This is a genomic window from Anaerolineales bacterium (assembly GCA_019637805.1).
In the GTDB taxonomy this organism is placed as follows: domain Bacteria; phylum Chloroflexota; class Anaerolineae; order Anaerolineales; family UBA11579; genus JAMCZK01.
Map to the genome: position 1 here is coordinate 1 of JAHBVB010000002.1, position 115,343 is coordinate 115,343.

At 57.9% G+C, this 115,343-nt stretch carries 100 protein-coding genes, 5 tRNA genes, 3 rRNA genes, 1 pseudogene and 1 riboswitch (1 of these 110 running past the window's edge); of the genes and pseudogenes, 77 read left to right on the forward strand and 32 right to left on the reverse strand.

Annotated features, from left to right (window positions below):
* Positions 1-210: hypothetical protein (locus KF885_05645; protein ID MBX3048642.1), on the reverse strand; the 210-nt coding region annotated here is incomplete at its 3' end.
* 399 nt (positions 211-609) lie between these two features.
* Between KF885_05645 and wbaP the strand changes: the two genes are divergently transcribed.
* The 19 genes and pseudogenes from wbaP (at position 610) to KF885_05740 (ending at position 20,237) form a co-directional block, all read left to right on the forward strand.
* A complete protein-coding gene (gene wbaP / locus KF885_05650) occupies positions 610-1,980 on the forward strand; it encodes an undecaprenyl-phosphate galactose phosphotransferase WbaP (protein ID MBX3048643.1) in 1,371 nt (456 codons plus the stop codon).
* Positions 1,981-2,163: 183 nt separating this feature from the next.
* A pseudogene (locus KF885_05655) lies at positions 2,164-2,344 on the forward strand (hypothetical protein).
* Between the two features lie 181 nt (positions 2,345-2,525).
* A complete protein-coding gene (locus KF885_05660) occupies positions 2,526-3,629 on the forward strand; it encodes an FAD-binding protein (protein ID MBX3048644.1) in 1,104 nt (367 codons plus the stop codon).
* A gap of 115 nt (positions 3,630-3,744) precedes the next feature.
* A complete protein-coding gene (locus tag KF885_05665; protein MBX3048645.1) occupies positions 3,745-4,824 on the forward strand; it encodes a polysaccharide pyruvyl transferase family protein in 1,080 nt (359 codons plus the stop codon).
* A 101-nt stretch (positions 4,825-4,925) separates the two neighbouring features.
* Positions 4,926-6,461, forward strand: a complete 1,536-nt coding sequence (locus KF885_05670) for an oligosaccharide flippase family protein (protein MBX3048646.1) — start codon at positions 4,926-4,928, stop codon at positions 6,459-6,461.
* 1,362 nt (positions 6,462-7,823) lie between these two features.
* Positions 7,824-8,849, forward strand: coding sequence for a glycosyltransferase family 4 protein (locus KF885_05675; GenBank protein MBX3048647.1), 1,026 nt, complete (start codon positions 7,824-7,826; stop codon positions 8,847-8,849).
* Positions 8,850-8,933: 84 nt separating this feature from the next.
* Entirely contained in the window at positions 8,934-9,680 is a 747-nt protein-coding gene (locus tag KF885_05680) for a WecB/TagA/CpsF family glycosyltransferase (protein MBX3048648.1), read from the forward strand.
* Positions 9,681-9,706: 26 nt separating this feature from the next.
* Positions 9,707-11,302 (forward strand): polysaccharide biosynthesis tyrosine autokinase, encoded by a 1,596-nt coding sequence (locus KF885_05685; protein ID MBX3048649.1) that lies wholly within the window; start codon positions 9,707-9,709, stop codon positions 11,300-11,302.
* Positions 11,286-11,723: a hypothetical protein gene (locus KF885_05690; protein ID MBX3048650.1), complete on the forward strand. Its 438-nt coding sequence runs from the start codon at positions 11,286-11,288 to the stop codon at positions 11,721-11,723. Before KF885_05685 ends, KF885_05690 begins: the two co-directional genes overlap by 17 nt.
* A 37-nt stretch (positions 11,724-11,760) precedes the next feature.
* Positions 11,761-14,334: a DUF4012 domain-containing protein gene (locus KF885_05695; GenBank protein ID MBX3048651.1), complete on the forward strand. Its 2,574-nt coding sequence runs from the start codon at positions 11,761-11,763 to the stop codon at positions 14,332-14,334.
* 124 nt (positions 14,335-14,458) lie between these two features.
* Positions 14,459-14,920, forward strand: coding sequence for a hypothetical protein (locus KF885_05700; protein MBX3048652.1), 462 nt, complete (start codon positions 14,459-14,461; stop codon positions 14,918-14,920).
* Positions 14,921-14,992: 72 nt separating this feature from the next.
* Entirely contained in the window at positions 14,993-16,486 is a 1,494-nt protein-coding gene (locus KF885_05705; GenBank protein ID MBX3048653.1) for a DUF2723 domain-containing protein, read from the forward strand.
* Between the two features lie 19 nt (positions 16,487-16,505).
* On the forward strand, positions 16,506-16,964 hold the full coding sequence (locus KF885_05710) for a hypothetical protein (protein MBX3048654.1): 459 nt from the start codon (positions 16,506-16,508) through the stop codon (positions 16,962-16,964).
* 527 nt (positions 16,965-17,491) lie between these two features.
* A complete protein-coding gene (locus tag KF885_05715; GenBank protein MBX3048655.1) occupies positions 17,492-18,445 on the forward strand; it encodes a hypothetical protein in 954 nt (317 codons plus the stop codon).
* Positions 18,446-18,526: 81 nt separating this feature from the next.
* Positions 18,527-18,598: transfer RNA gene (locus KF885_05720), tRNA-Gly, on the forward strand.
* Positions 18,599-18,644: 46 nt separating this feature from the next.
* Complete coding sequence (locus tag KF885_05725; protein ID MBX3048656.1) at positions 18,645-19,115, forward strand: rhodanese-like domain-containing protein; 471 nt, start codon at positions 18,645-18,647, stop codon at positions 19,113-19,115.
* 67 nt (positions 19,116-19,182) lie between these two features.
* Entirely contained in the window at positions 19,183-19,662 is a 480-nt protein-coding gene (locus tag KF885_05730; GenBank protein MBX3048657.1) for a rhodanese-like domain-containing protein, read from the forward strand.
* Complete coding sequence (locus tag KF885_05735) at positions 19,659-20,045, forward strand: VOC family protein (GenBank protein MBX3048658.1); 387 nt, start codon at positions 19,659-19,661, stop codon at positions 20,043-20,045. The genes KF885_05730 and KF885_05735 overlap by 4 nt, the downstream gene beginning before the upstream one ends.
* A gap of 120 nt (positions 20,046-20,165) precedes the next feature.
* A tRNA-Ile gene (locus tag KF885_05740) sits at positions 20,166-20,237 on the forward strand.
* Between the two features lie 46 nt (positions 20,238-20,283).
* Here KF885_05740 and KF885_05745 read toward each other — a convergent pair.
* Positions 20,284-21,165 carry a hypothetical protein gene (locus tag KF885_05745; protein MBX3048659.1) on the reverse strand — a complete coding sequence of 294 codons (882 nt, stop codon included), beginning with the start codon at positions 21,163-21,165 and terminating at the stop codon, positions 20,284-20,286.
* A 53-nt stretch (positions 21,166-21,218) separates the two neighbouring features.
* On the opposite strand from KF885_05745, the gene KF885_05750 reads away from it, so the two are divergent.
* The 12 genes from KF885_05750 (at position 21,219) to KF885_05805 (ending at position 33,711) form a co-directional block, all read left to right on the forward strand.
* Positions 21,219-21,704, forward strand: coding sequence for a lamin tail domain-containing protein (locus KF885_05750; protein MBX3048660.1), 486 nt, complete (start codon positions 21,219-21,221; stop codon positions 21,702-21,704).
* 38 nt (positions 21,705-21,742) lie between these two features.
* A complete protein-coding gene (locus tag KF885_05755; protein ID MBX3048661.1) occupies positions 21,743-22,159 on the forward strand; it encodes a DUF1992 domain-containing protein in 417 nt (138 codons plus the stop codon).
* Between the two features lie 80 nt (positions 22,160-22,239).
* Positions 22,240-23,787 (forward strand): DNA polymerase III subunit gamma/tau, encoded by a 1,548-nt coding sequence (gene dnaX / locus KF885_05760; protein MBX3048662.1) that lies wholly within the window; start codon positions 22,240-22,242, stop codon positions 23,785-23,787.
* Positions 23,788-23,830: 43 nt separating this feature from the next.
* Positions 23,831-24,145: a YbaB/EbfC family nucleoid-associated protein gene (locus KF885_05765; GenBank protein MBX3048663.1), complete on the forward strand. Its 315-nt coding sequence runs from the start codon at positions 23,831-23,833 to the stop codon at positions 24,143-24,145.
* A 24-nt stretch (positions 24,146-24,169) separates the two neighbouring features.
* Positions 24,170-24,775, forward strand: a complete 606-nt coding sequence (gene recR / locus KF885_05770) for a recombination mediator RecR (GenBank protein ID MBX3048664.1) — start codon at positions 24,170-24,172, stop codon at positions 24,773-24,775.
* Positions 24,776-25,140: 365 nt separating this feature from the next.
* Positions 25,141-26,649: ribosomal RNA gene (locus KF885_05775) — 16S ribosomal RNA — on the forward strand.
* Positions 26,650-26,866: 217 nt separating this feature from the next.
* Positions 26,867-26,940 (forward strand) — tRNA-Ile (locus KF885_05780).
* A 40-nt stretch (positions 26,941-26,980) separates the two neighbouring features.
* Positions 26,981-27,053: transfer RNA gene (locus tag KF885_05785), tRNA-Ala, on the forward strand.
* A 412-nt stretch (positions 27,054-27,465) separates the two neighbouring features.
* A 23S ribosomal RNA gene (locus KF885_05790) occupies positions 27,466-30,436 on the forward strand.
* Between the two features lie 135 nt (positions 30,437-30,571).
* A 5S ribosomal RNA gene (gene rrf / locus KF885_05795) occupies positions 30,572-30,688 on the forward strand.
* The 16S, 23S and 5S rRNA genes sit together here with 2 tRNA genes alongside, the layout of an rRNA operon.
* A 111-nt stretch (positions 30,689-30,799) precedes the next feature.
* Positions 30,800-33,088: a ComEC/Rec2 family competence protein gene (locus KF885_05800; protein MBX3048665.1), complete on the forward strand. Its 2,289-nt coding sequence runs from the start codon at positions 30,800-30,802 to the stop codon at positions 33,086-33,088.
* Between the two features lie 50 nt (positions 33,089-33,138).
* The gene (locus tag KF885_05805; protein ID MBX3048666.1) at positions 33,139-33,711 is read left to right on the forward strand and encodes a DM13 domain-containing protein; all 573 of its coding nucleotides are present in this window, start codon (positions 33,139-33,141) and stop codon (positions 33,709-33,711) included.
* 3 nt (positions 33,712-33,714) lie between these two features.
* On the opposite strand, the gene KF885_05810 is transcribed toward KF885_05805, so the two are convergent.
* Genes KF885_05810 through KF885_05820 form a run of 3 tightly spaced genes read right to left on the reverse strand, consistent with a single transcriptional unit; the run spans position 33,715 to position 36,738 of the window.
* Complete coding sequence (locus KF885_05810) at positions 33,715-34,686, reverse strand: aldo/keto reductase (GenBank protein ID MBX3048667.1); 972 nt, start codon at positions 34,684-34,686, stop codon at positions 33,715-33,717.
* Between the two features lies 1 nt (position 34,687).
* Positions 34,688-35,548, reverse strand: coding sequence for a prolipoprotein diacylglyceryl transferase (gene lgt / locus KF885_05815; GenBank protein ID MBX3048668.1), 861 nt, complete (start codon positions 35,546-35,548; stop codon positions 34,688-34,690).
* A gap of 20 nt (positions 35,549-35,568) precedes the next feature.
* A complete protein-coding gene (locus KF885_05820) occupies positions 35,569-36,738 on the reverse strand; it encodes a sulfotransferase (protein MBX3048669.1) in 1,170 nt (389 codons plus the stop codon).
* 165 nt (positions 36,739-36,903) lie between these two features.
* On the opposite strand from KF885_05820, the gene uvrA reads away from it, so the two are divergent.
* Complete coding sequence (gene uvrA, locus KF885_05825) at positions 36,904-39,792, forward strand: excinuclease ABC subunit UvrA (protein MBX3048670.1); 2,889 nt, start codon at positions 36,904-36,906, stop codon at positions 39,790-39,792.
* Here the strand turns inward: uvrA and pyrH are convergent.
* The 4 genes from pyrH to KF885_05845 form a co-directional block, all read right to left on the reverse strand.
* Positions 39,789-40,514: a UMP kinase gene (gene pyrH / locus KF885_05830; protein MBX3048671.1), complete on the reverse strand. Its 726-nt coding sequence runs from the start codon at positions 40,512-40,514 to the stop codon at positions 39,789-39,791. The two genes, uvrA and pyrH, sit on opposite strands and share 4 nt — an antisense overlap.
* Positions 40,515-40,599: 85 nt before the next feature.
* Positions 40,600-41,220, reverse strand: coding sequence for a translation elongation factor Ts (gene tsf, locus KF885_05835; GenBank protein ID MBX3048672.1), 621 nt, complete (start codon positions 41,218-41,220; stop codon positions 40,600-40,602).
* A 3-nt stretch (positions 41,221-41,223) separates the two neighbouring features.
* On the reverse strand, positions 41,224-42,216 hold the full coding sequence (gene rpsB, locus KF885_05840) for a 30S ribosomal protein S2 (GenBank protein ID MBX3048673.1): 993 nt from the start codon (positions 42,214-42,216) through the stop codon (positions 41,224-41,226).
* Between the two features lie 226 nt (positions 42,217-42,442).
* Positions 42,443-43,393, reverse strand: coding sequence for an ABC transporter substrate-binding protein (locus KF885_05845; protein MBX3048674.1), 951 nt, complete (start codon positions 43,391-43,393; stop codon positions 42,443-42,445).
* Positions 43,394-43,482: 89 nt separating this feature from the next.
* On the opposite strand from KF885_05845, the gene KF885_05850 reads away from it, so the two are divergent.
* Positions 43,483-44,262 (forward strand): biotin--[acetyl-CoA-carboxylase] ligase, encoded by a 780-nt coding sequence (locus KF885_05850; GenBank protein ID MBX3048675.1) that lies wholly within the window; start codon positions 43,483-43,485, stop codon positions 44,260-44,262.
* A gap of 46 nt (positions 44,263-44,308) precedes the next feature.
* The gene (locus tag KF885_05855) at positions 44,309-44,521 is read left to right on the forward strand and encodes a hypothetical protein (GenBank protein MBX3048676.1); all 213 of its coding nucleotides are present in this window, start codon (positions 44,309-44,311) and stop codon (positions 44,519-44,521) included.
* A gap of 67 nt (positions 44,522-44,588) precedes the next feature.
* Here KF885_05855 and gyrA read toward each other — a convergent pair whose 3' ends face one another.
* Entirely contained in the window at positions 44,589-47,039 is a 2,451-nt protein-coding gene (gyrA, locus tag KF885_05860) for a DNA gyrase subunit A (GenBank protein ID MBX3048677.1), read from the reverse strand.
* A 219-nt stretch (positions 47,040-47,258) separates the two neighbouring features.
* Here gyrA and KF885_05865 point away from each other — a divergent pair, with 219 nt between their 5' ends.
* The 10 genes from KF885_05865 (at position 47,259) to KF885_05910 (ending at position 56,521) form a co-directional block, all read left to right on the forward strand.
* On the forward strand, positions 47,259-47,843 hold the full coding sequence (locus tag KF885_05865) for a hypothetical protein (protein MBX3048678.1): 585 nt from the start codon (positions 47,259-47,261) through the stop codon (positions 47,841-47,843).
* Positions 47,816-48,307: an ATP-binding protein gene (locus KF885_05870; protein ID MBX3048679.1), complete on the forward strand. Its 492-nt coding sequence runs from the start codon at positions 47,816-47,818 to the stop codon at positions 48,305-48,307. The genes KF885_05865 and KF885_05870 overlap by 28 nt, the downstream gene beginning before the upstream one ends.
* Positions 48,304-49,539: a GAF domain-containing sensor histidine kinase gene (locus KF885_05875; protein ID MBX3048680.1), complete on the forward strand. Its 1,236-nt coding sequence runs from the start codon at positions 48,304-48,306 to the stop codon at positions 49,537-49,539. The genes KF885_05870 and KF885_05875 overlap by 4 nt, the downstream gene beginning before the upstream one ends.
* Positions 49,536-50,219: a response regulator transcription factor gene (locus KF885_05880; protein ID MBX3048681.1), complete on the forward strand. Its 684-nt coding sequence runs from the start codon at positions 49,536-49,538 to the stop codon at positions 50,217-50,219. The genes KF885_05875 and KF885_05880 overlap by 4 nt, the downstream gene beginning before the upstream one ends.
* 11 nt (positions 50,220-50,230) lie before the next feature.
* Positions 50,231-50,527, forward strand: coding sequence for a hypothetical protein (locus KF885_05885; GenBank protein ID MBX3048682.1), 297 nt, complete (start codon positions 50,231-50,233; stop codon positions 50,525-50,527).
* Positions 50,528-50,546: 19 nt separating this feature from the next.
* Positions 50,547-51,218, forward strand: coding sequence for a transcriptional regulator (locus KF885_05890; GenBank protein MBX3048683.1), 672 nt, complete (start codon positions 50,547-50,549; stop codon positions 51,216-51,218).
* Positions 51,219-51,405: 187 nt separating this feature from the next.
* A complete protein-coding gene (locus tag KF885_05895; protein ID MBX3048684.1) occupies positions 51,406-52,422 on the forward strand; it encodes a hypothetical protein in 1,017 nt (338 codons plus the stop codon).
* Positions 52,419-54,803 (forward strand): GAF domain-containing protein, encoded by a 2,385-nt coding sequence (locus KF885_05900; GenBank protein MBX3048685.1) that lies wholly within the window; start codon positions 52,419-52,421, stop codon positions 54,801-54,803. The genes KF885_05895 and KF885_05900 overlap by 4 nt, the downstream gene beginning before the upstream one ends.
* 32 nt (positions 54,804-54,835) lie before the next feature.
* Positions 54,836-55,705: a GNAT family N-acetyltransferase gene (locus KF885_05905; GenBank protein MBX3048686.1), complete on the forward strand. Its 870-nt coding sequence runs from the start codon at positions 54,836-54,838 to the stop codon at positions 55,703-55,705.
* A gap of 117 nt (positions 55,706-55,822) precedes the next feature.
* Positions 55,823-56,521, forward strand: coding sequence for a thioredoxin domain-containing protein (locus tag KF885_05910; GenBank protein ID MBX3048687.1), 699 nt, complete (start codon positions 55,823-55,825; stop codon positions 56,519-56,521).
* 56 nt (positions 56,522-56,577) lie between these two features.
* On the opposite strand, the gene KF885_05915 is transcribed toward KF885_05910, so the two are convergent.
* A complete protein-coding gene (locus tag KF885_05915) occupies positions 56,578-57,294 on the reverse strand; it encodes a DUF554 domain-containing protein (GenBank protein MBX3048688.1) in 717 nt (238 codons plus the stop codon).
* 33 nt (positions 57,295-57,327) lie between these two features.
* Here KF885_05915 and KF885_05920 point away from each other — a divergent pair, with 33 nt between their 5' ends.
* From KF885_05920 to thrB, 3 genes are read left to right on the forward strand one after another with little or no spacing between them, the layout of a single operon-like run.
* Positions 57,328-57,750, forward strand: coding sequence for a helix-hairpin-helix domain-containing protein (locus KF885_05920; GenBank protein ID MBX3048689.1), 423 nt, complete (start codon positions 57,328-57,330; stop codon positions 57,748-57,750).
* On the forward strand, positions 57,728-58,789 hold the full coding sequence (locus tag KF885_05925) for a threonine synthase (protein MBX3048690.1): 1,062 nt from the start codon (positions 57,728-57,730) through the stop codon (positions 58,787-58,789). Before KF885_05920 ends, KF885_05925 begins: the two co-directional genes overlap by 23 nt.
* The gene (thrB, locus tag KF885_05930; GenBank protein MBX3048691.1) at positions 58,789-59,682 is read left to right on the forward strand and encodes a homoserine kinase; all 894 of its coding nucleotides are present in this window, start codon (positions 58,789-58,791) and stop codon (positions 59,680-59,682) included. Before KF885_05925 ends, thrB begins: the two co-directional genes overlap by 1 nt.
* Here the strand turns inward: thrB and KF885_05935 are convergent.
* The 3 genes from KF885_05935 to ftcD are packed head-to-tail and all read right to left on the reverse strand — an operon-like array spanning position 59,677 to position 63,414.
* Complete coding sequence (locus tag KF885_05935) at positions 59,677-60,231, reverse strand: dCTP deaminase (GenBank protein ID MBX3048692.1); 555 nt, start codon at positions 60,229-60,231, stop codon at positions 59,677-59,679. The genes thrB and KF885_05935 overlap by 6 nt on opposite strands.
* 10 nt (positions 60,232-60,241) lie before the next feature.
* Positions 60,242-61,876, reverse strand: coding sequence for a CapA family protein (locus KF885_05940; protein ID MBX3048693.1), 1,635 nt, complete (start codon positions 61,874-61,876; stop codon positions 60,242-60,244).
* 32 nt (positions 61,877-61,908) lie between these two features.
* Entirely contained in the window at positions 61,909-63,414 is a 1,506-nt protein-coding gene (gene ftcD / locus KF885_05945) for a glutamate formimidoyltransferase (protein ID MBX3048694.1), read from the reverse strand.
* 139 nt (positions 63,415-63,553) lie between these two features.
* Here ftcD and KF885_05950 point away from each other — a divergent pair, with 139 nt between their 5' ends.
* Both KF885_05950 and KF885_05955 read left to right on the forward strand, forming a co-directional pair.
* Positions 63,554-65,053: a LysM peptidoglycan-binding domain-containing protein gene (locus KF885_05950; GenBank protein ID MBX3048695.1), complete on the forward strand. Its 1,500-nt coding sequence runs from the start codon at positions 63,554-63,556 to the stop codon at positions 65,051-65,053.
* Positions 65,054-65,055: 2 nt separating this feature from the next.
* Positions 65,056-66,645 (forward strand): LysM peptidoglycan-binding domain-containing M23 family metallopeptidase, encoded by a 1,590-nt coding sequence (locus KF885_05955; protein MBX3048696.1) that lies wholly within the window; start codon positions 65,056-65,058, stop codon positions 66,643-66,645.
* Here the strand turns inward: KF885_05955 and KF885_05960 are convergent.
* Positions 66,642-67,604 (reverse strand): SGNH/GDSL hydrolase family protein, encoded by a 963-nt coding sequence (locus KF885_05960; GenBank protein MBX3048697.1) that lies wholly within the window; start codon positions 67,602-67,604, stop codon positions 66,642-66,644. The two genes, KF885_05955 and KF885_05960, sit on opposite strands and share 4 nt — an antisense overlap.
* 22 nt (positions 67,605-67,626) lie before the next feature.
* Complete coding sequence (locus KF885_05965; protein MBX3048698.1) at positions 67,627-68,022, reverse strand: hypothetical protein; 396 nt, start codon at positions 68,020-68,022, stop codon at positions 67,627-67,629.
* A gap of 112 nt (positions 68,023-68,134) precedes the next feature.
* Here KF885_05965 and KF885_05970 point away from each other — a divergent pair, with 112 nt between their 5' ends.
* A complete protein-coding gene (locus KF885_05970) occupies positions 68,135-69,688 on the forward strand; it encodes a LysM peptidoglycan-binding domain-containing protein (protein ID MBX3048699.1) in 1,554 nt (517 codons plus the stop codon).
* On the opposite strand, the gene KF885_05975 is transcribed toward KF885_05970, so the two are convergent.
* Positions 69,685-70,089, reverse strand: a complete 405-nt coding sequence (locus KF885_05975) for an OsmC family protein (protein MBX3048700.1) — start codon at positions 70,087-70,089, stop codon at positions 69,685-69,687. The genes KF885_05970 and KF885_05975 overlap by 4 nt on opposite strands.
* A gap of 95 nt (positions 70,090-70,184) precedes the next feature.
* Between KF885_05975 and KF885_05980 the strand changes: the two genes are divergently transcribed.
* The 4 genes from KF885_05980 to KF885_05995 all read left to right on the forward strand — a co-directional run bounded on the left by KF885_05980 (position 70,185) and on the right by KF885_05995 (position 75,743).
* Complete coding sequence (locus tag KF885_05980; protein MBX3048701.1) at positions 70,185-72,752, forward strand: SMC family ATPase; 2,568 nt, start codon at positions 70,185-70,187, stop codon at positions 72,750-72,752.
* 355 nt (positions 72,753-73,107) lie between these two features.
* Positions 73,108-74,166, forward strand: a complete 1,059-nt coding sequence (gene prfA / locus KF885_05985; protein MBX3048702.1) for a peptide chain release factor 1 — start codon at positions 73,108-73,110, stop codon at positions 74,164-74,166.
* 117 nt (positions 74,167-74,283) lie between these two features.
* Positions 74,284-75,126, forward strand: coding sequence for a peptide chain release factor N(5)-glutamine methyltransferase (prmC, locus tag KF885_05990; protein ID MBX3048703.1), 843 nt, complete (start codon positions 74,284-74,286; stop codon positions 75,124-75,126).
* Positions 75,123-75,743, forward strand: a complete 621-nt coding sequence (locus KF885_05995; GenBank protein ID MBX3048704.1) for a threonylcarbamoyl-AMP synthase — start codon at positions 75,123-75,125, stop codon at positions 75,741-75,743. The genes prmC and KF885_05995 overlap by 4 nt, the downstream gene beginning before the upstream one ends.
* 464 nt (positions 75,744-76,207) lie before the next feature.
* On the opposite strand, the gene KF885_06000 is transcribed toward KF885_05995, so the two are convergent.
* Genes KF885_06000 through tsaD form a run of 4 tightly spaced genes read right to left on the reverse strand, consistent with a single transcriptional unit; the run spans position 76,208 to position 82,023 of the window.
* Complete coding sequence (locus KF885_06000; GenBank protein MBX3048705.1) at positions 76,208-77,260, reverse strand: hypothetical protein; 1,053 nt, start codon at positions 77,258-77,260, stop codon at positions 76,208-76,210.
* On the reverse strand, positions 77,253-79,784 hold the full coding sequence (locus KF885_06005; GenBank protein ID MBX3048706.1) for a protein kinase family protein: 2,532 nt from the start codon (positions 79,782-79,784) through the stop codon (positions 77,253-77,255). Before KF885_06005 ends, KF885_06000 begins: the two co-directional genes overlap by 8 nt.
* Entirely contained in the window at positions 79,781-80,887 is a 1,107-nt protein-coding gene (locus tag KF885_06010; GenBank protein MBX3048707.1) for a DNA adenine methylase, read from the reverse strand. Before KF885_06010 ends, KF885_06005 begins: the two co-directional genes overlap by 4 nt.
* Positions 80,888-80,946: 59 nt before the next feature.
* The gene (gene tsaD / locus KF885_06015; GenBank protein ID MBX3048708.1) at positions 80,947-82,023 is read right to left on the reverse strand and encodes a tRNA (adenosine(37)-N6)-threonylcarbamoyltransferase complex transferase subunit TsaD; all 1,077 of its coding nucleotides are present in this window, start codon (positions 82,021-82,023) and stop codon (positions 80,947-80,949) included.
* 84 nt (positions 82,024-82,107) lie between these two features.
* On the opposite strand from tsaD, the gene KF885_06020 reads away from it, so the two are divergent.
* On the forward strand, positions 82,108-82,482 hold the full coding sequence (locus tag KF885_06020) for a PH domain-containing protein (GenBank protein ID MBX3048709.1): 375 nt from the start codon (positions 82,108-82,110) through the stop codon (positions 82,480-82,482).
* 58 nt (positions 82,483-82,540) lie between these two features.
* Here the strand turns inward: KF885_06020 and KF885_06025 are convergent, their stop codons facing one another.
* Together KF885_06025 and KF885_06030 are read right to left on the reverse strand one after the other, a co-directional pair.
* On the reverse strand, positions 82,541-83,773 hold the full coding sequence (locus tag KF885_06025; GenBank protein ID MBX3048710.1) for an aminopeptidase P family protein: 1,233 nt from the start codon (positions 83,771-83,773) through the stop codon (positions 82,541-82,543).
* Between the two features lie 20 nt (positions 83,774-83,793).
* Positions 83,794-84,186: a hypothetical protein gene (locus tag KF885_06030; protein MBX3048711.1), complete on the reverse strand. Its 393-nt coding sequence runs from the start codon at positions 84,184-84,186 to the stop codon at positions 83,794-83,796.
* A 334-nt stretch (positions 84,187-84,520) separates the two neighbouring features.
* Between KF885_06030 and KF885_06035 the strand changes: the two genes are divergently transcribed.
* From KF885_06035 to KF885_06060, 6 genes are all read left to right on the forward strand, one after another.
* Positions 84,521-85,546, forward strand: coding sequence for a GNAT family N-acetyltransferase (locus KF885_06035; protein MBX3048712.1), 1,026 nt, complete (start codon positions 84,521-84,523; stop codon positions 85,544-85,546).
* Between the two features lie 75 nt (positions 85,547-85,621).
* Entirely contained in the window at positions 85,622-86,218 is a 597-nt protein-coding gene (locus KF885_06040; protein MBX3048713.1) for an HAD family phosphatase, read from the forward strand.
* Entirely contained in the window at positions 86,215-86,787 is a 573-nt protein-coding gene (locus KF885_06045; GenBank protein MBX3048714.1) for a metallophosphoesterase family protein, read from the forward strand. The genes KF885_06040 and KF885_06045 overlap by 4 nt, the downstream gene beginning before the upstream one ends.
* Before the next feature lie 91 nt (positions 86,788-86,878).
* Positions 86,879-87,343 (forward strand): ferritin-like domain-containing protein, encoded by a 465-nt coding sequence (locus tag KF885_06050; GenBank protein ID MBX3048715.1) that lies wholly within the window; start codon positions 86,879-86,881, stop codon positions 87,341-87,343.
* Between the two features lie 144 nt (positions 87,344-87,487).
* A complete protein-coding gene (locus KF885_06055; protein MBX3048716.1) occupies positions 87,488-88,414 on the forward strand; it encodes a diacylglycerol kinase family lipid kinase in 927 nt (308 codons plus the stop codon).
* A 7-nt stretch (positions 88,415-88,421) separates the two neighbouring features.
* Positions 88,422-90,053, forward strand: a complete 1,632-nt coding sequence (locus KF885_06060; protein MBX3048717.1) for a helicase-associated domain-containing protein — start codon at positions 88,422-88,424, stop codon at positions 90,051-90,053.
* A 691-nt stretch (positions 90,054-90,744) separates the two neighbouring features.
* Here the strand turns inward: KF885_06060 and KF885_06065 are convergent.
* Positions 90,745-92,295, reverse strand: a complete 1,551-nt coding sequence (locus KF885_06065; GenBank protein MBX3048718.1) for a trehalose-6-phosphate synthase — start codon at positions 92,293-92,295, stop codon at positions 90,745-90,747.
* 185 nt (positions 92,296-92,480) lie between these two features.
* Here KF885_06065 and frr point away from each other — a divergent pair, with 185 nt between their 5' ends.
* Genes frr through KF885_06100 form a run of 7 tightly spaced genes read left to right on the forward strand, consistent with a single transcriptional unit; the run spans position 92,481 to position 99,939 of the window.
* Positions 92,481-93,038, forward strand: coding sequence for a ribosome recycling factor (gene frr / locus KF885_06070; protein MBX3048719.1), 558 nt, complete (start codon positions 92,481-92,483; stop codon positions 93,036-93,038).
* Positions 93,039-93,045: 7 nt separating this feature from the next.
* Complete coding sequence (uppS, locus tag KF885_06075; GenBank protein ID MBX3048720.1) at positions 93,046-93,768, forward strand: di-trans,poly-cis-decaprenylcistransferase; 723 nt, start codon at positions 93,046-93,048, stop codon at positions 93,766-93,768.
* On the forward strand, positions 93,765-94,592 hold the full coding sequence (locus KF885_06080) for a phosphatidate cytidylyltransferase (protein MBX3048721.1): 828 nt from the start codon (positions 93,765-93,767) through the stop codon (positions 94,590-94,592). Before uppS ends, KF885_06080 begins: the two co-directional genes overlap by 4 nt.
* 9 nt (positions 94,593-94,601) lie before the next feature.
* Positions 94,602-96,617 carry a hypothetical protein gene (locus KF885_06085; protein ID MBX3048722.1) on the forward strand — a complete coding sequence of 672 codons (2,016 nt, stop codon included), beginning with the start codon at positions 94,602-94,604 and terminating at the stop codon, positions 96,615-96,617.
* A gap of 52 nt (positions 96,618-96,669) precedes the next feature.
* Entirely contained in the window at positions 96,670-97,623 is a 954-nt protein-coding gene (gene glpX, locus KF885_06090; GenBank protein MBX3048723.1) for a class II fructose-bisphosphatase, read from the forward strand.
* A gap of 8 nt (positions 97,624-97,631) precedes the next feature.
* Entirely contained in the window at positions 97,632-99,566 is a 1,935-nt protein-coding gene (acs, locus tag KF885_06095; protein MBX3048724.1) for an acetate--CoA ligase, read from the forward strand.
* Position 99,567: 1 nt separating this feature from the next.
* Positions 99,568-99,939: a VOC family protein gene (locus tag KF885_06100; protein MBX3048725.1), complete on the forward strand. Its 372-nt coding sequence runs from the start codon at positions 99,568-99,570 to the stop codon at positions 99,937-99,939.
* On the opposite strand, the gene KF885_06105 is transcribed toward KF885_06100, so the two are convergent.
* A complete protein-coding gene (locus KF885_06105) occupies positions 99,940-100,719 on the reverse strand; it encodes a lipocalin-like domain-containing protein (protein MBX3048726.1) in 780 nt (259 codons plus the stop codon).
* Positions 100,720-100,796: 77 nt separating this feature from the next.
* Here KF885_06105 and KF885_06110 point away from each other — a divergent pair, with 77 nt between their 5' ends.
* Both KF885_06110 and metK read left to right on the forward strand, forming a co-directional pair.
* Entirely contained in the window at positions 100,797-101,744 is a 948-nt protein-coding gene (locus KF885_06110) for a YafY family transcriptional regulator (protein MBX3048727.1), read from the forward strand.
* A 91-nt stretch (positions 101,745-101,835) separates the two neighbouring features.
* A riboswitch (SAM riboswitch) is annotated at positions 101,836-101,940 on the forward strand.
* 87 nt (positions 101,941-102,027) lie between these two features.
* Complete coding sequence (gene metK / locus KF885_06115; protein ID MBX3048728.1) at positions 102,028-103,224, forward strand: methionine adenosyltransferase; 1,197 nt, start codon at positions 102,028-102,030, stop codon at positions 103,222-103,224.
* A gap of 44 nt (positions 103,225-103,268) precedes the next feature.
* Here the strand turns inward: metK and trxA are convergent, their stop codons facing one another.
* Positions 103,269-103,595, reverse strand: a complete 327-nt coding sequence (gene trxA / locus KF885_06120; GenBank protein ID MBX3048729.1) for a thioredoxin — start codon at positions 103,593-103,595, stop codon at positions 103,269-103,271.
* A gap of 80 nt (positions 103,596-103,675) precedes the next feature.
* Between trxA and KF885_06125 the strand changes: the two genes are divergently transcribed.
* From KF885_06125 to KF885_06140, 4 genes are all read left to right on the forward strand, one after another.
* Positions 103,676-103,747, forward strand: a tRNA-Lys gene (locus tag KF885_06125).
* Positions 103,748-104,440: 693 nt separating this feature from the next.
* Positions 104,441-104,764, forward strand: coding sequence for a hypothetical protein (locus KF885_06130; protein ID MBX3048730.1), 324 nt, complete (start codon positions 104,441-104,443; stop codon positions 104,762-104,764).
* 299 nt (positions 104,765-105,063) lie between these two features.
* Positions 105,064-105,765, forward strand: a complete 702-nt coding sequence (deoC, locus tag KF885_06135; protein ID MBX3048731.1) for a deoxyribose-phosphate aldolase — start codon at positions 105,064-105,066, stop codon at positions 105,763-105,765.
* 224 nt (positions 105,766-105,989) lie between these two features.
* Positions 105,990-107,060: a hypothetical protein gene (locus KF885_06140; GenBank protein MBX3048732.1), complete on the forward strand. Its 1,071-nt coding sequence runs from the start codon at positions 105,990-105,992 to the stop codon at positions 107,058-107,060.
* Positions 107,061-107,127: 67 nt separating this feature from the next.
* Here the strand turns inward: KF885_06140 and KF885_06145 are convergent, their stop codons facing one another.
* Positions 107,128-107,772: a DsbA family oxidoreductase gene (locus tag KF885_06145; protein MBX3048733.1), complete on the reverse strand. Its 645-nt coding sequence runs from the start codon at positions 107,770-107,772 to the stop codon at positions 107,128-107,130.
* Positions 107,773-107,821: 49 nt separating this feature from the next.
* Entirely contained in the window at positions 107,822-108,178 is a 357-nt protein-coding gene (locus tag KF885_06150) for a hypothetical protein (protein ID MBX3048734.1), read from the reverse strand.
* A gap of 172 nt (positions 108,179-108,350) precedes the next feature.
* Between KF885_06150 and KF885_06155 the strand changes: the two genes are divergently transcribed.
* Complete coding sequence (locus tag KF885_06155) at positions 108,351-109,040, forward strand: glycosyltransferase family 2 protein (protein MBX3048735.1); 690 nt, start codon at positions 108,351-108,353, stop codon at positions 109,038-109,040.
* Positions 109,041-109,080: 40 nt separating this feature from the next.
* A complete protein-coding gene (locus KF885_06160) occupies positions 109,081-109,782 on the forward strand; it encodes a hypothetical protein (protein MBX3048736.1) in 702 nt (233 codons plus the stop codon).
* Here the strand turns inward: KF885_06160 and KF885_06165 are convergent, their stop codons facing one another.
* Complete coding sequence (locus KF885_06165; protein ID MBX3048737.1) at positions 109,783-110,367, reverse strand: YdcF family protein; 585 nt, start codon at positions 110,365-110,367, stop codon at positions 109,783-109,785. It abuts the gene before it with no gap.
* Between the two features lie 28 nt (positions 110,368-110,395).
* Positions 110,396-111,448 (reverse strand): alpha/beta fold hydrolase, encoded by a 1,053-nt coding sequence (locus KF885_06170; protein ID MBX3048738.1) that lies wholly within the window; start codon positions 111,446-111,448, stop codon positions 110,396-110,398.
* Between the two features lie 83 nt (positions 111,449-111,531).
* Between KF885_06170 and KF885_06175 the strand changes: the two genes are divergently transcribed.
* The gene (locus KF885_06175; GenBank protein MBX3048739.1) at positions 111,532-112,794 is read left to right on the forward strand and encodes a hypothetical protein; all 1,263 of its coding nucleotides are present in this window, start codon (positions 111,532-111,534) and stop codon (positions 112,792-112,794) included.
* A gap of 6 nt (positions 112,795-112,800) precedes the next feature.
* Here KF885_06175 and KF885_06180 read toward each other — a convergent pair whose 3' ends face one another.
* Together KF885_06180 and KF885_06185 are read right to left on the reverse strand one after the other, a co-directional pair.
* On the reverse strand, positions 112,801-115,053 hold the full coding sequence (locus KF885_06180) for a glycosyltransferase family 39 protein (GenBank protein ID MBX3048740.1): 2,253 nt from the start codon (positions 115,051-115,053) through the stop codon (positions 112,801-112,803).
* A 36-nt stretch (positions 115,054-115,089) separates the two neighbouring features.
* Positions 115,090-115,343: the final stretch of an acyl-CoA dehydrogenase gene (locus KF885_06185; protein MBX3048741.1), read on the reverse strand. Its footprint extends 919 nt past the window's final position; the window shows 254 of its 1,173 coding nt (coding positions 920-1,173); its start codon lies beyond the right edge, outside the window; its stop codon occupies positions 115,090-115,092.

Here is a 115,343-nt window from a genome sequence, read left to right on the forward strand (position 1 = left end):
TGAACGATGCTGGCTGATATCGATGTTGCGAGCTTGCATGGCGCTAAGGCTGCCGGCTGCAGCCGGCAGCCCTGGTTGCCCCCAGGTGCCGGCACTTTCGATGTGCCAATTGGATGCAAAGACCGTTAATGCCGCCAATTCTTTTAAGAGGCCTTCGGCCATGGGAGAGCGGCAGATGTTGGCGGTGCAGATTAGAAGAATGCGTTTCATTCAGGTTGCCTTGCTATATTGAAAGCAAGTAGTATACTGTGCAAGCTACTAAGTTAGAGGTGGGAAATCCCAGCGCGGTAGCAGCAAACAATCTTAACCGAATAGGCAAACAGCAATCCGTGAGGGGATTCGTTGGACGACTTGTCTTAGCTGATTCCGCTTGCTTTGCTACTTGGAGCCAGGTGAGATTACCTGTCTCAAACACATCCGTGTATGTCGGAAGGGCGGAGCCTGCTTGGTTAGGGTTAGTTACGAGATGCGGATGAGAGTCTATTGGCGATAGGGGTCCAGATGGTAGCTGTAAGACGGAAGAAGACATCGAAACCTGCAAGCTCTTCGTTTGAAGCAAACATTCAAAATGCGGCCACCCCGCGGCTTTCGGGCAATTACAGGAGGCGGATGTGGCTGCTGATGTTTGCCGCGGACTTGCTGGGTTTTCTGCTTACTTTGGGAGCTGTGTTGCTAATTAACCAGATCGTGCCGCTGTTCAGGCCGGATTTGTATGACCTGAAATATTTGGTGGTCCTATTGATTTGTTGGGGATTTTTGGTCACCAGCCGGTTGTACCCCGGGGTGGGGGTGAACCCCGCGGATGAGATCCGCCTGGTGACGCAATCGATCAGCCTGGGGGTTTTGATAGGGTTAGCGATCTTCACAGCATTCGACTTGGGTTGGGTGGCAAATGCCTGGACGTTTTTGCTGGCCTGGCTGGAGGCGATTTTTGCGGTGATCGTTTGCCGCTGGGTGATAAAGATCCTGGCATCCCGGGCTGGGTGGTGGGGCGAGCCCGTGATTGTGGTTGGGAGGGATGCAAACACTGATCAAGTAGTGCAGTTCCTTCTCAACCGTCGGCGACTAGGTTTTGTGCCTGTAAGTGCTGTATTGAAACAAGTTCGTATGAATGTTGTGCCCAGCTCCTCGCTAAACAGCTTAGAGAGCATGTCCGATGATTATTATCGTAAAGCGGGTATTCATACCGTGATAGTGAATAACTTAATGGAGTTGGGCTTGAAGCCCACAGCTGTTGAGCGGTTATTCAAGTTGTTTGAGAATGTGGTCCTCATCGCAAGCACCGAATTGTTTGAAGGTGCCTCTATGAAAGTTCATGATCTTGAAGGACTTCTCGGGATCGAAACCAAAAAAGCAAAACCTAGCTTTCAAGCCTTGTTGCTGAAACGGGCAATGGATATTGTTTTGGCAATTTTGCTGGGGCTGATAGTTGCGCCAGCTTGTTTGGTCATTACGATATTTATTCGCCTGGAAGGGCCGGGGCCTATCTTTTTCTATCAAGACCGTGTGGGTGTCAGTGGGAGAGTTTTCAGGATGTTCAAGTTCCGCACCATGGGGATTAATGCTGAGCAGCGATTGGCAGCTTACTTGGAGGGCAATCCGGACGCTCGAGCGGAGTGGGAACGAGACCAGAAATTGCGCCAAGACCCTCGCTTAACCAGAGTTGGAAAGTTCTTGCGGAAATGGAGTCTGGATGAACTGCCGCAGCTGGTTAATGTTTTTCTAGGGGAAATGAGTTTTGTTGGACCTAGGCCAATGCTCGTGAGCCAGGTTTCCCTTTATGGCAAAGGAATCAATGCCTATTATTCAATGCGGCCAGGACTCACAGGGATGTGGCAGGTGTCAGGAAGGAACAAGACTACATTTGCTGAACGTGCAAGTTTTGATAGCTATTACACTAGAAATTGGTCAACTTGGTTGGATCTTTATATATTGTTGAGAACAGTGTGGGTAGTTTTCAGAAAAGATGGTGCGCTTTAAGTTTGCAGTCTCAATAGCTATGTTTGACCTTATAGTTGCTAAATTGTAGTTGTAACGGCTGCGGGGCATGGAACTTTGAGTGATCCGGTTTGTCGTTTGCTAGGAAAAAATTCCAAAATGTGACCTTCCTCCTTCCCCTAGATTACTTGACATTGGTGCATTTGTTGAAGAAGACTTGTCTTACTGCTAACTGATTCTGGCGGCATTCAGAAAGAAGCCCCTGGACCGGTGTCGGTGTTGCGCTATGTTACGGAACGACCTGAGGCAGTAAAGGTTGGCACCGTTAGGCCTGCGGAGGCGAACAGTCAGAGAGGTTGTTAACCTATTTGAAAATCCCAAGCATACCAGCACATGGCCTAGATAGTGAACCCCAATGGAAGACGGACTGGCCGTCCAACGAATTGTTGAGGACATTGCTTTTGTTGTAAAACGTCTGCATTCATCTGTTAGCTTTTGCCAAAGAGAAGATTTATTAGCGAAGCTTTTTATGAGATACCTACAGGATATAGATCGGGACAATCTGCAGAAACCTTTGGAGAAGACGAATGTCAGCAACTTGTCATAAGCGCAACCAAATAATATCCTTCCTTCAAGATCAGAACATTTGCTACAAGACTGATTACTTAATTAAGTATGAGACATATTTTAAAACAGGTGGAATTGTTAAGCTTTTTGTAGCTCCACAAGACTATGGAAAAATGGTTAGCTTGGTTTCATTTCTAAACGTATCTAGAATAAAGTATAGAATAATTGGTTATACAAGCAATATGCTGTTTTTTGATGAAATACAGTATTCTGTCATTCTGTCCACCAAGAATTTAAATTCTCTAGAGATAAAAGAGAAGAAAATTGAAGTTGAAGCCGGGTATCAGCTACAAGATTTTGTAAGAGTAGCTCTAATAAATGGTTGGAAGGGCTTTGACGGTCTTGAAGGAATCCCTGGCAGTATCGGGGGAGCCCTAGTTATGAATGCTGGGGCATATGGATATTCAATTTCTGACAATTTGATATCAGTAGAGTGCATAGACGGTGAAAATAGACTGTCACTTCTTAAAAAAGATGACTGCTTGTTTGAATATCGCAATTCTATTTTCAGAGGGGGGGGGCATTGTATATTAAGGGCGACTTTTTCTTTGCAAAAAGATAGTATAGCTAGAATAGCTAAGAATATAGAGAAATTTCATATAGCAAGGCACTCATATCAGGAACACGCATACCCTAATTTAGGAAGCATGATCTCTATCAACGAAAATTTTTACAATGAGATATTCCGCAATAAGAAAACCTTTGCCCTTCTATTTTGGCTGTTAAGAATACTTTTTAAAAATCCGATAAGCAAATTTTTATCAAGAAGAAACCCAAATAATATTGTGTTCAATTGGTTACTAAAAAAATTTCTCCTTTTGGAAAGAAGAGTTCTCTTGAATTATCAAATGTCTGCAAAAGGGGCAAACAGTCTAGTTAATAACGGAAAGGTCCTTCCAAAGGAAATAATCGAATATACCCTTCTGTGCAAAGAATTACTTGGGGGAAAATATCACATTGAAAACGAGTTCGTCGTAACCCCGGCTTTTTCCGTTGATCCAGAATTTCAAGGAACTTATGATCTCCTTGTTTCTAAATTGTCAGAATCCAGACAAGATGCTTAACGGTTCCACTGAAGGATGAACCCCCAAAAATGAATGCACTCGTCTCAACAAGCTGTATTGGAATTAGAACAAGTTTAATATATACATATATCTTTCTGAAGACTGTGGAACTGGAATGGTTAAGAAGATGACAAAAGCTTATATTCTGGCTTTTCAAAGAGCCACGAACTACGGAGCAGTGTTACAGATTTTTGCGTTCAAAAAGATTTTAGAAAGATTGGGCTTAACAGTTGAAGTTATTGATTATGTCCCAGACTGGATGCCTGCAAGGATAAAAAGCCAGCCGTCAATTGGTAGTTTCGTAAAGAGGAAAATGCTGGCTTTCACGTTCCGAAAATTTTTGAAGGAATTGAATTTAACAAAGGCAAAATTTTTTGATAGTATTTCTTTGAAAGCAAATTTGCCAGAGGCGGATTTCTATTTTGTCGGCAGTGATCAGGTTTGGAATGAGAACCTGATAAGGAAAGATGCAACATACTTCTTGGATTTTGTGCCAGATGCTTCTCACAAAATAGGTTATGCAGTTAGTATGGGTAACAATCATTTGTCTGATGATTTTAGAAAAGAAGTAACGCCTTTGATTAGAAGATTTCACAAGTTATCTGTCCGGGAAACATTTGTTGCTAATTTTCTCAAGGAATCCTTGCACGTTGATTCGTTCGTTGTATTGGATCCAACTCTTCTGCTACAAGAACGAGACTATGATGAAATAAGGGATGAGAAAAAATGGAACACGGAGTTCATCGCTGTTTACTCAGCTATGCATGATTCTGGGATTTATGAACTGTCAAAGTACTTAAGAGCGAAAACAAATCTGCCTATCGTGAATTTAGGTTACCATTTTAATGGAGCCGATAAACAGGAATATATATTTGGACCCGGTCACTGGTTAAGCAGAATAAAAGAATCCTCATACTTCATTACTAATTCATTTCACGGGAGTGCTTTTGCCATTTTGTATAAGAAAAAATTTTTCTCAGTGCCAACTCAAAACCCCTCCCATCAAGGCCTCAATGCAAGATTTGTAGAGCTTCTAAAGTCTCTGGATTTAACTAGTCGGCTAGTAAATTCTGAAAGCGATATAAGTAATCTGTTGGGTGAGCCGATTGACTATAAAAGGACTTATTACCTGCTAGACAAAAGGAGGAATCAATCAATGCGATTTCTAGCAGAGGCTATTGGCGAAGTGAAGTAAAAAGTCAGAAAGTTTATACAAGTGGGAAGCTTATTGAATACAATATTTGGGGGTTCTTGGGGCTTCCCGGAAAGTGCTTCTGGCAAACTTAATTTCTCGCAATGATAACTAAAAAACAGTTTTCTAAAAATCTAGGCGTCAATGTGATAAATTTTGCGGTTAATTTTGCCTCCGGTTTGCTAGTAGCGCCTTTCTTAATTCACCATTTAGGGATATCTGCATTTGGTATTGTAGGGGTCTCTATGAGTGTTGTTGGATTCATGACAATAGTGTCGACAAGTCTAAACCAGGCAAATAACCGATTTGTTTCGATGAACATGGTTTCTGGGGATAAGCAAACAACAATTTCAGTGATAACGACAACCTTTATTCTGTATGGAATTTCAATTCTCGTATTTTTGCCGATCCTTGCCTTTATCTCAATTAATTCTGGAAGGATATTTAACATATCTCCAAACACGGTCCCAGCGGCCTCATTTTTGTTTTTACTTATGGGGTTGGGCCAAGTTTTGATAATGTTGAATGCAGTAATTGTGAGCCCGCTTTTTGCTAAAAATCGGCTTGATATTATCCAGTCTATTAATATCTTGAGAAATGTTTTAGATATTGTTTTTTTATTCATATCAGTAACATATATCTCAAATTCTTTAATCTCGGTTGGTGCAGCTTACTTTGCGGCAATTGTTTTAGCAATAACTGCCGCAATCGTGTATTTTAGGAAATTCCTGCCATACTACAAATTCAGATTTCATGACTTTAATAGAAATAAGGCCCGAGATATATTTAAGCTCTCTAGTTGGACAGCTGTCAGTGCTGTCGGCATGTTGATGTTCTTGCAGACCGACGTTGTTCTTATAAATGTCTTTTTGGGAGCAGAGGAGGCTGGTAAATATGCAGTGGCGGGGCAATGGAGATTATTACTTATTTCTGTAGCAACCATTTTGAGCGTGGTTACAGCGCCAATTATTTTAGTTAAATATTCTGAAAATAGGCTAAATGAATTGAAGGATTTCTTATACAAAGCCGTTAAGTATCAAGGTATTTACACTGCTGTACCCACTGCTCTTCTTGTAGTTTATGCTGATACGATACTATCTCTTTGGCTTGGAAACGATTTCATGGATTTATCAATTCTTCTGCGGGCCATGATATTCCATTTGGCCTTTTCTCAAGCCATACGCCCACTTTATGCAGTGGGCACAGCCTTTAACAAGGCAAAATTGCCGGGAATTGCTACTTTGTCATTAGGCCTCGCTCACGTTGTTTTATCCATAGCATTACTTAAATTTACTAACTTTGGCCTGTTGGGTGTAATTGTGAGTGGCACCCTTTTTACTGTATTATTAAATATTGTTTTTCTTCCCATGTACGTGGCGCGTTATTTGAAAGTCTCTCCTACTGAGCTTTACATAAATATAGCACCCGCTCTATTTACTGAAGTGCTTCTTATATTCTTTGGTTTCACACTTAGGCTATTGTTCAAACCAACCAGTTGGGTTGCATTGTTTTTTGCATCGATAATTGTAGCTGTTCTGGGTTTGTTTTGTGTCTATTGGATCCTGCTAGACCCAAAAGAAAAAGCAGAGATTAAGATACTACTGGGAAAAGCCAAGCACATAGTTCCCCTGTGGAGGTGACATTTAGAACCAATACAACGGCTTTCAAGTTTCGCAACGTTCCCAGTTATAGATTCCACTCGTGATAGAAGATTAATGCTAAAGATCAAAAAGTTCAACATTTACGAAATAGCTTATCTAACCTTTGCATTTGATTCGTTACTGAAAGTTGATCTGTTTGGGTTGAGGCTTCATATTGGAGTTGTGATTATATTAATCATTTTATTTATAAGCTTTCTGGCTAGGTCGAGATTCGATTATATAAAAAGTTTTTTAAAAAGAAATTGGACAATCCTCCCCTTTTTCGCGTATGTTTTCCTTAGCGTTGCTCTCAATTCCTCGTATCCCGGAATTTCTCTAACCTTATCTTATTACTTGATAGCGTTGGGTATATTCTATTTCTTGTATATAAAAGAAAAGTATATTTCAAACAGAGCCATTGTTGCTTTTCAATGGATATTGATCCTTTCTGGACTTTTACAGCTTCTCTTATACATAGTTTGGGGATATCAAGTTTCTTTCTATGACCCAGAGTATTACATGGTAGATGCGAGCTTTGTCACTAGGCTTAGAGGTTTCTTTCTAGAGCCTAACTGGTACTCTATAATAATAGTGTTTAACAGCCTGTTAATGATTATGATGCTTAAGCGGGATATGTTAAAACACAAGTGGTTGTTAGTTCTAACTACTTTTTGCATATTTCTCAATGGCTCATATACATTTATCGGCGTCATTTTAATAGGTAGTGTATTTAGTTTTTTTATTAAATTTCCTTGGGTATCGAAATTGAAATTAATTATTGTCATTTTTACATTTGCGGTTTTACTGACTATTTTTACTGCAAGAAGTATTTCACAAAAAGGCGATACTCGGAATCTTTTGGGTAGTGCACAGATTAATTATGGCTCTAGATTGTTTCCGGCAATGAGAACAATCGATTTTGTATCAAAACACTCCTTGTACAGGCAATTATTTGGATTTGGGGTGGGAAGTTGGCCCTACGTCGGGCTCGAACAAAATAGATTAGGTTATATTGGAATAAGGGGTAGCTATATAATCCAACCCGCCCAAAGGGACTCTGCTGAATTTCAAGTTTTCTTACTCGAAGTTGGATACTTGGGCGTCGTATTGTTTATTTTTGATTATTTATATAACTTCCTTAGGTTTCGGAATACTAATTGGTCTTATTCCATTGCGTCTGCATGTATGCTTGCGGCCTTTTTTATCTATCCAATATTTAAATTTTCTATGTATTTGATACCCTTCTTTCTTATAAGATCCAGAGCAGTAAAGTACAAAAGTTTATAGAAGCCATTCTTTTCGGAACCTTTGGTTGCGAGATCTAATCGAAAAAAGTTCTTTTTAGGCTGGACGGGGTAGTCGATGAATACCAAAAAAAAGATACTTCATTTGATAAACGATGCGTCACTTAGAAGAGGGGGGGCTCAAAAAATTGTGAATTCCTTGATTGAAGTACAAGATTTTGATTCTTACACATTCTCAAAAAAGAGAATTGACAACATTGTCGATGAAAGAAATTTCGTTGGGAATAATTTTGATTTGCTTTGGAAAATAAGGATGAAACCTGATGCTGTTGTTATCCATTCAAGGATGTTTTGGCCTTATGCATTCATGATAAAGAAATTTGGAGTAAAGGTTATTTTTTATGTCCATGCGGACTATACAACACATAATTGGGCTTTTAGAATTTTTCGACCAGATTCATATATTGTTACTTCAAACGCGGTAAAGAATCTGTTAACTAAACATGGAATATCAGAAAAAAAAATACATGTAAACATAAACCCTCTTGTGTCTGATGGTATCACCCCACTAGAAAATATCACTATCTCTCAGCCCCTTGTTATTTCATTTGTTGGGTCGCTCGAACCGCGCAAGGGAATCTTAGATTTAATTGATTTGTTGAAAGCATATTCAATTAGAGGCAAAATGCCTATCATCCTTCAGATTATCGGTGAGGGGTCCTTATATAAAAAGATAACTTTGAATATGAATAATGGGGGTGATTATTTTTCTATTAGATTATTGGGGTATCAAGAAAGACCTTACTTGACCACTAAAAACTCCCTAATTCAAATCATTCCTTCTTTAGAAGAAGGATTTGGATTAGTAGGAGTTGAAGCTATCCTGCATGGGAAATTGCTTGTATACAATGAAATACCTGCGCTTATTGAATTGCTGGGCAGAGATGAGTTCTCGTTTTCTTTTAAGATTGGTTCTCCGGACTCATTTTTTATTGCTCTTGATAATTGTATCTACATGCTAAAAAATGGTAGTTTGGGTCGGAAAAAGGCAAAGGAACGATCAGACCTAATATCCCGAAAATATAGTCTTGATCGCTTCATCAAAGAATATGTAAAAATAGTAAAAAAGTGCATTGATTCTTGATCCCTAGAAATTGTTTGCTTATCTTATCTAAGAAACAGAGGGGCCACTATTGACAGCCTGTAGTTTTTATCTGGTCCTATTGAAATGACACGCATAAGCTTTTTAAATTGTCCAATTGATAATCTCTCCTTGTTGGAGACGGTTGAAATTATACGTCATGGTATAAGAGAAGGGCGGTTTATCCGTCATGTAGTGGTCAATGTCGCAAAAATTGTAAATTTGCAAAGAGATGAGGCGTTGCGTGCTGCAGTAATTAATTCTGACATTATTAATGTTGATGGAATGGGCGTGGTATGGGGAGCAAGGTTCTTAGGGCACCACCTTCGAGAACGCGTAGCGGGCATCGATTTGTTTTATGCGCTATTGAATATGTCTGCAGATGAAGGCTTTCCGGTTTTTTTCTTGGGAGCTGAAGAGCATGTGGTTAAAATGACAGCTATAAGAATTCAAGAACTCCATCCTACATTACGAATTGCTGGATATCACAATGGTTTTTTTGGTGATGGCGAAGAAATTATTGTGGATATGATTCGATCCTCCGGCGCTAGCTTATTGTTTGTGGCGATTACCTCTCCGTATAAGGAGAAATTTGTTGATCGTTGGGGTAGTAAACTCGGGGTCCGGTTTGTAATGGGTGTGGGAGGAACCTTTGATGTAGTTGCCGGCAAGGTGAGGCGCGCTCCAATTTGGATGCAAAATTCCGGACTAGAGTGGTTATATCGGGTGCTTCAAGAACCAAAACGACTTTTTGCGCGATACTTATCTACGAATTTGAAATTCCTGTGGATTCTATTGAGAATGAAGCTGAAATCTGTATTTATTAAAGAGTAAGTCGGGATATTTGTCTAAGGAGAAAAATGAATCTTACTAACCCTAATGCGTCGGATGAGATTGATTTAAAGTTATATTGGGGTGTTTTACGCAAAGAGATAAGAAAAATCATTTTCTTCTCCCTTTTGTTTATGCTATCAGGCTTCTTGTTGAGCAATCTTTTGCCACCAGTATATGAAGCCTCATCAATATTGATGGTCAGCGAAAATTCGGCTCTCCAAACCAATGAATACAATGCCGTGCTAACAAGTGAGCGCTTAGCTCGAACGTACGCTGAGATAATGACAGCCCAGCCTATTCTTGAAGCAGTGAAAACGGATTTAGGACTGACTGAGGATTTAGACTCTGTTAAAGAGTCAATTGAGGTTCGGTTAATCCCCAATACACAACTTATCAGGGTGACGGTTCAAAATACCGACCCTCTCCTTGCAGTGCAGATAACAAACACACTTGTAGAGTATTTCATAAACGATAATATTTCCCTGCAGCAGTCTCGTTTCGCTGAATCAAAACTGACGTTGGCAGGGCAAATTGCCGAGCAACAGGGATTTGTTGATCAAATCCAGTTAGCTTTGAATTCTTTACCTCAAGGGGAGGAAGGCCAGCTGGAACGCACTCGCTTAGAGGGCTTATTAGGCCAGTATAGGCAGACGTATACACAATTACTTCAAAGCTATGAACAACTACGACTCGCAGAAGCCCAAAGTACATCTAATGTGCTGCAAGTAGAACCAGCGATACTCCCCGACGAGTCAATAAGCCCAAAAGTCCCACTTAACACGCTTCTCGCAGGTGTACTGGGGGCAGCCCTGGCAACAAGTTATGTTTTCCTTCGGACGACATTAGACAATTCGATTAAAAACGCTGATGAAATTCGGAATAATTTTGATCTTTCCACATTGGCATTTGTTGCTAAGGCACATGAGGAGGATGAGATAATAACGGCTTCTAATCCTCGTTCGCCTATTTCAGAATCTTTCCGGTCTTTGCGGACTAATATTCAGTTTGCCAGTGTGGATGACCAGTTAAAGATAATTGTAGTGACTAGTTCTGTTCAAGGGGAAGGGAAAAGTACAATTGCCTCTAACTTAGCTTTTGTGATTAGCCAATTGGGAACAGAAACAATTCTTATTGATGCCGACTTGCGCCGGCCCAGGCTGCATAAGTTGTTTAAGGTATCCAATAAAAAGGGCTTATCAAATTTATTTGTTAACAAGCATATGGACCATGCTTTCGATGCACAATTGCAAGAGACTAAATATCCTCATTTAAAGATTATGTCTTCAGGAGGCATACCCCCCAACCCTTCGGAATTGATTTCTACAATCCGCATGAACAATATCCTCGAGCATGCCAAAACTAGAGCAGAACTGGTCATTATTGATGCTCCCCCTGTTCTACCTGTGACTGATGCGGTTGTGTTGGCACAGAAGGCGGATGGAGTAATTATTGTTATGGTTCCTGGCCAGACTACTATGCCGATGGCCAAACAGGCTGTGGAGAGCTTGCGACAGGTGGATGCGAAGATTCTTGGGGTGGTGTTTAACAATGTTGATCTAGATTCAGCCTACTTCTCTTCGTATCGAAATGCTTATGTTTATCACTATGATGAAGCCAGCTAGACTCAAGAAAGCAAGCAAAAAAATGAAAAATTCTGAAGCCTCAACAAGAGTTATTCGCAAAACACCCCAAGGTGATTCAAGTGTTGAAACACTTGTGTGCCCTTTCCTGGGGATGGAAGATGATTCGGAAACGAGCTTCTTATTCCCTTCGCCTGGGAATTTTTGCCATCGCCCAAAGCCCGCCAAATCCGTCTCAACTGGATACCAAGGCGCGGTTTGTTTTGATAACAAGGCCTTTCTGCATTGTCCCGTCTACCAGAAGAACTGGAATGGAAAACTGCCTGAAGGCTTTCGGCAACGGATTGTGAAGAATGGTTCTCAGGAGCAGCTCACACCACGCTGGGTAGTTCTTCTGCTATTTCTCTCTTTGATTTTCTTGGCTATCAGCGCATATTTCTTCCTCCTAAGTCCGATAATTTAGTAGTGCATTGAGACTATGGTGGGCTGAAAGGTGAGTTATGAAAAATCTAGTTGTCAAAAAGCCTATATTGGACACCGAGCGTAATCCCACGGAACTTTTAAAGGATGTATTGAGCCAGCATAAGGAACCGCAAAAGCTCGTCGATCACCCATGGGTTGATAGTCTGGTTGTACAGGATTATCAGGAACGGAATCCTACAGCAGCTAACAACTCAAGTTACGCTCTGTTGCAGGCGCTGGCGGATCTTTTTAAGGACATGCTACCCAGCACTCCCCCAAGACGTGGAAAACGATTGGATACGGCTTGGGGACAATTCGGTGTGCTGGGAGCGATGTATTTTGCGGAAATCGAATTCGGTCTTCCAGCGGCAAACTCTTTGCGAGATGCCTGGGGCAAGATTGATAATGTGATTTCCTTGTATGTTCGACAGAAATTTGGAGACGGCCTCTCTCAAGCAGAAGAAGAAAAATATTATTTGCTCAGCGATGAAAAGGAAATTACCCCCACCAGTACGCTGAGTGATTGGCATGCCAGGGGGTTGGAGCGTTTTGCTAAGATGCTTTATGCCAAGGAACGACGGCTGAATTCCAAGCATGCAAAGCAAGCAAAAACCGGTAAGATTTCACGGAGCTGGAGCCCAAGCACATACATAAAATGGACTATGTTGGGGATGCTGCTGGCATTGCTGGCTTACCTAGGGTGGGTCGGGGGGACTTCGTATGTTTTGGCGAGGGAGTTGTATGGTCAAGCGAGAGATCTGAAGGCCATGCTATCCTCCGGACTTGATTTGCAGCGCGCTAGTGAGCTAACCCAAACCGGTGTAACGGTACGAGAATTTCGTCAAACTGCAAGCGCTTTATCTGAACGGGCTGCGCCGCTGATTTGGTTGGCCGATCGTTTGACCTGGATACCCTTCATTGGTGAAGAGCTCTCACTCGTGTCGCCTATTTTGTCTATGACTGAGCTCAGTAGTATGTCTGCAGATCAATTCTATCAAGGCATTTCACCCATGCTGGGTGTTTTTGATGAAGAGTCGGCTCCAACCTCATTGGATGCGCTTACTGGCATGCTGCACGCTGCCGCTCCTCACTTCAGAGTCGCAGTTTATGCCGCGGGGCAGGCAGGCGAGATACGCGAGGGTCTGGATTTGGATGCTGTACACTCGACTTTGAGGGATTTAATTCTTGAAGAATTCGACCCAGCGTTTTATATCCTTCATGACTCTGCTCAGGTTATGGCCTCTTTGATTCCGCTTTTGGGAATGGAGGGCCAGCCAGCGAACTATCTTCTGTTGTTGCAAAACGAAGATGAGCTGCGGCCAACGGGTGGATACATTACCGCAGTGGGCGGCTTGGTGCTTCAGGACGGCAAAATTTTGTCCTTTAACTTAGAAAACTCTTATGAGGTGGATGATTACGATTATCTGTATCCTGCAGCCCCCTGGCAATTAGAAGAATACATGGCTGCCCCTATCTTGGTATTGCGTGATGCCAACTGGCGACCAGACTTTCCCGTTGTTGCCCAGCAAGTCGAAATCTTGTATGCGTACTCGCGAGCTCATACAGTGGATGGAGTGATTGCCATAAACCAACACGCCCTTTCTTTGCTGGTGGGCGCGCTTGGTTCTGTGCGAGTGGATGGTCAATTGATCACCAGCGATAACGTTTTGACTTATATGCAAGCCGAGAGGGGTGCAGTGCCGGACCCAGGCGAAAGGACGCTTGAAAACCAACAATGGTTTCAGGAGCACCGCAAAGATTTTATGCAGCCTATGGCGGAAGCGATTTTGGCCCGCTTGCGCAGTGGGTCGAATGTCTCTTGGGAGGAGATTATCAGCGTGTTGAATCAGGCGCTGGATGAAAAACACATCCTCCTCCAGTTTGATGATGCATCGGTGGATTCATTTCTTGCGCAGTATGGTTGGGATGGGCAACTCCGTTATTCCGAGGGTGATTACCTGATGCTGGTAGACACCAATGTGGGATTTACGAAGAGCAATCCAATTGTTGACTCTGAGGTTGTCTATCGGGCCAATTTAATGGATCTCAAACAACCTACAGGTGCTCTAGGAATCACCTATCTCAACCGCAGTGAGGTAGTGCGGGATTGCGATCCCCGTCCCGGGGTGCCGGGACTTGTGCTCGGGGATTATGAAATCATGATTCATGATTGCTATTGGACCTATCTGCGGGTGTATAGGCCTGATGGGACACGCCTCACAGATTACCAAGCACAGAGTGTGCCAGGCGAGTGGGTGCTTTCTGGCAATGCGGTGCCTGACCGAATTGATTACCTGGATGAACTGGAAGGCTTTGCGGAGTTTGGCACTTTGGTGGTGGTGCCGACACAGCAATCTCAAACCATTGCAATGGCATTTAGCTTGCCGGATGGGATGATTCAGCAAACGGAAACCGGGTATGTGTACCGGTTAACCCTTCAAAAGCAGCCGGGGGTGAAACAGGTTGACTTGAACTTGGGGATCCTTCTCCCTGTAGGAGCGCAAGTGGTATCTTCCAGCCATTCTGAGTTGTCGCAGCAAGGCAATGAGGTGAGTGGGCAATTGAAGTTAAGCCGGGATACTGTTATAGAACTGACTTTTTTGCTCCCCTAGCGTGTCATCAATTCGGACAAAATCCGGACAAGAAATGGCCCTAATCCGGCCGTGTTTGAGTTTCCCTCTGTAGAATGACATTCGTAATCAAATCTCACCTAAGGAGAAGATTGTTATGAAGTATATGCGTATCGTTTCAACCGCAGCCTTGGCGGCCTTCGTGTTATCGCTGGCCCTCACCAGTGTGGCCTTTGCGCAGGGAACCATTCCCAGCGGAGGGACTATCGATAATCCAGAAGTCACTGAAACCCGTGAAGGCTGTGCGCGGAATGACTTTGGTTCTTCCAAGGCGAATGTCTGTAATGATGATGTCAACGTATTCGCCACTCGCGCCGTGGATTCTGTGGCTGCTCCGGAAGGTTGGAGCTATGTAGGCAATTCCATGACCATCACTTATGGCAGCGAGTTGCTGTTGCCTGAAGCTACCGTGATGTGCTGGGCTGTGCCGGCCGGCGAAGGTCCCGTGCAGATCTATCGCTTCAATCAGTATGGTGTGTGGGAACCCGCACCGACGATTGCAGTGGATGGTGGTGTTTGCACCGTGGCCCTGTATGTGGGCACCTATGCCCCCATGGCTGCTGACTAGCTGGTAGCATTGCATGAGAAGAAGGCGGGAGGTATTTGTACCTCCCGCCTTTCTTTTTACCTTATGAGTATCTTGAAACAGCTTTCTAGGCAATATGGGATGCCTGCTCTTATAGCGGTATTCATTATGGGGATGTACGTCTTGACGTTGGCTCCGGGTATCACCTGGGCAAACTGGGGATCGGATGGAGGGGATTATCTAAGCGCGTTGGCCACCGGGGGTATTCCTCACCCGACAGGGTATCCGACCTATCTTGCAGTTGCAAAGATGGTGACAATGCTGCTGCCCTTTAGCTCTTGGGCTGTCCGGGGAAATTTGTTTTCTGCACTCAGCATGCTTGCTGCCAGCCTGTGTGTGTGTTTTCTCATAAGTCAAACTCTGCGTGGCTCACATTATCGTATTCTGGCTGCGCTTACGGGTTCTCTTGTCTTTGCCTTTGCGCCACTGGTCTGGTCGCAGGCTGTAGTTACTGAAGTATATGGTCTGCATGCTTTTTTTGTGGGTTTACTGCTTTGTTTGCTGTTGGTGCCCAAAGGAGTGGCGAACAATAGGATTTTCTTGGTGGGGCTTATACTCGGATTGGGGCTCGGCAACCACGTCACCCTTGCTTTTATGGTTCCGGCGTTCCTTTTGATCAGACTCGGGCAGGATGAAGTTTCTGCCAAGGCCAGTGGGAACTCTCTTGTAAGACAACTGAATATTTGGCCTAAACTGATCGGTGTGGTTTTGGGTGTAGTAACTGCATACGCTTCTCTGTTGTTGTATGTCCATTCCGCGGCGCCTGTTCGTTGGCTAAACCCGGTCAGCCCTGAGAGATTTTGGGAGTTGATCAGCGCCCGGATGTACCAGTTCTATTGGCGATTCCCATTGGAAAGCGAAGCCTTACTAGAGAGGCTTAAAATAGTCCTGGGGGCGCTTTATGAACAATTTGCATTCCCTGGAATTTTTCTTGTTGGCTGTGGCTTGCTTGTGCTGCTACTGGAGCAAAGAAAGCCAGTGACCGCGGTTACTGGGTGGGTCACAATAGCTTCTGTGCTGTTTACGATGGGATATCAGACAGAGGATGCGCATGTCTATCTGATTCCTGCTGTGCTCTGTCTGGCGGTTTGGGCGGCTTTTGGCATTTACGGCCTGGCTAAAAAATTCTCTCGTTCTCGCTTATTGTCTTTGTCAGCGGGTTTGCTCCTTGTCATTCTCCTTGGTCAACAGATGGTGAAATCCTTCCGCCTGGCAGACGCTAGCCAAGACTATCGGGCAATTGTATATGGGGAACGGGTGATGCAAGAGGCCCCAGAGGGGGCGATGATCTTTACCCACCAAGATAAGGAAACGTTTTCCTTGTGGTATTTTCACTACGCCGAACAGCAACGACCTGATCTGGCTGTGATAGTGGTGCCCCTCCTTGACTATGAGTGGTATCTTGAAGTCCTTTCAGAGACGTATCCTAATATAATACTGCCAGCATCAGGTGACGAGGTGACGCGCTTGTCTTTGGAGACCCTAAACCCTCGGCCGAGTTGTACTACATTCCTGCTTTCACTAAGCGTGTTGGATTGCGATTTATGATCGACGGAGGATCAAAAAAATGAGCAAAAATAGTTTGGTTGTTGCATGCGTGCTTGCGGGTTTTCTGGTTGCCTGCGGCAGTCCCACCTTGAGTGAGGAGACCCCCCCGCCAACAGCTGCTGCGGTGATACCTTTTACTGCTGGATCACCTGCTCAGCTAGAAGCCGGAGATGCTCTGCAATTGGTTGGAGATGGGACGGGCGTCAGTGAAACCTTCACTCTTACGGAAAGCAGCCGGATAAGGTTGTCGTGGGATCAGACCGCGGGTGAAAACTTTTTGCTATATGTACAGTCCACGACGGATCCAGCGAACCGGGTTCAGTTTGTTTTCCAGACCACCCCAGGGGAGGGGAGTGGCGACTGGATTTTTAATGCCGGAGAGTATATTGTAGAAGTAGAGGGTGAGGGTAGCCAGTGGCGGATCACTTTGGATTTGGTGGAGTACATGTCAAGTCCATTGGATCTGCTGGAGGATTGAGTTGGCAGAAGGTGTTGTTGAGCTTCCTTGAAATACCATAGAGAATGCCCAAGCTGATGAAAGGGCGTCGTTGATCTAACGGAGTATCGGAGCTCACGCTTAAGCGGGAGTGTGTTCTGCCTGTTGCGAATACAGCGCAGTCCGTCCGATGTCGTCTGTCTGAGTGGCAAGACTTCACCAGAAGATGCTCGCGTATGGATCCGAATCGATGGATGCGAACCTATTGATTCTGAGCATAAATAAATTCTACAATTCTCTTGATAGCATCCTGTATAGGAGGGAAACATAAAGCATTCAAAAACTAGTCGGCTTAGTCGTAGTGATTTTTAGCTTTTTGGAACCGCATCCCGTTTTTCTCTTGAGAGCATCAACCTGCAATCCTGTGGCTAGAACCAGAATTTCATTGCTAGACTTACTTAGGGGGTACTAACATTATTCGGAAACGATTTCTAGGCTGGATAATCGCAATCGCGCTAGCATTAGCCTTTATCAGGGCCTTTGATAACTTGGGAACTCTCCATCCGCAAATGGCCGTAGAGTGGAAGATGTTCTGGCAGGCCACACACAATTTTCAGCTTAGCTATATTAAGTGGGTTTTTAATCCGCCTTGGGCCTTGGTGCTTTTGTGGCCGATCAGTGGCTTGCCTCTGTACTCTAGTTGGGGCCTGCTAGTGTGTATCACTGTCCTCGCTGCGGCTGCACTTATTCCACATCGGTTTGGCTTTGCTGTCAGAGTAGTGTGGCTATCTTTGACTATTTTTTCCTATCCCTTTGTGCGTCAAATAATTGAAGGCAATATAGAAGTTTTAGTGTTGATTGGCTTCCTGCTGCTTTCCCATGGACTAAGCCGGCAAAATCCCTGGAGTCTAGCGGCTAGCCTTATCTTCTTTTCTAGCAAAATCCAAATGAGTTGGCTGTTTATTTTAGCTTTGCTACCCTTTCTCTGGTATCACTGGCCTCTTGCCAAGTTGGTACGTTCTGCAGGGGCGATATTAATCTTTTGTATCCCCTTTCTCCTCTGGAGAGGAGATGAGTGGTGGTCTATGCTGCGTGTCTTCCCCAAAGAATCACCTTATAACCTTAGTTTAATGGCTAGTTTGCTTCGATTCGGTGTTTCGAGCTGGCTTGCAAGCATGGGCTGGTTTTCGCTTTTTGCAGCCACGATTTGGTTGGTTTATCGCTTGCGCTTACTGTCGCCAGAAAAATACGCGGGGATTCTGGTTGCGGTCAGCTTGCTACTGGCTCCTTATGCAGGGAATAGCACCTTAATTGCCGTGTTAATACTTGGTGTCGTGCCTTATGCAGCGGAGAAACCTTGGCCTCGTATCTTTCTAATGCTGCTCTACTATTTACCTTTGGTAATGGTATGGGATTTCAGGATATTGGATGTGTATGCGTATTTTAGTGCAGTAGTCCTGCTTACCGCGATAGTTCTGGCTTTGAACGAACTACATGGACACGAAGTAGTTGCCCAGATATAATTAAGGCATCAACTTCGGTGATTTCTTGAGGACTAGCTTCGTCTAGGGCATTCAAATTACCCTTGTAAATAAGAGTTAAATGCGGGCGTCGCCAAGTGGTAAGGCATCAGCCTTCCAAGCTGACATTCGCGGGTTCGAATCCCGCCGCCCGCTCTAAAGATTGCCGATGGTTTCTCTAGGGTTTGGCTGAAGGTGCGATATGGAAATTCAGCTCGGTCGCAGGGGAGTGCTGTTCCGAATAGTGCGCGTGGCGGCAAACGCAATCATTCGCGGTCAGTATGCATTTCCCCATGTACCTGAAATCACAGCGGAAGAGCTATCTGAAAGACTGAGTTCGGGGGATGCGCCCGTGTTGATCGATACACGACCCAAAGAGGAATTCAACTCGGGATTCGGTCATCTCCCCAATGCAAGATCGTTTCCGCTGATGGAGCTGATGGAAAACTTTCGAAACGGCAGCAAGTACAAGGCGAGGATGAAGGAGCTGGAAGCTCAATTCAAGGAGATCGAAGCTTTCAGGGAGCAGGAAGTGATCACGATCTGCCCGGGAGGCGGCTTCTCTGTGGTCGCTGCGGAGATCATGGCCGAGGCGGGTTTTAAGGATGTGAAGAGCCTGGCCGGCGGCTCGGATGGTTGGTTTAAGAAAGGCTATCCAACCACAAAAGGCTAGATTGGTATGCTGAGTTGCTGCGGATAACGCTTCTTCAGTTGGCCAACAGTGAGAGTTAGCTAAAGATATGGAAGTTCGACTTAACCGCAGGGGCATGCTGTTCAAGATCGCCAGGGTGGTCACCAGCAAGCTGATCAAGGGGGAGTATTCCTTTCCCCACGTGGCGGAAATCTCCGCCGAAGAACTCTTTGAGAAAATGCAAACCGGCCAGGCGTACTTGCTGATCGACACGCGCTCCAGGGAGGAGTACCGCTCCGGCTTTGGGCATCTGCCTGATGCGAAGTCGCTGCCGCTGATGGAGATCGTTGGCAGCCTTGGCAGTGCGCAGAAGTTCAAGGCCAGGGTCAAAGAGCTGGAGCAGCAATTCCGAGAGGTGGAAGATTTTCGGGACAAGGAAGTCGTCACGATCTGCCCAGGTGGCGGGTTCTCTTTGGTGGCGGCCGAGATCATGGCCGAAGCGGGCTTTAAGGATGTGAAGAGCCTGGCCGGTGGGGCAGATGGCTGGTTCAAGAAAGGCTATCCGACTACGAAGGAGACGGAAGCATGAAAATCGACGCAGTGGGCGTAAGTTCCACAGATCTTAAGAAGACGGTGGCGTTCTACGAGCTGTTGGGCTTTCAGTTCGGCGAGTACGACGCGGAGACGGAGCACCTGGAGCCTCTGACGCCGGACGGCTCGGCACGATTGATGATCGACAAAGCCAGCCTGCTGGAGGGCATCCTGGGGCAGGCGCCGCAGCCCGGCAACCATTCCTCCTTCGCCATTCAGTACGCTTCGCCGGCCGAGGTGGACCGGGTTGCCGCGGCGCTGTTGGCCGCCGGGCACAGCCTGCCGGCGCAGCCGTGGGATGCGCCCTGGGGCCAGCGCTACGCCATCGCCGAGGACCCGGATGGGTATAAGGTGGATTTGTACGCAACGATTGGCGATTGAGGATTGCTGAACGTTGATTGCCTTTAGCAGCGGATTACAATAGAAGAGCGTGCAGAAGCGGTACTCGGTAGCACCGAGTAGCTTCTGCCGCGTGCGAGCAGCTTGCTGCGAGCAAAGCAGGGGCCTGTAGCTCAACGGCAGAGCAGGCGGCTCATAACCGCTTGGTTCCAGGTTCGAGTCCTGGCGGGCCCACAAAGGCAAAGATGAAGCGCCTCACCCTTCTCTCAAACTTGAGCAGCTAACTATCCCATTGGGTAATGCGCTCCGCGATGCTCTCGTCGTCCAGCTCTTTGCAGAGCTGGCGCAGCTGCGGTGTGGCGCCTCGCCATTCCAGGTCGTGTAAATCTTCTGCTAATGGCACATCGGTGCGCAGGATGGCCAGCTTCCGATAGAGCATCGCTTCGCCGCGGCGGGCTTCCAGGTTGAGCGAGAGGCTGGCCGCCCGGCCCGGGCCCATGCCCTGGATCTGCCAGGTGCGCGTGTCCTCCGGGATGTCTTCCAACCGGCCGAATTTGGCCAGTACGCCCGAGGCGGACTTTGCGCCCCAGCCGGGGATGCCCGGGTAGCCATCCGCTGAGTCGCCCACCAGGGCCAGCCAGTCCGGGATGGAAGCGGGGGCGACGCCATACTTGGCGAACACGCCCGCTTCATTCAGGACGATGTCTCGCCGGCGATCCCAGCACACCACTTTGTCACCCGTCACCATTTGGGCCAGGTCTTTGTCTGGCGAGCAGATCAGGACCTGTTCGACCCGCGGGTCGCTTTGCCAGCGCTGCGCGGCGCTGGCCAGTGCGTCGTCGGCTTCAAACTCGACCATCGGCCACACGGTGACGCCCGCCGCGGCGACGAGCTCTTCGGCCAACTGGAACTGCGACCACAGGTCCGGGTCGATGCCTTCGCCGGTCTTGTAGCCGGCATATAGATCGTTGCGGAAAGATTCGATCACATGGTCGAAGGCGTAAGCCACATGGCTGACGTCTGGCTGCGCCAGCAGCATCACCAGGCTGCGCAGCAGGCCCAATGCGGCGCCCACCGGGCGCCCGTCCGCCAGGCGCTTGGGCGGCGCGCCGTAGTAGTTGCGAAAGAGTTCGTAGGTGCCATCCAGCAAGTGAAGCTTCATGCTGCCATTCTAACGGTTCTGTGTTCAAGAGCTGGCTATGCTATGATTCCCCCATGCTGAACCGCCTGAGTCCGGGCAAACGCCTGCTCTTCTATTTGGCGATCAACATCGTCGTCTCGGCGCTGACCACGCTGCTGGTCTTGACCTTGTGGTCGCGGCTGGCGTTTGCCGGCGCGCCGCAGATCGGCGGCAGCCTGTCTGGCGCCGGCAGCGCCACCAGCCCGGCGCTGAGCGGCGTGAGCATCAACGCCGTGCTGGGGGCGGGCAGCGCGGCGGATGAGCGCGTGGTGCTGGTCCACACCGGCCAGCAGGACGTCTCGCTGGCCAGCTGGCGGCTGCGTGATGAGAACGGCAACGAGTACCGCTTCCCGGCGTTGGTGCTGCATCCCGGCGCCCAGGTCAGCGTGCATACTACCTCCGGCACCGATTCGGTCTCGGCGCTGTTCTGGGGGCGTACGGCCCCCGTGTGGCGCAGCGGGGAGCTGGCCCGCCTGCTGGACGCCAGCGGCGGCGAACAGGCCGTCTACACAGTCCCTTAAGCCAGCTCTATAAATGGCTGAAGAAGTAAAATAGCCTCATGCGCAGCGCAGACAAGATCATAGAAGAGGCGATGAAGAGGGGTGAGTTTGACGACCTGGCCGGACGCGGCCAGCCGCTCTCGCTGGAAGACAACCCCAACGCCGACCCCGAATGGGAGCTTGCCTATCACCTGCTGAAGGAGAACGGCTTTGCACCCTCCTTCATTGAAGACCGCAAGGCGATCGAGCAGGGCTTGGCCGCTGCTCGCCAGCTGCTGGTGCGGGCCTGGGCACGCCGGGCTGAGGCTGGCCATGCGCTGCGTTGGGCGCAGGCCTGCGAGCTGTTTGAGAGGACGGCCAGCGCGCTGAACAAGAGGATCCGCGACTACAACCTGACCGTGCCACACGACAAGCTGGCGCGGGCCTTCATCCAAAGCGAAACGGAGATTGCACGCGTGGCGGAGGAATCGGCCTGATCTCGCCGTTTTCTTGCCCCTGCCTGTTCGCTCTGTTACACTAGCCCCAGTTCGGTCGTTTTTGTACTGGCAGCTAACCCATGTCTCAATCCTTTTATCGAAAATATCGCCCCAGTGCCTGGCAAGACGTGGTCGGCCAGGCGCACGTCGTCGAGACGCTGCGCAATGCGGTGGCGGCCGATCGAGTGGCGCATGCCTACCTGTTCGCCGGGCCGCGCGGCACGGGCAAGACCAGCGTGGCGCGCCTGCTGGCCAAGGCGGTTAACTGCGAGCACCCTGACCCGGCCCAGCGTCCCGATGACAGCTGCGAAAATTGTCTGAGCGTGCAGGCCGGCAGCTTTTTGGACTTGATCGAGATCGACGCCGCCTCCAACACCAGCGTGGACGACGTGCGTGAATTGCGCGACAAGATCAACTTCTCGCCCAACCGCGGCCGCTACAAGGTCTATATTATTGACGAAGTGCATATGCTTTCCACGGCGGCCTTCAACGCGCTATTGAAGACGCTGGAAGAGCCGCCCCCGCACGCCATCTTTATTTTGGCGACGACGGAACTGCACAAGATCCCCGCCACAGTGCTCTCGCGCTGCCAGCGGCACGAGTTCCGCCGCATTTCCGTGGCGGAGATCGTGGCCCGGCTGAAGACGATGGCCGCTGCCGAGGGCGTGCAGGTGGAAGAAGCCGCGCTGGAACTGATCGCCCGCCAATCCACCGGCTCGCTGCGAGACGCCCAGTCGCTGCTGGACCAGTTGGCTTCCAGCGGCGGCCAGGTGGGGCTGGATTGGGCCCGTGAAGTGCTGGGCACCGCCGCCAACTTGGCCGTACTGGACCTGTTCGATGCGCTGGCAGCCAGGGACGCCGCGGCCGGTCTGGACCTGATCCACCGGGCGTTGGACGCCGGCAGTGACCCGCGCCAGTTCGCCCGCCAGGTGGTGGACGGCCTGCGCGGCCTGTTGCTGCTCAACATGGGCGCCGAACTGGGACCGCAGTTCTCCGACGAAGAAGCCGAGCGCATGCGCCAGCAGGCGCGCGCTTTTGAGCTGCGCGACCTGCTGGCGATCATTCGTCATTTCAATGAAGCCGCGGCGGAGAAGCCCGCCTGGCTGCCCAGCCTGCCGCTGGAGATGGCCTTCGTGGCCGCCTTGCAAAGCCCGGCCCAGACGCCCGTCCCAGCTCCGGAGCGGGTGTCCGCGGCCGCACCTGCGCCACGCGCGGCGGCGCCGGCGCGGCCAGCCCAGCCCGCGCCGCAGCCAGCCGCGGCCGACAGCGGCATGGACAATGCCACCTGGGGGCGCGTGAAAGAAGCTTTGCGCGGGCAGGACCAGCAGGGCCATGTGGCCGCCCTGCTCAATTCAGTGAAGACGCGTGAGCTGCGCGGCGATACACTGACCCTGGGCTTTGCCAGCGATCTGGTGCGCGAGAAGATGGACAAGCCGGAGAACATGGCCCTTTTGCAGGGCGTCTTGGAGATCTCGCTGGGCCGGCGCGTAGCGGTCAAGTGCGTCCTGTCCGGTGTGCGCGCCGGCGACCTGCCGCCGGGGGTGGACAGTTCCGGCATGGTGGCCACCGCCCTGGGCCTGGGCGGCGAGATCGTGGACGAGACCGACCTGGGCAAGCCCAACGAGTAAAATTCAACACAGCGAAATTATTGCATTTTTAGGAGACCGACAAATGGACAAACTTCCCGGTATGGGTGATATGGCGGGCATGCTCAAGCAGTTGCGCCAGATGCAGGGTGAACTGGCCAAGGCGCAGAAGGAACTGGCGCGCGAGACGGTGACCGCAGAAGCGGGCAAAGGCGCGGTGAAGATCACCGTGACCGGCGACCAGCGCGTCACCGAGCTGCACATCGACCCCGAACTGCTCAGCTCCGGCGACGCCAAGCGGCTGAGCAAACTGCTGCAAGAAGCCTTCAACAAAGCCTTGGATGATTCGCGCGAGATGGCCAAGAAGCGCCTGGGGCCGCTGGCCTCCGGCCTGGGCTAGTCTAGCGCTAGACTATTCGCTGTGCTGCTGCTGCCGGAACCGATCCAGCGCGTGATTGCCGCCTTCGAGCGCTTGCCTGGCGTGGGGCCAAAGACCGCCTCGCGCCTGGCCTTTCACCTGTTGCGCGGGCAGAGCGGCATGACCGAGGAACTGGCCGCCGCGCTGGCCGGCCTGCACAGCGGCACGGGCAGCTGCGGCCGCTGCTTCAACATCACCGCCGCCGGGCAGGAACTCTGCCCGGTATGCGCCAGCAGCGAGCGGGACGGGGGCCAGGTGTGCGTGGTAGAAGAGCCGCTGGATGTGGTGGCCTTGGAGCGCACTGGCGGCTATCACGGCGTCTATCACGTGTTGGGTGGGGCGCTCTCGCCCATCGAGGGCGTGGGGCCGGACGACCTGCGCATCGCCGAGCTGATCGCCCGCGTGCAGGCCGGCGGCGTGCAGGAGGTCATCGTGGCCACCAACCCCAGCATGGAGGGCGATGCCACCGCCATGTACCTGCAGCAGCAGCTGGCGCCCTCAGGCGCCCGGCTGACCCGCCTGGCGCGCGGACTGCCCATGGGCGGCGATCTGGAATATGCCGACCAGGGCACTTTGCTGCGCGCCCTGGCTGGACGGCAGGAATTGTCTTAAAATTTTGTAAAAATCGGCCCTTTTGCCCCCCAAAACATGTTTTGGGCTTGACTCTTAAGGCTTTTCCGCTATACTCATCCAGCTTGTTGTTGCAGGATCTTCCCAAAGTAGATCCCCTTACAATTTAGTGCAGTGAGCACAGACCAGGACCTCGGTTCTAGAGCAATTTCAGAACTGAGGCTTTTTTGTCCTGTTTTGCCCTTGACAGGGTGAGAGCGGGTGGTAGAATCCCCGCCCTGTGCTTGGTTCAAGAGAACCGACCCGGACTTTAACATCTGAATAGTGATAAGAAGTTTTAGCTTGCGTTTTGTAAGACAAACCAACCGCAACAAGAAAAACTGTAACCGTCTTCGGACGGCGAAATTTCTGCGGAGAGTTTGATCCTGGCTCAGGATGAACGCTGGCGGCGTGCCTAATACATGCAAGTCGAACGAGGCCCCTTGTACTCGTACAAGGGTGTCCTAGTGGCGAACGGGTGAGTAACGCGTTGGTGACCTGCCCCGAAGTGGGGGATAACAGTCCGAAAGGGCTGCTAATACCCCATGTGACTGTGAGAGTTAGAGGTCTCACTATCAAAGGAGTAATCCGCTTCGGGAGGGGCCTGCGTCCCATCAGCTAGTTGGTAAGGTAATGGCTTACCAAGGCTAAGACGGGTAGGGGACCTGAGAGGGTGACCCCCCACACTGGAACTGAAACACGGTCCAGACACCTACGGGTGGCAGCAGTAGGGAATATTGCACAATGGGCGAAAGCCTGATGCAGCAACGCCGCGTGCACGATGAAGGCCTTCGGGTTGTAAAGTGCTTTTATGAGGGAAGAGAAAGGACTGTACCTCATGAATAAGGATCGGCTAACTACGTGCCAGCAGCCGCGGTAACACGTAGGATCCGAGCGTTATCCGGATTTACTGGGCGTAAAGCGCGTGCAGGTGGTCTATTAAGTTGGATGTTAAATCTCCCGGCTTAACTGGGAGTTGTCGTTCAAAACTGGTAGGCTAGAGGACGGTAGAGGAAGGTGGAATTCCGGGTGTAGTGGTGAAATGCGTAGATATCCGGAGGAACATCAGTGGCGAAGGCGACCTTCTGGACCGCTCCTGACACTCCAACGCGAAAGCTAGGGGAGCAAACGGGATTAGAAACCCCGGTAGTCCTAGCTGTAAACGATGTGAACTTGGTGTCGGTGGGGTAAAACCTATCGGTGCCGAAGCCAACGCGATAAGTTCACCGCCTGGGGACTACGGCCGCAAGGTTAAAACTCAAAGGAATTGACGGGTGCCCGCACAAGCAGCGGAGCGTGTGGTTTAATTCGATGCTACACGAAGAACCTTACCTGGGTTTGACATATACGTGGTAGAGAAGGGAAACCGGATCGACCCTTCGGGGAGCGTATACAGGTGCTGCATGGCTGTCGTCAGCTCGTGTCGTGAGATGTCCGGTTAAGTCCGGTAACGAGCGCAACCCCTGCTGTATGTTACATGTGTCATACGGGACTGCCGGTATCAAGCCGGAGGAAGGTGGGGATGACGTCAAGTCAGCATGGCCTTTATATCCAGGGCTACACACACGCTACAATGGTCGGTACAACGGGTTGCAAGACCGCAAGGTGGAGCCAATCCTCAAAATCGGCCTCAGTTCAGATTGCAGGCTGCAACTCGCCTGCATGAAGTCGGAGTTGCTAGTAACCGCGCGTCAGCATTAGTGCGGTGAATACGTTCCCGGGCGTTGTACACACCGCCCGTCACGTCATGGGAGCTGGTAATACCTGAAGTCGGTATCCTAACCGTAAGGAGGGAGCCGCCCAAGGTAGGACTGGTGACTGGGACGAAGTCGTAACAAGGTAGGTGTACCGGAAGGTGCGCCTGGATCACCTCCTTTCTCGGAGTACCGAGCAAAGGTCCAAGGACGCAGCTTGCTGCGTTACAGACTGGCGCTCCACTCCCACTAGGCAGACGCTCTTGCAGCGCTGCCAAGTCTCGTCGCGGTGGCGAGGCGAAACCGGCCACTCAGCCCTCTCACGGGGTTGGTGGCCAAACGCAAGCGCTTCTTATCACTACTCAGCGGTTAAAGTCCGCGGGCTTTAACATCTAAACCCGGGCCTGTAGCTCAGTTGGTTAGAGCACTGTGCTGATAACGCAGGGGTCAGAGGTTCGAATCCTCTCAGGCCCACACCTCTGACAGCTGCATCCGGTCGCACCGGATCAGGCTCGGGGATGTAGCTCAGTTGGGAGAGCACCGCCTTTGCAAGGCGGGGGTCAGGGGTTCGAGCCCCCTCATCTCCACTCCTTTCCGCAGGAGCGCCCTATTCAGTTGGGCGAGAACGCGGTACAATCTGGCAACTCTGAGTACGGAGATTTTTCTGAGCAAAACTTTGGTGCAGTACCCAGAATAATAGTCGCATCGCAAGCCGTCTTTTCGACGACCTGGCGATGTGCCGGGTCGTCTTCTTTTCCTGAAAACGCCCGAATTAAAAAGTCCTAAAAGAAGTGTGTGTGCTTCTCGCAACCTTGATCCCTGGCCACGGGGCTCAAGGTTGGCGAAGCACGCCAAGCGGAGGCCTTTGCGCTTTCGCAGAACCTTACAAACTGAATAGACGATCCATAATGATAGAAAATAGACAACAAGGGTCTATCAAGCATACCCATGCTTGATAACTTGTTGCGGAAAATTTTCAATTTCTCCACATTACCACATGATTAAGCTACTAAGGGCTTACGGTGGATGCCTTGGCGCAAAGTGCCGATGAAGGACGTGGGACACTGCGATAAGCCCCGGGGAGCCGTGAACAGGCTTCGATCCGGGGGTCTCCGAATGGGGAAACCCGCTGCGATGAACTCGCAGCACCGCCTAGTTGAACACATAGACCTGGCGGAGGGCACCTGGTGAACTGAAACATCTTAGTAACCAGAGGAACAGAAATCAACGAGATTCCCTTAGTAGTGGCGAGCGAACGGGGAACAGCCCAAACTCAAGAGGCTTGCTTCTTGAGGGTTGTAGGGTCTGGCACATGGAAGTGATCAATCATGAAGTTAGCAGAATGGTGTGGGAAAGCCTACCAAAGAGGGTAACAGTCCCGTATGCGAAAACTTCATGACTTCCGTCAGATACCTGAGTACCACTGGACTCGTGTAATCCGGTGGGAATCTGGGGAGACCACTCTCCAAGGCTAAATACACGTTGCGACCGATAGTGAACAAGTACCGCGAGGGAAAGGTGAAAAGCACCCCGGTGAGGGGAGTGAAATAGAACCTGAAACCATAAGCTTACAAGCAGTCGAAGGGCTATGACGCGTCTGTGAACCCAGAGATGGGCATCGCGGCGTTAGGCCTGACGGCGTGCCTTTTGGAGAATGAGTCTGCGAGTTAATTTTTGTGGCAAGGTTAAGGGAGTAACACCCGAAGCCGGAGCGAAAGCGAGTCTGAATAGGGCGTGCAGTCGCAAGAATTAGACACGAAACCTGGTGAGCTACCCATGGTCAGGGTGAAGCGAGTCTAACCACTCGTGGAGGCCCGAACCTTTCAACGTTGCAAAGTTGTGGGATGAACTGTGGGTAGGGGTGATATGCCAAACGAACCAGGAGATAGCTTGTTCTCCCCGAAATAGCTTTAGGGCTAGCGTCTTGCGTTTAGTGCCGGAGGTAGAGCACTGGATGGGCACGGGGGCTTACTGCTTACCAACCCCAACCAAACTCCGAATGCCGGTACTCCAAAGCAAGGCAGTCGGACCACGGGAGATGAGTTTCGTGGTCGAGAGGGAAAGAGCCCAGACCATCGTCTAAGGTCCCAAAGTCTACGCTAAGTGGGAAACGTTGTGAGATTACTGAGACAACCAGGAGGTTTGCTTAGAAGCAGCCATCCTTTAAAGAGTGCGTAACAGCTCACTGGTCAAGTGATCTTGCGCGGAAAATGTAACGGGGCTAAGCGTAGCACCGAAGACATGGGTTTCAACGTAAGTTGGAGCCGTAGGGGAGCGTTCCATAGGCAGTGAAGGTCGACCGTAAGGACGGCTGGAGCGTATGGAAGTGAGAATGCAGACATGAGTAGCGTAAAACATGTGAGAATCATGTTCGCCGTAAATCTAAGGTTTCCGACGGCAGGTCAATCCGCGTCGGGTTAGTCGGTCCTTAGCCGAGGCCGAGAGGCGTAGGTGATGGATATCCGGTCAACATTCCGGAACTATTTGAGATGAGCGATGGGGGGACACAGCGAGGTAGGCCAGCCTGCGATTGGTTGTGCAGGTTCTAAACGTGTAGGCGTTGAGGTTCGTAGGTAAATCCGCGAGCTGAGCTGAGGCGTGATGGCGTGCCCTGAGGCTGAAGTGGTTGAGCCTTGCTGTCGAGAAAAGCCTCTAAGCGTTGACCCTCAAATAACCGTACCGCAAACCGACACTGGTAGATGGGTTGAGTATACCAAGGCGAACGGGAGAACTTTCGTTAAGGAATTAGGCAACTTAACCTCGTAACTTCGGGATAAGAGGTGCCCATAATCGTGAAAGAATTTCTTCTGTAGCGAATTTGGGTCGCAGTAAACAGGCTCTGCTGACTGGTTAACAAAACCACAGGTCTCTGCTAAGTCGTAAGACGATGTATAGGGGCTGACTCCTGCCCGGTGCTGGAAGGTTAAAGGGACGTGTTAGCGCAAGCGAAGCACTGAACTGAAGCCCCAGTGAACGGCGGCCGTAACTATAACGGTCCTAAGGTAGCGAAATTCCTTGTCGGGTAAGTTCCGACCCGCACGAACGGAGTAACAAGTGGAGCACTGTCTCAACGAAAGACCCGGTGAAATTGAAATACGAGTGAAGATGCTCGTTACCCGCATCAGGACAAAAAGACCCCGTGGAGCTTTACTGTAGTTTGGCATTGATTTGGGGCTTGACTTGTGTAGTATAGCTGGGAGGCTTTGAAGCTGGGGCGCTAGCCTCGGTGGAGCCATCAGTGAAATACCAGCCTGGTCAAGTTTCGCATCTAACCCCACGCCGTTATCCGGGTGGGGAACCGTGCCAGATAGGCAGTTTGACTGGGGCGGTCGCCTCATAAAGAGTAACTGAGGCGCTCAAAGGTTCCCTCAGGCTGAATGGAAACCAGCCGTAGAGTGTAAAGGCACAAGGGAGCTTGACTGTAAGACCAACGCGTCGAGCAGAGACGAAAGTCGGACTTAGTGATCCCACGGTACCGAGTGGAAGGGCCGTGGCTTATCGGACAAAAGCTACCCCGGGGATAACAGGCTGGTCACGCCCAAGCGTCCATAGCGACGGCGTGGCTCGGCACCTCGATGTCGGCTCGTCGCATCCTGGGGCTGTATCAGGTCCCAAGGGTTGGGCTGTTCGCCCATTAAAGCGGCACGCGAGCTGGGTTCAGACCGTCGTGAGACAGGTCGGTCTCTATCCGATGTGGGCGTAAGGGATTTGCGAGAATCTGCCCCTAGTACGAGAGGACCGGGGTGGACAGACCTCTGGTGTGCCAGTTGTCCTGCCAAGGGCATAGCTGGGTAGCCACGTCTGGCAGGGATAACCGCTGAAAGCATCTAAGTGGGAAACCCGTCTCAAGATGAGATCCCTCATCCGTTATGGAGTAAGACCGCAGGTAGACTACCTGCTTGATAGGCAGTAGGTGGAAGCGCAGCAATGTGTGGAGCTAAGCTGTACTAATGGTCGAGGGCTTAATCGGTAATGTGGAGAACTTGGAGATTTTCCGTGCAACTTTATCAACCCGGATCGTCTATTTAGTCCAATCAGCGACTTTGCGCTGTAGGCGGTAGATACTGCCATACAAACGCAGGTCCAGACTTAGTTTGTTAAGTCTCTTGGTGATCTGAGCGGCGAGGGTACACCCGGTCCCATCTCGAACCCGGAAGTTAAGCTCGCTAGCGCCGATGGTACTTGGGGGGCAGCCCCCCGGGAGAGTAGGTCATTGCCAAGGGACTTTTCATTTTAAAATAAAAGAGCCGGCGAATAGCCGGCTCTTTTGATTCTGCAGGCGCCCAGTACTCGCCTGGGGCGTGAGTATAATGTCGGCAGGTGGGAGAGATCGATGTCTTTCACATCCCTGACCAAATTGCCGCTGATCTGGGCGTCGCTGGCCTTTCTGGCCGGCATTGCCTTGGCAGGCGCCTTGCCGTCGTTGCCCACGGGGCTGTGGCTGCTGCTGGCCGCCAGCGCGGGCGCGGCGGCCTGGGCCTTGCGCCGCCGTGTGGCTCCCCTGGGGTTGCTGGCGCTCGGCGCCCTGTGTGCCGGCCTGCTGGGTGCGGCGCGCTACCAGGCAGCCCAGCCCACTTTCGGCCCGGGGGACCTGGCCAGCTACAATGACCGCGGCGGCTGGGTGTATGTGCAGGGTGTGGTCAGCGCCCCGCCGGAGGCGCGCCAAACGTATCTGGAAGTACGCCTGGCCGTTGAGCAGTTGGCACAGGGCGCTGAAAGCCGAGCCGTGCAGGGCCAACTGCTGGTGCAGACCAGCTTTGACGCCCAACTGCAGTACGGGGACCGGGTGCGCCTGTGGGGTCAGCTGCGCACGCCAAGCGACGACGAAGATTTTTCTTACCGAGATTATTTGGCGCGTTCGGGAATCCACTCGCTGATGGCCTTCCCGTCTGTGGAACGCTTGGAAGGCGGGCAGGGGCATCCGTTCTGGTCGGCTTTGTATGGCCTGCGGGAGCGCGGGGTGAATGTGCTCTACCAGCTCTATCCAGCGCAGGAGGCCGCACTGCTGGCGGGGATCCTGCTGGGCGACGAGAGCGGCCTGAGCACGGCTATGAAAGAGGCCTTCAACACCAGCGGCACGCGTCACATCATCGCCATCTCGGGCTTCAACATCAGCATCATCGCCGGCATCTTCCTCAGCGGGTTCAGCCGCTGGCTGGGCCAGCGGCGCGGCCTGGCACTGGCCGCCGTGGCGATCGGCGCCTATACCCTGCTGGTGGGCGCCGACGCGGCCGTGCTGCGCGCGGCGCTGATGGGCCTGTTAGGCCTGCTGGCTTTGCGCACCGGGCGGCAAGCGTATGCGTTGAATTCGTTGGCGGTTGCCGCCGGGCTGATGGCCCTGCTGAACCCGCACGTGGTTTGGGATGTCAGCTTTCAGCTCTCTGCCGCTGCCACGCTGGGGCTGATCCTCTATGCGCAGCCGCTGAACAGTTGGCTGCAGGCGGTACTGCAGCCGCGTCTGTCGCGGGCCAGGCTGCAGCGCATTAAAGGCCCGCTGAATGACTATGTGCTGCTCACCCTGGCCGCCCAGATCACCACCCTGCCGCTGCTGCTGTATCACTTTGGGCGCTTGTCGTTGTATTCGCTGCCAGCCAATGTGCTGGTGCTGCCTTTTCAGCCTGTTTTGATGATCCTGGGCGGGGCTTCGCTGCTGCTGGGGCTGTTGTGGCTGCCGCTGGGCCAGGTGCTGGCCTTCTTTGTGTGGGGTCTGGCGACCTACTCCATTCGCCTCTCGGAGGGATTTGCCAGCCTACCGTATGCGGCGCCAGCAGTCCCCGTGGGCCTCAGCGTGGTCGGGCTGTACTATGCCGGCCTGCTGGCCTACAGCCAGCGGCAGGCTCTCTGGGATCGCCTGCGCCACTGGCAGCCGCGGCGTGAGTTGGGCTTGGCGGCGTTGGCTGCCGCGGCGCTGTGGGTCTGGAGCGCAGCCCTCACCGCCCCTGATGGGCTGCTGACACTGACTTTGTTGGATGTGCCGGGCGAGGCCTTGCTGCTGCGCACGCCGCAGGGCCGCCACCTGCTGATCCATGGCGGGGCCAGCCCGGCGGCCTTGGCGGCCGAACTGCGTCACGAACTGCCGCCCGGCCAGCGCCTGGACTGGCTGGTGGTGGCCGGCGGCCGCCGCGAGCAAAGCGGCGCCTTGGCCGCTGTGCTGCCGCGTCTGCAGCCAAGCCAGCTAGGCCTGAGCGCGGGTGGCAGCGCCGCCCGCGGCCTGCAAGCCCTGGCAGAGGAACACGGCCTGCCGGTGATGGAATTGCAGCCCGGTGACTACTGGGATCTGGGCGATGGCGGCCGCCTGCAGGTGCTGGCGCGCGGGCCGCGTGGAGCCGTCTTGTATTTGAGCTACAAAGATTTTTCGGCCTTGCTGCCCCTTGGCTTGGATTTCGATCTGCTGGAGGAACTGCAAGCCAGCGGCGCACCGCCGGCGCACTTGCTGCTGCTGGCGGATGGCGGATTTGCCGGCCTCAACCCGCCCCAGTGGCTGCAGGCCATCTCACCGCAGCTGGTTTGGAGCACAGACGCTGTGGAAGGACTGGCTTATCCCACGTACAGCACGGCCGCCGCCGGCTGGCTGCGCCTGCGCACAGACGGCAGCCAGATGTGGCTGGAGAGCGGCCGTTAATTATCCTCCTCTAACCCTGTGCCAGTCTCGCATGGCTATAATTTAGGTCCATGCTGAAGCATCCAATGATTCGCCTGGCCATCCTGGGCATTGCCCTGCTGGGCTTTTCTTCCACGTTTTACTTCATGGCGCCGTTGTTTGTCGCGGAGCTGGCCACCGGTGGTTATCCCACGCTGGCCTACTTGCCCACCTATACTCCGCTGCCGCCCTCACCTACCACGCAGCCCACAGAGCCTGCACAGGCCATGCAGGGCACGCTGATTGCCGAGGGCAGCTTCTATCAAGTGGCCTATCAGGGCAAAGGGGTCGCTGCCGTCTACCAAGCGGAGGATGGCCAGCGTGTACTGCACCTGGATGACTTCGAAGTGCAGGACGGCCCTGATCTGCATGTCTATCTGGTCGAAGAAGATGCGCTCGAGGAATTGAACGCCATGGATATGGTTGGCGCGGTGGATTTGGGCGTATTGCAGGCCAGCTCAGGCGAACAAAGCTACCCCATCCCGGCCGGCCTGGAACTGGGTGATTTCGCCCTGGTATTGATTTGGTGCGTGCCGGAAGAGACACCCTACACAGCGGCCCAGTTGGACCTGCTGGCTGCCCAGCAGGACACACCGACCCCCTAAATTCTAATCAGACCAAGGGGCCACTTTGCGGTCCCAGCGGTGATGGCGCAAGGCTTCCAGAAGCTCATCTGGCAGCGCCTGCCCATCGCTGACCGCTATGTTTTGGCGCACATGCTGCGGCTTGCGCATACCGGGGATGGACGTGCTCACCGCCGGATGCGAGATGGAAAAGCGCATGGCCAACTCCGCCAAACTCATGCCGGCGGGCAGCAAAGCCTTCAGGGCTTCAGCGCGGGACACCGTTTCCGCCAGGTTCTCCGGGCCAAAGTAGCCGTTGCGCCAGTCGTCCGCCGCAAAGCGCGTGTCCTGGGTCAGCTTGCCGCTCAGCCCGCCTTCGTCCAGCGGCACGCGGGCAATCACGCCCACGCCCATCTGTTGGCAGAGCGGGAAAAGCTCGTCCTCTGGCGCCTGGTCAAAGATGTTGTAGATCACCTGGATGCTGTCCACCGCACCGCTGCGGATGGCCTGCAGACCGTTCCACGGCTCCCAGCGGTTCAGGCTCAGCCCGAACTGACGGATGAGGCCCTCTTCTTTGAGGCGTTGGGCGGCCTCCTGCCAGGAGGGGTGGGCGGCCCAATGGTCATCCCAGACATGCAATTGCTGAATATCAATGCAGTCAATGCCCAGGTTCTCCAGGCTGCGCTTGGTATATTCGATGATGTGGTCGCTGGGGAAGGTGTCTTCCAGCGCGTCTTGCGGGTTGGCTGGCCACTTGCGGTTCTTGGGCGGCACCTTGGTGGCCACTACGATCTTTTCGTCGGGGTGGTTGCGCAGCAGCTGGCCCAGCAGCTGCTCGCTGTGGCCGCTGCCGTAGATCCAGGCTGTGTCATAAAAATTGCAGCCCAGCGATAAGGACAGTTCCAGCGCCTCCAGTGACTGGGCGTCATCGGAATCCTTCCAGTCGCCCATGCCCCACAGGCCGTGGCCTATCTCGCTGACCCGCAGGCCGCGGTTGCCAAAGGCGCGGTATTCCATCTTAGCGCTTGTACTTTTCAGGCTTGGTGGAGACGAAGGGCAGCTTGATCTTGCCGTAGCGCGCCAGCACATACAGCATGCCGGCCACAGCCATCAGTCCGGCGATCAAGCGAGAATAGCTTAGATCCGTACCGGGGATACGCGGCTGGTCTGGGCGGAAGATTTCCACCCAGAAGCGGCCCAAGCCGGCCCACACCAGCCACAGGCCGAATATCACGCCGGGCTTGAGCTGCTTGGCAAAGCGCTTGCCCAGCCACAGCAGCGCGCCGGCGCCGATCAGGTTCCAGATCAGCTCGTAAGCAAAGGTGGGGTGAAAGCGGGTGCTCTCCTCCGGGTAGGCGGCCAGGTCATTCCAGGGCGCCTGCCGGTGGCTGGCGGAGATCGGGATGCCCCAGGGCAGGTCCGTAGGCGGGCCGTACAGTTCCTGGTTGATGAAGTTGGCAATCCGGCCGATTGCCTGGCCCACCAGCAGGCCGGGAGCCACCGAGTCGAGAAACAGCAGGAAGTCGAAGCCGATCTTGCGGAAATACAGGTAGGCCACGATGCCGCCGGCGATGATGGCGCCATAAATGTGCAGGCCGCCTTCCGTGATGCGCAGAATGCGGGTGGGGTCTTCCAGAAAATAGCGGCCGCCCCCCAGGATGTGATTGATCACATACCAAAGACGCGCCCCGACCACGCCGGCAATTGCCAGCCATACCAGCACATCCCACATCTTCTCGCCGTCACCGCCGCGCTGCTGGATGCCGCGGGCGGCGATGTTGGCGCCGACCATGACGCCCAGCATGGCCAGGACGCCGTACCAATGCAGGGCAATGTTGATACCAAAAATTTGGGTAGAAAAAATGACAGGATCGATCACGAGAACCCTTTGCGTGTGGACTAATGCGCTACGGGAATAAGTTCCGCGTGGCGTTCAAACTGGAAGAGCTGGTAGACCTCTGCGAATTCTTTGGCGATCTGTTCGCTGCTCAGCCCCTGGCCTTCCAGGGTGTATACGTTGTCGCTGCGGAACTCCAGGTGCTCCACCACGGTCTGCTCCACCTCGACGCGGAAAGCGTCGCTCAGCGAACTGCGCATCCACTGATACAGCGCATCCACTGCGGCGGGAATGTCGGCGATCAGGTCGTTGTAATACAAGATGAAATAGCTGTCATGCGGCATATGCCGGAAGCGCTCCATCGGGTAGAGATACCAATACCTGATCTGCTCCAGCATGGCAGCCTGCATGCGCTTGGCGGCGTCTGGCAGCCCCATATAGTCCCAGATGTACTCGAAGAAGCTGAGTGCCGAGGGCACCAGTTCCAGTGGGTCGCGCGCCAGGTAGATGATGCGCGCATCCGGGAAGAATTCCCGCAGGCTCTCGATGCGGCCAGTGTGCGCCGGGCTCTTGGCCAGGTAGATCTTGTCTCCGCCGGTGCAATAGAGATGGCGGCGAATGATGGCGCGGTAAAAGCCCATAATGCGCTGCCGTTCCTGGGCGGGGATCTCTTCGTCAAAGCGGTCGTAGGGCGGCAGGTTGTCCACCGGGAAGACGAACTGCAGGAACATGGTGGCCCAGATCGTGATCAGCAGGCCTTCGTCCTCATCCGGTGTGAACAGCCCCACCTTGTGCATTTGGATGCTGTCCAGCCAGCGCCGGTCACGCGTCATCAGGTAGCGGCGGCCGCGGCCGCCCAGCAAAGTGCGGTCCAAGAAGTCCAGTACGCCCCAGAACTTGCGCTGGGTGATCGTAGGCGCAATGTAAATTTCCGCCACATTCATGCTGGTGAACTGATCATCTTTGGCCAGCAGGCGCTGCAGCAGCGTGGAGCCGCTGCGGAAATTGCCCACGATGAACACCGGGGCCTTGATCTCCTGCTGGCGGTAGGCGGGAAAGAAGATTTCGTCGAGGTAATAGCAGATCAGGGTCAGCAGTTGGTGAACGGGAATCACCAGATACCAAAGCAGCATGGCGCCGCGCCGCCGGGCCGAGAGTTTGAGCTGGTCTTGTTGGGATTTGAAGAACTGTTGAAAAGTGAGTTGGAACAACAGCGAAAGGTTAATTGGCATTCCACAGACCTCAGTGTCAATCTACTATATCACACTCACTTCTTTGTCTTTAACCCCGGCCAGCGAGTAGAATGTGGCCCGGTTTGGTCGCGTTTTCCTGAAAATACGGACAAAATATAAAACAAGTGTGCTATTATTGCGCCTGCGTTTGGAGAAGTTAACTGCATGACCCCAAAAGTAATCCGTGTGGTGGGTGCCAAGGCCCATAACCTCAAAAACATCTCGGTGGATATCCCCCGCGACAAGTTCGTAGTGGTGACCGGGCTTTCCGGCTCCGGCAAGTCATCGCTGGCTTTTGACACCATCTTTGCCGAAGGGCAGCGCCGCTACGTCGAATCGCTGTCTGCTTATGCGCGCCAATTTCTCGGCCAAATGGACAAGCCGGATGTCGAATACATCGAGGGCCTCTCGCCGGCCGTCTCCATTGACCAGAAGGGCTCCTCACACAATCCGCGCTCCACGGTCGGCACCGTCACCGAGATCTATGATTATTTGCGTCTGCTCTACGCCCGCGCCGGCGTGCCGCACTGTCCCATCTGCGGACGGGAAGTCACGCGCCAGTCTGCCGAAGAGATCGTCAGCGCCATTGAAAAGCTGCCCGAGGGCAGCCGCCTGCTGATCATGGCGCCGCTGGTGCGCGGCCGCAAAGGCACGCATGAAGGCGTGTTGGAAGAGATCAGCAAGGCGGGCTTTGTGCGCGCCCGGGTCAATGGCCAGGTCATCGAACTGGGCAAGGACACTGTCAAGCTGGCCCGTTACAAAATGCACAGTATCGAGGCTGTGGTGGACCGCCTGGTGGTGCGCAAAGACGAGAGCACCCAGGAACAGGAAGCCGCCCGTTCGCGCCTCACCGACTCGGTGGAGACGGCCCTGCGCTTTGGCGAGGGTAACTTGGTAGTGCAAAACCTGAGCGATGAAGGCTCAGACGATTTGCTTTTCTCGGAAAATTTGGTCTGCCCTGAACATGGCAGCACCTTGCCGGAGATCGAGCCGCGCACCTTTTCCTTTAATACACCGCACGGCGCCTGTCCCGAATGTCAGGGCATTGGCACCAAGCTGGAGATTGACCCGAATCTGGTGATCCCGGACAAGTCGCTCTCCCTCAGCCAGGGCGCCATTCGGGCCGGGGAGTGGGGCGGCCCGCGTGATGAAGGCGGCTATTACTGGTCCACCATGGAGGGCGCCGCGCGCGCCAACCGCATCAACCTGGATACCCCGGTGGAACGCCTCAACCAGAACCAACTGGACGTGATCCTGTACGGCACCAACGGACAGGAGGTCGAGGTCAAGTACAAGCGCACCAACGGCCGCGTCTCCACCTTCCACCTGGCTTTCGAAGGCGTGATCCCCAACCTGGAACGCCGCTTCCGCGAGTCCAGTTCGGAATATACGCGCAGCCGCATCATGGAATACATGAATGACCGGCCTTGCCCTACCTGCAAGGGCGCCCGCCTGCGCCCCGAAGTGCTGGGCGTGACCATCGAAGACAACAACATCCTGCAGGTCACGCAGTGGCCGGTGCTGGAGACGCTGCAGTGGGCGGAGAAGCTGGCCGCCGATGATTCGCCGTTGCGCAACCGCGAACGGCTGATCGCCAAACCGATCCTCAAGGAAATCCGCGAGCGCCTGGGCTTCATGGTCGATGTGGGCCTGGATTACCTGACCCTCAATCGCTCCGCCGGCAGCCTCTCCGGCGGCGAGGCCCAGCGCATTCGCCTGGCGACCCAGATCGGTTCGCGGCTGATGGGCGTGCTCTACGTATTGGACGAGCCTTCCATCGGCCTGCACGCCCGTGACAACGAGCGCTTGTTGCGCACGCTGGTCAGCATGCGCGACCTGGGCAATACCGTGCTGGTGGTGGAACACGACGAAGAAACCATCCGGCGCGCCGACTGGATCGTGGATCTGGGTCCGGGCGCGGGCGAGAACGGCGGCCAAGTGGTTGCCGAGGGCACGCCTGCCGATATTCAAAAGAACAAAGCTTCGCTGACCGGGGATTACCTCTCCGGACGCAAGTTTATTCCGGTGCCTGAGCAGCGCCGGGCCGGCTCAGGCAAGGCGCTGACCATTGTAGGCGCCCGCGAGAACAACCTGAAGAACCTGACCGTGGAACTTCCGCTGGGCAAACTGGTCTGCGTGACCGGTGTCTCTGGCTCCGGCAAGAGCAGCTTGATCAACGAGATCTTGTATAAATCGCTGGCCCGCCAGCTGAACGGCGCCTTCGCCAACCCCGGCCAGCACGACGAGATCCGCGGCGTGGAGCACCTGGACAAGATCATCAACATCGACCAGTCGCCCATCGGGCGCACGCCGCGCTCCAACCCAGGCACCTATACCGGCCTGTTCAACTTGATCCGTGATCTGTTCGCTGAATTGCCGGAGAGCAAGGTGCGCGGTTACAAGCCGGGCCGCTTCTCCTTCAACGTGCGCGGCGGCCGCTGCGAGGCCTGCGAGGGCCAGGGCCAGGTGCGCATCGAGATGCAGTTCCTGCCGGACATCTACGTACCTTGCGAGATTTGCCATGGGGCGCGCTTTAACCGCGAGACTTTGCAGGTCAAATTCAAGGATATGAGCATTGCCGACGTGCTGGACCTGCCCATCGACCGGGCGATCGAAGTCTTCTCCGCCTTCCCGGCGATGCTGAGTAAGCTGGAGACGCTGCGCGACGTGGGTTTGGGCTATATCCGCATTGGCCAGTCCGCCCCTACGCTCTCTGGCGGTGAGGCGCAGCGCGTCAAGCTCTCCAAAGAGCTCTCACGCCGCGCCACCGGCCAGACCATCTATGTCCTGGACGAGCCTTCTGTGGGGCTGCACACCGGCGACGTGCACAAGCTGGTCGAAGTGCTGCAGCGCCTGGTGGACGCCGGAAACTCCGTGGTGATCATTGAACACAATATGGACATTATCAAAGTAGCCGACCACTTGATCGACCTGGGCCCGGAGGGCGGCGGCCGCGGCGGTGAGCTGGTGGCCCAGGGCACCCCGGAAGAGGTGGCCCGTGTGGCCGCCAGCTACACCGGCCAGTTCCTCAAAGCAGTGCTGCGCCAGCCTTAGCTGGGCAGATTATCAATGATCGTGCCGACCGGCTCGCCCAGCAGGGCGGCCCGCAAGGCGCCTTCCTGCCAGAAGTTGAGCACCATGATCGGCAGGTTGTTCTCCATGCACAGCGAGATCGCTGTGCTGTCCATCACCGCCAGGCGCTGATTGAGCGCCTCAATATAGTTGAGGTGGCTGAAGCGCTTGGCGTCCGGGTTCTTGTTGGGGTCGGAGTCGTACACGCCGTCCACCTTGGTGGCTTTGATCACCGTGCCTGCCCCAATTTCCATGGCGCGCAATGCAGCGGCCGTGTCGGTGGAGAAGTACGGATTGCCTGTGCCGCCGCCAAAGATGACCACGCGGCCTAGGTCCAGGTGGCGGGTGGCCCGCCGGCGGATATACGGCTCGGCTACGGCGCGCATCTCGATCGCCGACTGCACCCGGGTTTGCACACCTTCGCGTTCGATGGCGTCCATCAGCGCCAGAGCGTTCATCACCGTGCCCAGCATGCCCATATAGTCCGCCGTAGCGCGGTCCATGCCGCGCTCAATGCCGCTGCGTCCGCGCCATAGGTTGCCGGCCCCGATCACGATGGCCAGCTGCACCCCCATGGCGACTACATCCTTGACTTGCTTGGCTATGCCTTCGGCCTTGTCCGGATCAATGCCGGAACCCTCGTCGGCGGCCAGGGCTTCGCCGCTCAGTTTAAGCAGGACGCGGTTGTATTTAATGCTTGCCATGCTCGTTTGCCTCCATAGCTCCATTATTCCAAATTCAGTTTGTTTCGACTGAAAAAAAAGGCCAACCGTTTGGTTGGCCCTCTCTTTATTCCTCTGTTTCTTCCGACTCGACGTGTTCGCCGAGCTCCCAGCGCACAAAGCGCTGGACCACGATATTTTCACCCATCGAACCGACCACCTCGCCGATCAGCTCTTTGACGCTCTTGCCCTCGTCGCGAATGTAGCCCTGGCGCATCAACACATTCTCGTCCAGGAACTTGTCCACGCGCCCGGCAATGATCTTGTCCCAGGCGGCTTCGGGCTTGCCTTCGTCCTTGGCGCGGGCCCGGGCCACATCGCGCTCGGCTTCCAGCACCTCTTCGGGCACTTCTTCCTCATTCACCCAACGCGGGCTGGCCGCCGCGATCTGCAGGGCGATTTCGTGAGCCAGGTTGCGGAAGGCCTCGGAGCGAGCCACAAAATCGGTCTCGCAGTTGATCTCGGCCATCACGCCCACGCGGCCGTCGCCGTGGGAATACAGCTCCACCACGCCATCGCTGGCGGCGCGGCCGGCGCGCTTGGCGGCCTTGGCCAGGCCTTTCTCGCGCAGGTAGGCCACGGCCTTGTCATAGTCACCGCCGGCGTGCTCCAGAGCGGCGCGGCAGTCCAGAATGCCGACGCCGGTGGCGTCGCGCAGTTCTTTAATTTGTTCGGTGGTAATTGCCATGCTTTAGTTTTCCTCTTCTTCGCTCGCGCTTTCAGCCTCGGCCGCTTCAGCGGTCTCGCCGCCTTCTTCGCTGGCCGCCTCTTCGGCAGCTTTGGCAGCCTCAGCAGCTTCAGCCGCCTTGGCGGCCTTCTCCGCTTCCTTGGCGGCTTTGGCGGCCACCTCGGCTTCTTCCTTGGCCTGCTCTTCAGCCACCTTGGCCAGCGTGGCGGCGCCCAACAGCTCTTCGTCGCTCAGCTCTTCCGTGGGGGCGTCTGCTTTGCGGCGGCGGGCGTTGGCGGCGGGTTTCTCCACTTCGCCTTCCTGCTTGTCGCTGCGCAGGGCTTTGCCCTCGATCACTGCGTCGGCGATGTAGGCCACCATCAGCTTGATGGCGCGGATGGCGTCGTCGTTGGAGGGGATCACATGGTCGATCACGCTGGGGTTGCAGTTGGTATCCACCAGGCCCAGCACAGGAATGCCGAGGATGTTGGCTTCACGCACGGCGGTCTCTTCGCGGTTGACGTCCACTACGAAGAGCATGTCCGGCACGCGCGTCATGTTGCGGATGCCGCCGAAGCGCTCTTCCAGCTTCTCAGCGGTGCGGCTGTCGGTTAGCAGTTCTTTCTTGGTCAGGCCGGTGGCCTGGGGTTCCAGGCGCTGGCGGTCCAGGCGGTCCAGTTCGGTGATGCGCTGGCGCATGGTCTGCCAGTTGGTCAGCATGCCGCCCAGCCAGCGCACGGTGACGTAGGGCATGCCGGCGCGCTGCGCCTCGGCCTCGATCGTCTCCTGCGCCTGGCGCTTGGTGCCGACAAAGAGAATGGTGCCGCCTTTGGCGACCGCCTCGCGTACACGGTTGTAACCGTCTTCCAGCGACTTGGCGGTCTGCTGCAGGTCAATGATGTGGATGCCGTTGCGTTCGGTGAAGATGTACGGCTTCATGCGCGGGTCCCATTTCTGGGTGCGGTGCCCGAAGTGCACGCCCGCTTCAAGAAGGGCCTTCATATCAATCGCGGCCATGGGGTAAAACTCCTTTTGCGTTAACTTCCGCTTCCTTCATCCCCAGCAATCGCCCGTCATACGGGCACGCATTGCCGGGTCCAGAAGCGTGCAAGATGATGCCTGTGCAGCCTGGTTGCACTTGAAGCTGGCTGCGCCAACTCCAGCACGGCCTTGGCTGTGCAAGCAACGCGCCCGCGAATGCGAGCGCGAAGTAAGTATATCACAAAGCCAAAACCAAGCCTAACTACTCAAAGATGGCCTGGACATCCGCCAGCAGGGCGTATAAACCGCGCAGTCCCGGGTAGCCCAGGCGGTCCAGCACGCTGACCTGCCCGTTTTGCACGGCAGGCAGCTGCGCCCACAGCGGGTCCTGTTGGATCTTGGCCAGGGCTTCCGGTTCCCCATCGATCAATTCGCTTTGCAGCAGGATCAGTTCTTGGCCGTGCAGCAGGTCCACCCGCTCCAGGCTGACAAAGGCACGCCCATCCCGAAAGGAAATGCCTTCCCGCTCGGCTTCCGTTGGGATGAATTGCACACCCAGCTTCTTGAGCAGCCAGGGTGGGGTCTGCGGGCCGTCCACAAAGATGGCCGGGCTGGGGCCGGAGTATATGGCGGCCACCGATACCTGGCGGGCAGGCGCATTAATCGCCTGGGCCACCGCCGCTGCAGCAGCTTCAAAGGCGGCCAGGTCGGCGCTGGCTTTGTCGCTCAGGCCAAAGGCGGCCAGCGTTTGGGCGTAACTCTCCAGCGGGTCGTTGCCGCCAATCGCGACGGTCGGGGCGATCTGTGAGAGTTTCTCATAGCCGGCAGTGTGGATGAAGAAAACATTGCCAATGATCAGGTCGGGTTCGGCCTTGGCGATCTCTTCCAGGGAGAACTGGCCGGAGGTTTGATACAAGGCCACGCCGTCCAGCTCTGCCGCGCTGAACAGCGGCAGCGCTTCGGGCAGATTGACGTTCGAGCCCACCAGCTTAATGCCGGCATCTAGCAAATTGGCCAGCAGGCCTTCTTCGCCCAGGGCAAAGACTCGCTGCGGGTAGGCCGGGATCTCGGTTTGACCAAAGGTGTGCTCGATCAGGCGGGTATCAGCCGTCTCAGACATTACGACCAGCGGCGCCGCCGCGGGAGCGGAACTGCAGGCAGCCAACACGCCCGCGCACAGCACCAAGTAAAAGAATTGCAGGATTTTTCGCATAAGAACCTTTCTGGCGCTAATTGTATGGAAATGCCGCGGCGCTCTCCAGGAGGTTTTGTAAGATTGCAAAAGGCGGCTAGAATCTGCGCATGGATTCCCAGCAATTTGCCCAGGCTGTGGCCGGCCTGCCCCTGAACCAAACCGCGTTCTTCGACAGCATTGGCTCCACCAATGACGTCGTCGCCGAGTGGGCCGCCGCCAGCCAAACCGGGCCGGCCCTGGCCGCCGCCGGCCAGCAGACCCAGGGCCGCGGCCGCGACGGCCGCCGCTGGCACACCCCGCCGGGCAGTGCCCTGGCCGCCAGTCTGCTGCTGCCGCTGCCCACCGGCTTTGACCCCGGTGCTCTGGGGCGGTTATCCGGCCTGGGCGGCCTGGCAGTTTGCGAGGCCTTGGAGGCCCTGGGGCTGCAGCCGCAGATCAAGTGGCCCAATGACGTGCTGCTCAACGGCAAGAAGGTGTGCGGCGTACTGGCCGAGGCGCATTGGGCCGGTGAGCGCCTGCAGGCTGTGCTGCTGGGCATTGGCATCAACCTTGCAGCCTCTGCTGTGCCGCCGGCCGCTGAGCTCAACTTCCCGGCCACCTGTGTCGAAGCCGAAGTCGGCCGGCCGGTGGCCGCCGCGGCCCTGCTGCGCAGTCTGCTGCAGCACCTGCTGGCCTGGCTGCCGCGCCTGGCGGACGAAGCCTTGCTGCTGGCCTGGGAAGCGCGCCTGGCCTATAAGGGCCAGCGCGTGCAACTGCACAGCGGCCCAGCGCGCTGGGATGCCCAGCTATTGGGCCTGGCGCAGGATGGGCGCTTGCGGCTGCGCTTGGAGGACGGTGAGGAGCGCAGCTTCCAGGCGGGCGAAATACGCATTCGCCCAGGCGTTTGACAGCCACGCAGGCCAGGCACTACACTTGTTCACAAGGAGCACGGCTATGGATGACTTTGCCAAAGATGAGGAACTGCAGAACTTCCTCCGCGAGATTGAAGAAGCCTCCGCATTGGAGTTGACTCCCGAACCGGAACTGGGCTTTTTGGGCATGACGCCCGGCCAGCGCTTTGTGATCGCCTTGATGTTCTTTTTGATGGTGCTGATTATTGGCGCGTTTGCCCTGCTGATCACCGGCGCCATTTCCCTGCCTTTATAGCCGCCAGCTGGAGAATAAAAAGCGGGCAGAGAAACTCTGCCCGCTTTTTTGTTGGGTAAAAACCGGCTTACTTCTCTTTATCCCCGTTCTCGGCGATGCCGGCCAGCTTCAGGTCGGCTGCGGCAATGCGCGCCAGGGTGGCCACGCTGTCGCCTTCGGCCAGGTTCATCAGGCGCACGCCGCGCGTCGCCCGGCTGGCCTGCTTGATCTCTTTGACGCGTGTGCGCAGCACCACGCCGTTGGTGGAGATGATGGTGACTTCGTCAGCGGCCTGCACCACGCGCACCGCCGCGATCTGGCCGATGGTGTTGAAGGACTTGATGTCCGTGGTCAGCATGCCGCCGGTGCCGCGGCCCTTGGCCGCATATTCCTTCAGCGGGGTGCGTTTGCCGTAGCCCTTGGTGGTCACCACCAGCAGCTCACCGCCCGGCTCGACCACTTCCATGCCGGCCAGGTGGTCATCGCCCTTGATGCTGATGGCTTTGACCCCCGCGGCCTGGCGGCCCATCGGTCGCACGGCGCCCACGCCGAAGCGCAGCGCCTTGCCCTGCTGCGTCGCCAGGATGATCTCATCCTTTTCGCCGGCTAGGCGCACCCAGCCCAGGCTGTCGCCGTCGTCCAGGTTCATGGCGATCAGGCCGGAAGGGCGCACGGCTTCCAGCTCGCCCAGCGCCATGCGCTTGATCTTGCCCTGGTGGGTGGCCATCACGCAGAAGGCCGCCGCCGACTTGAAGTCTGGCACCACCACCACGGCTGTGATGGTTTCACCGCTGCTGACGCTGAGGATGTTGATGATCGGCGTGCCGCGGGCGGTGCGGTCAGCCTCCGGCAGGCGATAGACGCGTTCAGAATACACCTTGCCGCGGTCGGAGAAGAACAGGATCGTCTCCAGCGTGCGCGCCGGCACCAGGATCACGACTTCGTCGTGACCCTTGGTGGCATGGCCGCGTACGCCGGCGCCGCCGCGGGTTTGTGCCTTGAACGACTTGGCGGCCACACGCTTCACGTAACCTTGCTGTGTCAGGCTGACCAGCACGGCTTCGTCGGCTACCAGGGCTTCTTCGCTCAGGTCGTCCTTGGCGCGGCCTTCGGCGTCCACCTGGGTCTTGCGCTCGTTGCCGTAGGTCTTGAGCATGTCGCCCAGATCGCTCTTGATCAGGGCCAGGATCTTCTTGGGGCTGTTCAGCAGGTCTTCCAGGTAGGCGATCTGCTCCTGGATGGCCTTGTACTCGTCTTCGATCTTCTGGCGCTCCAGGGCGGCCAGCCGGCGCAGTTGCATGTCCAGAATCGCCTGGGCTTGTTTCTCGCTCAGGTCGAAGCGCTTCATTAATGAGGACTTGGCCGTATCGGCGTCCTTGGATTCGCGGATGGTCTTGATCACCGCGTCCAGGTTGGCCAGCGCTTTCAGCAAGCCCTCCAGGATGTGCGCACGCGCCCGGGCCTTGTCCAGCTCGAACTGCGTGCGGCGCGTGATGACCACCTGGCGGTGCTCCACAAAGATCTGCAGGGCGCGCTTGAGCGAGAGCAGGCGCGGTTCACCGTCCACCAGGGCCAGCAGTTGGGCGGCAAAGGTGCTTTGCAGCGGGGTGAACTTGTACAGCCGGTTCAGCACCATTTGCGGCTGGGCGCCGGCCTTCAATTCCAGCACAATGCTCAGGCCGTCACGGTCGGATTCGTCGCGCAGGTCGGCAATGCCTTCCAGGCGGCCGTCGCGCACCAGTTCGGCGATGCGTTCGATCAGGTTGGTCAGATTGAGCTGGTAGGGGATTTCGCTGATCACGATGCGGTTGCGGCCGCGCACGCCTTCTTCAATGCGAGACTTGGCCCGCACCATCAGCTGGCCTTTGCCTTTGCTGTACAGGTCGCGGATGCCGTCCATGCCCACCACCAGGCCGCCGGTGGGGAAGTCCGGTCCCTTGACGTACTTCATCAGGTCTTCGGCCGAAACCTCGTCGATCTTTTCCCAACGGTCGATCAGGTGGTTCAGCGCGCCGACCAACTCGCCCAGGTTGTGCGGCGGGATATTGGTGGCCATGCCCACCGCGATGCCGGAGGAGCCATTGAGCAGCAGATTGGGCAGGCGGCTGGGCAGTACGCGCGGCTCTTGCAGCGAGCCGTCAAAGTTGTCAGTGAAATCCACGGTGTCTTTGTCAATATCGGCCAGCAGCTCTTCGGCCATGGGGTGCAGGCGCGCTTCGGTATAACGCATCGCCGCTGGGGGATCGCCACCGATGGAGCCAAAGTTGCCTTGGCCATCGATCAGCGGGTAGCGCATGGAGAAATCCTGCGCCATGCGCGCCATGGCGTCGTACACGGCTGCGTCGCTGTGCGGGTGGTATTTGCCCAGCACTTCACCTACGATACGGGCAGATTTGCGGTAACTGGTGTTGGCGCGGATGCCCATGTCATGCATGGCGTAAAAGATGCGGCGGTGCACGGGCTTGAGGCCGTCGCGCGCGTCAGGCAGGGCGCGCGAAACGATCACGCTCATGGCGTAATCCAAATAGGCAGAGCGCATTTGCTCGCCGATGTCTACCGGTTTGATTGAAGTGCGTTTTTCCACAAATTGTCCTTGAATGAAATGGAAACGTGCTGAATTTTCAATTATAACTCAGCGCGCTATTTCAGGCGTGCGCTGCCCCGCTTGGACTTGCCGCGTTTCCTTAATGTATACTTCCAGTCAGAAATGTAGAAAAACACTTATCAAATTGTTGGATTTGAGTACACTAAGGCTAACGTGGCACGGATACACCGGGATGACATTCGTTTAACCACCGGACCCCTGGCGCCAGAAGTGCTGGTGCCGCGCCTGGGGGATAGCCTTGTGGAAAAAGGTCTGCTTACCCGCGCAGATTTGCAGCGCGCCCTCAGCCATCAGCAGCAAAAGCGGAAAGAAGGCACCCGAGTGCTGCTGGGGGAGGCGCTGATCGAGCTCAACCTGGTGGACCGGCGCACCCTGGACGCAGCGGTCACCGAGCAAATTGCCCAGCTGCAGGAGGCCCTGCATCAAAGCAACCTGCTGCTGGAACAGCGCGTGCAGGAACGCACCATAGAGCTGCAGGAAGCGCTGGACAAGCTCACCGAGTTCAACCGGCTGAAGAACGACTTTATTTCCAACATTTCGCACGAACTGCGCACGCCGCTGGCGCATATGGTAGGCTACATTGACCTGCTGGGGGCCAACGCGCTGGGTGATTTGAACGACGAGCAGCGCAACGCCGTGCGCATTTTGGAGAAGTCGTATCGCCGGCTCAGCAGCCTGATCGATAATCCTTGTTCCTCTCCTTTGACACGGTGGAAAGTCTGCACCTGGAAGCCGTAGTGGTGTATATCCCGCGTTTGTTCGATTCGGTGGCCGCCAACCAACAGGCCCGGCTGGAGGAAGCCGGCGTCAAGCTCACCCGCCAGACGGCGGGCGATTTGCCGCCGGTCCTGGCGGATGAAAATAAGCTGGAATGGGCCCTAAACCAGCTGGTGGACAATGCCATCAAGTTCAATAAAAAAGGGGGGCGTGTGCACCTGAGCGCTCAGTCGCAGGGCAGGCGCGTGGAGCTGGCCGTTATGGATACTGGGGCGGGCATTGCCCCAGAAAGCATTCAAGACATTTTTGAACCCTTTCATCAGATCGATGGTTCCAGCACCCGTAAAGCCGGGGGCACCGGCATTGGGTTGACCCTGGCGCAGCGCATCGTACAGGCGCATGGCTCCAAGCTGCTGGTGGAAACCCACTTGGGCAAAGGCAGCCGCTTCTCATTCACCCTGCCTTTGGCTGCGGCGGCAAAATGAGCGCCCGAACCGAAAGCCTGCAGCCTGCGGAACTCAAAGCGGTCTACGCCATCAGCCGCATCGTGGCTGAAACGCTGGACCGCGATGAGGCCCTGGCCGCCATCGTGCGCCTGGCGCGGCCGGTGTTCATCTTCGACAATGCGGTGCTCTACCTGGAGACCGAGCAGGGCGGCCTGGAGCCTGCCTTTGCCCGCGCCATCGGCCGCGGCCGTTCCACAGAGGCCGACCTGGCCTGGGGGGAACGCGCCGCCTACGAGGCCTTTCACACCGGGAGCGATTTCCTCTACCAGCCCGAGGTGGACCCCAACCGCGATCGTCTGGAGCAGCACTTTTACCTGGCCCTGCCTCTGCGGCTGGGGGGCAAATGCATCGGTTCACTGGTCTTTATTCGTTTTGGCGGGCCAACCTATAAAGAAGAGCAGATCAACCTGGCCAAGTTCATCGCCACACATGTCAGCCAGGTGCTGGAGCATCGCCGTCTGGTGGAACGCATTGCCAACCTGGAGGCCGAACGCCGCTTGGCGCGCCTGCAGTCAGACTTTGTAGCCACAATTTCACATGAATTCAAAACCCCGCTGGGATTTATCAAAGGCTACTCAACCACCTTGTTGCGCAAGGACACTGAGTGGGACGCGCAGACGCGGCGAGAATTCCTTGGCATTATTGATGAAGAAGCGGATCGCCTCAGTGAATTGATGGACAACCTGCTGGACTCCTCTCGCCTGCAAACCGGAACCCTGGATGTGACCAAACAGCCGGTGGACCTCAACGCCCTGATCGATGAGGCGCAAGCCCGCTGGCAAACCCGCCATCCTGAGTTGGAAATTCACTGGCAGCCCGGCCCCAGTGTGCATGTCTTGGGTGACCCCAAGCGCCTGGCGCAGGTGCTGGAGAATTTGGTGGGCAATGCCGCCAAATACGCGCCCGAAGGCCCCATCTGGATTGCTTTAAAACAGCAGGCCGGCTGGGCGCAGATCTCAGTGCGCGATTCTGGACCCGGTATCAAAGAATCCGAGCAGACGTTGATCTTTAAACGCTTTTATCGTTCTTCCAGCTTGAAAAGCGGGACGCGCGGCAGTGGTTTGGGCCTTTACATTTGTGAACAGATCGTCAAGGCGCATTCCGGCGAAATTCATGTAAAGTCGGGGGAAGGTATAGGCGCTGAATTTCAGGTTCGTTTGCCCCTTGATGACGCCAGGGCGGCCAGAGGAGATAAGGAGAAGGCTTTATGACGACTCAAATACTTGTCGTGGATGACGAACCGCGCTTTTTGCGTCTGGTATCCGCCAATCTGCAAACGGAGGGTTTCCAGATCTTGGAAGCCGCCAACGGCAACCAGGCTGTTGAGATCGCCGCCGCACAAACGCCGGATCTGATCGTGCTGGACGTGATGATGCCCGAGATGGATGGGTTTCAAGCTTGCGAGCGCATCCGCGAGTTTTCCGAGGTGCCGATCATCATGCTGACGGCCAAAGGTGAAGAGGCGGACAAATTACGCGCCTTTGAGTTGGGCGCAGATGACTATGTGCTCAAGCCTTTTTCCGCCAGTGAGCTTCTCGCCCGGGTGCGCGCCGTGCTGCGCCGGGCGCAGCGCGGCGCCACGGCCACGCCGCAGAGCACCTTCTCCCGCGGCGGGCTGGATATTGACTTTGCCCGCGCCCAGGTCACGGTGGAGGGCGAACCGATCTCACTGTCTGCCACGGAATACCGCCTGCTGCTGCAGTTTGCCCGCAACTTTGGCAAGACCCTCACCGGGGAGCAGCTGCTGCGCAACGTCTGGGGCCCCGAATACAGTGAAGAAAAAGAGATCCTGTGGGTCAGCATCTCCCGGCTGCGCCAGAAGCTGGAACGGGACCCCAAGAACCCTCAACTGATTGTCACCCTTTCTGGCGAAGGCTATATGATGCCTTAGGCCAAGGACAGATGTCAGAAAACTCTACCGACCAGGGCGGTTTTCGCCAGCTGGTGAACACGGTGCAATACCCCGTGATCATCCAGACCATTCACAACCGCATCCACGGCAACCTGCATGCCCGCGAGAACGAGCGCATTAAAGATGCGCTCAATTCGAATGAGCTGTTTGTTGCCATCACCAAAGCGCAGATCTTTGACCCGGAAGGCGTGGTGGAGTTAAAGCGCAGCGACTTCATGGCCATCAACCGCGAGCACATCATTTGGATCATCGAAAACAAGGCCGCCGCCAATCCCCTCGGCCGTTGAAATCGTTTAAACTTATCTGATGAGCGAGAACCAAGCCTTACAGTTGCGCGCAAAGAAACTCGGCGTTTTGCTGCGGGATGCCCGCCTGTCCAGTGGCAAGTCCATGAAGGACTTGGGCGCGGCCATCGGCATTTCCGCCAGCACCTTTGGCGCCATCGAACGCGGCGAGAGCTCCCCCTCCCTGCCGGAGTTGGAAGTGCTGGCCTATTTCCTGGGCGTGCCGCTGGCTCACTTCTGGTCCGAACGCTTGGTGTCCGGCCCGGGCACGGCGGAGGAGCTGGATACCCAGCGCCTGCTGGTGCTGCGCCAGCGCAGCGTCAGCACCCTGCTGCGCCAGGCGCGGGCCGCCAGCGGGCTCAGCCAGAAAGACGTCTCTGACCGCACCGGCATCTCCGCCAGCCGCATTCGCCGCTACGAGAGCGGCGAAACGCCGGTGCCCCTGCCTGAATTGGAACATTTGGTGGCCGCCCTGGGCGTGCCGCTGGAAAGCTTCATGGATGCTCATGGGCCGATCGGCGAGTGGAACACGGCCCAGCGCGCCCGGCAAAACTTGTCCAACCTGCCCAGCGACCTGCAGGACTTTGTCGCTGGCGAAGAGAACCGCGCCTATTTGGAATTGGCCCAACGCCTGCAATCGATCTCGCGTGAAAAATTGCAAGCCTTGCGGGACGCTCTCGACGCACTGCTTTAATCAATCCCTTACAGGATTGTAAGGGAAACCCCAAAAGGCCAGCGCTATACTGCTCTTGTTGCTTTTCGCCTTAACCCTGCGAGCGTGATAGCCGGGAGGTGGTTCAAAACTGGGGTAGGTTAGCGGTATGTCAGTTGTTTTGAAGGGGGAGGGCTATCGAATTGCGTTGGAGCATGCTCCAAATGCAATGGCAATCACCCATCCGAAGGATGGGCACTTTCTTTTTGCCAATCAAGCATTTTGTCAGTTCTTTGACGTCTCACTTCATCAGATTATTGAAACCCGTGCAGCGGATTTGTATGCCGGGGCGCAGGACCGCCAGCGCATTGTGCAGCAGCTGCACAAACAGCAGGGCATCGATCGCCTCCCCGTAGAATTCAAGACCGGTAGCGGCCTACTGCGCTGGGGAGAGCTTTCTGCCCGTTTGGTCGAGATCGAAGGGGAGCAATTGATTGTCAGCACCATTCTGCCCGCGGAGGCCCATGCAGCCAACGGTCTGCAAGAAAAGCTGGCGAACGTGGAAGGCGAGTTGCAGCAATTTGCCTATATTGTCTCCCACGACCTGCAGGAGCCTTTGCGCATGGTGGATGGCTACATGCAGCTGATCCGCCAGCGCTACAGTGGCAAGCTGGACAAAGACGGCGATGAGTTTATTGGCTTTGCCGTGGATGGGGCCAACCGCTTGCAGCAGATGATCAATGACCTGCTCGTCTTTTCCCGGGTGCAGACCCGCGGCGGCGCCATGACTTGGGTGCCGGCTGAGGATGTTTTGCAAAACGTGTTGGAAAACTTGGAAATCGTCATAGCTGATGCGCAGGCCGAGATCCATGTCGGGCCGCTGCCCAGCGTGTATGCCGACCCGGCCCAGTTGGCCTTACTCTTTCAGTATCTGATCTCCAACGCCCTGAAATTTCATGCGCAGCAGGCGCCGGTCATCCATATTCGGGCCGAGGCGAAAGACGGTTTTCACCAATTTTGTGTGGAAGACAACGGCATCGGCATAGATGCCGCCCATTTAGACCAGGTCTTTTTGATCTTCCGGAAATTGCACAGCCGGGAGCGTTATCCCGGCACTGGGATGGGCCTGGCGATCAGCAAGCGCATCGTGGACCGCCATGCCGGAGCGATTTGGATCGAGTCTGAACCGGGGCAGGGCAGCAAAGTATTCTTCACGATCTCCGTCCCATCAGGAGAGCAGAAATGAGCGCCCGCATCCCCACCGGGGAGCTTCCCTCCCAGAAACGGGACAAGCCGATTCGGGTCTTGTTGGTGGAAGACAACCCTGGTGATGCGCGCCTGATCCAGGAAATGCTCAAGAGCACCGGCAATATGAACTTGCGCTTCGAGCATGTCACTACCCTCGACCAGGGCCTGGAATATGTGGGAGACCCCGAACAGCCGCTGGACGCGGTCCTATTGGACCTGGGCCTGCCGGATTGCCAGGGTTTTGAAACCTTCGAACGTTTTCAAGAGAAGGGCAAAGCTTTCACCATCATTATTCTCAGCGGGCTGAACGATGTCGACCTGGCCCTGCATGCGGTGCGCAGCGGCGCCCAGGATTATTTGGTCAAAGGGCAGATCAACGGCGACTTGCTGCTGCGCTCCATCCGCTACGCCATTGAGCGTGACGAGACCGAAAAGCAGCTGGTCGAAAGCCGCGAGCGCTACCAAAGCCTGGTGGACATGATGCCCGACGCCATCATGGTGCATGTCGACAGCCAAATCGTGTTTGCCAACCCCGCCGCCCTCAACTTGCTGGGCGTCAGCAGCCAGGAAGAGCTGGAAGGCCGCAATGTCCTCGACTTGGTGCATCCCAACGACCGCAGCGTGGTGACCGCCCGCATCGTGAAGCAGGCCGAGACAGGGGAGGCCCAGTCGCCAGTCGAAGAAAAGTTCATTCGCTCGGACGGGCGCATGATCGACGTGGAGGTGACTGCCACGCCTTTCCTCTTTGAGGACAAGCAAGCTACGCAGCTGATCATCCGTGATATTTCAGAACGCAAAGTGCGCGAGAGCGAGATGGAGGCCATTGCGGCTGTGAGCCGCGGCCTGCAGGACGCCGACACTCAGGACGAAATGCTGCCGGTCATCATGGACCAGGCCATGCAAGCGGTTGGCGCCTTGGATGGGTCGATCACTTTGATGGATGAGCAAAGCGGTGACCACCACATCGTGGCCGGCCGCGGGCCGCGAGCCAGCCAGCCGGTTGGCTCGGTCATCCCGCGCGGCATGGGGCTGACCAGCAAAGTGGTCGAAGACCGCAGCGCCTACATCAACAATCAATTCATCATCGACCCGGACCCGGCTCTATACCAAGTGGTCAAAGACGTCACTCCAACCAAGTCGGTGGCGATTTTCCCCATCTTTGCCGAAGACAAAGTTATTGGCACCCTGGGCCTGGGCCGTGACCTGCCTTTTGAAAACAGTGATGTGCGCGTAATTAATGCCATCTGCAGTATTGGCGGCAACGCCATTCATCGCGCTGCGCTGTATGAGCAGACCCAGCGCCGTTTGCGGCACTTGCGCAGCTTGCGTGAAATTGACCTGGCAATCACTTCCAGCCTTGACATCAACTTTATTCTGGATGTGATCTTGACCCAGGCCAATCGCGAGCTCGATCTGGACGCCGCGGCGATCTTGCTGCTGAATGCCGAGAATGTCCTGGAGTTCGCTGCCGGGAATGGCTTCCGCAGCCAGCTGATCCGAGACAGCCGGGTGAACTTTGGTCAAGGCCTGGCCGGCCGGGCCGCCCAGCAGCGCCAGCTGGTGCGCGGCAGCGGCGAGGCCTTGTATCGCAACACCCTGCGGCCACAGCTGTTCCAGCAAGAGAGCTTCCTCAGCTATCATGCCGTGCCGCTGGTGGCCAAAGGCAAGGTGATTGGCGTGCTGGAAACCTTCCACCGTTCAGAAGAAGTCCGTGACACGGAATGGGAAGACTTTCTGCTCACGCTGGCCGGGCAGGCCGCCATCGCCATTGACAATGCATCCTTGTTCCGTGACTTGCAGCGCTCCAATGATGATTTACGCGATGCCTACGAGCGCACCATCGAAGGCTGGGCGCACGCCTTGGCCCTGCACGACATGGAGACCATCGAGCACAGCCGCCGTGTGACCGAAACCACCGTGACACTGGCCCGTCACCTCGGGCTGGATGATGACAGGCTCGTTCATGTGCGCCGCGGCGCTTTGCTCCACGATATTGGCAAAATGGGCATCCCCGACCAGATCTTGGGCAAGACCGGGCCACTCAACGAGAATGAGTGGCACATCATGCGCAAACATCCCGAATACGCCGGCCAAATGCTGGAAGGCATTGAGTTTCTGCACCCCGCCATGCCTATCCCGCTCTACCACCATGAAAAATGGGATGGTTCGGGCTATCCTCATGGCCTTAAAGGGCAGGAAATTCCATTGGAGGCGCGTATTTTTGCCATCATTGATGTCTGGGATGCGCTGACCTCTGACCGCCCTTATCGCCCGGCCTGGGAGACCAACAAGGTCAAAGACTACTTGCGCGACCAGGCCGGCAAGCATTTTGACCCGCATGTGGTCGAATCATTTTTCCTGCATATCCTCGAAAAGTAAAAGGCTGCCGGCATCCGGTATAATTTCTCCTGATGGTTGTTCCCGCGGTCCTCAGCCAGCGCCCCGCGACTGAAGCAGACCGCAGCCGGTTGGCCAACCTGCTGCACTTCGAAACCTATGTGCATCGCCATCTGGATTGGCGACGTCCGTTAGACTGGCTCGGCCATGACCCCTATTTGATCGCAGAAAATTCTGGGCAGTTGGTGGCCGCCTTGGCCTGTTCCCCTGACCTGCCTGAGGTCAGTTGGGTGCGCCTGTTCGCCACGGCCGCCGGTATGCGGCCTACAGATGCCTGGGATCTGCTCTGGCCGGCGGCCACCCCCATATTGCGCCAAAAAGAGATCCACACACTGGCCGCCATTCCGCTTCAAGACTGGTTTGAAACCTTGCTGGCGCGCAGCGGCTTCATCAAGGACCACGAAGTCGTCGTTTTGGAATGGCGCCCCCAGCCCCTGCAGACCTCTGTCCAGGAGATCGACGCCGACCTGCGCCCCATGACCCAGGAAGACCTGCCCCTGGTGGCGGAGGTGGATCATGCCGCCTTCCGCCCACTGTGGCGCAACTCGCTGTCTGCCCTGGAGGCTGCCTTCAGCCAGGCTGGCCTGGCCAGCGTCGTCGAGCAGGGCGGGCGCATCGTCGCCTACCAGATCAGCACGCACAGCGCCCGCGGGCCGCACTTGGCCCGCCTGGCCACGCATCCCAGCCACCAGGGGCGCGGCCATGCCGCCACCCTGGTACGCCATGTCCAAACCCACGTCTTGCAGCGCGGCGACACCTTATTGACCGTGAATACCCAGGACAATAACGGGGCTTCTTTGGCCTTGTACAAGAAACTGGGCTTCAACTTCAATGGGGAACAGTTCCCGGTCTACCAGTACGACTGCACATCCGGCGCAGATTAAACCGGGGAGAGAAAAACTCTTTCACTTCTTTGCAAAGAGCCAACTTCTGCTACACTGGGCAGGCAATTACGCCTTGCCCGGCCTAGACCGGAGACACTGCTTCGGAGGATACACAGAATGACCAATCGCCAAGCTCGCCAGGAACGCCAGCGCGCCAAAGCCAAAAAAGGCCAGTACCAATGGCTGATCTACATGGGGATCGGTGCAGTTATTTTGGTGGGACTGATTGTTCTAAGCCAGCTTTTTAGCGGCCCGCGCCAAACCACCTACACCCAAAAAGACGGTATGCAGTTGGGCGCCGCAGATGCGCCTGTCACCGTGATCGAATTCCTGGACTTTCAATGTCCTCACTGCCTCAACTCCTACAACTCTGTGGAAGAGGACATGATCGCCGAATATGTGGACACCGGCAAAGTGCGCCTGATGTACTATGTGGTCGGTTTCCTCGGCCCTGAATCGGTCAACTCGGCTGAGGCGGCTTACTGCGCCGCGGCGCAGAATTACTTCTGGGAATTTCACGACGTGGTCTTTGCGCCGGTGAATTTTTCCAATGGCAATGTGGGCGGCTACTCGGACGCCAAGCTGATTGATATGGCTGGCAAGGTGGCCGGCATGGATACGCAAGCCTTTAGCGCCTGCATGGCCAGCGACGAAAAGATCCCGGAAGTGCAGGCCGCACATGACGTGGCGGCCAGCCTGGGCGTAAGCGGCACCCCGGCCTTTGTGATCAACGGCCAGGTGCTGGGCGGCGCACAGCCGTTCTCACGTCTGCAGCAAGTCATTGAAGAAGCTCTGGAAACTGCGGGCGCCAACTAGACCGATCTGGTACTCGATAAAAACACCCTGCTTTGGCAGGGTGTTTTTTGTTGGTGCTAGAAGTCCAGCGGAATGCGGAAGTGGGCCAGCAGCGCCACGATCAATGGGGCGATCACCAGCGCCGGGAGGAAATTGCCCACCCGGATGGGCTTGATCTCCAGCAGGCTGCTCACGCCCATGCCCACCAGCAGCAGGCCGCCGGTGGCGCTTAATTCGGCGATCATGGCCGGGGTGAAGACGGCCTGAATTTGCTGGGCCAGCAGCGAAATGCTGCCCTGCAGCACCAGAATAACCAGCGAAGAAAACAGCACCCCCACGCCAAGCGTGGAGGCGAACACAATGCTGGCGAAGCCGTCCAGGGTGGACTTGATCGCCAGCAGGCTGAAGTCGCCGGTCAGCCCATCCTGGATCGAGCCCAGGATCGCCATCGGGCCGATGGCGTAGACCAGAGAAGCGGTCAGGAAGCCGCGCACGAATTTGGCGCTGCCGCCCTCGGCGTTGGCGGCAAAGCGCGCTTGCAGCCAGGCGCCCAGGCGTTTGAGGCCCTCTTCGATCTGCCACCACTCACCCAGGATGCCGCCGATGATCATGGCCAGCAGCACCAGCACGGCATTGCTGGTTTCCGAGAACATGCGCAGGCCGTAGGCCACAGTAAACAGGCCCAACCCGGCCACCACGGTCTGCCCCATGCGTTCCGGCAGGCGTGAGCCAAAGGCCAGGCCCAGCAGACCGCCAAGAATGATGGTGGCTACATTAAGCAGCGTGCCGATCATGCGCTGATTATAAGGGAGCGTATAATTCCGGCCATGTCCAGGGGACCTAAACAATTGGCGACCCAGCCGGCCTGGTGGATCGCCTACGGCGTGCTGTGCGGCCTGGCTGCCGCCGGCCTGTTGCTGCTGTTGGCCGCCCCGCGCCGCGGCCAGCCCATCCAGCTGGTGCAGGCGCCCACGGCTGACCCAGCCATGGCAGCGCAAGCGCAGCCCAGCCGCCCGGCCCCGACGCCGCTGGTGCAGCCCAACCTGCCGTTGGACCTGAACGCGGCCACCGCGGCGGAACTGGAGTTCCTGCCGGGCATCGGGCCTAGCACGGCCATGCTGATCGTTTCGTATCGTGAGCAAAATGGGCCGTTTCAGCGCCTGGAGCAGTTGTTGGACATTCCGGGCATTGGCCCGCGCACCCTGGAAGGCTTGCTGCCCTTTGCCTATGTGGAACCCAATGAAGATTAAACCCCTCTTGCAGCGCTACCAGGCCCTGCTGGACCTGCCCGCCCACACCCAGAGCATCTCGCTGCTGGAGGGCGGCACGCCGCTGCTGCCCTTGCCGCGCCTGGCTCAGGAACTGGGCGGCGGCTTTGAGCTGTATGCCAAGGTCGAGGGCTTGAACCCGACCGGCTCCTTCAAAGACCGCGGCATGACCGCTGCGGTGGGCGAGGCGCTGGGCCGCGGCGCCCAGGCCGTGATCTGCGCTTCCACCGGCAACACCGCCGCCAGCGCCGCGGCTTATGCCGCCCGCGCCGGCCTGCGCTGCATCGTGCTCATCCCGCAGGGCAAGGTCGCCGCCGGCAAGCTGGCTGGCGCGCTGGCCTACGGCGCCCAGGTCATCCAGGTCAGCGGCTCGTTCGATCAGGCCTTGGAGCTGGTGGTGCAGGTCAGCCAGCGCCAACCCATCGCCCTGGTCAATTCGCTTAACCCGCATCGCTTGCAGGGCCAAAAGACCGCCGCCTTCGAGATCATTGAAGACTTGGGCCGCGCCCCGGACTGGCTGTGCCTGCCGGTGGGCAACGCCGGCAACATCATTGCCTATTGGATGGGTTTCCGCCAGGTTCACCAGCTGCACGCCAGCGGCCTGCCGCTCCTGCTGGGCGTACAGGCCGCCGGGGCGGCCCCGCTGGTACACGGCGCGCCGGTCGAAGTGCCGGAAACGGTGGCTACCGCCATCCGCATCGGCAAACCCGCCCGCGGCGAGCAGGCATTGCAAGCCGCCGCCGAGTCCGGCGGGCGGATTGTGGCCGCCAGCGACGCCGAGATCCTGGCCGCACAGCGCCGTCTGGCCGCCGAAGGGCTGTGGGTCGAGCCAGCTTCAGCCGCCGGCCTGGCCGGCCTTACAGCGGAGATCGCTGCTGGCCGCCTGCAGCCGCAGGGTCGCGTGGTGCTGGTCTGCACCGGTCACGGCCTCAAAGACCCGGACACTATCACGCAGGCCATCCCCGCAACGCCGGTTATTCCGGCGGAACTGGCTGCGCTGGAAGCCCTGTTGGCTGGCTGATGGTGACTGTACGCGTCCCGGCCAGCACCGCCAACCTGGGTCCGGCTTTCGATTGCTTGGGTCTGGCGCTGGACTTGTCCAACCAGGCCAACTTTAGCCTGGAAGGGCAGGGCTGGCAGATCGAGATCACCGGCGAAGGGCAGGGCCGCCTGCCGCGCAGCGCCAGGAACCGCATGGCGCGCGCCTTTGAGCTGGTCTACACTAAGACCGGCCAGCCCCTGCCGCCGGGCGTCAGCTTGGAGGCCCACAACCACATCCCACTCAGTTCGGGGCTGGGTTCCAGCTCTGCCGCGGCCCTGGCGGGCTTGTTGGGGGCCAATGCGCTTTTGGGTGGGCCTTTCTCTCAGGCCGAGATTTTGCAGCTGGCCGCCGACCTGGAGGGCCACGCTGACAACGTGGCGGCCGCCTTGTACGGCGGGCTGGTCCTGGTCTACAGCCATAAAGGACGCTGGCAGGTGCAGCAGTTGGAGCATCAGCCGTTGCGCGCTGTGGTGCTGCTGCCCGAAGCGCGGCTGAGTACGCATGAGTCGCGCGCCGCTTTGCCTGCCCAGGTACCTTTGCCCGCCGCGGTGGCCAATATCGGCCACAGCTTGCTGCTGGCTGAGGCTTTGCGCCGCGGCGACCTGGCGTTGCTGGCCCTCGCCATGAAAGACCAGCTGCACCAGCCCGCCCGCTTGGCTCTGCTGCCCGGCGCGGCCGAGGCGATCGTCGCCGCCCAGGCTTTAGGGGCCGCAGCGGCCCTGTCCGGCGCGGGGCCGGGCGTGATTGCGTTTGTAGAGGAGGGGGCCGAAGAAGCCGTCGGCGCGGCCATGCGCGCCGCCTTCCGGGCGGCGGGCTTGGCCGCGCGGCATTATGCACTCAACAGCAGCCCGCACGGGGCTGTGGTCTTATAACTTGGGCAGCACGATGCTCTGCTGCTTCTGGTATTTGCCCTTCTTATCCGCGTAGGACACGCGGCATTCCTCATCAGCTTCGAAGAACAGCACTTGAGCGATCCCCTCATTGGCATAGATCTTGGCAGGCAGGGGGGTCGTGTTGGAGATCTCCAGAGTGACGAAGCCCTCCCACTCCGGTTCAAACGGCGTCACATTCACGATGATCCCGCAGCGTGCATAGGTGCTTTTGCCCAGGCAGATGGTTAGCACGCTGCGCGGGATGCGGAAGTATTCGACCGTGCGCGCCAGGGCGAAGGAGTTGGGCGGCACGATGCACACCTCGCCCTTGAAATCGACCATGGACTTGGGGTCAAAATTCTTGGGGTCCACCATTGCTGAATGCACGTTGGTGAAGATCTTGAACTCGTCGGCCACGCGAATGTCGTAGCCGTACGAGGACACGCCGTAGGAGATCACGCCCTCCCGTACCTGGCTGGCTTCGAACGGCTCGATCATCTTGTGCTGCAAGGTTTGCTGCTCAATCCAGTGGTCGGGTTTCAGGCCCATCTCGTTCTCCTTAGCGGCTGGGGTAATTCCAGCGGCTGGCGTTAAAGATAATGTCCAGGAACACAGCGCGTTCCTCGGGGGTCATCAAGCGCGGCTTGGCAAAGTCCACGAATTGGATGGTGAACACTTCCGTATTGATGTAGCGGTTATCGTAGACGATGTTGCGCGTGATCAGCGCCTGGTCGCCGTACTCCACCACGCCGCGCTGGTCAAAGAACATGTTGCCCAGCCCGTAGGCGATGATGGCCCCGTCGCCGGTGAACTCCATGCCGTGGGCCTGGTGCGCCTGGCTGCCGCTGATGATGTGCGCCCCGGCCGCCGAAATACGCGTGAAGTCGCGCACCAGCGTCTCCGGCGGGCGGAAGACGTAGTTCTCGTTATGCTGGAAGGTAGCGATAACCACATAGCCCGCTTGCACCAGCTCCTGAACTTGCTGTTCCATCAGGGCGTAGTCGCACTCCACCGTGCCGGGGTGGTCCTCGCGGGCGGTGGCATAGCCGCCGCCCTTGCCGTTGCAGCCGATGAAGGCGATGTGGTTGCCGTTATGTTCCAGGGTCAGGGCTTGGCGCGCCTCGGCGCTGTTGACCCCGCCGCCGTAGTAGGGCAGGCCGATCTCACGGTACATGTCCAGCGTATACAGCATCGCCTCGGCGCCCCAGTCGTTGAAGTGGTCGCCGGTCAGCTCGATCACGTCGGTACCGATGTCGGTCAGCAGTTCCATATAGGCCGGGTTGCTGCAGAACACCAGCCCGCGCTGCACTGGGTCTGGCAGGGGGCAGTCCGCCGCAAAGGGCACTTCATTGCTAATGTGGGTAATGTCAGCTTCGCGCAGCAGCGGGCCTACATCCTCACCCGGGTAGGTCACGCCGTTGCGGTCCATGGTGTAGGCCGTGGCGCGCACCAGCGCCGTCACGCCGGTGATGATCACGGTGGTCAGCTTGTCGGCCTCACGGTTGCTGGCTGGGGCTTGGGCGCCAGCCAGCAGGGCCGCTTCGCCCTGTATGCCAATCGGCACGGTCAGCGGGTAGGCCGCCGGGTCAAAGTCTTTCCAGATCGGCGATTGGCCGTCCACCGCCAGCACTTTCCAGCGCGGGGCGATCTCCTCGAAGGGGATCAGCGCCCAGGCCGGTTGCCGTGCCCAGGCCGCCTCCAACAGCTCATCCGCCGGGTGCACTTCCGTGGCGCCGGCGGCCGGCTGGCCCCACAGGGCGCTCAACACCGCCAGCGTCTCCTCGCTCAGTAGCAGCGGGACGCCGGCGAACGGCTCGCCGGCCCGGCCGCCCCAGGCGGCCTGCAGCTCCGCCAGGCTGACCGCGTCAGTCAGGGTGGGGAAGGGCGCCGCCAAAGCGTAGATCCACTGGCTGAGTGGTTCACCCAGGTTCACGCCCACCAGCACATCTGCTTCGGCGGCATCCTCGGCCCAGGCCGCGCCTTCGGGCAGGCTGACCTGCTCCGCAAAACTGGCGGGCAGCGCGGGGTCCAGCCACCAGGCGGGCTGGCTCGGCGCGGCTTCTTCGGCGGACAGGTCAGGGTGGAACGGCGTCAGCGTGATCGCTGCCGCGTCGGGGTTTGGCGCCGGCGCAGGGCTGCTGGGCAGGTTGCAGGCCGCCAGCAGCAGGCCCGCCAGCAATACAAGAATGGTCAATTTACGCATAGGTTTGGCGAAATGGCTGCGGGCTAAAAACCGCCGCGCTCCTCAATAGAAGTACGAATCTCTGCGTTCAGTGTCACGGCTTGGGCCTGCAGCTCCTGCAGTTCAGCCAGCATCGCCCGGGTTTCCTTCGATTTCTTGACTGAATTCAGGTTGATGCGCACGTTTAGTCCGGCGCCCTGCAGGCTGGCGGCCGCCAGTGCGCCGGCTGTGCCGGCATCGCTGAGCGTGTTGGTGTTGCCCAGGGCGGCGGACTGCTGCGCCAGGCGCAGGCAGTCGTGCGCCATGCGCGCCACCGCCAGCGGCTGGCGGGCCGCTTCCAGTGTGGCCGCCTCGATCGCCGCTTCACGGCCGGGGGCGTCCTTGGCCAGCTTGAAGGCCGCCATCACTGCGTCAAAGGCGGCCGCATCTTCGCTGATCGCCCGGGTAAAGGCAGCCCGCAAGCCTTCAGCTTGCGCCAGCACTTCGTTCATTTGGGCTTCCACCGCGGCATATTTCTTCTTGCCGATTGTCAGCCGCGCCACCATCGCCACCAAGGCCGCGGCCAGCGCGCCGGAATGCGCCGCGGCGGACCCGCCGCCGGGCGCCGGCGCCGCGCTGGCCAGCGCCTCGACGAAGTCTTCGGCCGCCGGGGCGGCGGCCGACTGCATGCGCCGTTCCAGCACCTGCTGCGGGTCAAAGCCGTCCAGCTGCAGGTACCAGGCGGCCGCGTCTTCCATAGCTTGCTGCGGGATCAGGCCGACCAGTTCGGTCTTGACGATGCTGGCTCCGTAGCGGGCCGCCTCGCGGCGGATGGCTTCCACCACCCGCGCCAGCGGCGTCTTTTTGTAATTGGTCAGGTTCATCGAGACCTGCGCCAGCCCATCCACCAGGAAGCCGGCGCCTTTGACGAAGCGAAAGCCGCCGGAGGAATGGCGCACGGCCTTGCCGATCGCCTTGGCCACTTCCACATCGCCGGTGTTCAAATACACGTTGTAGGCGATCAGCGGCTGGCGCGCCCCAATCGCCACTGCGCCGGCCTTGCCCAGTGCATTGGGCCCATAGTCCGGCTTGCGGCTGGCCTTGCGGCCGATCTCGGCGCGGATGCCTTCGTACTCGCCGCGCCGCACGTTCTCCAGGTTGCGGCGACTGGCTTTGCTGGCGGCTTCTTCATATAAATACACCGGAATACCCAGTTCGTCGCCCACACGCTGGCCCACGCGCTGGGCCAGCTGCACGCACTCATCCATGCTGACCCCGGCGATGGGCACAAAAGGCACCACATCGGCAGCACCCATGCGCGGGTGCTCGCCCGTGTGCGTTTCCATATCGATCAGCTCGGCGGCCTTGGCGATGCTGCGCAAGGCCGCTTCTTCCACCGCCGCCGGCGGGCCGACGAAGGTCAGCACGCTGCGGTTGTGGTCCGCATCGGAGCTGCGGTCCAGCAGGGTTACGCCGTTCACCGAGGCAATCGCCTCGGCAATCGCATCCACCACTTCGGGACGGCGGCCTTCAGAAAAATTGGGGATACATTCGATAATGGGGACTGTCATTGGGATTGATTATATACCTTGGGCTTGCCAGCCGAAAATGGCAACTGCGCAAGGAATGGACTGGCAGCTTCCTTGCAACCTTTGTATAAACAAAGCCCACCCTCGAACTATGCGCAAACTCACTCCCATGCTCCTTGTAATGCTCGCCAGCCTGGCCTGCAATTTCCCCACCACCACCGTTGGCCCGCCCGCGGCGGCCAGCGTCCAGCCGCTGCTCTCCGCGGACCCGGCCAGCACGCCGCTGGGCGCGGCTGTGCCGCCGCCGACCCTGCCGCCCACCCGCGACCCCAACCTGCCGCTGGCCTCGCCCACACCAGACAGCGCCCACGCGCTGCCTGCCGTGCGCAGCGAGTACAGCGAATATGTCGTGCAGCCCTATGATTTCCTCAGTGCCATCGCCCAGCGTTTCGGCGTCACGCTCGAGGCGCTGATCGCCGCCAACACTCTGGTCAACCCCAACGCTCTCGAAGTCGGCCAGGTGCTGCGCATTCCGCCCCAGGCCGCCGCCGGCAGCGGGCCGGACTTCAAGATCCTGCCTGATTCCGAGCTGGTCAACGGGCCTTACGCGCTCTTTTTCGATGTGAATGCCTTCGTCCAAGGCCAGCCCGGGTTCTTGAAAAACTACCGCGAAGAATTGGATGCCCGCTTTTTCACTGGCGCGCAGATCGTACAGCGCGTCGCCAGCGAATATTCGGTCAATCCGAAATTGCTGCTGGCCGTGCTGGAATACCACAGCAGTTGGCTCAGCAATCCCAACCCGCCCACCGCCAGCTTGGACTTCCCCATGGGCGTGGCCGACTCTTGGCGCAAGGGGCTCTACCGCCAGCTCTCCTGGGCGGCAGACCGCCTCAACCGCGGCTACTACTCGTGGAAGGCCGGTGAAGCCGCCGGTTGGACGCTCAAGGACGGGCTTTTCGTCCCCGCCGCGCCGGGCATCAACGCCGGCACGGCCGGCGTACAGGCCATGTTGGCCCCGCTGCATGAGGAAGGCGCCTGGAGGGCGGCTGCCTCGGAAGGTGGGCTGTTCGCCATCTATCAGCGCCTGTTTGGTTATCCTTTTGACTTGGCCATCGAGCCGCTGCTGCCCGCCGGGCTGGCCCAGCCCGTCCTGCAGCTGCCCTTCGAACCGGGCGTGCCCTGGGTCTTCAGCGGCGGCCCGCACGGCGGCTGGGGCGACGGCTCGGCCTGGGCCGCCTTGGACTTTGCGCCGCGCGGCGACATGCTCGGCTGCAACATCAGCCCCGACTGGGTGGTGGCCGCCGCCGATGGCCTTATCGTGCGCTCCGACGACGGCGCCGTAGTCCAGGACCTGGACGGTGACGGCTACGAGCAAACCGGCTGGACCGTGCTCTACATGCACATAGCCGAACAAGGCCGCGTGCCGCTCGGCGCCTGGGTGCGCGCCGGAGAGCGCATCGGCCATCCCTCTTGCGAGGGCGGCATTTCCACCGCCACCCATCTGCACCTGGCCCGCCGCTATAATGGTGAGTGGATCCCGGCTGCGGGACGGCTGCCTTTTGTGCTGGACGGCTGGGTTTCGGTGAGCGACGGCGTGTTGTACAACGGCGTCATGCAGCGCGACGGTCGCTCTGTGGAAGCCTGTGAATGCCGTGACCCGGCCAATATGTTGCAACGTTAACCATGCCCACCTCCCGCGCCATCAAACTGCTCTGCTTTGCGGTGTTTTCCGCCGCGGCCACCATCGTGTGCAGCAGCGGCTATGTCACTCCCGGCAGCCTGGCCGAGACAGAGCAGGCCGAAGGGCACCTGGCTGCCTCCGCCACTGCCCTGCAGGGCCTGCTGGACCCCGGCCAGCTGCCGCAGCTGCCCACCGCCTCGCTGACCCCGTCCGAAGTTCCCACGGAAGTGTTTGCCACCGCGGCGCCCACGCCCACCCCGGCCCAGTCGCCCACCGCCAGCCCGCCCTTCATCTACACCGCCCAGGCGGGCGATACGCTCGCCTCACTGGCTCTGCGATTCGGTGTGGATGCGGCCGAAATTGCTTCGCCGCAAGACATCGCCGCCGGGCTGCTTAACCCCGGCCAGATCCTCACCATCCCCAACCGGGTCGGCGCCAGCGGCCCCAACCAGCGCCTGATCCCCGACAGTGATGTCGTGCTCTCTCCATCGTCCATTGATTTCAATACCGCCAGTTATGTCGGCCGTATGGGCGGCTATCTGGCCAGCTACCGGGAGTACCTGCCCTCCGCCTGGTACAACGGCGCCGCCGTGATCGAGCGGGTGGCCTACGAGCACTCGCTTAACCCGCGCCTGCTGCTCTCCATTCTGCAGGAGCAGAGCAATTGGGTGTTGGGCGAGCCCTCGGCCAATGCCCCGCTCGACTATCCCCTCGGCCACATCGACGCCATGCAAAAGGGGCTGTACCAGCAGCTGTCCTGGGCGGCCCGCGAGCTGTCCGTGGGCTATTACGGCTGGCGCGAGGGCACCCTCACCCAGCTGACCTTCCGGGACGGCTATGTGCTGCGCCTGGCGCCGGACTTGAACGCCGGCAGTGTGGCCGTGCAGTATCTCTTCAGCCTGCTCTATGATTACCCCGGCTGGCAGGAGAAGATGGATCCGGAATTCGGCTTCGCCTTCACGCACGGCAGGGCCATGTTCCCAGACCCGTGGTTGCGCGCCACCCAGAATGAACCGCTGCTCACCGCAGATTTGACCCAGCCCTATCTCAACCTGCCCTTTGCCGTCAACCAGGCCTGGTCGTTCACCTCTGGTCCGCACGGCGCCTGGGCGCCCAACGGCGCCCAGGCTTCGCTGGACTTTGCGCCCGGCAGCTTGCTGCCCGGCTGCGTGCCCTCAGACAGCCGGGTGGTGGCCTCCTCCGCCGGGCTGGTGGTGCGCAGCGGCATGGGCGTGCTGGTCTTGGATCTGGATGGGGATGGCTATGAACAGACCGGCTGGGTCTTGCTCTACTTGCATGTCACCAACAAAAGCCACCTGCGCGTTGGTGACTGGGTCAACCGGGGGGACTTCCTGGGCAACCCGTCCTGTGAGGGCGGGCAGGCCACTGGCACGCACTTGCACATCGCCCGCAAGTACAACGGCGAGTGGATCGCCGCCGGCGGTCCGCTGCCCTTCAATTTCAGTGGTTGGGTGGCCAAGTCAGGAGCCGCGCCCTACCTGGGTACGCTGGAGCGCGACGGGAACGTGGTCACCGCCTGCACCTGCGCCAATGCCGGCACGCGCATTGCGCGCCTGCCGGAAGACCCTTAGTCGCCCTGCGCGGCGGTCACAGCCTGGCGGAAAGCGTCCAGCGTTTGCAGGGCGGTCAGGTTGCGCCAGGCCCAGCCGGATTTCATGCGTGCCGGGTCATCAAAGTACGGCCCGGATACGGTCAGATGAAAGCCGTCGTCCTCCACGCCGTTGTTGGGCAGCCCCTGCACGGCTCGCCAGAAGTTCCATAAAGGCAGATCGTATTCCGCCGCCACAGAGGCAATTTCGGCATTGATGCTGTGGTCGCCTTCCAGGTTGTCGGCCTTGGTCGCCAGGATCGGCACCACACCCTCGGCGATCAGGTAGTCCACGATCGTGCGCAGGTGCTTGCCATACTCTTCCGCCCCGCGGTCGTTCCAGTTCTCTTCCAGGCTGACCAGCACCACGCTGGGGTTAAAGTGGCGCACCTCGCACATCAGGGAGTTCTCGGTGGGGTCGCACATTTGCTGGTTGGCCGCCAGCGGGGAGAGCAGACGGCCCACGTTCAGGCCGCCGGCCACCGCCAGGCTGTCGCGTGAATAGGAGCCAAAATACCAGTCGATGGTCTCCTGCAGGTAGGCGTACTCTTCCCCCAGGCTGTGGAAGCGCGGGTCTTCCAGCGCGCTCAGGAAATAGGTGGTGATGTTTTGGCAATCGCCGATCTTCGAAAAATGCTGCGGGTCGTTGCCGTTGGCCACGCCGCGCAGGTAGATTTGGATGGCCGTCTCTGAGAACTCTGGCACCACCGGGTAATCGCGCCAGTCGGCGGGGTGGTTGCCGCGCGGCAGGCGGGTTTCTGCCGCCGTTGGCTGCGTATTCTCGCTGGCGGCGACTGGCGTCAGGCTGGCCGTATTGCCGCCGGCTGCTTGCGCGCTGGTCGGGTCCGCGGCGTCTGTAGGCTGGCTGGCAGCCGCCGGGGCGGCACAAGCCGCCAGGCCCAGCAGGCTGACCAGCAACAGGAAAGTGATCTTCTTGAGCATCAGCGCTACGCTTGCGGTGCTGTTACTGGTAGCCGCACATGCGCCACTCGCCGCCCTCTTGACTGGCGAGATAGCTGCGCAGGCTCAGGTCGATCGATTCGGTCTCGCCGCCCGCATAGCTGAACAGGATCTCGCCCTGGCAGGCTACCGTGGCGTTGGAGCCGTCTTGTGTCACTACGTTGCAAGCCGCCCCGCTCAGGCTGACTTCCACGCCTTCAAAGGCGGCGCCTTCTGCGTTGGCGTTGGCTTCCCAGGCCGCGCAAGACAGGTTGACTGCAGCGACGTTGTCTCCGGCCACCAGCGCGTTCAGGTATTGCTCCACAACCGCCTCGGGTGAGCCGGCCGCTTGGCTGCTGCAGGCGCCCAGCAGCAGGGCGATAAGGGCAAGAGCAATGAGAAAGAAAAATGTGCGATTCACGAGATTAGACCTTTTCAGTAGAATGAAAACAGTGTACCAGAACGCGCTTTAGTGCTGTCTAAGAGAAGCGGCCAACTATGGCGCTGCCCGCTTCTCTCCGTATAATCTCGACATGCAGATTCGCAGTATCTCGGCGCGGCTGGCCGCCTTGGCCTGCCTGGCCATCTTCTTGGCGGCTTGCGCCCAACCCCCGCCCGGCCCGCAAGACACAATCCCCAGCCCGGGGGTCACTCCCAGCCTCACCCCCAGTCTGGCGGAAACCCAGCTGCCCACCTCCACCCCGCTGCCCACCCGGCCGGCCTATCAGCCGGGCCAACTGGTGGACTATGTCGTCCAGAACGGCGATACGCTGCTGGCCCTCGCCGTGCGCTTCAACACCACCGCCCGCGAGATCCGCGCCGCCAATCCGGTCATCCCGGACAACACCACCACCTTGCCGCCCGGTTTGCCGCTCAAGATCCCCATCTATTACCGCGCCTATTGGGGTTCTGCTTACCCCATCATCCCGGACAGCCAGTTCATCAACGGCCCGGCCGTGCTCGGCTTTGATACCCAGGCCTTTGTCGATACCCACCCCGGCTGGCTGCGCAACTACCGCGAATACGCTTCTGGCAGCATCCGCACTGGGGCTGGTTTGGTCGACCTGGTGGCGCTCAACTTCAGCGTCAGCCCGCGCCTGTTGCTGGCCTTGCTGGAATACCAATCCGGTGCGCTGAGCGCCCCTGTACCGGACACGGACGTGACCAACTACCCCATGGGCTACGAGGTCTTCCGCCATCGTGGCGTCTACCTCCAGTTGGTTTGGGCGGCCAACCAGCTCAACGATGGCTATTACCAGTGGCGCAATGGCAAGCTGATCGAGTTTGAACGTTCTGACGGCCTGATCTACCGGCCGGACCCCTGGCAAAACGCGGCCAGCGTCTCCCTGCAGGTCTTCTTCAATCGCACCGAAGATGTCTCCGGCTTCCAGGCCGCGATTGGGCCGGAAGGCCTGGCCCAGACCTTTGCCGGATTGTTCGGCGACCCCTGGGCGGCCGACCAGCCGCATCTGCCCGGCAGTTTGACCCAGCCGGAGCTGCGCCTGCCGTTCCCGCCTGGGCAGGCCTGGGCCTATACCGGCGGCCCGCACACCGCCTGGGGCCAGGCCCAGCCCTACGCCGCGCTGGACTTTGCCCCGGGCGAGCAGCGCGGCTGCACGCCCAGCCGCCAGTGGTCCACCGCCATGGCGGCGGGCAAGGTGGTGCGCACCGGTGAAGGCATCGTCGTGCTGGACCTGGACGGCGACGATGATGAACGCACCGGCTGGGTGCTCTTCTATTTGCATTTGCAGGATGACCAAAAGGTGGCCCTGGGCACGCAGGTGCAGGCCGGCCAGCCGCTGGGGCATCCCTCCTGTGAGGGCGGCTCGTCTACCGGCACGCACGTGCACGTGGCCCGCAAGTACAACGGCGAATGGATCGATGCGGCCGGCGCGCTGCCCTTTGTGATGGAAGGCTGGGTGCCGGTGGAGGGCAATGCCGCCTACGCAGGCTTGCTCACCCGCCTGGGTTACCAGGTGCGCGCCTGCACCTGCTCCGACGCTGCCAGCGCCATCCTCTCGCAGGCCCCTGCGGTGGCCTTGCCCACCCCGGCCCTGCAAGAGGCAGAAGAAACGCCCAGCAACTAGGCTGGGCGAATCTCGAACCGGCTGTCTATCTGCACGGCGTGCTTCAGCATGTTGTAGGCCGGGCAATATTTCTGCGTGGAAAGTTCGATGGCGCGTTCCACGGCCGCAGCTTCCACTCCCTCCCCGCTGACGATGTATTCCACCAGCACATGCGTCCACACCTTGGGGTATTCTTCGCGCCGCTCGGTGTTGACCCGTACCTGAAAAGCCTGTACGGGCTGGCGCTTCTTTTGCAGGATCGAGATCACGTCCATGCCGGTGCAGCCCGCCAACGCAAAAGCCATCAGCTCCATCGGCGAAAGGCCCGGGTTGTCGGCGTTGCCGCTCAGCTCCACGGGCAGCCCGCTCGGCCCCAGGGCGCTAAAGCCCAGGCTGTTCTTCCAATCCACTGCAACTTGCATGCACACCTCCAGAGATGGCGCGATTATAGTCCGCCGCCCGGGGCTGGGGTTCGCCGCCAAAAATTTCCCCGTTACAATCGTGCGCGTAGGCCCACATGATCCCAATTCGTCTCGCCATCGCCGGCTTTCTCTCCTATCGCAAACCGGTCGAACTGGATTTCACCCAGTTCGACCTGGCCTGCATTTCCGGCCCCAACGGGGCCGGAAAATCTGCCCTGCTGGACGCCATGACCTTCGCCCTGTTCGGCCAGGCGCGCGCCCGCGGCGATGCGCTGATCAACACCCACCGTGAGGTCAAGGCCGCCGAGGTGACCCTGACCTTTGGCTACGAAGGCAACGTCTATCGCGTGCAGCGCATCGCCCAGCGTGACAAGCCCACCCTGCTGGAGTTCCAGATCCAGACCGGCGAAGACAAATGGAAGGCGCTCACCGAGCGCACGCTGCGCGACACCGAAGCGCGCATTTATGACACCCTGCGCCTGGACTACGAAACCTTCGTGAACGCCTCGTTCTTCTTGCAGGGCGCCGCAGATCAGTTCACCCAGCAGCGCCCGGCGGAACGCAAACGCATCCTGGGCAATGTGCTCGGCCTGGAAATTTGGGAGACCTACCGCCTGCGCACGGGGGAGCGCCGCAAAGTGGTGGAGAACCAGATCAGCGTGCTGCAAGGCCGCCTGCAGGAGATCAACCAGGAGCTGGACCAGGAACCCCAGCGCAAAGCGCGCCTGAAAGAGCTGCAGGAACAAGTCAAGGCGCTCAACGAAGCGCGCCTGGCCCAGGAAGCCGTGATGGATGGCCTGCGCATTCGCACCACGGCGGTCAAACAGCAGCGCGCCCTGGTGGCCACGCTGGAAGAGCAGCTGCTGCGCCTGCAAACTCAGCTGGAAGAGAACCAGGTCCGCTTGCAGGAGCGCCAGGCTGAGCAGGCCGAGTACGCCGCCCTGCTGGCCGAGGCCAAAGAGATCGAGGCGGGCTACAAGCAATGGCAGGCCGCCCGCGAGCAGATCGCCCGTCTGGACCAGGTTGCGGCCCAGTTCCGCGAACAGGAGAGCCGCCGCAACGCGCCCCTGCGCCAGATCGAAACCGAGCAGGCCCGCCTGGAGACCGAGCTGGAGAACCTGCGCAAAGACGAAGCCAACCTGCAGCAGTTGTTGGCCACCCAGCCGGAGCTGGAGGCCGAAAAGAAGACCGTCGAAGCCGAAGTGACCCGCATGCAGGCGCAGTTTGCCAAGCAGAGCGACTGGGACGCGCAGCTGAAGCAGCAGCGCGCCCTGCAAACCAAGGTTGAGACCGAAAACCCGATGTTGCGCGATGAGATGGTCAGCCTCAGGGCCAAGATCGACCAGATGGAAAAGGCTGAGGGTTCGGCGGCCTGCCCCACCTGCGGCCAGCCGCTGACCGAGGAGCACCGCCTGTCGGTCATCGCCGAACTGACCGTGGAAGGCAAGCAGATGGGCGATCGCTACCGGGCCAACAGCCAGGAGCGCCAACAGGTCGCTCAACGCGTGACCAAATTGGAGAACGACCTGGCCCAGTTGGCCCAGCTGGACGACGTGCTTTCCGGCAAGACCATCCGCCTGGCGGAGCTGAACACGCGCCTGGCCGAGATCGCCCGCGTGGAAGCCGCCTGGGTCGAGCAGCGCGCCCCGCGCCTGGCCGAGATCGAAGCCGCCCTGCAGCAGGGCAGCTTCGCCGCTGAGGCGCGCGCCGCCCTGGCCGCGGTGGATGCGGAGCTGAAGCAGACCGGCTATGACGCCGCCGCCCACGATGCGGCCCGGGGGCAGGAGCTGGAGGCCCGCCCGGTGGAGCAGCGCATGCGCGCCCTGGAGCAAGCCAGGGCTGCCTCCAAGCCGCTGGAGCGCGAGATCAAGGACCTGCTGAAACAGCAGACCGCCCTGGAGAAGGAACGCGCCGCCCAGCAGCCGGCCCACCAGCAGGCGCTGGAAGCCCTGGCCCCGCTGACCGCCGATCTGCCTGATGTGGATGCGATGGAAAAGGCGATCCTGGAGAGCCAGCAGCGTGAGAACCAGGCCCGCACCGCCCTGGGCGCCGCCCAGCAGGAGGTGGATGTGCTGGACACCCTGCGCGCCCGCCGCACGGAATACCTGGCCGAGCGCGAAGCGCTGGCCGGGCAGGTAGCCCAGTTCCAGACGCTGGAGCGCGCCTTCGGCAAAGACGGCGTGCCCGCCATGCTGATCGAACAGGCCTTGCCGCAGATCGAGAGCAAGGCCAATGAACTGCTGGAACGCCTGAGCGCCGGCACGATGAACATCCGCTTCGTCACCCAGCAAAAGTACAAGGACAGCAAACGCGAGGACCTGCGCGAAACGCTGGACATCCAGATCAGCGATCGGGCCGGCGAGCGCGAATACGAGATGTTCTCCGGCGGCGAAGCCTTCCGCATCAACTTCGCCATCCGCCTGGCGCTCTCCGAAGTGCTGGCCCAGCGCGCCGGCGCCCGCCTGCAGACCCTGGTGATCGACGAAGGCTTCGGCAGCCAGGACGAGCCCGGCCGCCAGCGCCTGGTGGAAGCCATCAGCCAGGTGCGCCAGGACTTCGCCAAGATCCTGGTCATCACCCACATCGACGCCCTCAAAGATGCCTTCCCCAACCGCATTGAAGTCGAAAAAGGCCCGGAAGGTTCTACCCTGCACGTAATCTAACTACTGTGTCGCTCTGAAGCCGAAGGATTCCATAAGTCTTGGATTGCACCCCAGCTTGCTTAGGGGGTCAACACAACCATCTGTGTCGCTCTGAAGCCGAAGGATTCCATAAGTCTTGGATTGCACCCCAGCTTGCTTAGGGGTCAACACAACCAACTGTGTCGCTCTGAGCGAAGCGAAGAGCTTTTGATGCGTTGGTTAAAGAATCATAATGACTGATTAGCATACTGGTTCTTCGCGGGACTTGCAGCCTAGCTGCAAGCCCGCTCAGAAACACACGATACTACGTATGCTGTGTAAGCTCCGAATGCTATAATCCTTGGGCTTATCCCAAGAACCGAGACAGAGTATTTCTATGCTAGACAAAATCGCGGGCATTGAAGCCCGCTACCAGGAAATTGAACGTGAACTGGCCCAGCCCGCTGAGGATTACCAGCGGGTGGTCGAGCTGTCCAAGGAGCGCTCCGAGCTCGAGCCGCTGATCGCCAAGATGCGCGCCTACCGCGAGGCCCTGCGCCGGCGTGACGAATCGCAGGAGATGGTGGACGGCGACGACGCCGAGCTGGCCGAGCTGGCCGCCGCCGAGCTGGCCGAACTGGAAGACCAGGTGCCGCAGCTGGAAAACGAGCTCAAGTCCATGCTGCTGCCCAAAGACCCGCGCGACGGCCGCAACGTCATCATGGAGATCCGCGCCGGCACCGGCGGCGATGAGGCTGGCCTGTTCGCCGCCGACCTGCTGCGCATGTACAGCCGCTACGCCGAGCGCCGGGGGTGGAAGACCGAGATCCTCAGCCTTTCGGATACCGGGGTGGGGGGCCTGAAAGAAGCCAACCTGCTGATCAAGGGCCGCGGCGCCTTCTCGCGCCTCAAGTTCGAATCCGGCGTGCACCGCGTGCAGCGCGTGCCCAGCACCGAGGCCCAGGGCCGCATCCACACCTCCACCGCCACCGTGGCCGTGCTGGCCGAAGTGGACGAGGTTGAGATCAACATCCCCGAGGGCGACGTCAAGATGGACGTCTACCGCTCGCAGGGCGCTGGCGGCCAGAACGTGCAGAAGAACTCCACCGCCGTGCGCCTCACCCACCTGCCCACCGGCATCGTGGTGCAGTGCCAGGACGAGCGTTCACAGTTGCAGAACCGCTTGCGGGCCATGTCGATCTTGCGTGCCCGCCTCTACGAGATGGAAGAAGAGAAACGCCGCTCCGAGATGGACTCGACCCGCCGCCTGCAGGTGGGCAGCGGGGCGCGCTCGGAGAAGGTGCGCACCTACAACTTCCCGCAGTCGCGCCTGACCGACCATCGCATCGGTTACAGCTCGCACAACCTCTTCGCCCAATTGGACGGCGACCTGGATGACATGCTCGACGAATTGGCTACCCAGGACGAGGCCGAGCGCCTGGCCAGCGTGGCCTGATTCCGTATAAAGATCTGTGAAGATGGGGCAGCTCGCCCTATAACTGGCATCTCCCCTATTCCTGAGCGCATGCAAACCACCAGCGTGCATCACGCCCCAAGCGTTAAACTATCCCCCATGCCCCTGACCGTCTCCGCCGCCCTAAAAGAAAGCCGGGAGCGTCTGGCTGCAGCCAGCGATAGCGCGGCCCTCGACGCCGAAGTGTGGCTGGCCCATGTGCTGCGCCAGCCGCGCAGCTGGCTGCTGGCGCACCCGGAAGCCGAGCTGAGCGCAGCGGCCCAGGCCGCCCACGCCGCCGGCCTGCCGCGCCTGGCAGCGGGCGAGCCGCTGCCCTATCTGCTCGGCCAGTGGGAGTTCTACGGCCTCATGCTGCAGGTCTCGCCCGCCGTGCTGATCCCGCGGCCGGAGACCGAGCTGCTGGTGGAAGCGGCTCTGGCTTGGCTGGCAGACCACCCCGGCCGGCGGGCCGCCGCCGATGTCGGCACCGGCTCGGCCTGCATCCCGGTGGCCCTGGCGGTTCATTGCCCAGACCTGCAGGTGTGGGCCGGCGACATCTCGCCCGAAGCGCTGGCCGTGGCAGCCGCCAACGTCGCCCGGCACGGCCTGGGCGGGCGCCTGCACTGCATCGCCAGCGACCTGATGGCGGCGCTGCCCGGCCCCTATGACCTGATCACCGCCAATTTGCCTTACATCCCCGAAGCGCGCCTGCCGCAGCTGGCCGTCAGCCGTTGGGAGCCGGCCCTGGCCCTGGGCGGCGGGCCGGACGGCCTGCGCCTGATCGAGCCTTTTCTGCAGCAAGCGCGGGCGCGCCTGCTGCCCGGCGGCCTGCTGCTGGCCGAGATCGACGCCAGCCTGGAAGCCGCCGTATTGGCCCTGGCCGCCGGCCTGTGGCCCGCCGCGGCGGTCGAAGTACGCCCCGACCTGGCCGGCCGGCCGCGCCTGCTGGTGGTGGGTACATGAACACCCGGCGCATGGACGCGGCCGACCCGGCCGCTATCCCGGCAGCGCTGCAAACCCTGGCCGCCGGCGGTTTGGTGGCTTTCCCCACCGATACCGTCTACGGCCTGGCCGCCCGCGCCTTTGACCCCGCCGGCATCGAGCGCCTCTACGCCGTCAAAGACCGCGCCCAGACCAAAGCCATCGCGCTGCTTCTGGCCGGCCCGGCCGACTTGCCGCGTGTGGCCGCCGAGGCCAGCCCGGCGGCGCAGAGGCTGGCGGCCCGCTTCTGGCCCGGCCCGCTGACCCTGGTGCTGCCGCGCCGGCCGGAACTGCCCGCCGCGCTCTCGCCGGACGACACCATCGGCCTGCGCGTCCCGGACCATCCGGTCGCCCTGGCCCTGCTGGCCGCCGCCGGCCCGTTGGCAGTCACCTCCGCCAACCTCTCTGGCGGCGCCAACACCCTGGACGCGCAGGCCGTCCTGGCCCAGCTGGCCGGCCGCATTGAGCTGCTGCTGGACGGCGGCCGTACGCCGGGCGAGCAGCCTTCCACTGTCATCGACCTGAGCGGCCCGGTCCCGCGCCTGCTGCGCCCCGGCCCGATCAGCGAAGCCCAGATCCTGGCGGCGCTGGAAGAATAGGCGACCCGGTAAGGGCGGCTTGCTGGCCACGCAAGTATTGCCCTTCATCCTGAGGCGCAGCCGAAGGATCCCACGTCTAACATTGAAGTGCTTTTAGGTAAGGAATCCCCGAACCGCACGTCTATTAATCCAAGCCTAACCCTGTACTTAGCCCTTCCTTAGCTTGCCGGGCTAAGATACAGGCAATTGAGATCTCCTCCTCACACCAAAGGAGCGTTTGTCCAGCCAGCCAAACGCTCCTTTGGGTTTAAGGGAGAAGTTGTAGAGAAGCGTCGTTGCGCCAGCAACGCAGCTTCTTTTAGTGGTGCGTAGCACCACAAGCCTGCCAGGAGCCGTTTGATTTAAGGAATTCATGGGGGGACCGCAAGCGCTGTGCTGTAACGCAAAAGCCTGCTAGGTGCGGTTTGAGGCAAATCATGAAAAAGGAATTTGGATTCCTAAGTGCAAATAGGTTAAATAAGTTGTTACTGTGTTTTAGAAATTAGCTCTGCAAAATTATTGAATACAACTTCATATACTTCCCCTCTCTGACTATGTTCCCTATCAACAAGGTAGCTATTTGGCGTGGGATATTCTATGTGAATATCTGGATGCATTTGTTTTGCAAAAAAGAGGCCGACCGTTTGCATTTTGCTTCCACTGGCAACACAGATGATTCTTTCAAAAACACCATGTTTATTGTGTAATTTATCTAGCACTTTTATTGTGTCTCTATAATCTATCAAGCTACTTTTATTTTTTAGTCTCCCTGTTTTATCTAACTCATTGTCAGCCGGATATTCTTTTATCAGACCTTGATTGATTTCTTGCATTGCTAACTCCCGCCACTTATCTTCATGGTTATTAGGAATGCCATTTACGAGGATTAGCCGATGAGGAGTTATCGTTCCAAGCATATGTCGAATTAACTGCTCGTTGAAAGAGGTAAATGCCACAAGAGTCACAGGCTGTCCCTGCATTTTGGTACTGCTCAAGAAGCGTGCTCTTACAATAGATCCGACGCCGCGGCTTGGATATGTGGAGACCAGCTTCATATTCTTTTTTGATCTTTCATAAACGCTTTGGGATGGCAGGTAAGGTTTTTGGGTTGTATAAGCGAGCCGTAAAATCCCCTTAAAACCGCGTAATGCATTTAGGGTAGCGAGGATTAAAAGCTTTGTCATAGCTGATATATCAACTACTATTTCTACAAAGTCATTTTGATCCTCTAGAGCTTCTAGCATAATATCTTCCGCTTCATGGGGGCTTTTGGTATCATACGGTAATTCTTTTATTGCGAAGTTACTACTACCCAGATTGCTCAATAGAGCATTAAGTTCTTTAACCAGATTTGTCCCTTTCGGATTCTTATAGGAAACAATCCTTGCATCGTCCAGGATGCCGCTATTGTTCTCCTGAAACCCAGCCCAACCTAAAGAACGCGGTTCGAAGCCGTGAGCCGCGATAAAGAGGCGACCAGGAGAGACTTGAGCCCTAAACGCTTTTTCCACGCTTGGTAAATTTTCAATTTCAATCATTAAATAACTCCAATTGACCAGGGGGAGGACCTTTTTTCCTTTTCCAGTCTTCAACAAACTTCTTGGGGTTTAACAACAAGTCCTGGAACTGGGAACTCTTTAGTTGAATGTTATCTCTGGATGAAAAAGTTAAATTGCTAAAAGGGATAAGTGCTCGATTTAAGTACATCCTTGGCGTCATAAAACCGCGCACACTTTTACCTCGCCAATCTTGAAGAAATAGGTGGTGTCTGAGCAATCCATCAAGAAGCTGCCTAGCCTGATTGTCTAGTTCAAGTTTATCAATAATCTCTAAACGAAATGCTTGCTTTGGAACCAAGGCTTCCTCATTTTTGACTAAATGCCCTTTTAACATTTCATACTTTGAAATTGCTGTAAATGCCTCAACTATGCTCTTTAACGCTTCACCGTATTCCTCAGGTTTAGGAGAGGAAGACATCTTACTCTTAATCGGCAAAGATGCATTTCCTTTTTTATTGTATTGAGATAAATCATACTCTGGCGTTTGAGCTGAACTTATTGACTCCAGTAATTCGCCACCTATTGATCTAAAGACTGCGTCTTGAATATGTGCTTTTATTGGCATAGCAAACTTCCCCGCTTTGTTTTTTAATTTTTCTTCTGCATCTGTAAGTATTAGATTCAGTATTTTTATCATTATGCGTATATCGCTAGACCACATATTCACAAATGTGTCGGCACCGTGATAATAAATCCTTTTTTTTGTTTTGTTTTTCGATTTTTCTCGCATGAGTGTTGCTAGTTCATTTCCCGATTTCTTTGACCCACCGAGAATGTCGAGAAGCGTATAGTTTTCACCTTGAAAACGATTATGTCTTTTAATTCTAGGCCTAAACACACTCTCTAGAAAAGCAACTCTGGTTGCTTCACTGTGATGTAGGCATTCGGAAGCGAGATCCAACAAATCAAAGTCGTGATTCACTTCCAAATGCTTTCCTTTAGAGGTGGTTCGAACAAAGCTTCTGTTCGATTCCGATGAGACTTTAAAAACCACATTGCTTTTTCGCTCAAAGATAATGTCATTTAAGATCCGTTGTATACCTGGTGTAACAATTGGAACTGTATAGTCGTCTAGAAAAAGATACATAGGTTTACTGCGCATCCAGGGGATGTTCTTTTCTAGTAGTTCTTGTATTTCATCTAGAAAATCTCTCCGGGCCAACTGCCAATGTGTTAATCCCTTAAGTTTTCCGAGCTTAGTGAGTCGAACTTTTTCTTTTTGTTCGTCTAGAAACGCTCGAATTCTATTTATAGTTAATCCGCCGTCGGGCAACCGAAAATACTCTTCTTGGAATCGAAGAACTAAGTATTTGTCGAACCAAGAGAAATCAAGGGGCTCTTGTTCGCTGTAAAGCGCTAAGGTTTTTGTGATTTCACTTAACCATGCTAAATGAAAAAAATGAATCAATTGCTGCTGGGCTCCCTCATTAAGATCTTTCGGAATCCAGGTATAAGGTTCGACCAACTCGCGGCAGTTCAAATAAAATCCTATAAAAGTATCAGCGCCCTTTACACCAGATGGCTGATCAACAAGTTTGTCCATAAAGGCTGTTAACCTTCGGAAAGTCATTGTCTTTCCACACCCCCTTGCTCCTGTGAGTACAGTTGTAGTTCTTTTCAGTAGCTTTTCTGGGGAGAGGAATTCGGGTACAAATAAAGCCCTCCACTCTTCGACTCTAAGCCCCAGCATTTCTGTGGAAGGGAAATCGCCAGCGGTCGAAAAGTCTGAAACGGTCCCACCCATTGCCGCTTCCACTTCAGCAACTTTTTGAAACTCATTGAGTTGACTAATTAGTTGTTCAGGACTTCTGATTGTTATCCCCTGAGTGGGATTAGTTTCATGTAAGTTTTTAAGAAATTCTTCAAATTTGTAATACATGTTTTTATCGCGTGGGCTAAGATCTGAAGGATTGACCCGATCAGTTAGCCTTTTTAGGATTGTATATAGTTGTCGGAAATCCTCTCTGGCGTCTTGATCTCCCTCTGGGCCACCATAACCGAAATCTGCTAGATAAATCTCAATAGGATTGCCAATCACTCTTTCATCTGGGGATGAAATTAAAATATTACCTTCGTGGATATCACCATGAACTACCCCGACTTTTTTACAGGAATAAAGTACACGTAAAATTGTGATTGCCAACAATTCGATGAAAGCCATATCTATTGGATAACGTGCATCCGATAGATACCTTTTTAAATCCACCCCAGGTATCAAATCCCATGCAATCCAAACGAAGGGATTGTCTTCCTTATCCACTCCACTTCCATAAGTGTGATAAGGGACCACATTTTTTATGCCCTTGAGCTTTACAACTTTATCAATTTCTTTTTGCCATCCCTCTTTCAGCCGCTTGTTCGGAATAACTTTGATTGCTACGATGTCTTCGGCGCGACTCGTATGTTCAGCTTTATAAACCGCACCAATTTTGCCAAATCCAATCTTTTCAGTTAGCATGTAATTGTTATAGACTGTTACGCCAATATAGTTATCCGTGTTCATTGTTCCCGCCTTCGGAAGATGATTATAGTTTCTTCTATGCTACCCTTGTAGCTTCTTCTTATTCTTCGAGATTGAGGTATTTCTTCGGTAAAAAGCGCTGCTAACTGAAACTTAGTATTTTGAGCTGTCGCTAGGTCAACAATCAACTCCGGCAGTTGTTTCTTGTGATTCTTGCTTTCCATATTACCGACTACTAAGATGCAATGGCCACCTTCTCGAACTTGCTCAGACCAATTTTGGAAGCATAGTTGGATAACATTTAAAAATGCATTTTCATCTGGAGAGACTCTCTGGTCTAAAGCTTCCCATTCTGATATTCCAAGCATCCATAAACGCAATCTATTGTCACGAGCATAATCAAGATTTCGCATATATGGAGGGCTAGTTAATATCAAATCCACCTTGTCCTCTAATTTTAAAAGCTCGGCTTTTTCATTGCTAATTGTTCTTGATAGCGTGTAGTCCAGATTCGGGACTCTTCGAAACGCCCTTTCAATTTTCTTTCGAAGTCTGCTCGAAACATCTCTATAGGTGTATAGCTCAGGATAGTCATGAATCGGGAATTTCTTGTTACGCAAATAGGGAACTGCGTGACTGCTTGGAAACGATAAAAATCCTGGTCTTTGATGGTGCAAAATGCCCAAAAGACATGCGAGCAGAAAGTATGATTTTTCGTTGAGTAAAAATTTCCTCCAAACAAGGATTTCTCTTAAAGTTTCATTGTTAAAGAACAGTCTAACCCAACGAGGTACTGTCCTTAGATCAATAGATTCTCCACTTCCGGCAATTATGTTTTGAAGGTTTTCAAACTCTGTTAAAGCATCTGAGAGATTGCGCGGGGGTGATAACTTTGCTCGGGTAAGGCAAACTGCATATGGATTTAAATCGTTAGCAAATACTCTTCTTCCAAGAGCCCAGCCTTCAAAGGCAACTGTCCCGCTTCCAGAAAAAGGATCGCAGATGAAATCACCTGGTTTGGAGAAAGTTGTAATTAGGCTATTTGCCATTTGGGATTTCATTTTTCCCAAATATGGCGAAAGCTGGTGGATAGTTGATTCCTTGCCAACAGTGCTCCCCTTCCAGGATGGCAATAAATAGTCCAATTTTCTATTATGCATAAGATGACCACCCCTTGAGGTGATTATTTATTATATTTGACAAGCTACATACTATCCAATCCCAACCCAGGCTCAATATCTATATCCAATTCATCAGCCTGCCCTTTAATCTCATGGCGGAAGTAGCCCGCCGCGGCGATCATCGCCGCGTTGTCTGTGCAAAGCGGCATGGGGGGGAAGTGCACCGGCCGCGGGCTGTCGCCAAACGCCGCCCTTAGGGCGGCGTTTGCGCTCACCCCGCCGGCCACCAGGATCTCAGCCGCGCCGAACTCCTCGGCGGCGCGCAGGGTCTTGCCCACCAGCACGTCCACCACGGCCTGCTGGAAGCTGGCCGCCAAATCGGCGGCCTGCCCGCCACTCGGCAGGCGCGCCTCGCCGATCTGCAGGTCCTGCCCGATGGTCAGCTCACGCACCACGTGCAGCACATTGGTCTTCAGTCCGCTGAACGAGAAATCCCAGCTGTCCGGCAGCCAGGCCCGCGCCAGCTTGAAGGCCGCCGGGTTGCCGCCCTCTGCCGCCTGCTGGATGGCCGGGCCGCCGGGGTAGCCCAGGCCGATCAGCCGCGCCACCTTGTCGAAGGCTTCGCCGGCGGCGTCGTCCAACGTGCCGCCCAGGCGCTGGTAGTGCAAATGGTCCTTCATCAGCACCAGCTCGGTGTGTCCGCCGGAGACGATCAGGGCGAGCAGCGGGAACTGCGGGCCGGGGTCTTCGGCGGCCGCTTCGCCCAGCTGCACCCAGGCTGAATACAAATGACCTTCCAGGTGGTTAATGCCGTACAGCGGCAGGCCGGAACCCAGCGCCAGGCCCTTGGCCATGTTCAAGCCCACCAACAGCGAGCCGGGCAGGCCGGGGCCGCGCGTCACTGCAATGGCGTCCACATCGCCCAGCTCCAGGTGTGCCTGGGCCAGCGCTTCTTCCACCACAGCGTCGATGACTTTGATGTGCTGGCGCGAGGCCACTTCAGGGAACACGCCGCCGTATTTGGCGTGCATCTGGGCTTGGGAGGCCACCACATTGGAGAGCGCCAGGCGGCCATTCTCCACCACCGCCGCGGCGGTCTCGTCGCAGGAGGTTTCGATGCCCAAGATGCGGGCAGGGCCTAACTTTTTGCGACGCGCCATGCAGAGATTATAGCGGCGCAAAAGCGGCGCATAGCGATTGTCGCTGCCACTATAATTCGTCCATTCTTGCTATTGGAGGGAACTATGTTGGGGAAACTGTTGGGCTTGGCTTCCGAAGTAAGTGCCGAGGAGGTCAAGAATCAATTCGGCCCTATTCTGCTTGACGATGAAGAAGTTCAGATCGGTTTTCGAGTTATTCGAGACATCTTTATTTTCACAGACCGGCGGCTCTTGCTGATCGATAAGCAAGGGCTAACCGGACGCAAAGCAGAGTATCACACCATCCCATACTCATCTATTACGCACTTTTCCACGGAGAGCGCTGGCACCTTTGATATGGATGCGGAGCTAAAGATCTGGATCAAAGGCATGGACAAGCCTATCCAGAAAGAGCTCAAAAAAGGCATCAATATCATCGGCCTGCAAAAGACACTGGCCCATTTTGTGACCAAGAAGTAAGTTTGCCTCAGCCGTTCAAAAAAGCCCGCCGATTTCTCAGGCGGGCTTTTTGTGTCCGCTATTTCAGCGGGATCACCAGATCCAGCGGGTAGGGCGCCAGCACTTCCGGCGCGCCGTCCGGTCGCATGTACACCGCGTTCTCCAGGCGCATGCCCAGGCCGCGCTCTGGGTAATACAGGCCGGGCTCGATCGTCACCACCGCGCCGCGCTTGAGGATGTCCTTGCCGCTGGCGTCACGGCCAAAGGTGGGGCGCTCGTGAATGTCCAGCCCCAGGCCGTGGGCCAGCGAGTGCACATAGCCGTCCTTGGTGGCCGGGTCTTCCGCCACGGTGGGGTGGCCGCGTTCTTTGAAGATCTCGCATACGCGCATCTGGTAGCCGGCGCAGGGTGTATCCGGCTTCAGTTCGCTCATGATCGTTTCGTAGGCGTAATGCACATCCTCATACAGCGCCAGGGCGCCGTCGCTGGCATGGCCCAGGCACCAGGTGCGCGTAAAGTCGGCCCAGTAGCCGCCGCCGGCTTCCACCGGGAAGATGTCGAAGACGATCGGCTCGCCCAGGCGCAGCAGGCTGTCTGGCCGGCCGGTGTTGTGCGGCACGGCCCCCTCCGCCCCGGGGGCGAAGATCGTGCCGTGCGGGTTGTCCAGGCCGCGCTCGGCCAGCCACAGGTTGATCTTGGACTTCACCACGCCCACCGTCACTGGTTGGCCCTCGGCGTCGACCAGCACGCCGTCTTTGGCTTTCTGGCGGCTGAGGAAGTCGGCGGTCTGGCCCACCACCTCGGTGGTCTGCGTCAGGATCGCCCGCAGGCGTTCCACTTCCTGCTGGTCCTTGGTGGCCCGCGCTTCCTGCAGCATCGAGTCCTTGATCTCGCCGACGAACTCGATGCCGGGCATCAGTTCGCCCAGCGCGCTCAGCAGGCCAAAGCTCGCCCCCGCGTCGCGCTGCCCGTAGACCACCACCCGGCCGGCGGTCAGGCCGGCGTCGGTCAGCATGCGCTGGTGCAGGCGCGCCTCGGCCAGGGTGTGGTCGCCGCCGCAATCCTTGAGGATGGCGGGGTAGTTGTATTCGGTGATGTTGCGCGTGGCCAGGCCGCTGGCGGCGGCTTCTTCGCGCTCCATCGCATGGCAGTACAGCACAGGCTCTTGGCCGCGGCGCAGCACCAGCATGCCGCTGGTGACATGCACCACGCCGGTGAAGTAAACCATGGCCGGGTTGTGCAGCGCATCGCCAAAGACCACCAGGGCGTCCAGGTTGCGTTCCTCCATCAGGGCAGGCAGGTCAGATTTCATCGAATACCTTTCGAAGTGGACTAAGGTTCCCAGCGGGCGCGCTCGCGCAGCCGCAGGAACCACTCAATGGCGAAGAAGGCCGCCGCCAGCAGCAAGACCAGGGCCACGTTCAGCACCTGGCCCACGCGCAGCCAGGCCAGCGTGCCGGCGAATACGCCGGCCCACAGCGCCTGGCGCATGATCACTCGTACCGTGGCCGGAGGCTCGCCGGGGAAACGATAGTTAATGAAGGAGACCACCGGCAGGGCGGTGCCGGTGAAGGCCACCACCACCAGGAAGAAGAACAGCCAGCGCGGCCCCAGCGTGGGTTCCGTGGAATTGAGCAGGGTGAACAGGCCGCCCCAGCCCAGCCCCATGAACACCACGGTGCTGGGCAGAAAGGCCAGGGGCGAGGGCGTGCGGGCCGGGATCATACAGGGCTGATTATACGATGCATCAACTATCTACTTGACAGGCTTGCCCGGCCCGTAGTAAGCTGGTGGCACTCTATGAAAGGAGGCGCACAAGGCATGTTGGCAAACCAATTCATCATCCGCACCCGCATTCAGCCCGCAACCGCACTGCCGGGTTCCGCTGGTCTGCCTTCGCGTATTGCGCCTCCTGATCGTCCCTAGAGTACACCCTCACTCACTGAAGTAGACGGCCACGGCGCAAACAGCCCGTGGCCGTTTTGTTTTCACGGCGGCCCGGGCGCAATCCCTCGGGCCGTTTCGGTTCGAGAAACTATCAAGAACTTATGGAGAAGACATGTTAAACAAAACCGAAGACAGCCAGATGGATTTCAGCCTGCGGGCTCCCCAGCTCAGCGACTTGCAAGCTGTGGTCGACCTGCACAACGAGTGTTCGCGCCAGCTGGACGCCAAAGACGAGATCACGTCGGCGGAAATGGCCAATTTCTGGGAAACGCCGGATATCAGCCTGCCGGATGACCTTCGCCTGGCGCAGGCCAGCGACGGCCGCCTGCTGGGTTATGTTGAGGCGCTGACCTATGGCAATCCCGGGGCCAATCCCTACATCCATATTCGCGTCCTGCCGGCTGCGGCCCAGGCCGGAGTGGCCGCCGCCCTGATGGACTGGGCCTTGGCTCGCTGTGAACAGGTGCTGGCGCGTGTCCCGGCGGAGCTGCGCGTCTGCATCAGTCTGCACCAACTCAGCACTGACGAAACCATGCCCGCCGTGCTCGCCGAGCGCGGATTTCAGCTGGTGCGCCACAGCTTTTTTATGGGTGTGGACCTGAACCAGCAGCTCTCCGCGCCGCAATGGCCGCAGAATGTCGAACTGCGCCCCTTCAAGCTCGAGTCGGATGCGGAACCGGTCTACCGCGCTCTGGTGGATGCCTTCAAGGACCATTACGGCTTCCTGGAAGAGCCGTTCGAACAGGGCTTTCCGCGTTGGAAACACGCCATGATCGAGGACGAAGAAGCCTACATCCCGGAGCTGTGGTTCATCGCCTGGGAGGGCGACCAGGTCGCCGGCATCGCTCTCTGCAAAGAGCTGCCAGAAGATGGCAAGAAGATCGGCTGGGTGGAAGACTTAGGCGTGCGCCGCGCCTGGCGCAAGCGCGGCTTGGGCAAGGCGCTGCTATTGCAAAGCTTTCAAGCCTTTCAGCAGCGCGGCCTGTCCTCGGCGGGCTTGTTTGTGGACGCCAGCAATCTGACCGGTGCCCTGCGTTTGTACGAAGGGGCAGGAATGCGTATGCGGCGGCAATACGACCGCTACGAGAAGGAACTCCGTCCTGGAAAGGAGGTGAGGACCACTGAACTAACGGCCTAGAGGGCCAGACCCAAAAAGAAAACGCCTGCTACCGACGCAGGCGTTTTCTTTTTGTGGCGCGCTACAATGCGTATCATGGACATTCAAGCAGTCATCTGGGATTTTGGCGGTGTGCTGGTGCGCACCGCAGACCACACCGAGCGCGAACGCCTGGCGCAAAAATTGGGCATCAGCCGCCAGGAGCTCGAAACCCGTATTTTCGATGGCGACAACCGCCGCCGGGCGCAGTTTGGCGAGGTGGACGGGGATGCCTATTTGCAGGAAGTCGCTGCCGAGTTCGGCGTGCCCGTGGAAGGGCTGACCGCCGCCTTCTTCGGCGCCGACACGCTGGATGAGACCCTGATGGCCTACATCCGCGGCCTGCGCCCGCGCTACAAGACGGGCTTGCTCAGCAACGCCATGAACAATTTGCGCGCGCTGCTGGTTACGCGCTATCCCGTGTATGATGCCTTCGATGAGGTCATTATCTCCGCCGAGGTGGGACTGATGAAGCCGGACATCGCCATCTATTCGCTGGCGGTCGCCCGCCTGAGCGTGCAGTCACAACGCGCCGTGTTTGTGGATGATTTCCTGCCCAATGTCGAAGGCGCCCGCCAAGCCGGCTTGCAGGGCATCCATTTCCAAAGCCGCGAACAGACCCTGGCGGAATTGGCTGCGCTGGGCGTAGCATGACCCGCCTGACCCTGGGCCTGGTGGCGGACACGCACGTGCCCGACCGCCGCCGCAGGCTGCACCCGGCTCTGCTGCCCGCTTTGCGAGCGGCCGGCGTCAGCCAGATCCTGCATGCCGGCGACATCTCCCGGCCGCGCGTGCTGGCGGAATTGGCCCAGGTGGCGCCGGTGCTGGCCGTGCGCGGCAACCGCGACTGGTTCCGTTCCGATGATCTGCCGCTGACCCGCTGCCTGACCGCGGGCGGGGTGCGCGTGGGGCTCACCCACGGCCACGGCGGCTGGCGCGCCTACCTGGCGGACCGGCTGCGCTATCTGGTGATGGGGCCGCAGTCCTTCGAATTTTTTGCGGAACGAGCGGTGGCCATGCTGCCCGATGCGCAGGTGGTGGTCTTCGGCCACAGCCACGAGCCGATGATCACTCAGCTGGGGAATTGCCTGGTGATCAACCCGGGTTCGGCATGCTGTCAGGCCCTCCCGGGGCGGGGGCCGACTTTCGCTCTTCTGCACATCGAAGGAAAGAAATTCGAGGCTGAGATTGTCTCTATGGATATACAGCCTGCCAAACAGTGATATTTGCCCCTCTGGCCTCGTTAGCAGGTGTGTCAAACTATGTATATCCAATCATCTGCCCGCAAGCGTAGCGGGTGGGAAGGAGCACACAATGCCTGCAAAAGCTGTCCTTAAAGGGGACTCCCTGACTGAAGAAAAACAGGTGCTGATTGAGCGCCTCAACGAAGACCTGGCGGGTGAGCTTGGCGCCATCATCCAGTACGTGACCTACGCCGCCAAGGTCACCGGGCCTTACCGCCCGCAATTGGTCGAATTCTTCCTGGGTGAAGTGCCGGACGAACAGCGCCATGCCCAGTTCCTGGCCAACAAGATCGTCGCCTTGGGCGGCGAACCCACTACCGAGGCACGCCCGGTGGTGCCGGCGTACAGCAACCACGAAATGCTGGCCGCCGTACTTGAGGCAGAGCAGCGCGCCGTGCGTGATTACACCCAGCGCGCCCTGGACGCCGACGAGTTCGGCGACAAAGGCCTGGTGGTGGAACTCGAGAACATCATTAGCGACGAAACCACCCACGCCGAAGAGACCGAGCGCATCTTGCGCGATTGGCCTCTCTAAAATTTCGGTCTACCCGCAGCTTGCGTAAGCAAGCTGCACAATCTCCTCCTCCAAGAGCCGCCGTAGGACACTACGGCGGCTCGCATTTAAGGCCGCCGTGGTTTGCGACTATAATTCGGCCACCCACCTCCGGAGGAGATCCACATGGCTGGCAAACGCGTCAAACTCATCATCAATCCCAATGCAGACATGGGCGCCGCTTGGCGGCACGCCAGCGCACTGCGCCCATTGGCAGACCAATACGGCGGCGCTGACTGGGCCGGCACGGTCTACCCCGGGCACGCCATGGAGTTGGCGCGCCAGGCCGGCGAAGACGGCTACGAACTGGTCGTCGCCATTGGCGGGGACGGCACCGTACACGAAGTCATCAACGGCCTGATGCAGGTACCCAAAGCCAAGCGCCCCAAGTTCGGCGTGGTGCCACTGGGCTCCGGCAATGACTTTGCCCACGCCATTGGCGTAGACCCGCGCCCCGAAGTGGCGCTGACCCAGATCTTCACCGAAGGCAGCCGCCGGATCGATCTGGGCGTGATCGAAGACGAGCACGGCCGTGTCGAGTATTGGAACAACACCATCAATATCGGCTTCGGCGGCTCGGTCAATATTTATTCGCACAACCTGCCCGTGGTGCGCGGCTTCCTCATGTATTTTGTCGCCGTGCTGATGACCATCATCCGCAACTACAACATTCTGGAAATGGACATCACCACGGACAAAGAGAAGTGGTCCGAAGGCATGATCATGCTGGCAGTGTGCAATGGCCACCGCGAGGGCGGCGGCTTTATTACCGCTCCAGAGGCCAAGATGGATGATGGCCTGCTCAACTACACCGCGGCCGGCGCCGTTTCGCGCTTGTTCATGTTCCGCATGATCCCGGAATTCATGCGCGGCACCCAGGGCAAGTTCTCACAGGTCAAGATGGGCACTCTGAAAGAAATGAAAATTCAGTGCAAGCAGCCCATGTCGCTGCATACCGATGGCGAAATTTGGGCCGGCTTTGGCAGCAATGTGCGCCAGTTGAAGATCCGCATCCTGCCCGCTGAGCTGGAGATCGTGGCCCCCCAGCCCTAGGACTGCCATGCCCGGCCTGGCGCAGAGCCTGCACGCACACGACCTGGGCCACTTGCGCATAGTGGCCCAGCAATGGGGCTTGGCGCTGCCCACCAGCGGGCGTTCACAGGCCTTAGACTTTCTCGAAGCACAACTGCCCGCTCAGCTGGCCGGCGGCCTAGCCGCCCTGCCGGCTGAAGTGCAGGCTGCCCTGGCGGCGCTGGCCGAGGCGGGCGGCCGCATGCCCTGGGCGCAGTTCACGCGGCGCTTTGGCGAGCTGCGTGAACTGGGGCCGGCCCGCCGCGACAAAGAACGCCCTGACCTGCATCCCATCTCCACCACCGAGCAGCTCTGGTATCGAGGACTGCTGGGCCGGGCCTTTCTGGACACCGCTGCCGGGCCGCAGGAGCACGCTTATCTGCCCGATGAACTGATCCCCCTGGCGCCGCAAGCGGCCGCTCCGGACGCACAGCCCTTTGGCCGCCCGGCGCGACCGGAAGAGCGTGCCGTCCCCCAGCTTGCCACAGACCACATCCTGGACCAGGCCACCACCTTGCTGGCGGGCTTGCGCATCGGCCTCTCGGCTGAGGCGCTGCTGGCGGCCGAGCCTTGGCTGCTGCCGCCGCCCACGCTGGCCGCTTTGCTGGCCGCGGCCGGCCTGCTCGACGCCGGCGGGCAGCCGCGGCCGGAGGCGGCCCGCGAGTTCTTGGAGGCGCCCCGCAGCCAGGCGCTGGCCCAGCTGGTGCGCGCCTGGCGGGGCAGCCAGCAGTTCAATGAACTGCGCCTGATGCCGGGCGTGCAGGCCGAGGGCGCCTGGGAGAACGATACCCGCCGCACTCGAGAACGCGCCTTGGGCTTTGCCCACAGCGCCGCGCCAGGGCAGTGGTGGAGCCTGCTGGCCCTGGTTGCTGATGTAAAAACGCGCCAGCCGGATTTTCAACGCCCCAATGGCGACTATGACTCCTGGTACCTGCGGTCTGACCAGGGCGGCGACTATTTGCGCGGCTTTGCGCACTGGGACGCGGTGGACGGCGCGCTGCTTACCTATCTGTTCAGCGCACCCATGCACGCCCTGGGTCTGCTGGATTTGGCCCGGCCGGCTGCAGATGGCCCGGTAACCGCCTTCCGCTGGAGCTCCTGGGGGCCGGCTTTGCTGCACAACACCCCCGCCGGTGGCTTCAAAAAAGAAACGCAAATGTTTAAAGTGGACTCGCAGGGCAAGCTGCTGGTGCCGGCTCTGGCACCCCGCCGGGCGCGCTACTTGTTGGCCCGCTTTTGCGACTGGCTGCCCAAACCCAAAGAAGGCTATGCCTACCAGATCAGCGCAGCCGGCCTCGGCCGCGCTGCGGCACAGGGCCTGGAAGTGCGCCAGCTGGCCGCCTTGCTGAAGAAATACAGCGAGGGCGAACTGCCGCCCAACCTGGGGCAAGCCTTGCGCCGCTGGAACGCCCAGGGCGGCCAGGCGCGTTTGGGACAAGCCCTGGTGCTGCGCGTGGCCTCCGCCGCGGTGCTAAGGGCGCTGCGCGCCTCACGCGCAGCCCGTTACCTGGGCGAGCCGCTGGGTCCGACCAGCATCCTGGTGCAGCCCGGGGCCGGGCCGCAGGTCTTGCGCGCCCTGCTGGAACTGGGTTACCTGGGTGAATTGGAAGAGGACGGTTGATGATCATGCATTGGAGTGAAGCCCAAGATACCTTGCAGCGGTTGGCGACCGAGCCGCGTTTCGGTGTGTTCAGCGATTTCGATGGCACCCTGGCCCCCTTGGCCGCCACGGCGGGCCAGGTGCAGCCCAGCCAGCGGGTCTTGCAGCTGCTCAGCGACCTGCGGGAGCAGCTGCCCATCGTGGCGCTGATCTCCGGGCGGCGCGTGGCTGCGCTGCATGCGAAAGTCAACCTGCCCGGGCTGGTCTATGTGGGCAACCACGGCCTGGAAACGCTGGAAGCTGGCGAGGTGCGGGCCAACCCGGCCGTGCAAGCCTATCGGCCCGCCCTGCAGTCCGCTCTGCAGGCCTTGCAAGCGCTAAACGAGGAGGGTACCCACACCGAAGACAAAGGGCTGACCCTCACCGTGCATTACCGGCAGGCCGCCGACCCCCAGGCTTTCGCCCGCCAGCACGAGCAAAGCGTGCGGCGCATTGCCGCCGAACAGGGCTTGGAATTCTTCACCGGCAAAATGGTCTTTGAACTGCGCCCACCCCTGGAGATTGACAAAGGTGTCGTCTTACGCGAGCTGGTGCAGGCTCACGACATTAAGGCGGCCCTATTCCTGGGGGACGATGTGACCGATATCAGTGCCTTGCGCATGGCGGGGCAAATGCGCGAGGCTGGCGAGTGCGCCGCTTGGGGTGTGGCGGTTCAGGCGCCGGATGCGCCGGAGGAGCTGGAAGCCGCCGCCGATTGGCGCGCTTCGGGCGTGGAGGATGTGGAGGACCTGCTGGCCTGGCTGCTGGCGGCCCGCAAGGCGTCATCCACCTGAGCGGCAAACCACTCGCGTACATCCGCCTGAGTGACGATGCTGCGCAGCGCCGCGGCGCGCTGCTTGCGCTCGGCGGCCGGCATGGTCAAGGCTTGGTGCATGGCTTCGGCCGTGCCGTACACATCGAACGGCGAGACGATCAGGGCGTGCTCGCCCAGTTCAAAGAAGGCCCCCGCATATTCAGACAGCACCAGCACGCCGTCCTTGTTGTTGACCAGCACACCCTCTTTGGCCACCAGGTTCATGCCGTCCGCCAGCGGGTTGACCAGCAGCACGTCGTACATTTGCATGGCGGCGATGGCGCGCATGTAGTTGTCGCCGACGATGATGCGCACCGGCTCCCAGACCGTGCCGCTGTATTGCGCATTGATCGTGCCCGCCTCCGCCATGATCTCGCCGAGATAATCCCGGTATTCGCCCACTTCCATTCGTGAAGGCACCAGCAGGGCCAACAACTGCACCTTGCCCAAGTGTTCAGGATATTTTTCCAACAGGGCGCGGTACGCTTGCATGCCGCGCAGGTTGTTTTTGCTGGGCTCCACCCGGTCCACACGCAGGATCACCTGGCGGTCGCCCACCGACGTGTGCAGATGGCTGCGCTCCAATTCAGTGACCTGCATGCCGGAGAGCTGCTGCAGCTTTTCCACATCGATCGAAATGGGGTAGGTGACTGCGCCCACATCCCGGCCCTGGTACTCGACCGCATTCCGGCGGCCGAAGGCGTGCGCCCCCAGGTAAAAGCGGCAGGTCTGCACGAAGTTGAAGGCGTCTTTCTCGGTTTGGAAGCCGACCCGGTTGGCTTCCAGCAGGCTTTCCAGCAGGGTGTCGCGCATGGCCGGCGGCAGAATGCGCCAGGCGTCCGGCCCGGGCCAGGGGATGTGCACGAAGGGTTGGATCTGCACCTGCTCGCCTACCAGGGCGCGCAGGTAGTGGGGCACCATGTACAAGTGGTAGTCCTGAGGCAGCACGATCACCTGGCGTTGGCTGTCCTTGACCACGGCGGCAATCGCTTCGGCAAAGCGCTGGTTGACCCGCAGATATCCCGCGTCCCAGGCCTGCCAGGTGTCCGCTGTGATACTGGGTGTGCGCGGCGTATCCCACAACTGGTGTTGGATGAACCACAGCAGCGGGTTAGAGATCTCGTTGTAGTAGCCTTCGTATTCTTCCGGCTGGTGTTCCACCAGCTTTAGGCGAATACCTTCGACCTTTTGCACCTGGCCCTTGTTGTGCTGGGACCAGGCGCGGTCGTCGTCACTCATCGCCGAGGCGACCCACAGCACGTCGTGGCGCTCGGCCAGCGCCCCCAGGGCGGTCACCAGGCCGCCAGCGCCGCGCTCCACCTGGAAGCCGCGGCCGTGCTTTTTAAAGGAAAAGGGGCCGCGATTAGAGGCAATAACGATCAGTGGATTGGTCTGGCTTTCTGAACTCAAAAGTACTCCTGCCCCTGCTGCGACCCTCATGATGCAAGCTAAGGTTGGCATCGCGAGGCGAACTAGATCGATTATACAGGATGGCCCTTAGAGGGCTTAGGGTGGGTAGTGGTAAAATCTCAAAAAGCAGTTCCAAGTCCCATTTTAATCATGCAAGAGACAGTTTCGTTGCCAGGAGGCCAGTCGTGATTTCCGATTTGATCAAGGAAACCAAAAATCGTATGCAGAGTTCGGTGCAGTCGCTGAAAGATGATCTGGGAGCGATCCGCACCGGGCGTGCCACCCCGGCGTTGGTTGAGAAGCTGTCTGTGGAGTATTACGGCCAGCCCACGCCCTTAATGCAGCTGGCCAGCATTAGTGTGCCGGAGCCGCGTCAATTGCTGATCAAACCCTTTGACCCTGCCGGGGTCAAAGATATTGAGCGCGCTTTGCAAACCTCTGACATCGGTTTGACGCCCAACAGTGACGGCAAAGTCATCCGCCTCAATTTGCCTGCCCTCACCCAGGAACGCCGCCTGGATATAGTCAAAACGGTGAATGCCCGCAAAGAAGAAGCCTATGTGGCCGTACGCAACATCCGCCGGGACGCCATCAAAGACCTGCGTGAGTTTGAGACGGAGAAGATGATCACCGAAGACGAGCTGAAGCGCGGCGAGGATGATGTGCAGAAACTCACCGACGAGATCATCAGCCAGATCGACCAGATCGGGCAGGCCAAAGAAAAAGAGGTCATGGAGGTCTGAGGCGTTGATGGCCAAAACCGATCCGCCCGCAGACCATTCGATCCCCCAGCATATCGCCATCATTATGGATGGCAATGGGCGCTGGGCCCGCGCCCGCGGCCTGCCGCGCCTGGCAGGCCACCGCGCCGGCACGGAGAATTTGCGCCGCATCATTGAGGCCTGCGTGGAGGTGGGGGTCAAGTACCTGACCATTTACGCCTTCTCCACGGAGAACTGGGGCCGCCCACAGGACGAAGTGCAGGGCCTGATGGGCATCTTTGACGAAGTCTTTGAGCGCGAACTGGCCGAATTGCATCGCCAGGGCGCCCGGCTGAACCACATCGGCCGGCTGGAAGGCATGCGTCCTTCCCTGCGCGAGAAGGTGCTCAAGGGCATGCAGATCACCAAAGACAATGATCGCTTGGTGCTCAATGTCGCCTTCAACTACGGCGGCCGCGACGAGATCGTGGATGCGATCAAGGCCATCATTGCGGCAGGTACCCCGGCTGAGCAGGTGAACGCGGAGTTGGTCTCCCAGCACCTGTACACGGCCGGCATCCCCGACCCGGACTTGATCATCCGCACCTCTGGCGAGCAACGCATCAGCAACTTCCTGCTTTGGCAGGCGGCCTACGCCGAGTGGATCTTCCCTGAAACCTTCTGGCCGGACTTTGGCCGCGAGCAATTGCTGGCCGCCATTGAGCAATACGGCCAGCGTGAGCGGCGCTATGGCAAGGTTTTGGAGTCATGAGCAACTTAGTTAAACGGGTTCTGTTCACCGTGGTGGCTTTGCCCACCGGCATTTTCCTCATCTTTTTGGGGGCATGGCCTTACGCCATCTTCATCAGCCTGATCCTGGCCCGCGCCATTTGGGAGTATGCCGATCTGTTCGGCCTGCCGCCCAGCAAACCGGCGCGCTGGTTAATGGTGGCCAGTGTCCTCGGCATTTTGTTTGTGCGCTTCTTGTTCGGCACCGGCCACGACCACTGGGTCTTGGCGCTGATTTGCGCCATCATCGTGGGGTACCAGCTGGTCCAATACGAACGAGGCAATGACAAAGCCGGCAGTGGCTTTGCGATCATGCTCAGTGGCGTTCTGTACATTGGGCTGATGGGCAGCTACATGATGCTGCTGCGCGAGACGCCGGTATTTGGCGAGTGGTGGCTGCTGCTGACCGTCTTTGCGGTCATCCTGACCGACACCATGGCGTATTTCCTGGGCACACGCTTTGGCCGGCATCGCATGACCCCCCGGCTGAGCCCTAAGAAGAGTTGGGAGGGTTTCGCGGCCGGCGCCATCTTTTCGGCCTTGGGCACTCCATTGTTCGGCCTGCTCTTCCACGTCTTTGGCATGCCGCGCGATCCACAGTTCAGCCTGGTCAATGTCTTTGTCCTCGGTTTGTGTGTGGGTGTCTTGTCCCCGCTGGGTGACCTGGGCATCAGCATGATCAAACGCGAAGTGCACCTCAAAGACACCGGTGATATTTTGCCCGGCCACGGCGGCGTATTGGACCGCGCAGATTCCTGGCTGTGGGCTTTCCCTATCGGGTATTACCTGGCGCTGATCTTTCAATAAATGAACCCAATGCCCAAGCACATAGGGTTGGTGTTGCTGTTCCTGGTTTTTCTCTTCGCCTTATTTTCCGGTATGGCTGGGGTGGACTTTGGCAGCCAGTGGGATCAGAATCTGATCAAGGGGCAGGTAAACAAATTTGTACGCACGGGCAATCTGCTGACCGGTGAGTATCACTATCCGCCGGTATCGAGCTATATCGCCACCAGCACCACACTGCCCTATGCCGCTCCCTTTGTGGCCCGTTACGGCACCAACTGGGTGCCTACACAGAATTATCTGCTAAACGAAGTCCTCAAGAATCCCAATCAGGCCTTCCTGCTCAACTTGCGGCGGGTCTTTGTGTTTTTCACCACGCTGGCCGTGCTCTGGGTAGGCCTGGCGGCCGGCCAGCGCAAATGGCTGGCCGGCTTGGCGGCGGGGATTGTGTTGGCCTTTTCCTGGGAGATCAACTACCAGTCGCGGTTTGTGCACCCGGATGGGCCGACCATGCAGTTTGTGGCCCTGACGCTCTTGTTCTGCCTGTTGGCCTTCTATAAGAAGAGGCCTTTTTCTTCCGCTACCTGGCTTCATTTCGGAGCGGCCGCCGCCGCGGCGGCCACGGCAACCAAATACACTGCCGGGCTTTCCCTGCTGAGCGTATTGCTTGTGGCCGTGTTGCTCTGGAAACAGGCAGGCCAGCCTTGGCCGCGCCTTTTGCTGCGTTTGGCAGGCTTGGGCTTGGTCTATGGCTTGGTTTTTGTGTTGTTGGTCCCCGGCGTGCTGTTTGAAACCAGCATTTTCTGGGACCAGGTCATCAGAGATCAAACCATCTATGCTTCCGGACATGGCAGGCAAACTGTTGAGGCGGGCTGGGACTACTTCAGCCGGGTGCTTATTTATCTGTTTGGCGTAGCTTTTTCGCCTTATCCTGTGCTGGCCCTCGGGGTGAGCGGCTTTGCCCTGGCAGGGGTGTATGCTTTGCTGCGCTCTCCTGACCGGGCTGAACGCTGGCTGGGTGCGGTGCTGGTGGGCGTGCCCGCCCTGTACTTGTTGTTCCTCGCCACGCATCGCGTACTGTTTGTGCGCAACTTGCTGCAAGTGCTGCCCAGCTTGGCCTTGTTTGCCGGCTTTGGGTTCCAATGGTTGTTCGAAAGACTGGGCCAGGCGCCTCACAAGCGGCTGCGCTTCATCCCTGTGGCGCTGTTGGCTCTGGTCTTGGGGTTCAACGCCCATTGGATCCTCAGCAGTGTTCAAACGATCCAGGCGCGTGATACCGATGCCTTTATTCACCAGGCGCTTAACCACATTGCCGCGCATCCGGAGCAGCCGGTCTACATGACCGCGGCGGCCGGCCAGCTGCTGGCTGGCTACGACCTGCCCGCCCACCTGACGGCAGACAAAAGCGGGTCTCAAGACCTGGTGCTGTTTGCCTACCTGGCAGATGCCTTCGATGAGGAAGAAGGCAACTGGCCGGTGAATGAGATCGGCGCCTCTCCGCTGATCTTTGGGCCGCGTGAGATCAACATGGATTGGTATGCCAGCTGGCCGGGCGTGGAACGTTTGGTGCTTGCCGCACCCGATGTGGCTTGGGAAGCTGGCCGGCAGTTCACGGGTCACGCCGCCGCGCCGGAAGAGCTTCCAATGCAAACTTACACAGGCCTGTTAACCATCGATGGGCAGCAGTTTATGCTGGAGAATGTGGGCCAGCCGCCCCTGTTCATCATGAATTCGGCCCATCCCCAGGTGGTGCTAAGCTTGAGACCCTTGCTGGATACACAAGTTTCCCTATCGGCCCGTCCATACAATCAATGGCGGTTGGAAGATGTCTACCTCTCCGCGGTCAATGGGTTCAGCATACTCGATGAGAAAAGCCTGCAGACCGAATACAACTTCAGTCGCTTCTCGCTCAATCGTTCAGAAGCAGAGTTGCAGTGTGTGCGCTCCGCGGTGGGCGAAGCAAACTACCGGACCTTGGTGGACCATGCCTATGGCTTTATGGAGTTTCCGGATGAGCAGCTTGCCCAGGCGGCTCAGTGTTTGCAATGACCTATAAGGAATGGTGTGAATGAACAACCGAGAACCTTCGCGTAATTTGGCTATGGAGCTGGTGCGGGTGACTGAAGCCGCGGCCCTGTCTGCCGCCCGTTTTATGGGCCGGGACGATAAAGCCGCCGGCGATCAAGCCGCGGTGGACGGCATGCGTCTGGTCTTGAACAGCATTGAGATGGATGGGATCATTGTGATCGGCGAGGGCGAAAAGGACGAAGCGCCCATGCTGTTCAACGGTGAAACCATGGGCACCGGCGATGCCCCGCATGTCGACATTGCTGTGGATCCGATTGATGGCACGCGTCCCCTGGCAGAAGGCCGGCTGAACTCAATTGCCACGGTGGCTGTGGCGCCGCGCGGCACTATGTTTGACCCCGGCCCTTTCGTATACATGAACAAGATCGCGGTGGGCCCGGCAGCCAAGGGCACTATTCATGTCGAGTGGCCGGTGGAAGACAACTTGAATGCGATCGCCAAGGCAACCGGTAAGCGCATTCAAGACCTGGTGGTCGTCATGCTGGACCGGCCGCGCCACAATGAGCTCAAGGCTGAAGTGCGCCGCTGTGGGGCGCGCATCCGCATGATCGACGACGGGGACGTGGCCGGCGCGCTGATGACTGCCTGGCCGGATGCCGGCATTGACGTCTTGCTGGGCATTGGCGGCACGCCGGAAGGCGTGCTGGCGGCCTGTGCCCTGCGCGCCATGGGCGGCGAGATCCAGGGCAAACTGTATGCCCGCAACGATGACGAACTCAAGCGCGGCCGTGAGATGGGCTATGACTTCGAAAAGATCCTGACCATGGATGATTTCGTCTCTTCGGAGGATGTGTTCTTTGCCGCCACCGGCATCACTGATGGTGAGCTGCTGGATGGGGTCAAGTACTATCCCAAGGGGGCACGCACGCACAGTTTGGTGGTGCGCGGTATGACCGGCACGGTGCGCCAGGTGATCGCCACCCACAGCCTCGAGAAGCTGGAAAAGATCAGCCCCTTGGATTATTAGGAGCCCGCATGCCCGCGCCCAAGAAGCCTGCCAAGACCTCACCCGCCTCCAAGACACACAAGCTCAAGGGTGAGGTGTATTACCCGACCCAGCACGCGGTGGCGCAAGCCAATCTGCAAGATTGGGACAAGATTGCGCGCCGAGCAGACAAGGACTTTATCGGGTTTTGGGAAGGGGAAGCCGCCCAGCTGGAGTGGTACAAGCCCTGGAAGAAAACGCTGGACGATAGCAAGGCGCCTTTCTATAAGTGGTTCGTGGGCGGCAAGGTCAATATTGTTCACAACTGCATCGACCGCCACCTGAATACGCCGCGCAAGAATAAGCTGGCGCTGATCTGGGAGAGCGAGGATGGCAAGCAAGACCGCTCGTTCTCTTTCCATGCCCTCAACCGCGAAGTCTCGCGCATGGCCAGCATCATCCACGCCCTGGGCGTCAAGAAGGGCGACCGGGTCACGATCTACATGGGCCGCGTGCCGGAGATCATCTTCGCCATGTTGGCCTGCGCCAAGATCGGCGCCGTGCACTCGGTGGTCTTCGGCGGCTTTTCCGTCGCCGCACTGCAGGGCCGGGTGCAGGACAGCCAGTCCAAGCTGGTGATCACCTGCGACGGCAGCTACCAGAACGGCAAACTGATCGAGCTCAAGCGCATCACCGACGAAGCCGTCCGCCAGGCGCCGACCGTGGAGAACGTGCTGGTCGTACAGCGCAGCGGGCACGAAGTGCCCTTCCAGCCTGGGCGGGACCACTGGTATCACGAAATGCTGGAAAGCCCGGTGGCTAAGGACCGCTTTCCCACCCAGCCAATGGACGCCGAGGACCCGCTGTTCATCCTCTACACTTCCGGCTCCACCGGGCGGCCCAAGGCCATTCTGCACACCCACGGCGGGTATATGGTGGGCACCTACAGCACGCTCAAGTATGTCTTTGACATCAAGGACGAGGACCGTTATTGGTGCGCCGCCGACCCGGGCTGGATCACCGGCCATTCCTATATTGTCTACGGCCCGCTGCTGAATGGGGCCACCAGCTTTTTATACGAGGGCGGCCCCACCTTCCCCAACCCGGGTCGCTGGTGGCAGTTGATCGAGCGCTACGGCATCACCATCCTCTACACGGCGCCCACTGCCATCCGCGGGCTGATGCGCTTTGGTGAAGACTGGCCGGCCCAATACGACCTTTCCAGCCTGCGGCTGTTGGGCTCGGTGGGTGAGCCGATCAACCCGGAGGCCTGGCGCTGGTATTACCGCGTGATCGGCAAAGGCCGGGCGCCGATCATGGATACCTGGTGGCAGACCGAGACCGGCATGTTCATGATCACGCCCACCCCAGTGGTACCGCTCAAGCCGGGTTCCGGCACGCGGCCCTTCTTCGGCCAGCGCGCCGAGATCCTAAACGAGGCGGGGGTGCCGGTCAAAGACGGCGAAGAAGGCTACCTGGTGCTGACCCGTCCCTGGCCCTCCATGCTGCGCTCGATCTATGGGGATGCGGAGCTCTACAAGCGCCAGTACTGGTCCAAGTACCCGGGCAAGTACATGACCGGCGATTCCGCCCGGCGCGACGAGGACGGCTATTACTGGATCATCGGCCGTGTGGATGATGTGATCAATGTCTCCGGGCACCGCCTGGGCACCGCCGAGATCGAGTCGGCGCTGATCACGCACCCGGCGGTAGCCGAGTCGGCCGCCATTGGCCTGCCGCATGAGGTCAAGGGCCAAGCGGTGCATTGCTTTGTGCTGCTGAAGCAGGAACACTCGCCCAGCTCTGAATTGGCCGAGGAATTGCGCCAGCATGTCGCCGCGGTGATTGGCGGCATCGCCCGTCCCGAGGAAGTCGCTTTTGTGGACAAGCTGCCCAAAACGCGTTCGGGCAAGATCATGCGGCGCGTATTGAAGGCGCGTGCTCAGGGACTGCCCGAAGGCGACCTGAGCACGCTGGAGGACTGAGATGGCCGTTTCTGGCCTGCATCACATCGTCCTGTTTTGCGCCGACACCGAGATCTCCCGGGGATTCTACGAATCTCTGGGCTTTGCCTACCTGCGCGGCTATGAAGGCATGCACTGGTTTGCTCTGGGGGAAGCTGAACTGATGTTGCATCCGGCCGACCCCGGCCAGAAAGCCGGCCTGCCGGTGATCCATTTCGCCACGCCGGATGTGGATGCGCTGTTCGCCCAGGCGCTCGCCGCCGGCCTGCAGCCCTTCGACCATCAGAACCCCGGCACCCCGCTGACTGGGCCTGTGCTGCGCCCGTGGGGCGACTTGGAATTTGAACTGGTCGACCCCGATGGGCAGTGGCTGGCGTTCACCCAATCTGGCTGATTACTCCAACCGGGTCCACTGGTCGGGCGGGAAGTCCAGCGGGGGCAGCGATGCTTCAAAGCGCCCGGCCTGCACCTCCTCCAATTTGAACGTTTCGTGTTTGCGAACGTCATAGCCCGCTACTTGCCCGATCATTGGCCAATGGTCAAAACTGCCGGCTGTCTCCAAGCGGGCGCCGGCGTTGGCCCCGAAGCTTTCCGCCAGCGGCAAGAGCTGTTCTGCCGTCAGCTTGGCCCAGTCGCCCTGGGGGGCGGGGCGGCTGGCCTCTGAGCGCATCACTGCGTAATGACCCTCGCAAGCCAGGTACAACCAGTTTCCCAGAAGATTTTCGGTTTGCCAGGCGCCGCAGAGCGGCGTGCCGCCCGCCGCGCTGAGCCTCCGCCAGGTTTCCTGACGGTCGTCGCTGTCGATGGTTGCACTATCCGCGCTGATGTGCAGCATGCGCCCGAAGTCCTGGCCCAGCAAAGCGGGATTGGCGGCCATCTCTATGCGGTGTTGGCCCAGCCAGCCTCCATCTGCTGGCTGCCAGTGGCTGCGCCCGGCGATGCCATAAAAGCTGCCGAACATGGCGGCCAGCTCGGCATCCGTGGGCGGCCAGCCTGCCGGCAACTGCATCTGGCTGAGAACGCGAAGTTCAATGAAGTAGGTTTGGGTGTAGAGCACGAACCCTGCTCGGGAGCGCAGATTGGTGGTGGTGTTCCGGCAAGGTCGGATGTCTTCCTGGGCATCTGGGGCGAGGACTTGCCAAAATCCTCGCCAAGGCGTTTGTTGGTCGCTCATTCAAAAGCTCCTTTGTCATACAGACCATAGCGTTAAATGATGACAGATACTGTCACTATTTAAAGTACACTAGGCCCATGCGTTCGGACCGGTTGATCTCTCTTGTCTTGCGCTTGCAGCACGCGGGTTTTGTTGCGGTGGATGTGCTGGCCAGTGAGTTTGGCGTTTCCCGCCGCACCATACTGCGCGATGTGGAAAGCTTGTCATTGGCCGGAATACCCATATATAGCCAACCCGGGCCGGGTGGGGGTCTGGCCCTGATGGAAGGTTATCGCCTGTCTCTGTCCAACCTGAATGAGGATGAGCTGCGCGCCTTCTATCTGGCGGGCAATTTGAAAAAGCTGGCAGACTTGGGTTTGGATAGCGCCGCAGAGAGCGTGCTGGCCAAGATCGGCGCCAATCTGTCGCCGCCGCAGTTTGCGGTGCTTCAGAAGGTGCAGCAGCGTGTTTTCATTGACTCCACTTGGTGGATCGACGACTCGCCTCCCCCATTTCTCGAGCTGCTCTTGGGGGCGGTGAACGAAGACCGCTGCCTGTCCGTCCTGTATGCGGCCAGCGGCCAAGCGCCGCGCAAGAGGCGCCTGGAAGCCTACGGACTGGTGTCCAAAGGCGGCAACTGGTATTTGGTGGCGCGGCGGGATGGCGAATTTCGTACTTACCGCGTCTCGCGTTTCCAGTCGGTGGCTGTGCTGGATGAGCGCTTTGAACGCCAAGTGGATTTTGACTTGCGCGCCTATTGGCTCAGCAGCGTGCAAGCGCTGATGCACTCGCTCTTGAGCTATCGCTATAGCCTGCGTATCCACAAGCGCAAACAAGACTTTGTGCGCCGTCATGCCACCGGCAGCTACCAAATCACAGAGCCGGATAAGCAGGGCTGGTTTGTAGCCGAATTCTCGGCAGAAGACCAGGAAACGGCCATGATGTTGGTGCTGGGTTTGGGCCCCGATGCGCAGATTCTTGGTCCGCCGGATTTGCTGGAGGCGGTGCAGCAGCGCATTGCCCTTTTGGCGGCGCGGCCAAATTGACATTGACTTTTGCTGGTGGTATAGTGTCCGGCGACAACCGAATAGCAGCCCCGTGGGATTTTGTGTTGCCGTATGGCGGCATGAAATTCTGCACTTATCCAGAGAGGCGAAGGGATCCGGCCCTATGAAGCCTCGGCAACCGCGTGAAGAACGAATGGTGCCAACTCCGGCAGAAGAAACTTCTGGAAGATGAGAGGGTGTACAAGGAATCTTTGTGCCCTTTCATGCTGTGAAAGGGCATTTTTTATACACGGAGGTAATTGCAACAATGAGTAGCACGTTCATGCAGGCAGAGAAACTGCTGTTCACCTCGGAGTCGGTGACCGAAGGCCATCCCGACAAGATCTGCGACCAGGTCAGCGATGCGATACTCGATGCCTGCTTCGCGCAGGACCCGCACTCTCGCGTAGCCTGCGAAACTGCGGTGAAGACCGGTTTCGTGATGCTGCTGGGGGAGATCACCACCAAAGCCAACATCAACTACGATGAGTTGGTGCGCTCGGTGGTCAAAGACATCGGCTACACCAGCAGTGACTACGGCTTTGACGGCGAGAGCTGCGGCGTGCAAGTCGCCATCGCCCAACAGTCCAACGACATTGCCATGGGCGTGGACAAGGCCCTGGAAGCCAAGTCCGGGGAGATGTCCGAGCAGGAGATCGAAGCCGTGGGCGCTGGCGACCAGGGCATGATGTTCGGCTTCGCCTGCAATGAAACCGAAGCGCTGATGCCACTGCCGATCTACCTGGCCCACAACCTGACCCGCCGCCTGAGCGAAGTGCGCAAGAACGGCACGCTGCCCTGGCTGCGCCCGGATGGCAAGAGCCAGGTGACCGTCGAGTATTCGCAGGGCAAGCCCAAGCGCATTGACAGCGTGCTGATCAGTACTCAGCATGCCCCCGAGATCTCCGAAGAGGAGATTCGTAAGGCGATCATCGAGCAGGTCATCAACCCCACGCTGCCTAAGGAGCTGGTGGATGGTGACCTGAAGATCTACGTCAACCCCACCGGCCGCTTCGTCATCGGCGGCCCGATGGGCGATGCCGGCCTGACCGGCCGCAAGATCATCGTGGATACCTACGGCGGCATGGGCCGCCACGGCGGCGGCGCTTTCAGCGGCAAGGACCCCACAAAGGTGGACCGCTCCGCCGCTTACGCCGCCCGCTGGGTGGCCAAGAACGTGGTGGCCGCCGGCCTGGCCGACCGCTGCGAGATCCAGGTGGCCTACGCCATTGGCGTGGCTCGCCCGCTGAGCGTGAACGTGGAGACCTTTGGCACCGGCAAGATCGCCGATGACAAGATCGCCGCCCTGGTCGATGAGCACTTCGACCTGCGCCCCGGCGCCATCATCCGTGATCTGGACCTGCGTCGCCCGATCTACCGCAAGACGGCCGCCTACGGCCACTTTGGCCGGGAGGATGTCGATCTCCCCTGGGAGAGCACCGACCGGGCCAAGGAATTGGCCAAGGCCGCCGGTCTCTAACCCGCCCGCCGGACCAAAAAGCCCCGCCAACTGGCGGGGCTTTTTTATTGCTGATGGGCTGCGAGCTTCTCCCAAAGTTTTTGTTTGGGCTGCAATCCGACGATGCGTTCCACTTCCTGCCCGTCCTTGAACAAAATCGTGGTCGGCACGCTGAGCACGCCATAGCGAGCGGTGATCTCCGTGGCCTGGTCCACATCCAGCTTGGCGAAGGTGAAGTGCCCTTCCCAGTCTTCAGCCAGCTGCTCCAGCAGCGGCTCCAGCACGCGGCAGGGCTGGCACCACTCTGCGCCAAACTCCAGCAGCACAGGCTGGTTGGCCTGGAGTACATCGCTGTCGAACGTGTCGCTGGTAACGGGGTGTAGTTTACTCATGAGCGTATGGTAGCAAGCGTCTGCCGTGGCTGTCAAGTTGGATTGACCGGCTGGGCGGGCGTGATAAAATCTGTCCCTGCGGGCGCGTAGCTCAATGGCAGAGCAGTGGCCTTTTAAGCCAACGGTTGAAGGTTCGAGTCCTTCCGCGCTCACTGAAATTATTTAGAGATTATCTTAGGGGCTTCGATGATTCGTTGACGGGATCAAGTTACACACCCTAATGTGAGCTGTAAGATGAAGTAATAGATACGCCTCCTCAATAGATTTTCTGGTTTCTAACTATGTAAGGGGCTTTTGCATGGAGAGTATCAGTACACGAGCTATTACGTTCTTGGGCATGGGCTTGGCTTTCGCAGTTTTCTTAGGTGCGAGTTGGGCCATAGAGCAATCCTTGGGCTTGAATACACCAATAGAAATGGTGATACTCCTAATCACACTTGTCTGTTTAATTGCCGCATTCCCTGGAGTTATCTTCATTAGGCGAAAGGAAAGTCCCTCTAAATCCCTGACTAAGTATATTCATGGTAGTGCAGCGATCCTAAGCGGGATTGGCTGGATCTTTTTTTGGTTATCTCCAGCCTTAATGGCAATAACCTACTATATCGGGAGGCTGTCTCACTAGGGTTTATACAATTTGAAATATGAAGACAATTCTAACAATAATATCCTCTTTAGTAATCATTCTTGTATTGGTGCTTGCGTACATTAGTATTCCAACTGTAATCGATATCCCATTTCTGATCACTAAAATGCGCGGACAGAGTTACGAGAAATTGTTGATTGAGCAAATTAACTTGTACAACGCTGGCTAAGTTGAGTACATTGACCTTGCTAATATCCCAAGCGTGACTTGGGATACTGTTTACTTTTTCGAAGGTTATATAACGCCAAACGAGATAAACTCAATCTTAAACAAAGAATGGAGAGGTGCAGAACTTACCGGCATACAATACAACGAGCATTTCACCTTACTCGTTTTCTTGAGGGATCAAAACGTGGTTCAGCATTTGATGTTTCGGAATTCGATTGCTTCTTTTTACACTGCTGTTACAGAGGGAGGCTATTACACCGACGCTAGAGAGGAGGGTTTTTCTGCCGGGGAGGCTCAATTTATATTGCTTCCAATGATGAGCGACTATCCTGAAGTTAAGCAAGATCCTAGTAAATAACGAGCGGGCAGGATTGCTCACAGTGCTCGAAGAGCTTTGAGGATTATGATACACGAGTCTTGACTTGCCGGAGCGTGACCGTTGTGTACGACGGCTTGGGTCGCATGCACCCAAGATCAATAGATCTTTTGTCCTTTCTGCCTTAACAAACATCACAGGTGCTGGTTGGCACCCAACGTTTGCGCTACTTGGTGCCATTTCTACGGGTAGTTGTTCCATAGACGTACATAGACATATGGTCGCCTCGGGAGTATCATCTTCGTATAGATCACCGGCCTTTATATAGGAGACTTGGCTGCATGCAAAACGCCCTCGTCCTGACCCGCCCACAACTCGCCGCCAAATTGCAATCCACCCTCATGCGTCCGGATGTGACCCGCCAGCAGGTGGCGGCCCATATTGAAGCCTGCGCCGAGCACAGCTTCCACGCCGCCATGATCCCCATGGCCGACGTGCCCCTGGCCCGCGCCATTCTGCAGGGTACAAAGGTCAAAGTCGCCACGGCGATCTGCTTCGGCACCGGCTACGAGAGCGTGGCTGGCAAAGTGGCGCTTGTCCATGAGTGCCGCACCCTGGGCGCCGACGAGGTCGACTATGGCCCCAATATGTCGCTCTTCCTTTCGGGAGAGCTTGAGGCCTTTCGTGATGAAAGCGCCGCCCTGGTGGAGGCTGCCGGGGACATGACCCTTAAGGCCATGCTTGAATTGCATTTCATCGAAACCGACGACGAGCAAAAACACGCCGCGCGGCTCTTGGAAGAGGCGGGCGTGCCTTGGATCAAGAATTCCAGTGGCGGCGGCCCACGCCCTGGGCAGGCCACACCCGCCGCCATCCAGCTGCTGCGGGCGGCGCTGAAACCTGAAACGCACATCAAAGCCTCAGGCGGCATCAAAAGCCACGCCGGCGCGCTGGAACTCATTCACGCCGGCGCGGAACTGCTGGGCACCAGCGCCGCCCTTGCCATCCTCGAGGGGGTCGAGGCGGGTGATACGAGCTACTAAGCTTCCCGACTTCCCACCTGTTGTCCTGCTCGGCGAAACTTACCAGCCTCATCCGGATAATAAGTCTGCAAGGGGCTATACAGCTTGTGCTGCTGCCACCGCTGCAGCGTCCACAGAACCCGTGAAAAAGGGTTCTGTTCGTGTGATGCCGGACATAGACGATAGAATGTAAGCACTACCACTCCCAGGAGCCATTATTTTCTGAAGAGAGGACACTAAACTCCATGAACCGTCACGATTTAGCTTTGCTACAGCAAATGCGTGGGTACCCGGCAGTCACCATCACTTTAAGCACCCATAGAACCTCCCCTGAGAACAAGCAGGATCCCATCCGCCTGAAGAATCTTCTCAATCAGGCCAGCGAAAGACTATTGTCCGAATTTTCCAAAAAAGAGGTCGCATCCTTATTAGACCGCCTAATTGCATTGGGCGAAGAAGTTGATTTTGTGAATGCCAAAGACGGCCTGGTGCTTTTTGCCAACCAGGATTTCGGACGCCTGGTGTATTTGCCCTTCAAACTTAAAGAACGCGTGGTTATTGACGAAACCTTCTTCACGCGAGATTTGGTCTTTGCTCTCAACCGCACGCCGCGCTATTGGGTTTTGGTGCTAAGTGAAAAGCCGACGCGTTTGTATGAGGGCACCAAGCAAGATTTGCTTGAAATGAAAGAGAAAGGCTTTCCGCTTACGCATACTGGTCCAGGTGGCGAGGCCCCTCTGCCTGGGGGCTTCGGCATAAGCCGGTCCGCCCATCGGGATGAACGTCATCGCCAGTTTTTCCGCCAGATAGATGCGGCTTTAAGCAAATTCATGGCAGATGATCCGCTCCCCTTGGCCGTAGTGGGGGTGGACCGCTTCCTGGCCTTCTTCAATGAAGTCAGTCAGCACAAGAATGCGGTGGTGGCCATACTCACCGGAAATCACGACAATACCGGCCCACATGAATTGGCTAAACTGGTCTGGCCGTTGGTGAAAGAAGGCCTGGCCGCTCAGCGCCAGCAAGTCTTTGAAGATTTGGAAAAAGCTATAGGTGAACGCCGGGTAACTTCGACGATTGGGGAAGTGTGGCGAAAAGCTGCCGACGGCCGCGGACATTTGCTGCTTGTGGAAGAAGATTTTCATTATCCCGCAGTAGTCGATGAAACTGGTCGCCATCTGCAGGCGGCAGATGATCCCATTGCGCCCGGGGTAATTGATGATGCCGTTGATGATGTGATTGAAGAAGTACTGCGTAAACAGGGCAGGTTGTCTTTGTGGATCCTGGCAGTCTGGGTGTTCACCAGCGGATTGCCATGATATTAAGATACTAGCTCGATTTAAGAAAAAAGAATCCCCACTGGGGGATTCTTTTTGATTGCGGTGCTTAGGCTGAATGCACTTCTTCCCAGACCTGCTGCAGCGCCCGGTTGAAGGCCTCGGCCCCTTGTGCGCCGGAGATGGCGTATTTGCCCTCAAAGATGAAGAAGGGCACGCCGTGAATGCCCAGCTGGGCCGCCCGGCTGATGTCGGCTTGCACTTCGGCAGCGTATTGGTCTGAGGCCAGCATGGCGCGGGTTTGCTCTGCGTCCAGGCCGGCTTCGCTGGCCAGCCTGACCAGCGTCTCCACATCCGCCGTGTTCTCGCCGTCCGTGAAATAGGCCTTGAACAGGCGTGGCAGCACAGCCTCCTGCTGGCCCTGGCTGGCGGCGAAGTGCACCAGGCGATGGGCGTCGAAGGTGTTTACTGGCTGGGCTTCTTTGTAATTCATGCTCAAGCCAGAGGCTTCAAAGGCCTTGGCCACTTGTTGGTTCATCGCCTCGGCCTGCTCCACGGGGATGCCGCGCTTGTTGGCCAGCATTTCCACCACGCGCATATCGGTTTGGCGCGGGGCGTTGGGGTCCAGCTGGAAGCTGTGGTGGCTGATCTCCACACGCTCCCGGTGCTCAAACCCGGCCAAGGCTTCATTCAATTGGGTGGTGCCCAGGTAACAGAACGGGCAGCCAATGTCACTCCAAATGTCAATTTTCATGGATTTGCCTTTCTTGAAGTGCTAGACGCTGTGTGGAGCGCACAACTTTCTATAGATTGCTGATCAAGCCGCCAAGCGCCATCAGGCCGAAGCCGCCCAGCAGCCACAGCAGTGGGCGCACCCAGGCTTTGAAGAGCGCGCCTCGGGCCTGCTTGTGGTTTGCCGGCTGTTCAGAGTGGGTCAGCGCCTCTGCAGCCGAGACCACAAAGCGCCAGCCGCCCCAAACAAAGGCCGCGCAGCCTGCCAGTACAAGCGGGATGCCGATCAGGTTGGCCACCAGCGCTGCCCAGCGCTCGGCGCGGGCCAGCGGCAGCAGGGTTTCGTGCAGGATGGACCAGAAGATGCTGCCCAGGAACAGGAAGATGGCGATCAAAACCATCACTTTGCGGGAGGAGAGGCTTTGCATGGGCCAAACTATAACAGTTGCTAATGACCCCATCACACCTGTAACCTATTTACGTTCTCCCCGTACATTATGTAGAACTTGTAAGGATTGGGAGACTCGCATCGTCTAACAGTTTGTGATTTTTAGCACTTCTGCTAGAATCCTGCCAACGCAAAGCGATATCGCGGAGACTATGGAACGAACAAAGATCGGCGCATTAGTACCCTGCTACAACGAAGCCCAGCGCATTTCTGGGGTGCTTAGTATTCTGCTCACAACCCCAGGGATTGACGAGGTCTGGTGTGTGGATGACGGTTCCACGGATGGCACTGCCGAGGTGGTGCGCAATCGCTTCCCGCATGTGCGCCTGGTGAGCCTGCCGCACAACCGCGGCAAGGCGGGTGCGGTTCTGGCCGGCACCGAGCAAATGGTGGACTGTGATTACGTTTTGTTGGTGGATGCAGACCTGCAGGAGCTTAATCCGCAGCAGTTGCAGGCCGGCGTGTCTAAAATGACCGCCCAGAACCGCATTGATATGCTGATCTTCTTCCGCACCGCCGAGGCCTGGTGGGCGATGGCCGTGCGCGCCAACGACTTGTTCAGCGGCGAGCGCATCGTGCGCCGCAGCGATCTGCTGGATGTGCTGCGCAGCGAAGAGGTGGAAGGCTACCAGCTGGAAGTCGCCATAAACAGCTATATGATCGAGAATAAACGCAATGTGGAGCGCAGCCCGCTGTACTGCCGCTCCGTGTTGACCGCCGAGAAGGTGGGTTGGCAGGCGGGCATGGAGAAAGAGTCCAAGATGTTCCGATCCATCTTTGACTATTTGGGGCTGACCGGCCTGGTTCGCCAAATGCTGTGGTTCCCGCCATTGCGCTTCTAACCCCCAAAAATTTCTGATTCATTGGTAAGCTGACCCGCATATGGACAAGAGATTGCTGGGTCTGTACCCCTATGCCTCTTTGCTGGCCCAGCTGCTGGTCGGCCTGCTGCTGGGCCTCGCCTTGCTGCCCAGCCTGGTGTGGTTGCGCTGGGTTTGGCAACGCCTGGCCGGCATCCAGGGTTTGTGGCCGCTACTGGCCCTGTGCCTGGCCGCCGGGTTGGCCTTCATCCTCTTCGGCAACACGCTTCTAATGCTGATCGTGGTGGTGCGCCGGCTATTCCGTCTCGGCAATCAAGAACAGCGCGCCGAGCTGGTGTCATGGGCGGGCCTGCGCGCTGCGCTATTCAATCTGCTGCTTCACACCGCCGGCATGTTCTACCAGCCGCTGTTGAAGAGTGGCTATTTCAATGTGGTCTTCTACCGGGCCATGGGGGCCAAGGTGGGCAAGGGCACCATGATCGCCACTGACCGGCTGTGGGACTGCGACCTGATCGAAATTGGCGATGAGTGCGTGATCGGCGGCAATTCGTCCATCTCCGCGCATTATGTGCTGGGCCGCCGCGCCCGCTTGCGCAAAGTGCGCATTGGCAACCGCGTGACCATCGGCGGCAACACCTCGGTCATGCCCGGGGTGGTGATCGAAGACGATGTGGTCGTGGGCGGCAACAGCTTGGTGCCGATTGGCATGCGCCTGAAGAGCGGCGGGGTTTACCTGGGCGTGCCCGTCAAAAAGATCAATTAGCTAATAGCCCAACAAGTAGCCTGAATAGTAGGCCGTTTCGCGCAGCAGAAACCACAACTGAGTGGGGATTGAAGCATAGCGGCTGGTGGTGGTGGGCGAGGAGTAGGCCTCTATCCCTAGGTCGTCTGCCAGGGCCATGGCGCGCATCATGTGCATCGGGTCTGAGACGATCAGCGCGCTTTGCAGCCCCAGAGCCTGCATCAGGCGTTGTGCTTCGCTCAGGTTCTGCTGGGTATTGGTGGAGTTGGCCTCAATATACAGCGCTTCCAGCGGCAGCCCGGCTTGCAGGGCGTATTCACGAGCGGTTTCCGACTCAGACAGCAGGTCATTGCGCCCGTAGCCGCCGGTGAAGATGATCGCATCCACCACGCCGTCCTGGAACAGGGCGATAGCGTGGTTAATGCGCTCGCGCAGCACGGGCGAAGGGCGGTCACGCCAGGCGGCCGCCCCCAGAACGATGGCGACATCGGCGGGGCGCGTCTCATCTTGCTGGGCAAAGCTGTAGATGCTGCTGGCTGCATACAGGCACCAGGCCAGCACGACAGCCAACCCGATGCGGGTCAGGCGAATGAGGAATTTGGTCAATCGTCGGTCCTTTGCGCTGGGCTGGGCTTTATGGCCCGCCCTTTACATATTGGTCGAAGAAGGCGATGGAACGCAGCATGGCGCTGGTAAAGAAGTGCGAGAGGTTGTGGTCATCTCCCGCGTACTCATACAATTCCGCCACTCCGCCAGCCTGGCGGACCTGCACGGCCAGCTGCGAGGAAAACCCGGCCGGCACGCTGTGGTCTGCGCTGCCGTGGTGCAGCTGCAGCGGCCCAGGCAGCTGGTCTAAATAGCTGTTGGCGGAAATGGAGGCCCACAGTTCAGGGTTGCTTTCGGGCGGGCCAAAGGTCTCCAGCAGGCCGCGGCTGCCGAAGCGCGGCCGCCCGCCGATGTCCACCATGTCGGCATAGGCGGCTACTACGCCGGCCCAGATCACACCGGCTTTGATATCTGCGTCGGCCAGCATCGCCCGCAGGGTGATGTACCCGCCCATCGAGTGCCCCCACATGCCCAGGCGGCCAGGATCTGCCTCGGGGAAAGCTTTTAGCGCCGCCACTGCGTTGAGCACATCGATCACATAGTCCGGCCGCCCATAGGCGCCGCGCGCCTCTCCTTCTGAGTTGGCATGGCCGCGGTAATCGGGCCGAAAGACGATATAGCCGCTGCGCGCAAACCCGTCCACATAAGCTACGTAGCGTTCGGTGGTTTGATACACCTCTGGGGCGATATACCCGTGGTTGAAAATGATCACCGGCCAGCCGGAGGGCGGCTTTTCCCCAAAGGGAACGGTAAGCAACCCGTACTGTTTCAATCCATCGGAGAAATAGGAAGCGATGTAGCGAAAATAGTTTGGTCCGTTGTCCAGGACCTGCTCGATCACCAATTCTGTGGCCGGATACTCGCGGGAGCGCAGGTAGTCAATGCTGAGCGGGTGCAGCTGCGGTGTGGGGGTCAGGCTGGGGGTTGGGCTGGAAGCCTGCGTGGGAGTATGGGTCACACTCGGCACGGCCGTGAGTGCCAATTGGGGTGCAGGCAAGTCCGCCACAGCCGCAGGGGAGAGGCTGCAAGCGGCTAACAGGGCGCACAGCCCGGCCTGGATGAGGGTGCGGCGAATTTTCACCGGCATAGTTTACCCAGCCTGCAGGATTGTGTGCCAAGTTCAGACAATTGCTGTAATATCTTTTTAAGAAAGCGATTTTGTGCATGTGGACCAGAATTTGGCTTGTTGTTTCCGCCTTTGCCCTCAGCGCTTGTGCGCCGGTTCAGCCTGTCGCCCAACCGGCGGCGGCTGCCACGCAGCCCGCAGAGGCCGGCGTAGCGGCCAGCCCCAGCGCCCAGCTCACCAGCCCGCCCGCTGGTGACGGCCAGCCGCGGCTGGCGCTGCGCGTGGAGCTGGCAGAGGGCGATGCTATCCAAGTCATCGACCTGGGCAGCGAGCAGGTTATGGCTGACTTTCCCCTTGGCGGCGCCACAGGCGATTCTGATCTGTTCGCGCTCTCGCCGGATGGCCAGCTGCTGTTCTACGCAGCGCAGTCTGAACCCAGCACACTCTATGATCTCTCCAGTGGGGACAAGCGCGAAATTGACCTGTGGGCTCACCTGCACCCAGACGAGCGCTTGAACGGCCTGGCCTGGTCGCCCAGCCAGAGCTGGGTGAGCGTAGCTACTTACCGCAACCAGGGCGGCAATTCTCTCTGGCTGTACAACCAGGCCTCAGATGAGTTGATCTATGTAGCTGAGATCACTGGTCTGCCGCGCTGGGCTGGAGAGGCAGACCACTTGTGGTTTGAGCGCCAGGCCGGTTCAGCGCTGATTTACGACCCGGCAACGGGTGAGGAAACTGCCTGGCCAGCGCTCTCGGATGCCCAGATAACTGGGCTGCTGACACAAGATGGTCAGGCGCCGGATGGGTTTACCTGCGCTATCTGCAATTATCCTGAACTGGGGCGGGTCAGTGCATACACTTCGTATGCCAACGGGGCTGACCGCTTGTATTACCAGCTCATCGACAACCAGGCCCGATCTGCCGCCCCGCTGGCGGTCTTCCACACCCAGCGAGATGTGCCCTTGGACTACAACCTGGATGTGCAAGGGCTGCTGTTACTGCCAACCCGCGGCGACTATCTGCTCTTTGTGCATGAGCGCTTTGACGGCTTAAGCGACAATCCGCAGGAGCATTTCTTCGCGGCCTGGAGCGCTGACGGCCAGCCGCCGTTTGCGCTTGTCGAGGGAGAGGCAACCAATAAGCTCTCGAACATCATGCCGGCTGCCCTCAGCCCGGATGGAACCCGCTTTGTGGGCTACCGCATTGCTGAGCAGGACTTTATCCCCTGGTTTGTCAGTGTGGTTGTAGTGGATATAGCCAGCCGTGAAGTGCTGTACGAATATTCGCTGCCAGCCCAAACGGCTGGCTTCTTCCCGCCGCTGACCGTCTATGGCGCTGACCTGGTCTGGCCTGCGCCGTGAGCCAAGCTAGCCCTCCGCGCTGACCAGCGCCGGGCACTGCGCCGCCAGCGCGGCGGAGTGCCACAGGTAAAGACGCGTATCGCCCAAGGCATGCTGCACCGGGCAGCCGGTTTTGCCAAGGTCTCGCAGCGCGGCGTTGGCGGCCTGCATATCTTCCTCCGGCAAGCGCGCATCCACCAACACCAGGGTCTCTGCGCCAGCGGCGATTTGCTGCTGGCCGCCCGTCTGCAGCTCGGCAGGCGTGATACCCCGCACTTGATCCTCCGAATAAGACACTTGATAGATGGCCAGGATCTCGGTTAACGAATCGATGTGCAAGGTCTCTGGCTGGTGCACGATTAGGATCGGCGCATCAGGGTGTGACTGCCAGAAATCCCGGCTGGTCCTGAGAAACAAGCCCTCAAAGCCCTGGTAGCCGGTCATGCGCTGCTGGGCCAGCGGATGTGCCTGGTAGAAATTTAGGCCGAGGATTAGCAGGGCCAACAGGCCGGCGGCTGGTGGCAGCCAGCTTGAACGAAGTGTGAGCTGGCTGAGACGCAGTTTGAGCCAAGCCAGCGCCAGGCAAGCCAACACCGCAAGGAAGGGCAGCAGCAGGAACATGCGCGTGCTGGGGGGAAACTGGCGGTCGTGGCTCATGCCGGCCAGGAAGAACACCAGGCCGAAGGCGGCCAACCAGAACAGCAGGAACCGGCTGCGCCAAAAGGTCGCCAGAAGCAGGGCGAGGCCCAGGAACGAGAGCATTGCAGTCAGCGGGTCCAGATACCCCCCGGCCACAAAGTGGCGTTCTTCGATGGCGAACAGCGGCGAAAGCAGGGAATAGACAAAATTGCTGTTGAAGTGGCTTAGCGTGTGCGCAGAGTCTTCCACCAAGGTGGGCGTGTAAGCCAGTGTCCCGGCCACCTTCGAGTCCCAGTAGTCGGGCTGCATCAGAAGCGGCAGCAACAACAGGATCAAGGCGCCCAGGCTCAGCGCCCAGCGTTGCACCGCGCCACTATTAAAGGGCGGATCGTAAAGCAGCAAAAGCAGGTAGGGCAGCGGCGCCACGTACAACGCCGCCGGATAGACGTAAAAGCAAAACGCCTGGGCCAGGCCCAGCGCCAGGTGAGCCCCCGGGCTGCGGGTGCGCAGCGCCCAGGCGGCGGCCGCCAACACCAGGGCGAAGGCCAGCAGGGCTTGCAGATTGTTGTAGCCCACCTTGCCAAAAGCGGCCAAATAATGCGAAGTGGCCAATAGGAACGTGGCGGCCAGTGCGTAGCGCTTTTGGAGGACGGTTTGGAAAAAGTAGTGGAAGAAAAACAATGAAACTGCCGCATAGAACAAGCTGCTCATGCGCCAGGCAAAGTTGCTGTCTCCAAAGACTTTAAAAAACACGGCTTGCAGCAGGGTGGAGAGAAAAGGGTGAGCCGAATAGACGTAGTTGCCTTTAAAGAAGTTCTCAATCACCAGCCTGAACGGCGCGTCATATACTATGAAACGCGCCTCGCGGTAAAAGGCGAATTCATCGCCCACCGCCACCAGCCACCAGGCATTGATATCCCAGCTGAAGAACACCACAGCCCCAGCGACCAGCCAGAACACGAGCGGTACCTGGGCGCGGTAGCGCCACAGGTTGAGCGCGGCCAGCAGCATCAGCCCGGCTGTTAGCCAAACCGGCAGCCAGGATGAATACAGGGAAGCCAGTAAAGCCAACAGGCCCAGCAGAGCCAAGCCCATGGCGCCCCAAGGCCCTGCCTGCTGCCGCCAGGCGGTCTGCACCTGCTTCCACGGCAGCAGCAGGCCCAGCAGGCCGCACAGGATGCCCAGCGCCGCCAGCCCCCAATCCAGCCCCAGAAGCTGCTCCGCCGCCAGAGCGCGCACCGTCAGCAGGGCCGTCGCCAGCACGGCCACGCCGATCAGCCCAGTGGCCCAGCGGCGCTGCCTGGGTGAAACAGGGCGATAGGTTCGGGGTGGTTGGTGGAGGGGAACCAGGAATTCCTGGGCTAAGGTAGTGGATTGCGCGGCCAGCACGGCCAGCAGCAGCAAACCCACCAGGCAGGCGATCACAAGGCCGATGTAGGCGGGCAGCCCCAAGCTTTCCACGCCAGCCAGAAGCCCGCCGCCGACTTCCCGCAGCCATTGCAGCTCCTGCCGCCGGCCCGCCCAGCGGTCCGCCATTAGCAGCGCGGCGGGCAGCCCGATCAGCGCCAGGGCGGCGCCCAGTTCCAGCCGGTTAAGCCAGCTGGCTGCCCGGCTTACGCTTGGGGAACCTGGTGTCGCCAAGATTGCACGGTCCTGTCTTTTCCCCCGCAGGATGCGCTACCTTAGCCCGGTTTCCACGCGAGAGATGACCAGGCGCTGGATCTCGCTGGTGCCCTCGTAGATCTCGGTGATCTTGGCGTCCCGGAAATAGCGTTCCACCGGCAGCTCTTTGCTGTAGCCCATGCCGCCGTGGATCTGCACAGCGTGGTGGGCGCAGAACATGGCCGTCTCGGAGGCGAACAGCTTGGCCATCGAAGCTTCCAGCGTATAGCGCCCTCCGCTGTCTTTGCTGGCCTGCTTGGCCCAGGCGG

Coding starts and splice junctions, on each gene's coding strand:
- deoC (MBX3048731.1), top strand. CDS start 105,064: ATGCAAAACGCCCTCGTCCTGACCCGCCCACAACTCGCCGCCAAATTG.
- KF885_06045 (MBX3048714.1), top strand. CDS start 86,215: ATGACCCGCCTGACCCTGGGCCTGGTGGCGGACACGCACGTGCCCGAC.
- KF885_05745 (MBX3048659.1), bottom strand. CDS start 21,165: ATGAAGCTTCACTTGCTGGATGGCACCTACGAACTCTTTCGCAACTAC.
- KF885_06055 (MBX3048716.1), top strand. CDS start 87,488: ATGGCTGGCAAACGCGTCAAACTCATCATCAATCCCAATGCAGACATG.
- KF885_05935 (MBX3048692.1), bottom strand. CDS start 60,231: ATGGGCCTGAAACCCGACCACTGGATTGAGCAGCAAACCTTGCAGCAC.
- KF885_05955 (MBX3048696.1), top strand. CDS start 65,056: ATGCCCACCTCCCGCGCCATCAAACTGCTCTGCTTTGCGGTGTTTTCC.
- KF885_05695 (MBX3048651.1), top strand. CDS start 11,761: ATGAAAAATCTAGTTGTCAAAAAGCCTATATTGGACACCGAGCGTAAT.
- KF885_05875 (MBX3048680.1), top strand. CDS start 48,304: ATGAGCGCCCGAACCGAAAGCCTGCAGCCTGCGGAACTCAAAGCGGTC.
- KF885_05925 (MBX3048690.1), top strand. CDS start 57,728: ATGTGGAACCCAATGAAGATTAAACCCCTCTTGCAGCGCTACCAGGCC.
- KF885_06150 (MBX3048734.1), bottom strand. CDS start 108,178: ATGCAAAGCCTCTCCTCCCGCAAAGTGATGGTTTTGATCGCCATCTTC.
- KF885_06025 (MBX3048710.1), bottom strand. CDS start 83,773: ATGAAATCTGACCTGCCTGCCCTGATGGAGGAACGCAACCTGGACGCC.
- dnaX (MBX3048662.1), top strand. CDS start 22,240: ATGTCTCAATCCTTTTATCGAAAATATCGCCCCAGTGCCTGGCAAGAC.
- pyrH (MBX3048671.1), bottom strand. CDS start 40,514: ATGGCAAGCATTAAATACAACCGCGTCCTGCTTAAACTGAGCGGCGAA.
- KF885_05995 (MBX3048704.1), top strand. CDS start 75,123: ATGAACACCCGGCGCATGGACGCGGCCGACCCGGCCGCTATCCCGGCA.
- KF885_05885 (MBX3048682.1), top strand. CDS start 50,231: ATGTCAGAAAACTCTACCGACCAGGGCGGTTTTCGCCAGCTGGTGAAC.
- KF885_05905 (MBX3048686.1), top strand. CDS start 54,836: ATGGTTGTTCCCGCGGTCCTCAGCCAGCGCCCCGCGACTGAAGCAGAC.
- KF885_05735 (MBX3048658.1), top strand. CDS start 19,659: ATGAAAATCGACGCAGTGGGCGTAAGTTCCACAGATCTTAAGAAGACG.
- KF885_05710 (MBX3048654.1), top strand. CDS start 16,506: ATGAGCAAAAATAGTTTGGTTGTTGCATGCGTGCTTGCGGGTTTTCTG.
- KF885_06030 (MBX3048711.1), bottom strand. CDS start 84,186: ATGATCCCGGCCCGCACGCCCTCGCCCCTGGCCTTTCTGCCCAGCACC.
- KF885_05755 (MBX3048661.1), top strand. CDS start 21,743: ATGCGCAGCGCAGACAAGATCATAGAAGAGGCGATGAAGAGGGGTGAG.
- KF885_05675 (MBX3048647.1), top strand. CDS start 7,824: ATGAATACCAAAAAAAAGATACTTCATTTGATAAACGATGCGTCACTT.
- KF885_05715 (MBX3048655.1), top strand. CDS start 17,492: ATGGCCGTAGAGTGGAAGATGTTCTGGCAGGCCACACACAATTTTCAG.
- prmC (MBX3048703.1), top strand. CDS start 74,284: ATGCCCCTGACCGTCTCCGCCGCCCTAAAAGAAAGCCGGGAGCGTCTG.
- acs (MBX3048724.1), top strand. CDS start 97,632: ATGCCCGCGCCCAAGAAGCCTGCCAAGACCTCACCCGCCTCCAAGACA.
- KF885_06110 (MBX3048727.1), top strand. CDS start 100,797: ATGCGTTCGGACCGGTTGATCTCTCTTGTCTTGCGCTTGCAGCACGCG.
- KF885_05665 (MBX3048645.1), top strand. CDS start 3,745: ATGGTTAAGAAGATGACAAAAGCTTATATTCTGGCTTTTCAAAGAGCC.
- KF885_05900 (MBX3048685.1), top strand. CDS start 52,419: ATGAGCGCCCGCATCCCCACCGGGGAGCTTCCCTCCCAGAAACGGGAC.
- KF885_05765 (MBX3048663.1), top strand. CDS start 23,831: ATGGACAAACTTCCCGGTATGGGTGATATGGCGGGCATGCTCAAGCAG.
- uppS (MBX3048720.1), top strand. CDS start 93,046: ATGGCCAAAACCGATCCGCCCGCAGACCATTCGATCCCCCAGCATATC.
- KF885_05980 (MBX3048701.1), top strand. CDS start 70,185: ATGATCCCAATTCGTCTCGCCATCGCCGGCTTTCTCTCCTATCGCAAA.
- KF885_05880 (MBX3048681.1), top strand. CDS start 49,536: ATGACGACTCAAATACTTGTCGTGGATGACGAACCGCGCTTTTTGCGT.
- thrB (MBX3048691.1), top strand. CDS start 58,789: ATGGTGACTGTACGCGTCCCGGCCAGCACCGCCAACCTGGGTCCGGCT.
- KF885_05895 (MBX3048684.1), top strand. CDS start 51,406: ATGGCAATCACCCATCCGAAGGATGGGCACTTTCTTTTTGCCAATCAA.
- uvrA (MBX3048670.1), top strand. CDS start 36,904: ATGACCCCAAAAGTAATCCGTGTGGTGGGTGCCAAGGCCCATAACCTC.
- KF885_06140 (MBX3048732.1), top strand. CDS start 105,990: ATGAACCGTCACGATTTAGCTTTGCTACAGCAAATGCGTGGGTACCCG.
- KF885_05890 (MBX3048683.1), top strand. CDS start 50,547: ATGAGCGAGAACCAAGCCTTACAGTTGCGCGCAAAGAAACTCGGCGTT.
- KF885_05810 (MBX3048667.1), bottom strand. CDS start 34,686: ATGGAATACCGCGCCTTTGGCAACCGCGGCCTGCGGGTCAGCGAGATA.
- KF885_06085 (MBX3048722.1), top strand. CDS start 94,602: ATGCCCAAGCACATAGGGTTGGTGTTGCTGTTCCTGGTTTTTCTCTTC.
- KF885_05805 (MBX3048666.1), top strand. CDS start 33,139: ATGCTGAAGCATCCAATGATTCGCCTGGCCATCCTGGGCATTGCCCTG.
- KF885_06040 (MBX3048713.1), top strand. CDS start 85,622: ATGGACATTCAAGCAGTCATCTGGGATTTTGGCGGTGTGCTGGTGCGC.
- KF885_05685 (MBX3048649.1), top strand. CDS start 9,707: ATGAATCTTACTAACCCTAATGCGTCGGATGAGATTGATTTAAAGTTA.
- wbaP (MBX3048643.1), top strand. CDS start 610: ATGTGGCTGCTGATGTTTGCCGCGGACTTGCTGGGTTTTCTGCTTACT.
- tsf (MBX3048672.1), bottom strand. CDS start 41,220: ATGGCAATTACCACCGAACAAATTAAAGAACTGCGCGACGCCACCGGC.
- KF885_06160 (MBX3048736.1), top strand. CDS start 109,081: ATGGACAAGAGATTGCTGGGTCTGTACCCCTATGCCTCTTTGCTGGCC.
- KF885_06080 (MBX3048721.1), top strand. CDS start 93,765: ATGAGCAACTTAGTTAAACGGGTTCTGTTCACCGTGGTGGCTTTGCCC.
- KF885_05730 (MBX3048657.1), top strand. CDS start 19,183: ATGGAAGTTCGACTTAACCGCAGGGGCATGCTGTTCAAGATCGCCAGG.
- KF885_05670 (MBX3048646.1), top strand. CDS start 4,926: ATGATAACTAAAAAACAGTTTTCTAAAAATCTAGGCGTCAATGTGATA.
- KF885_06050 (MBX3048715.1), top strand. CDS start 86,879: ATGCCTGCAAAAGCTGTCCTTAAAGGGGACTCCCTGACTGAAGAAAAA.
- glpX (MBX3048723.1), top strand. CDS start 96,670: ATGGAGCTGGTGCGGGTGACTGAAGCCGCGGCCCTGTCTGCCGCCCGT.
- KF885_05850 (MBX3048675.1), top strand. CDS start 43,483: ATGGATTCCCAGCAATTTGCCCAGGCTGTGGCCGGCCTGCCCCTGAAC.
- KF885_05960 (MBX3048697.1), bottom strand. CDS start 67,604: ATGCTCAAGAAGATCACTTTCCTGTTGCTGGTCAGCCTGCTGGGCCTG.
- KF885_05700 (MBX3048652.1), top strand. CDS start 14,459: ATGCGTATCGTTTCAACCGCAGCCTTGGCGGCCTTCGTGTTATCGCTG.
- KF885_06105 (MBX3048726.1), bottom strand. CDS start 100,719: ATGAGCGACCAACAAACGCCTTGGCGAGGATTTTGGCAAGTCCTCGCC.
- KF885_05910 (MBX3048687.1), top strand. CDS start 55,823: ATGACCAATCGCCAAGCTCGCCAGGAACGCCAGCGCGCCAAAGCCAAA.
- KF885_05855 (MBX3048676.1), top strand. CDS start 44,309: ATGGATGACTTTGCCAAAGATGAGGAACTGCAGAACTTCCTCCGCGAG.
- metK (MBX3048728.1), top strand. CDS start 102,028: ATGCAGGCAGAGAAACTGCTGTTCACCTCGGAGTCGGTGACCGAAGGC.
- KF885_05845 (MBX3048674.1), bottom strand. CDS start 43,393: ATGCGAAAAATCCTGCAATTCTTTTACTTGGTGCTGTGCGCGGGCGTG.
- KF885_06005 (MBX3048706.1), bottom strand. CDS start 79,784: ATGAACACGGATAACTATATTGGCGTAACAGTCTATAACAATTACATG.
- KF885_06100 (MBX3048725.1), top strand. CDS start 99,568: ATGGCCGTTTCTGGCCTGCATCACATCGTCCTGTTTTGCGCCGACACC.
- KF885_05660 (MBX3048644.1), top strand. CDS start 2,526: ATGTCAGCAACTTGTCATAAGCGCAACCAAATAATATCCTTCCTTCAA.
- prfA (MBX3048702.1), top strand. CDS start 73,108: ATGCTAGACAAAATCGCGGGCATTGAAGCCCGCTACCAGGAAATTGAA.
- KF885_06155 (MBX3048735.1), top strand. CDS start 108,351: ATGGAACGAACAAAGATCGGCGCATTAGTACCCTGCTACAACGAAGCC.
- KF885_05975 (MBX3048700.1), bottom strand. CDS start 70,089: ATGCAAGTTGCAGTGGATTGGAAGAACAGCCTGGGCTTTAGCGCCCTG.
- KF885_06035 (MBX3048712.1), top strand. CDS start 84,521: ATGTTAAACAAAACCGAAGACAGCCAGATGGATTTCAGCCTGCGGGCT.
- gyrA (MBX3048677.1), bottom strand. CDS start 47,039: ATGCGCTCTGCCTATTTGGATTACGCCATGAGCGTGATCGTTTCGCGC.
- KF885_05970 (MBX3048699.1), top strand. CDS start 68,135: ATGCAGATTCGCAGTATCTCGGCGCGGCTGGCCGCCTTGGCCTGCCTG.
- KF885_05950 (MBX3048695.1), top strand. CDS start 63,554: ATGCTCGCCAGCCTGGCCTGCAATTTCCCCACCACCACCGTTGGCCCG.
- KF885_05680 (MBX3048648.1), top strand. CDS start 8,934: ATGACACGCATAAGCTTTTTAAATTGTCCAATTGATAATCTCTCCTTG.
- KF885_05820 (MBX3048669.1), bottom strand. CDS start 36,738: ATGCCAATTAACCTTTCGCTGTTGTTCCAACTCACTTTTCAACAGTTC.
- KF885_05920 (MBX3048689.1), top strand. CDS start 57,328: ATGTCCAGGGGACCTAAACAATTGGCGACCCAGCCGGCCTGGTGGATC.
- trxA (MBX3048729.1), bottom strand. CDS start 103,595: ATGAGTAAACTACACCCCGTTACCAGCGACACGTTCGACAGCGATGTA.
- KF885_06000 (MBX3048705.1), bottom strand. CDS start 77,260: ATGATTGAAATTGAAAATTTACCAAGCGTGGAAAAAGCGTTTAGGGCT.
- rpsB (MBX3048673.1), bottom strand. CDS start 42,216: ATGGCCGCGATTGATATGAAGGCCCTTCTTGAAGCGGGCGTGCACTTC.
- tsaD (MBX3048708.1), bottom strand. CDS start 82,023: ATGGCGCGTCGCAAAAAGTTAGGCCCTGCCCGCATCTTGGGCATCGAA.
- KF885_06175 (MBX3048739.1), top strand. CDS start 111,532: ATGTGGACCAGAATTTGGCTTGTTGTTTCCGCCTTTGCCCTCAGCGCT.
- KF885_06060 (MBX3048717.1), top strand. CDS start 88,422: ATGCCCGGCCTGGCGCAGAGCCTGCACGCACACGACCTGGGCCACTTG.
- KF885_05690 (MBX3048650.1), top strand. CDS start 11,286: ATGATGAAGCCAGCTAGACTCAAGAAAGCAAGCAAAAAAATGAAAAAT.
- ftcD (MBX3048694.1), bottom strand. CDS start 63,414: ATGACAGTCCCCATTATCGAATGTATCCCCAATTTTTCTGAAGGCCGC.
- KF885_05915 (MBX3048688.1), bottom strand. CDS start 57,294: ATGATCGGCACGCTGCTTAATGTAGCCACCATCATTCTTGGCGGTCTG.
- KF885_06145 (MBX3048733.1), bottom strand. CDS start 107,772: ATGAAAATTGACATTTGGAGTGACATTGGCTGCCCGTTCTGTTACCTG.
- KF885_05725 (MBX3048656.1), top strand. CDS start 18,645: ATGGAAATTCAGCTCGGTCGCAGGGGAGTGCTGTTCCGAATAGTGCGC.
- KF885_06020 (MBX3048709.1), top strand. CDS start 82,108: ATGTTGGGGAAACTGTTGGGCTTGGCTTCCGAAGTAAGTGCCGAGGAG.
- KF885_05800 (MBX3048665.1), top strand. CDS start 30,800: ATGTCTTTCACATCCCTGACCAAATTGCCGCTGATCTGGGCGTCGCTG.
- KF885_05750 (MBX3048660.1), top strand. CDS start 21,219: ATGCTGAACCGCCTGAGTCCGGGCAAACGCCTGCTCTTCTATTTGGCG.